Source organism: Pantoea sp. F_5, assembly GCF_008631595.1.
Lineage (GTDB): Bacteria > Pseudomonadota > Gammaproteobacteria > Enterobacterales > Enterobacteriaceae > Pantoea > Pantoea gossypiicola.
In genome coordinates, this window is the sequence record NZ_VWUO01000007.1 from 169,963 (window position 1) to 261,074 (window position 91,112).

102 protein-coding genes, 3 tRNA genes, 5 other RNA genes and 1 pseudogene (1 of these 111 running past the window's edge) are annotated in these 91,112 nt (G+C 54.4%); 66 read left to right on the forward strand and 45 right to left on the reverse strand.

All coding sequences use genetic code 11. From position 1 onward, the window contains the following. Positions 1-303, forward strand: the end of a protein-coding gene (phoH, locus tag F3I44_RS11525) for a phosphate starvation-inducible protein PhoH (RefSeq protein WP_190285949.1). Its footprint begins 486 nt before the window's first position; 303 of the gene's 789 nt are visible here — the last part of the coding sequence; its start codon lies off the left edge, out of view; the stop codon is at positions 301-303. Positions 304-619: 316 nt separating this feature from the next. On the opposite strand, the gene F3I44_RS11530 is transcribed toward phoH, so the two are convergent. From F3I44_RS11530 to eptA, 12 genes are all read right to left on the reverse strand, one after another. Then, positions 620-1,177: a serine acetyltransferase gene (locus tag F3I44_RS11530; protein ID WP_150014920.1), complete on the reverse strand. Its 558-nt coding sequence runs from the start codon at positions 1,175-1,177 to the stop codon at positions 620-622. A gap of 314 nt (positions 1,178-1,491) precedes the next feature. Continuing rightward, positions 1,492-1,619, reverse strand: a non-coding RNA gene (locus tag F3I44_RS11535) — RtT sRNA. A 45-nt stretch (positions 1,620-1,664) separates the two neighbouring features. After that, positions 1,665-1,792: non-coding RNA, RtT sRNA (locus F3I44_RS11540), on the reverse strand. A 45-nt stretch (positions 1,793-1,837) separates the two neighbouring features. Beyond that, positions 1,838-1,965: non-coding RNA, RtT sRNA (locus tag F3I44_RS11545), on the reverse strand. Between the two features lie 45 nt (positions 1,966-2,010). Further along, positions 2,011-2,138, reverse strand: a non-coding RNA gene (locus F3I44_RS11550) — RtT sRNA. Between the two features lie 273 nt (positions 2,139-2,411). Further along, a non-coding RNA gene (locus F3I44_RS11555) (RtT sRNA) lies at positions 2,412-2,540 on the reverse strand. Positions 2,541-2,584: 44 nt separating this feature from the next. After that, positions 2,585-2,672 (reverse strand) — tRNA-Ser (locus tag F3I44_RS11560). Between the two features lie 269 nt (positions 2,673-2,941). Beyond that, on the reverse strand, positions 2,942-3,475 hold the full coding sequence (gene msrA / locus F3I44_RS11565) for a peptide-methionine (S)-S-oxide reductase MsrA (RefSeq protein WP_150015276.1): 534 nt from the start codon (positions 3,473-3,475) through the stop codon (positions 2,942-2,944). Between the two features lie 59 nt (positions 3,476-3,534). Beyond that, positions 3,535-4,101, reverse strand: coding sequence for a flavin reductase family protein (locus tag F3I44_RS11570; RefSeq protein WP_190285950.1), 567 nt, complete (start codon positions 4,099-4,101; stop codon positions 3,535-3,537). Between the two features lie 311 nt (positions 4,102-4,412). Continuing rightward, positions 4,413-5,471: a two-component system sensor histidine kinase PmrB gene (pmrB, locus tag F3I44_RS11575; RefSeq protein ID WP_150015277.1), complete on the reverse strand. Its 1,059-nt coding sequence runs from the start codon at positions 5,469-5,471 to the stop codon at positions 4,413-4,415. After that, entirely contained in the window at positions 5,468-6,148 is a 681-nt protein-coding gene (pmrA, locus tag F3I44_RS11580) for a two-component system response regulator PmrA (protein ID WP_150015278.1), read from the reverse strand. The genes pmrB and pmrA overlap by 4 nt, the downstream gene beginning before the upstream one ends. Further along, positions 6,148-7,776 (reverse strand): phosphoethanolamine transferase EptA, encoded by a 1,629-nt coding sequence (gene eptA / locus F3I44_RS11585; RefSeq protein WP_150015279.1) that lies wholly within the window; start codon positions 7,774-7,776, stop codon positions 6,148-6,150. The genes pmrA and eptA overlap by 1 nt, the downstream gene beginning before the upstream one ends. A gap of 452 nt (positions 7,777-8,228) precedes the next feature. Here eptA and otsB point away from each other — a divergent pair, with 452 nt between their 5' ends. From otsB to F3I44_RS11680, 19 genes are all read left to right on the forward strand, one after another. After that, on the forward strand, positions 8,229-9,017 hold the full coding sequence (gene otsB / locus F3I44_RS11590) for a trehalose-phosphatase (protein ID WP_150015280.1): 789 nt from the start codon (positions 8,229-8,231) through the stop codon (positions 9,015-9,017). Then, a complete protein-coding gene (otsA, locus tag F3I44_RS11595; protein WP_150015281.1) occupies positions 9,014-10,450 on the forward strand; it encodes an alpha,alpha-trehalose-phosphate synthase in 1,437 nt (478 codons plus the stop codon). The genes otsB and otsA overlap by 4 nt, the downstream gene beginning before the upstream one ends. A gap of 20 nt (positions 10,451-10,470) precedes the next feature. Then, positions 10,471-10,716 (forward strand): hypothetical protein, encoded by a 246-nt coding sequence (locus F3I44_RS11600; RefSeq protein ID WP_150015282.1) that lies wholly within the window; start codon positions 10,471-10,473, stop codon positions 10,714-10,716. A 752-nt stretch (positions 10,717-11,468) separates the two neighbouring features. After that, a complete protein-coding gene (gene flhD / locus F3I44_RS11605) occupies positions 11,469-11,822 on the forward strand; it encodes a flagellar transcriptional regulator FlhD (protein ID WP_150015283.1) in 354 nt (117 codons plus the stop codon). After that, entirely contained in the window at positions 11,819-12,397 is a 579-nt protein-coding gene (flhC, locus tag F3I44_RS11610) for a flagellar transcriptional regulator FlhC (protein WP_013358233.1), read from the forward strand. Before flhD ends, flhC begins: the two co-directional genes overlap by 4 nt. A 133-nt stretch (positions 12,398-12,530) precedes the next feature. Beyond that, complete coding sequence (motA, locus tag F3I44_RS11615) at positions 12,531-13,418, forward strand: flagellar motor stator protein MotA (RefSeq protein WP_150015284.1); 888 nt, start codon at positions 12,531-12,533, stop codon at positions 13,416-13,418. After that, positions 13,415-14,359 (forward strand): flagellar motor protein MotB, encoded by a 945-nt coding sequence (motB, locus tag F3I44_RS11620; protein ID WP_150015285.1) that lies wholly within the window; start codon positions 13,415-13,417, stop codon positions 14,357-14,359. Before motA ends, motB begins: the two co-directional genes overlap by 4 nt. 11 nt (positions 14,360-14,370) lie before the next feature. Then, positions 14,371-16,353 carry a chemotaxis protein CheA gene (gene cheA / locus F3I44_RS11625; RefSeq protein WP_190285952.1) on the forward strand — a complete coding sequence of 661 codons (1,983 nt, stop codon included), beginning with the start codon at positions 14,371-14,373 and terminating at the stop codon, positions 16,351-16,353. Positions 16,354-16,376: 23 nt separating this feature from the next. Next, a complete protein-coding gene (cheW, locus tag F3I44_RS11630) occupies positions 16,377-16,874 on the forward strand; it encodes a chemotaxis protein CheW (RefSeq protein WP_150015287.1) in 498 nt (165 codons plus the stop codon). Between the two features lie 165 nt (positions 16,875-17,039). Continuing rightward, positions 17,040-18,710 carry a methyl-accepting chemotaxis protein gene (locus tag F3I44_RS11635; protein WP_150015288.1) on the forward strand — a complete coding sequence of 557 codons (1,671 nt, stop codon included), beginning with the start codon at positions 17,040-17,042 and terminating at the stop codon, positions 18,708-18,710. A 192-nt stretch (positions 18,711-18,902) separates the two neighbouring features. Then, complete coding sequence (locus F3I44_RS11640; protein WP_150015289.1) at positions 18,903-20,465, forward strand: methyl-accepting chemotaxis protein; 1,563 nt, start codon at positions 18,903-18,905, stop codon at positions 20,463-20,465. A gap of 105 nt (positions 20,466-20,570) precedes the next feature. Next, positions 20,571-22,247 (forward strand): methyl-accepting chemotaxis protein, encoded by a 1,677-nt coding sequence (locus F3I44_RS11645; RefSeq protein WP_150015290.1) that lies wholly within the window; start codon positions 20,571-20,573, stop codon positions 22,245-22,247. An 80-nt stretch (positions 22,248-22,327) separates the two neighbouring features. Continuing rightward, positions 22,328-23,200 (forward strand): protein-glutamate O-methyltransferase CheR, encoded by an 873-nt coding sequence (gene cheR / locus F3I44_RS11650; protein ID WP_150015291.1) that lies wholly within the window; start codon positions 22,328-22,330, stop codon positions 23,198-23,200. After that, positions 23,200-24,249 carry a chemotaxis response regulator protein-glutamate methylesterase gene (locus F3I44_RS11655; protein ID WP_150015331.1) on the forward strand — a complete coding sequence of 350 codons (1,050 nt, stop codon included), beginning with the start codon at positions 23,200-23,202 and terminating at the stop codon, positions 24,247-24,249. Before cheR ends, F3I44_RS11655 begins: the two co-directional genes overlap by 1 nt. A 39-nt stretch (positions 24,250-24,288) precedes the next feature. After that, positions 24,289-24,678 (forward strand): chemotaxis response regulator CheY, encoded by a 390-nt coding sequence (cheY, locus tag F3I44_RS11660; RefSeq protein ID WP_010258559.1) that lies wholly within the window; start codon positions 24,289-24,291, stop codon positions 24,676-24,678. 9 nt (positions 24,679-24,687) lie between these two features. Next, entirely contained in the window at positions 24,688-25,329 is a 642-nt protein-coding gene (gene cheZ / locus F3I44_RS11665; RefSeq protein WP_013358224.1) for a protein phosphatase CheZ, read from the forward strand. A gap of 192 nt (positions 25,330-25,521) precedes the next feature. Next, complete coding sequence (gene flhB, locus F3I44_RS11670; protein WP_150015292.1) at positions 25,522-26,673, forward strand: flagellar biosynthesis protein FlhB; 1,152 nt, start codon at positions 25,522-25,524, stop codon at positions 26,671-26,673. Then, the gene (flhA, locus tag F3I44_RS11675) at positions 26,666-28,765 is read left to right on the forward strand and encodes a flagellar biosynthesis protein FlhA (protein WP_150015293.1); all 2,100 of its coding nucleotides are present in this window, start codon (positions 26,666-26,668) and stop codon (positions 28,763-28,765) included. The genes flhB and flhA overlap by 8 nt, the downstream gene beginning before the upstream one ends. Further along, the gene (locus F3I44_RS11680) at positions 28,765-29,157 is read left to right on the forward strand and encodes a flagellar protein FlhE (RefSeq protein WP_150015294.1); all 393 of its coding nucleotides are present in this window, start codon (positions 28,765-28,767) and stop codon (positions 29,155-29,157) included. Before flhA ends, F3I44_RS11680 begins: the two co-directional genes overlap by 1 nt. 89 nt (positions 29,158-29,246) lie before the next feature. Here the strand turns inward: F3I44_RS11680 and F3I44_RS11685 are convergent, their stop codons facing one another. The 4 genes from F3I44_RS11685 to F3I44_RS24125 form a co-directional block, all read right to left on the reverse strand. Next, positions 29,247-30,245, reverse strand: a complete 999-nt coding sequence (locus F3I44_RS11685) for an aldo/keto reductase (protein ID WP_150015295.1) — start codon at positions 30,243-30,245, stop codon at positions 29,247-29,249. A 238-nt stretch (positions 30,246-30,483) separates the two neighbouring features. Next, positions 30,484-31,395 carry a LysR family transcriptional regulator gene (locus F3I44_RS11690; protein WP_150015296.1) on the reverse strand — a complete coding sequence of 304 codons (912 nt, stop codon included), beginning with the start codon at positions 31,393-31,395 and terminating at the stop codon, positions 30,484-30,486. A gap of 83 nt (positions 31,396-31,478) precedes the next feature. Next, positions 31,479-33,209 carry an arginine--tRNA ligase gene (gene argS, locus F3I44_RS11695; RefSeq protein ID WP_150015297.1) on the reverse strand — a complete coding sequence of 577 codons (1,731 nt, stop codon included), beginning with the start codon at positions 33,207-33,209 and terminating at the stop codon, positions 31,479-31,481. A gap of 210 nt (positions 33,210-33,419) precedes the next feature. After that, positions 33,420-33,542 carry a hypothetical protein gene (locus F3I44_RS24125; protein ID WP_009089698.1) on the reverse strand — a complete coding sequence of 41 codons (123 nt, stop codon included), beginning with the start codon at positions 33,540-33,542 and terminating at the stop codon, positions 33,420-33,422. Positions 33,543-33,853: 311 nt separating this feature from the next. Between F3I44_RS24125 and F3I44_RS11700 the strand changes: the two genes are divergently transcribed. Next, the gene (locus F3I44_RS11700; protein ID WP_150015298.1) at positions 33,854-34,417 is read left to right on the forward strand and encodes a VOC family protein; all 564 of its coding nucleotides are present in this window, start codon (positions 33,854-33,856) and stop codon (positions 34,415-34,417) included. Here the strand turns inward: F3I44_RS11700 and F3I44_RS11705 are convergent. Beyond that, the gene (locus F3I44_RS11705) at positions 34,414-35,559 is read right to left on the reverse strand and encodes a MalY/PatB family protein (RefSeq protein ID WP_150015299.1); all 1,146 of its coding nucleotides are present in this window, start codon (positions 35,557-35,559) and stop codon (positions 34,414-34,416) included. The two genes, F3I44_RS11700 and F3I44_RS11705, sit on opposite strands and share 4 nt — an antisense overlap. 85 nt (positions 35,560-35,644) lie before the next feature. On the opposite strand from F3I44_RS11705, the gene cutC reads away from it, so the two are divergent. Together cutC and F3I44_RS11720 are read left to right on the forward strand one after the other, a co-directional pair. Beyond that, positions 35,645-36,397 carry a copper homeostasis protein CutC gene (cutC, locus tag F3I44_RS11710; protein WP_150015300.1) on the forward strand — a complete coding sequence of 251 codons (753 nt, stop codon included), beginning with the start codon at positions 35,645-35,647 and terminating at the stop codon, positions 36,395-36,397. Positions 36,398-36,847: 450 nt separating this feature from the next. Further along, entirely contained in the window at positions 36,848-37,696 is an 849-nt protein-coding gene (locus F3I44_RS11720; RefSeq protein WP_150015302.1) for a hypothetical protein, read from the forward strand. Positions 37,697-37,726: 30 nt separating this feature from the next. Here the strand turns inward: F3I44_RS11720 and F3I44_RS11725 are convergent, their stop codons facing one another. Further along, the gene (locus tag F3I44_RS11725) at positions 37,727-38,824 is read right to left on the reverse strand and encodes a glycerol dehydrogenase (RefSeq protein ID WP_150015303.1); all 1,098 of its coding nucleotides are present in this window, start codon (positions 38,822-38,824) and stop codon (positions 37,727-37,729) included. Between the two features lie 146 nt (positions 38,825-38,970). On the opposite strand from F3I44_RS11725, the gene F3I44_RS11730 reads away from it, so the two are divergent. Further along, positions 38,971-39,594 carry a LysE family translocator gene (locus F3I44_RS11730; protein ID WP_150015304.1) on the forward strand — a complete coding sequence of 208 codons (624 nt, stop codon included), beginning with the start codon at positions 38,971-38,973 and terminating at the stop codon, positions 39,592-39,594. Positions 39,595-39,598: 4 nt separating this feature from the next. On the opposite strand, the gene cmoB is transcribed toward F3I44_RS11730, so the two are convergent. The 4 genes from cmoB to F3I44_RS11750 form a co-directional block, all read right to left on the reverse strand. After that, the gene (gene cmoB, locus F3I44_RS11735; protein ID WP_150015305.1) at positions 39,599-40,567 is read right to left on the reverse strand and encodes a tRNA 5-methoxyuridine(34)/uridine 5-oxyacetic acid(34) synthase CmoB; all 969 of its coding nucleotides are present in this window, start codon (positions 40,565-40,567) and stop codon (positions 39,599-39,601) included. After that, entirely contained in the window at positions 40,564-41,292 is a 729-nt protein-coding gene (gene cmoA, locus F3I44_RS11740; RefSeq protein ID WP_150015306.1) for a carboxy-S-adenosyl-L-methionine synthase CmoA, read from the reverse strand. Before cmoA ends, cmoB begins: the two co-directional genes overlap by 4 nt. Positions 41,293-41,373: 81 nt before the next feature. Next, positions 41,374-41,769, reverse strand: a complete 396-nt coding sequence (locus F3I44_RS11745; protein ID WP_150015307.1) for an MAPEG family protein — start codon at positions 41,767-41,769, stop codon at positions 41,374-41,376. 69 nt (positions 41,770-41,838) lie between these two features. Further along, positions 41,839-42,660, reverse strand: a complete 822-nt coding sequence (locus F3I44_RS11750) for a DUF72 domain-containing protein (protein WP_150015308.1) — start codon at positions 42,658-42,660, stop codon at positions 41,839-41,841. A gap of 211 nt (positions 42,661-42,871) precedes the next feature. Here F3I44_RS11750 and aspS point away from each other — a divergent pair, with 211 nt between their 5' ends. The 6 genes from aspS (at position 42,872) to ruvB (ending at position 48,387) form a co-directional block, all read left to right on the forward strand. Then, positions 42,872-44,650: an aspartate--tRNA ligase gene (gene aspS / locus F3I44_RS11755; RefSeq protein WP_150015309.1), complete on the forward strand. Its 1,779-nt coding sequence runs from the start codon at positions 42,872-42,874 to the stop codon at positions 44,648-44,650. Further along, a complete protein-coding gene (gene nudB, locus F3I44_RS11760) occupies positions 44,650-45,081 on the forward strand; it encodes a dihydroneopterin triphosphate diphosphatase (protein WP_150019423.1) in 432 nt (143 codons plus the stop codon). The genes aspS and nudB overlap by 1 nt, the downstream gene beginning before the upstream one ends. Before the next feature lie 275 nt (positions 45,082-45,356). Continuing rightward, positions 45,357-46,100 (forward strand): YebC/PmpR family DNA-binding transcriptional regulator, encoded by a 744-nt coding sequence (locus F3I44_RS11765; RefSeq protein ID WP_150015311.1) that lies wholly within the window; start codon positions 45,357-45,359, stop codon positions 46,098-46,100. Positions 46,101-46,137: 37 nt separating this feature from the next. Further along, the gene (ruvC, locus tag F3I44_RS11770; protein ID WP_150015312.1) at positions 46,138-46,665 is read left to right on the forward strand and encodes a crossover junction endodeoxyribonuclease RuvC; all 528 of its coding nucleotides are present in this window, start codon (positions 46,138-46,140) and stop codon (positions 46,663-46,665) included. Positions 46,666-46,759: 94 nt separating this feature from the next. Further along, a complete protein-coding gene (gene ruvA, locus F3I44_RS11775; protein ID WP_150015313.1) occupies positions 46,760-47,374 on the forward strand; it encodes a Holliday junction branch migration protein RuvA in 615 nt (204 codons plus the stop codon). Between the two features lie 8 nt (positions 47,375-47,382). Further along, positions 47,383-48,387: a Holliday junction branch migration DNA helicase RuvB gene (gene ruvB / locus F3I44_RS11780; protein ID WP_150015314.1), complete on the forward strand. Its 1,005-nt coding sequence runs from the start codon at positions 47,383-47,385 to the stop codon at positions 48,385-48,387. Here ruvB and znuB read toward each other — a convergent pair whose 3' ends face one another. Then, a complete protein-coding gene (gene znuB, locus F3I44_RS11785) occupies positions 48,388-49,173 on the reverse strand; it encodes a zinc ABC transporter permease subunit ZnuB (protein ID WP_150015315.1) in 786 nt (261 codons plus the stop codon). Continuing rightward, positions 49,170-49,925 (reverse strand): zinc ABC transporter ATP-binding protein ZnuC, encoded by a 756-nt coding sequence (znuC, locus tag F3I44_RS11790; RefSeq protein ID WP_150015316.1) that lies wholly within the window; start codon positions 49,923-49,925, stop codon positions 49,170-49,172. The genes znuB and znuC overlap by 4 nt, the downstream gene beginning before the upstream one ends. 77 nt (positions 49,926-50,002) lie before the next feature. On the opposite strand from znuC, the gene znuA reads away from it, so the two are divergent. The 3 genes from znuA to lpxM all read left to right on the forward strand — a co-directional run bounded on the left by znuA (position 50,003) and on the right by lpxM (position 53,395). Further along, the gene (znuA, locus tag F3I44_RS11795) at positions 50,003-50,950 is read left to right on the forward strand and encodes a zinc ABC transporter substrate-binding protein ZnuA (RefSeq protein WP_150015317.1); all 948 of its coding nucleotides are present in this window, start codon (positions 50,003-50,005) and stop codon (positions 50,948-50,950) included. A 13-nt stretch (positions 50,951-50,963) separates the two neighbouring features. Then, a complete protein-coding gene (gene mepM, locus F3I44_RS11800) occupies positions 50,964-52,295 on the forward strand; it encodes a murein DD-endopeptidase MepM (protein WP_150015318.1) in 1,332 nt (443 codons plus the stop codon). Positions 52,296-52,420: 125 nt separating this feature from the next. After that, entirely contained in the window at positions 52,421-53,395 is a 975-nt protein-coding gene (lpxM, locus tag F3I44_RS11805; protein WP_150015319.1) for a lauroyl-Kdo(2)-lipid IV(A) myristoyltransferase, read from the forward strand. A 352-nt stretch (positions 53,396-53,747) separates the two neighbouring features. Here lpxM and F3I44_RS11810 read toward each other — a convergent pair whose 3' ends face one another. The 3 genes from F3I44_RS11810 to F3I44_RS11820 form a co-directional block, all read right to left on the reverse strand. Continuing rightward, positions 53,748-54,980: an MFS transporter gene (locus tag F3I44_RS11810; RefSeq protein WP_150015320.1), complete on the reverse strand. Its 1,233-nt coding sequence runs from the start codon at positions 54,978-54,980 to the stop codon at positions 53,748-53,750. An 84-nt stretch (positions 54,981-55,064) separates the two neighbouring features. Further along, on the reverse strand, positions 55,065-56,507 hold the full coding sequence (gene pyk, locus F3I44_RS11815) for a pyruvate kinase (protein ID WP_013358162.1): 1,443 nt from the start codon (positions 56,505-56,507) through the stop codon (positions 55,065-55,067). A 107-nt stretch (positions 56,508-56,614) separates the two neighbouring features. Then, entirely contained in the window at positions 56,615-57,493 is an 879-nt protein-coding gene (locus F3I44_RS11820) for a MurR/RpiR family transcriptional regulator (RefSeq protein ID WP_190285951.1), read from the reverse strand. 364 nt (positions 57,494-57,857) lie between these two features. Between F3I44_RS11820 and zwf the strand changes: the two genes are divergently transcribed. Both zwf and F3I44_RS11830 read left to right on the forward strand, forming a co-directional pair. Next, positions 57,858-59,333 (forward strand): glucose-6-phosphate dehydrogenase, encoded by a 1,476-nt coding sequence (zwf, locus tag F3I44_RS11825; RefSeq protein WP_033732917.1) that lies wholly within the window; start codon positions 57,858-57,860, stop codon positions 59,331-59,333. A 214-nt stretch (positions 59,334-59,547) separates the two neighbouring features. Then, positions 59,548-60,186, forward strand: coding sequence for a bifunctional 4-hydroxy-2-oxoglutarate aldolase/2-dehydro-3-deoxy-phosphogluconate aldolase (locus F3I44_RS11830; protein WP_150015321.1), 639 nt, complete (start codon positions 59,548-59,550; stop codon positions 60,184-60,186). 41 nt (positions 60,187-60,227) lie between these two features. Here F3I44_RS11830 and purT read toward each other — a convergent pair whose 3' ends face one another. Beyond that, positions 60,228-61,406, reverse strand: a complete 1,179-nt coding sequence (gene purT / locus F3I44_RS11835) for a formate-dependent phosphoribosylglycinamide formyltransferase (RefSeq protein ID WP_150015322.1) — start codon at positions 61,404-61,406, stop codon at positions 60,228-60,230. 167 nt (positions 61,407-61,573) lie between these two features. Between purT and F3I44_RS11840 the strand changes: the two genes are divergently transcribed. Next, positions 61,574-62,230, forward strand: a complete 657-nt coding sequence (locus F3I44_RS11840) for a tellurite resistance TerB family protein (RefSeq protein ID WP_150015333.1) — start codon at positions 61,574-61,576, stop codon at positions 62,228-62,230. 126 nt (positions 62,231-62,356) lie between these two features. Next, the gene (locus F3I44_RS11845; RefSeq protein ID WP_150015323.1) at positions 62,357-64,420 is read left to right on the forward strand and encodes a prolyl oligopeptidase family serine peptidase; all 2,064 of its coding nucleotides are present in this window, start codon (positions 62,357-62,359) and stop codon (positions 64,418-64,420) included. Here the strand turns inward: F3I44_RS11845 and exoX are convergent. Both exoX and F3I44_RS11855 read right to left on the reverse strand, forming a co-directional pair. Further along, positions 64,414-65,082 carry an exodeoxyribonuclease X gene (gene exoX / locus F3I44_RS11850; protein ID WP_033783311.1) on the reverse strand — a complete coding sequence of 223 codons (669 nt, stop codon included), beginning with the start codon at positions 65,080-65,082 and terminating at the stop codon, positions 64,414-64,416. The two genes, F3I44_RS11845 and exoX, sit on opposite strands and share 7 nt — an antisense overlap. After that, entirely contained in the window at positions 65,082-65,315 is a 234-nt protein-coding gene (locus tag F3I44_RS11855) for a DNA polymerase III subunit theta (protein ID WP_033733020.1), read from the reverse strand. The genes exoX and F3I44_RS11855 overlap by 1 nt, the downstream gene beginning before the upstream one ends. Before the next feature lie 150 nt (positions 65,316-65,465). Between F3I44_RS11855 and copC the strand changes: the two genes are divergently transcribed. From copC to F3I44_RS11870, 3 genes are read left to right on the forward strand one after another with little or no spacing between them, the layout of a single operon-like run. Further along, positions 65,466-65,843, forward strand: a complete 378-nt coding sequence (gene copC, locus F3I44_RS11860) for a copper homeostasis periplasmic binding protein CopC (protein ID WP_150015324.1) — start codon at positions 65,466-65,468, stop codon at positions 65,841-65,843. 4 nt (positions 65,844-65,847) lie between these two features. Further along, complete coding sequence (copD, locus tag F3I44_RS11865; protein ID WP_150015325.1) at positions 65,848-66,723, forward strand: copper homeostasis membrane protein CopD; 876 nt, start codon at positions 65,848-65,850, stop codon at positions 66,721-66,723. Positions 66,724-66,751: 28 nt separating this feature from the next. After that, the gene (locus F3I44_RS11870; RefSeq protein WP_013358153.1) at positions 66,752-67,099 is read left to right on the forward strand and encodes a YebY family protein; all 348 of its coding nucleotides are present in this window, start codon (positions 66,752-66,754) and stop codon (positions 67,097-67,099) included. 311 nt (positions 67,100-67,410) lie between these two features. Here F3I44_RS11870 and F3I44_RS11880 read toward each other — a convergent pair whose 3' ends face one another. The 14 genes from F3I44_RS11880 to F3I44_RS11945 all read right to left on the reverse strand — a co-directional run bounded on the left by F3I44_RS11880 (position 67,411) and on the right by F3I44_RS11945 (position 77,132). Then, the gene (locus F3I44_RS11880) at positions 67,411-68,490 is read right to left on the reverse strand and encodes a tyrosine-type recombinase/integrase (RefSeq protein WP_150015327.1); all 1,080 of its coding nucleotides are present in this window, start codon (positions 68,488-68,490) and stop codon (positions 67,411-67,413) included. Next, entirely contained in the window at positions 68,462-68,737 is a 276-nt protein-coding gene (locus tag F3I44_RS11885; protein WP_223811669.1) for an excisionase, read from the reverse strand. Before F3I44_RS11885 ends, F3I44_RS11880 begins: the two co-directional genes overlap by 29 nt. A 62-nt stretch (positions 68,738-68,799) precedes the next feature. Beyond that, positions 68,800-69,309 carry a hypothetical protein gene (locus tag F3I44_RS11890; protein ID WP_150015329.1) on the reverse strand — a complete coding sequence of 170 codons (510 nt, stop codon included), beginning with the start codon at positions 69,307-69,309 and terminating at the stop codon, positions 68,800-68,802. A gap of 42 nt (positions 69,310-69,351) precedes the next feature. Beyond that, positions 69,352-70,179 (reverse strand): SPFH domain-containing protein, encoded by an 828-nt coding sequence (locus F3I44_RS11895; RefSeq protein ID WP_150019424.1) that lies wholly within the window; start codon positions 70,177-70,179, stop codon positions 69,352-69,354. Continuing rightward, complete coding sequence (locus F3I44_RS11900; RefSeq protein WP_150019425.1) at positions 70,176-70,364, reverse strand: hypothetical protein; 189 nt, start codon at positions 70,362-70,364, stop codon at positions 70,176-70,178. The genes F3I44_RS11895 and F3I44_RS11900 overlap by 4 nt, the downstream gene beginning before the upstream one ends. After that, positions 70,364-70,981 carry a hypothetical protein gene (locus F3I44_RS11905; protein ID WP_150015886.1) on the reverse strand — a complete coding sequence of 206 codons (618 nt, stop codon included), beginning with the start codon at positions 70,979-70,981 and terminating at the stop codon, positions 70,364-70,366. Before F3I44_RS11905 ends, F3I44_RS11900 begins: the two co-directional genes overlap by 1 nt. A 1-nt stretch (position 70,982) precedes the next feature. Then, positions 70,983-71,243, reverse strand: coding sequence for a hypothetical protein (locus F3I44_RS11910; protein ID WP_150015887.1), 261 nt, complete (start codon positions 71,241-71,243; stop codon positions 70,983-70,985). Positions 71,244-71,281: 38 nt separating this feature from the next. Then, complete coding sequence (locus F3I44_RS11915) at positions 71,282-72,406, reverse strand: RecT family recombinase (RefSeq protein ID WP_150015888.1); 1,125 nt, start codon at positions 72,404-72,406, stop codon at positions 71,282-71,284. A gap of 13 nt (positions 72,407-72,419) precedes the next feature. Further along, positions 72,420-75,281 carry a PD-(D/E)XK nuclease-like domain-containing protein gene (locus F3I44_RS11920; RefSeq protein ID WP_150015889.1) on the reverse strand — a complete coding sequence of 954 codons (2,862 nt, stop codon included), beginning with the start codon at positions 75,279-75,281 and terminating at the stop codon, positions 72,420-72,422. A gap of 100 nt (positions 75,282-75,381) precedes the next feature. Continuing rightward, a tRNA-Ala gene (locus F3I44_RS11925) sits at positions 75,382-75,460 on the reverse strand. 63 nt (positions 75,461-75,523) lie between these two features. After that, positions 75,524-75,817 carry a hypothetical protein gene (locus tag F3I44_RS11930; protein WP_150015890.1) on the reverse strand — a complete coding sequence of 98 codons (294 nt, stop codon included), beginning with the start codon at positions 75,815-75,817 and terminating at the stop codon, positions 75,524-75,526. A 73-nt stretch (positions 75,818-75,890) separates the two neighbouring features. Beyond that, positions 75,891-76,085 carry a cell division protein FtsZ gene (locus tag F3I44_RS11935; RefSeq protein ID WP_150015891.1) on the reverse strand — a complete coding sequence of 65 codons (195 nt, stop codon included), beginning with the start codon at positions 76,083-76,085 and terminating at the stop codon, positions 75,891-75,893. Positions 76,086-76,262: 177 nt separating this feature from the next. Then, positions 76,263-76,559 carry a hypothetical protein gene (locus F3I44_RS11940; protein WP_150015892.1) on the reverse strand — a complete coding sequence of 99 codons (297 nt, stop codon included), beginning with the start codon at positions 76,557-76,559 and terminating at the stop codon, positions 76,263-76,265. Positions 76,560-76,724: 165 nt separating this feature from the next. Continuing rightward, positions 76,725-77,132 carry a helix-turn-helix domain-containing protein gene (locus F3I44_RS11945; protein WP_150015893.1) on the reverse strand — a complete coding sequence of 136 codons (408 nt, stop codon included), beginning with the start codon at positions 77,130-77,132 and terminating at the stop codon, positions 76,725-76,727. 82 nt (positions 77,133-77,214) lie between these two features. Here F3I44_RS11945 and F3I44_RS11950 point away from each other — a divergent pair, with 82 nt between their 5' ends. The 14 genes from F3I44_RS11950 (at position 77,215) to F3I44_RS12010 (ending at position 85,439) form a co-directional block, all read left to right on the forward strand. Beyond that, complete coding sequence (locus tag F3I44_RS11950; RefSeq protein WP_150015918.1) at positions 77,215-77,457, forward strand: Cro/CI family transcriptional regulator; 243 nt, start codon at positions 77,215-77,217, stop codon at positions 77,455-77,457. Continuing rightward, positions 77,429-77,851, forward strand: coding sequence for a toxin YdaT family protein (locus F3I44_RS11955; RefSeq protein WP_150015894.1), 423 nt, complete (start codon positions 77,429-77,431; stop codon positions 77,849-77,851). Before F3I44_RS11950 ends, F3I44_RS11955 begins: the two co-directional genes overlap by 29 nt. Before the next feature lie 459 nt (positions 77,852-78,310). Then, on the forward strand, positions 78,311-78,448 hold the full coding sequence (locus tag F3I44_RS23730; RefSeq protein ID WP_156085424.1) for a hypothetical protein: 138 nt from the start codon (positions 78,311-78,313) through the stop codon (positions 78,446-78,448). Between the two features lie 9 nt (positions 78,449-78,457). Continuing rightward, positions 78,458-79,483 carry a DnaT-like ssDNA-binding domain-containing protein gene (locus F3I44_RS11960; protein WP_150015895.1) on the forward strand — a complete coding sequence of 342 codons (1,026 nt, stop codon included), beginning with the start codon at positions 78,458-78,460 and terminating at the stop codon, positions 79,481-79,483. 4 nt (positions 79,484-79,487) lie between these two features. Continuing rightward, positions 79,488-79,949, forward strand: coding sequence for a replication protein P (locus F3I44_RS11965; protein WP_223811672.1), 462 nt, complete (start codon positions 79,488-79,490; stop codon positions 79,947-79,949). 2 nt (positions 79,950-79,951) lie between these two features. After that, positions 79,952-80,323 (forward strand): hypothetical protein, encoded by a 372-nt coding sequence (locus tag F3I44_RS11970; RefSeq protein ID WP_150019426.1) that lies wholly within the window; start codon positions 79,952-79,954, stop codon positions 80,321-80,323. 17 nt (positions 80,324-80,340) lie between these two features. Beyond that, complete coding sequence (locus tag F3I44_RS11975) at positions 80,341-80,853, forward strand: hypothetical protein (RefSeq protein ID WP_150015898.1); 513 nt, start codon at positions 80,341-80,343, stop codon at positions 80,851-80,853. Between the two features lie 160 nt (positions 80,854-81,013). Further along, positions 81,014-81,163, forward strand: a complete 150-nt coding sequence (locus tag F3I44_RS11980; RefSeq protein ID WP_150015899.1) for a Hok/Gef family protein — start codon at positions 81,014-81,016, stop codon at positions 81,161-81,163. 743 nt (positions 81,164-81,906) lie between these two features. Further along, entirely contained in the window at positions 81,907-82,095 is a 189-nt protein-coding gene (locus tag F3I44_RS11985; protein WP_150015901.1) for a hypothetical protein, read from the forward strand. A 63-nt stretch (positions 82,096-82,158) separates the two neighbouring features. Continuing rightward, positions 82,159-82,752 (forward strand): DUF1367 family protein, encoded by a 594-nt coding sequence (locus F3I44_RS11990; RefSeq protein ID WP_150015902.1) that lies wholly within the window; start codon positions 82,159-82,161, stop codon positions 82,750-82,752. Continuing rightward, a complete protein-coding gene (locus tag F3I44_RS11995) occupies positions 82,749-83,042 on the forward strand; it encodes a Ref family recombination enhancement nuclease (protein WP_150015903.1) in 294 nt (97 codons plus the stop codon). Before F3I44_RS11990 ends, F3I44_RS11995 begins: the two co-directional genes overlap by 4 nt. Then, complete coding sequence (locus F3I44_RS12000; RefSeq protein ID WP_150015904.1) at positions 83,039-83,857, forward strand: antitermination protein; 819 nt, start codon at positions 83,039-83,041, stop codon at positions 83,855-83,857. Before F3I44_RS11995 ends, F3I44_RS12000 begins: the two co-directional genes overlap by 4 nt. Before the next feature lie 203 nt (positions 83,858-84,060). Then, positions 84,061-84,252, forward strand: a complete 192-nt coding sequence (locus F3I44_RS12005; protein ID WP_150015905.1) for a TrmB family transcriptional regulator — start codon at positions 84,061-84,063, stop codon at positions 84,250-84,252. 149 nt (positions 84,253-84,401) lie between these two features. Beyond that, on the forward strand, positions 84,402-85,439 hold the full coding sequence (locus tag F3I44_RS12010; RefSeq protein ID WP_150015906.1) for a site-specific DNA-methyltransferase: 1,038 nt from the start codon (positions 84,402-84,404) through the stop codon (positions 85,437-85,439). Here F3I44_RS12010 and F3I44_RS12015 read toward each other — a convergent pair. Next, a complete protein-coding gene (locus F3I44_RS12015; protein ID WP_150015907.1) occupies positions 85,433-86,395 on the reverse strand; it encodes a tyrosine-type recombinase/integrase in 963 nt (320 codons plus the stop codon). The two genes, F3I44_RS12010 and F3I44_RS12015, sit on opposite strands and share 7 nt — an antisense overlap. 185 nt (positions 86,396-86,580) lie before the next feature. On the opposite strand from F3I44_RS12015, the gene F3I44_RS12020 reads away from it, so the two are divergent. The 12 genes and pseudogenes from F3I44_RS12020 to F3I44_RS12075 all read left to right on the forward strand — a co-directional run. After that, positions 86,581-86,757, forward strand: a complete 177-nt coding sequence (locus tag F3I44_RS12020; RefSeq protein WP_052271421.1) for a type II toxin-antitoxin system HicA family toxin — start codon at positions 86,581-86,583, stop codon at positions 86,755-86,757. A gap of 48 nt (positions 86,758-86,805) precedes the next feature. After that, on the forward strand, positions 86,806-87,213 hold the full coding sequence (locus F3I44_RS12025; RefSeq protein ID WP_150015908.1) for a type II toxin-antitoxin system HicB family antitoxin: 408 nt from the start codon (positions 86,806-86,808) through the stop codon (positions 87,211-87,213). 60 nt (positions 87,214-87,273) lie between these two features. Then, positions 87,274-87,349, forward strand: a tRNA-Thr gene (locus F3I44_RS12030). Next, a complete protein-coding gene (locus tag F3I44_RS12035; protein ID WP_150015909.1) occupies positions 87,317-87,721 on the forward strand; it encodes a hypothetical protein in 405 nt (134 codons plus the stop codon). Before F3I44_RS12030 ends, F3I44_RS12035 begins: the two co-directional genes overlap by 33 nt. Positions 87,722-87,897: 176 nt before the next feature. Then, the gene (locus tag F3I44_RS12040; RefSeq protein WP_150015910.1) at positions 87,898-88,269 is read left to right on the forward strand and encodes a phage holin, lambda family; all 372 of its coding nucleotides are present in this window, start codon (positions 87,898-87,900) and stop codon (positions 88,267-88,269) included. Then, positions 88,235-88,660 carry a lysozyme gene (locus F3I44_RS12045; protein WP_150015911.1) on the forward strand — a complete coding sequence of 142 codons (426 nt, stop codon included), beginning with the start codon at positions 88,235-88,237 and terminating at the stop codon, positions 88,658-88,660. Before F3I44_RS12040 ends, F3I44_RS12045 begins: the two co-directional genes overlap by 35 nt. After that, positions 88,657-89,121: a lysis system i-spanin subunit Rz gene (locus tag F3I44_RS12050; protein WP_150015912.1), complete on the forward strand. Its 465-nt coding sequence runs from the start codon at positions 88,657-88,659 to the stop codon at positions 89,119-89,121. Before F3I44_RS12045 ends, F3I44_RS12050 begins: the two co-directional genes overlap by 4 nt. Before the next feature lie 76 nt (positions 89,122-89,197). After that, positions 89,198-89,437 carry a hypothetical protein gene (locus tag F3I44_RS12055; RefSeq protein ID WP_150015913.1) on the forward strand — a complete coding sequence of 80 codons (240 nt, stop codon included), beginning with the start codon at positions 89,198-89,200 and terminating at the stop codon, positions 89,435-89,437. Positions 89,438-89,501: 64 nt separating this feature from the next. After that, complete coding sequence (locus F3I44_RS12060) at positions 89,502-89,702, forward strand: hypothetical protein (protein ID WP_150015914.1); 201 nt, start codon at positions 89,502-89,504, stop codon at positions 89,700-89,702. 140 nt (positions 89,703-89,842) lie between these two features. Continuing rightward, a complete protein-coding gene (locus tag F3I44_RS12065; protein ID WP_150015915.1) occupies positions 89,843-90,166 on the forward strand; it encodes a hypothetical protein in 324 nt (107 codons plus the stop codon). A 4-nt stretch (positions 90,167-90,170) separates the two neighbouring features. Next, positions 90,171-90,710, forward strand: coding sequence for a hypothetical protein (locus F3I44_RS12070; protein WP_223811670.1), 540 nt, complete (start codon positions 90,171-90,173; stop codon positions 90,708-90,710). Next, positions 90,707-91,112: pseudogene (locus tag F3I44_RS12075) on the forward strand (hypothetical protein); the annotation flags it as partial. The gene F3I44_RS12070 and the pseudogene F3I44_RS12075, both read left to right, overlap by 4 nt.

Here is a 91,112-nt window from a genome sequence, read left to right on the forward strand (position 1 = left end):
GAGATTGCGCCCTTCGCCTATATGCGTGGCCGCACCTTTGAAAATGCTGTGGTAATTCTGGACGAGGCGCAGAACGTGACCGCCGCGCAGATGAAAATGTTCCTGACCCGACTGGGCGAAAACGTCACGGTCATTGTTAACGGCGATATTACCCAGTGCGACTTGCCCGCTGGGGTGCCTTCTGGTCTCGCGGACGCGCTGGTGCGTTTTGAAGAGGACGAGATGGTTGGCATTGTGCGCTTCGGCAAAGAGGATTGTGTGCGTTCAGCGCTGTGTCAGCGCACCCTGCACGCGTACAGCTAGTGTTCGATTGAGTAGAAGTGTAGCGCCCAAACCCGGCTCCGGCCGGGTTTTCTTATTGTCTGTTTAGGTTAGGGCGCTATAACGGCGTGGATGTCAGAAAAACAGGTGACGTTGTGAATAATCGCACCGCAGACTTAATATAAAAAAGCTGAGGCAAGGGGTGTTGCCTGACGGATTTAATGACAGGCTGATGCTGATAAGTCAGACATCAAGGTTTTGACCATGACTTCGGAATAATGCAGGCTGACATTCAGGGGTACGCCCTGCATAGTGTTATGCAGGAAACTTTCGTACAGTTTAACCATAACGCTGGCTGTTATTTATGGCGGATGATCAGCGTTTTTTCGGTATAAACAAGGCTATTGTCCGGGATGCTCTTATTGATAAATGACATCGCGCCGATTGTGACGTTGCTGCCTATAACCAGGGCGTCGCCAATGATGCAACTTCCGGCGCCCACTTCAACATTATCGCCAATAACGATGCGGGCGGGTGTGCTGTTATCTCTGCGGCCGGGGATGCCGATTGTTGCGTTCTGACGGATTTTGAAATTACAGCCAATAACGGTGCATTCATTTATTACCACCGATAAGAAGTGGCTGACTGTCAGTCCCGGTCCGATTTGGGTGCCGGGCTGGATTTCAGTGTTGTACTTCTGAATTAATTTACGATTAATTTTCTTCGCGAGCATCGTTGAGGTTTTACTCTCTGAATGGTACAGAAATGAGACGATCCGCCACCAGAAATTAAATCGCCTGTCCGGACACTTAATGGCTTTATGAATCGTACGCGCCCAGCTAAAAGGTTTATCACTTATCATAACTTCACGACGTAAGCATTCATGCAGGTGTTTTTTTAATTCATCTTTTTTCATCGTTCTTTATCAGCGTTTTGCAAATTTATAGCCGCGTAGAGTAACAGGCTATAGCAGGTGCTTTTTGAGGCAGGTCATTTAATGTGTCGCAGAATTAAATTTAAACTTTCCAGTTTGGGTATTACGTAAATTTAATTAATGGCCTCAAATAAGAATAATGAGCAAAGCATAGGGAAATTAAAGAAAGGGAACATCAGCGAAGAGAGGAATTCGCTCAGCATGCGATCGTTTCCACTGCGGGGGTTCTCACCCCCTCTTACTTTGCAATATGCAAAAAAAAGCCTGAACGTTTGTTCAGGCTCTTCTTCGGAATGTGGCGGTGAGAGGGGGATGGATTCGCTTCGCTCACCCTGCGGGCAGCGTCGCAGGCTCCGCTGTCCATCGGGCTGCGCCCGCTGTCGAACCCCGGCGGGGGTTCTCACCCCCTCTTACTTTGCAATATGCAAAAAAAAAGCCTGAACAAAAGTTCAGGCTCTTCTTCGGAATGTGGCGGTGAGAGGGGGATTGATTCGCTTCGCTCACCCTGCGGGCAGCGTCGCAGGCTCCGCTGTCCATCGGGCTGCGCCCGCTGTCGAACCCCGGCGGGGGTTCTCACCCCCTCTTACTTTGCAATATGCAAAAAAAAAGCCTGAACGTTTGTTCAGGCTCTTCTTCGGAATGTGGCGGTGAGAGGGGGATGGATTCGCTTCGCTCACCCTGCGGGCAGCGTCGCAGGCTCCGCTGTCCATCGGGCTGCGCCCGCTGTCGAACCCCGGCGGGGGTTCTCACCCCCTCTTACTTTGCAATATGCAAAAAAAAAGCCTGAACAAAAGTTCAGGCTCTTCTTCGGAATGTGGCGGTGAGAGGGGGATTGATTCGCTTCGCTCACCCTGCGGGCAGCGTCGCAGGCTCCGCTGTCCATCGGGCTGCGCCCGCTGTCGAACCCCGGCGGGGCTTCTCACCCCCTCTTACTTTGCAATATGCAAAAAAAAAGCCTGAACGTTTGTTCAGGCTCTTCTTCGGAATGTGGCGGTGAGAGGGGGATGGATTCGCTTCGCTCACCCTGCGGGCAGCGTCGCAGGCTCCGCTGTCCAACNGATTGATTCGCTTCGCTCACCCTGCGGGCAGCGTCGCAGGCTCCGCTGTCCATCGGGCTGCGCCCGCTGTCGAACCCCGGCGGGGCTTCTCACCCCCTCTTACTTTGCAATATGCAAAAAAAAAGCCTGAACGTTTGTTCAGGCTCTTCTTCGGAATGTGGCGGTGAGAGGGGGATGGATTCGCTTCGCTCACCCTGCGGGCAGCGTCGCAGGCTCCGCTGTCCAACATGCTGCGCATGTTGTCGAACCCCGGCGGGGGTTCTCACCCCCCTCTTACTTTGCAATATGCAAAAAAAAGCCTGAACGTTTGTTCAGGCTCTTCTTCGGAATGTGGCGGTGAGAGGGGGATTCGAACCCCCGATACGTTGCCGTATACACACTTTCCAGGCGTGCTCCTTCAGCCACTCGGACACCTCACCACATTTACTTCGCTGACCGCGCTGGGTCAACGGGGCGGTACTATAGGGAGTCGGCTGAAAAGGGTCAAGCACTATTTTTTTCTTTCGATCTATTCGCTTAAGCTCTGAACGAATCCATTTACTGCGGCTTAAAACCGGCCATTTATGCGCCATATTCCTCAGTAATAAAAGCAGACCGGTTCATGTTCAGGGCTGCATTACTACGGAAATAACCCGGTGCGGCGTCCGGGCCTGTCTCCCAGCCAGACGCCGCACCGTCAGACGCTAAATCAGCTCTTCACCCGATTAGCGAAGCTCTTGCGCAGCTTCTGCAGTTTCGGTGGGATGACTGCCATGCAGTAACCGTTGCGCTGGCCTGCACCTTCCCAGTAATCCTGATGATACGCCTCGGCGGGATACCACTCTTTTAACGGCTCAATCGTGGTGACCACGGGCACATCATGGTCGGCCTGGGCACGTTCAATGGCGGCGCGCGCTTCTGCTTCCTGCTCTGCATTCGCCGGGAAAATGGCGGAACGATACTGGGTGCCAATATCATTGCCCTGACGGTTAAGCTGGGTCGGATCATGCGTGACAAAGCTGATATCCAGCAGATCGCCGTAGGTGACCTGCTCCGGGTCAAAGCCAATGCGGATCGCTTCAGCATGACCGGTTGCACCGCTGCAGACCTGCTCATAGGTCGGATTAGGACGGACTCCGCCGGTATAGCCGCTTTCAACCGACTCTACGCCGATCACATCTTTAAATACCGCTTCGGTACACCAGAAACAGCCGCCAGCGATAACTGCGTATTCGATTGCCATAATAATTTACTCCTGTCAGGTCGAAAGAGGTGAATGGGGGCGCAGCAGAGCGCTTTCAACTAGATGAGCATCTCTGGTTTAAAATCTCCGCTCTTATCCAGCATTTTGTCGCCCATCACGCTGAAGCGGCCTTCACCGGTGTAGTGCAGGGTAGCGGGATATTCTGGCTCCCCGGCGACATGCGCTTTAACGATCTCAAAAATAAACAGGTTGTAGCGGGCGACCATGGAATCGTCATAAAGCTGACATTCAAAGCTGGCAAAGCATTCGGCAATCATCGGCGCACCCACTACCTGAGCTGGTTCCGGCGTCAGGCCAAACGCCTCAAACTTATCAATACTGTCACCGTGGCTGTTGCCGACCGCTACCACTTCATTAATCAGCGAGGCAGAAGGAATATTCAGCACGCACTGACCGCTGTTGCGGATCAGCTCGTGGCTGTGATTCATGCCGGCAATCATGCAGCCGACCAGTGACGGAGAGAATTCCAGCACCGTGTGCCAGCCGAGCGTCATGATGTCATGCTGATCCTGATACTGCGAACTGAGCAGCAATACCGGACCGGGCTCAAGATATTTACGGGCTTTGCTGACCGGAAAAGCATATTTGTGCATGCGTTGGCTCATGGCGTAGCTCCTATAACGGAAGGGTGCCATTAAGTGTAGAGCACCCTGCGGGGGCGACGGGATGGGTAGCGAGCATAAAGGGAAGGTTCACGGGGGAAACAGGAGAGAGCAGAGATATTCACCCACCGCCTCGCGAGCTTAAGGTTTCCTTAATATGCAGTCGCGATACTGCCTGCTTTAACGGAGGATAATGCTATGAAAACTGCGCCTGCTACCCTGACTGTCACTGCGACACGCCCGATGAGTGAATATGCGGCTCTGCTGATTGCCGCAGCAACCGTTGTGCTGTTCCTGTCTGCCTGGTTTACCGCTTAAAACTTAATGACGGCCCGGCAGCCGCTCCGGTCGCGACGGTTCTCTAAGAAAAACTGAAAACGGTGTAGCTGGACGATGCGGCTGACAATGCTCAGCCCGAGTCCGATACCGCCATAGCGACTGTCCATCCGGATAAACGCTTTACTCAGCTCGCCACTTTTACTCTCATCAATGCCCGGTCCCTCATCTTCCACCACCATCATAGGCTGTGGAACAGACAACAGCTGCACGCTGATAGTACTGTTATCCGGACTGTAGCGATGGGCGTTCTCCACCAGGTTACGCAGCAGCATCTTCAGCAGGGTGGCATCTCCACGCACAAACTGCTCCTGCGGCAGATCCAGCACCAGCGTCTGCTGATGCGCCTCCAGCATGATACTCAGCTCCGCTTCCATCGGCAGGATCACATCTTCGATCAGCCCGACGTTCTGATAGGTGCCTGAGGTAAATGACTGGCCAGCGCGTGCCAGATTCAGCAGCTGCGATACGCTGTGGGTCATCTGATCCAGACGCTGAACCAGCGGCTGAACTTTGACATCGCTGTTGCGTTCGATTAACTCCAGATGCAGCCGTAATCCTGCCAGCGGCGTGCGCAACTCATGCGCCACGTCGGCGGTGAACAATCGTTCGCGTTCCAGACTGCTATTGAGGCGGGCGACCAGCTGATTTATCGCCTGAGTTACCGCATCGATCTCATGAACCTGACTGTGACAGGTGACGGGATCGAGATTCTCTTCGCTGCGGCTCTCCAGTTCCCGCTGCAGCTGATACAGCGGTCGGGTGATCCATTTCACCGCCTGATAGCAAAGCAGCAGCGTCAGCGTAATCATCACCAGGCTCGGCACTGCCAGACTGGCCACTGCTTCGTGGATTTCACGCTTCACGTGGCTGTCCATGTTGCGCTTCTGTAACTGCGCTTCCACCAGAAACTGAATCTGTTCTTTACTCTCATGCCACAGCCAGACCACGCTGATTACCTGGAATACCAGCAGGATCAGACCAATAGTCAGGATCAGGCGAAAGCGCATACTGCGGTGATCGAAACGATTTATCATGTTGCCTCGCGAACGCCATCCTGCGTCACCAGCGCATAACCAAACCCACGCACGGTACGAATGGCGCTTTTACCAATTTTGTCGCGCAGGTTATGGATATGCACTTCCAGCGTATTTGTAGAAGGCTCGGTTTCCCAGTTATAGATGTCCTGGTAGAGAATTTCACGGTGAACCGGATTGCCGGCCTTCAGCATCAGTCGTGACAGAATCGCAAACTCTTTGGGCGTCAGATCGAGCAGCACATCGCTGAGGGTGATCTGACGATGGGTCATATCCAGCGCCAGCGCGCCGACTCTCACCTGGCTGTCGCCCTGATTAACGTGACGGCGAATCAGTGCGCGGATCCGCGCCAGCAGCTCATCCAGCGAAAACGGCTTGATCAGATAGTCATCAGCACCCGCGTCGAGCCCGGCAATGCGCTCGCTGATAGTGTCGCGCGCGGTCAGAATCAGCACCGGCGTCATCTTCTTCTGCCGGCGCAGGCGTATCAGGAAGTGCAATCCATCTTCATCCGGTAAGCCCAGGTCCAGCACGACCAGACTATAGAGACCGCTGGCAAAATGCGCTTCTGCATCCCGTACCCGCGTCACGCCATCGCAGACATAGCCTTCACCTTCCAGCGCCAGTATCAGGCCCTGCAGCAGCAGTGCGTCATCTTCAACAATCAGTATCTTCATTAAGGTTGGCTCCGACACGACGTCAAAATATCATCCGCAGGCACATATTCGTGGGTCGCGGTGCCGGTTAATCCCAGCATGGTTGAAAACAGATTATCCTGTGAAAAATCGTCTGTCGCCGCCAGTTTATTCAGACAGCCGCGATTGACCGCGTAACGTTTCTGATAATCATCAGAAAGCCAGATCAGCATCGGCACATGTTTCTGCGTATCCGGGGCAATAGCATAGGGCAGGCCATGCAGGTAAGCCCCATTTTCACCCAGCGATTCGCCGTGATCAGAAAGATAGACCAGGCTGGTGGTGAAGCGGTCCTGATGCGCGCGCAGGACATTTATTGCCTTATCGACAATATGATCCACATTGACCAGCGTGTTGTCATAGGTGTTGATCAGCTGTTGTTGCGAACAGTCCTGAATCTGATTGGTGTCACAGGTCGGTTCAAACTGACGGAACTGTGGTGGATAGCGATGGCTGTAGGTCGGGCCATGACTGCCAATGGTGTGCAGAACAATGACCCCGTTACCTTTCAGCTGGCTGATGTAGTCGTCCAGACCGTGGAACAGCACGTCGTCATAACATTCACCATTAATACACATGCCGGGCAGGTTCAGGCTGGTCATGTCCTGATGCGGCACACGGTCACAGGCTCCTTTGCAGCCTCCATCATTTTCATTCCATAACACGCTGATGCCGGCGCGCTGAATAATATCCAGCAGTCCCTCCTGATGAGCGGCCAGCACATCATCATAGTGCGCGCGCGGCATGTTGGAGAACATGCAGGGCACAGAAACGGCTGTCGCTGTGCCACACGAGGTGGTGTGTGGGAAGTAGATTACATCGTCTTTCGCCAGTAAAGGATTGGTCAGACGACCGTAGCCACCCAGCGAGAAGTTTTGCGCGCGCGACGTCTCTCCCAGCACCAGAATCGTCAGATTCGGCTTACCGCTGCTGCGGCTGGGCTGCAGATGGGCATCTTCACCGATGCGCACCAGCGGCACATTCTGCAGCTGCTCATGCTTATACCAGGAGAGCGTTGCCGCAATGCTGTTCGACGGGCTGAGCGCTTTAACCAGCTCGTGGTTGTTGCGGAACAGCGAAGCGTAATCTTTATAGAAGAACAGGGCGACCAGCACGATCAGCGCAGCGGAAAACAGCACGCTGAGCAGTCGCGCCAGCACGCCACGCCACTGCTGCCGTTTTATGCGCGGCCAGAACACCAGCAACGCCATCAGCACGCCTGAGGTGAGCAGGGTGAAGAGCAGCTGCGGCGTAATCAGCGCAAAGGATTCAGAAGCGGTGGTATCCATCATGTTGGTGATCATTGAGCGATCAACCACGATGTTATAAGTCTGAATAAAAAACTGTGCCGACGCAGAGAGCAGAATAAACAGGGCGGCCAGCAGCCGGTCCAGCCAGACAAATGAGGCCAGCGTAATCACGATGTTAATCACGCTAAAGGCGACTAACGGCATCGATAAAAACACCAGCGTGGTATGCAGGTTGTTCAGCGGCATGACCGCCAGCACCTGACGGTAATAAGCGATATTAAGGAAAACCGCGATATAAACCGCAGCCAGAATCAGCAAGCTTAGGCGGCTAATCAGCGGCCTCTTCAGGATAAACGCCATGTGAGCAGGAACCAGAGTAATAAAAGTGTCACGAGAGTGCGCTTTCCAGATTAGGAATACCTTAAGAAACTTAAGCTCTGAAGAATGTCATGTGTATGGAGTGCGTAACAGGTATCACTCCAGCGTGATGCGGATCGATACCGCTACGATTATTAAAAAAGAACAGGTGAGAATGGCGCTTTTCTGCTGACTTAACCGCAGCGGCTGGCATGAAAAGTGCATATTTCTGGCATAACCCCTGTTAATGACTACACTTATTGTGAAGATGTTCTCAGTTAGCCAGTATTGTCAGCAATGCGCTTGCAAGTTTGAGGAGAGTGACCTATCCAATCACCGCGTTTTACCCCTCAATCACCGCTTTATCAGAATTTCCCGCTTGCTGACCTGACTGCGTCAGGACATTCTTGTTTTAACTCAATGTTTTATTAAATTGGATTTTCAGGAGAAGTAACGTGACCCAAGCGGCAGACACCTATGCCAGGTACCCGACATTAAGCAGCGGGCAGTACGCCTTCTTTTTTGATGTCGACGGTACGCTGGCAGCGATACAGTCCCGTCCCGAAGCGGTATTTATTCCTGAGCAGGTCATCGCACAACTTCAACAACTCTCTGCGCTTTCTCAGGGCGCACTGGCGCTGGTCTCCGGCAGACCCATTGAACAACTGGATGCACTGGCTGCGCCGTGGCATGGCCCAGCGGCGGGCGTGCATGGCGCTGAGCGTCGTGATGCAGAGGGTAATGTGCAGCGCATCAGCCTGCCTGTTGAGGTTGAACAAAATCTCAGGAAGGAATTGCAGGATGCGATGGCTTGCTGGCCTGGTACTCAGCTTGAGGTGAAAGGCATGGCCTTTGCACTTCATTACCGCCAGGCGATGCAGCATGAGCAGGATGTGTTGCGACTGGCTGAACAGTCAGTGAAGCGTTTCCCGGGACTGGCGCTTCAGCCAGGGAAATGTGTCGTTGAGATTAAACCGGCAGGCATCGATAAAGGCGCGGCAATCAGCGACTTTATGCAGCAGACGCCTTTTGCCGGGCGTACGCCAGTCTTTATTGGCGACGATCTGACGGATGAGAAGGGCTTTCTGGCCGTTAATGAACGGCAGGGCGTCTCAGTTAAAGTTGGCGAAGGATCAAGCCAGGCCGATTATCGACTCAATGATGTCGATGACGTTTACGGCTGGCTGGAAAGAACATTATTACTATTAGAGCAAGACAACGTCGGTAAGGAGTTTAGGTTATGAGTCGTTTAGTGGTTGTATCTAACCGTGTCGCCATGCCAGATGGGTCTAAAACCAGCGCAGGCGGCCTGGCCGTCGGAATTCTCGATGCACTGAAAAGCACCGGTGGATTATGGTTTGGCTGGAACGGTGAAATCAGCGAGTTCACCGGCGAAGACGTTGAAGACGTTAAGGTTCAGGAGCATGAGGGTATCGAGTATGCCTCGTTCCCGCTAAGCCAGAACGATTACGATCTCTATTATTGCCAGTTCTCTAATACGGTTATCTGGCCCGCCTTCCATTACCGCCTCGACCTGGTGCAGTTCCAGCGTGAAGCGTGGGAAGGGTATTGCGACGTCAATGATTCGGTGGCGCAGCGTTTAAAACCGCTGATTAAGCCTGATGATATTGTCTGGATCCACGATTATCACTTTTTACCGTTTGCTGCTGCGCTGCGTCGGGCCGGTATTAATAACCGCATCGGTTTCTTCCTGCACATTCCGTTCCCGACGCCTGAAATTTTCAACGCACTGCCTCCGCACAAAGAGCTGCTGGAAATGCTGTGTGAATATGACCTGCTGGGCTTCCAGACTGAATCCGATCGGGTGGCGTTCCTGGACAGCGTCAGCCAGCTGACACAGTTGCAGAATAAAGGCGACAAAAAGCATCGCGCCTTTGGCAACACCTTTATGACTGAGGTTTATCCCATCGGGATTGAGCCAGACAGTATTAAAGAGATGGCCGAGGGGCCACTGCCGCCGAAAATGGCTGCTATGAAGAAAGAGCTGGGCGATGCACGCAACATTATTGCCTGTGAACGTCTCGACTATTCAAAAGGGCTGCCGGAGCGTTTTCTTGCTTATGAAGCGCTGCTGGAGAACTACCCGCAGCATCGCGGCAAAATCCGCTATTCGCAGATCGCACCAACCTCGCGTGGCGATGTGCAGGCATACCAGGATATCCGGCATCAGCTGGAGACAGAAGCAGGGCGCATCAACGGTAAGTACGGTACGCTGGGCTGGACCCCGCTCTATTATCTTAACCAGCATTTCGACCGTCGCCTGCTGATGAAGATCTTCCGCCTGACCGATGTCGGTCTGGTGACACCGCTGCGTGACGGCATGAATCTGGTGGCGAAAGAGTATGTCGCTGCGCAGGACCCGGACGATCCTGGTGTACTGGTGCTGTCACGCTTTGCCGGGGCGGCCAATGAGCTGACCTCCGCGCTGATCGTGAATCCTTATGACCGTGATGAAGTCGCCGCCGCGCTGGATAAGGCGATTACCATGCCGCGTACTGAAAGGATTTCACGCTACAACGACATGATGGCGGTATTACGCAAAAACGACATTACCGCCTGGCGTGAGAGCTTCCTGAAGGACCTGGAGCGGATTGACCCACGCAGTGTTGACCATAGCACCGTTAACAAAGTGGCGACCTTCCCAAAGCTCGCCTGACCTGAGTCTTTAGGGGAATAATGGAAGCAGCGATACCATCGGGGTATCGCTGCTTTTTTTTCGGCCCAGCTCACAGAAAACTCGCCCGCTATCTGTTAACGACCTGGTGCTGCGATTATCTGCCGATGACCTCAGTAGCGGCTAAGAGTGGCCTGTTATATGCAAAGAACCCCGAAAACCCTGTCATACTGTTGCCTGCCGCTTTCTTTAACTACTTTGCTAAAGTTTTTCTTCAGGCTGCCGATAGTCATAATGCCAACGCATAACCTGCCGTTAATTCATTCGTCTTTCTTATGTAACCCCTTGTTACATTGGGTGTCGGAGCCTGAACATCCCGCTGTCACTGTTAACACCAGGTTGCCAGAAACCCCCCTTACTGCCGTCGAAACCTTAACGATTTCATTACTCACACCCTGCAATACTCCCCTTAAGTAACTAATTTAACAGCAAATAACTCCCTGCCTTGCCAGCATAATATCCTGATAACCCTCTTTTAGATGGTTCTAAATAGGGTGTTAAAACGATTAACACTCGATAATCATTCCGGACTGCTTAAAGCGATGAATAGCGATGCTTTTACCCCCTATTAAACCTTTCTCAGGACAAATTGGACTTAAAAACACACATTTTTGTTCAAAAAGCGACCACTCAGCGAGTAATCGTAAAGGGTTGCTGAAGAAATTTGCGTTAAAAGTGTGATCTGCGTCACACTTTATCTAAAATTTCATCTGGCTGTCGTTGTATGTCGAAATCAGACGATATAGATTTGCGTTGTTTTCGGAATAGTCCTAAAAAATGTAAGAAGACGTCACGGAAGATGTCCGGAACTCGAAAATAGAATGGCATGGATTTTCGACCTTCAGTGGGTCTGAAACCCACGAAAATAGAAGGCGAAAAACAGTGACATTGAAATTATGTGAAGTTTTTTTTGCCATCTTTTGATTTAACAAACAGCAGCTCGAACCGCAGATTTTAATCTGCGATACAGTTACGTCGCATCTCTCAGGATGGAAAAATAATGGGCACCTCTGAAGTACTGAAACATATTTATGACCTTAACTTGTCTTATTTACTGCTCGCGCAGCGTTTAATTAACCAGGATAAAGCTTCTGCAATGTTTCGCCTCGGTATTGACGAAAAAATGGCGAACGCATTATCTGAATTAACATTGCCTGAGATGGTAAAAATGGCGGAAACCAATCAGCTGGTTTGCCAGTTTCGTTTTACCGATAGCAACACCATTAATCGCCTGACGCAGGAATCACGCGTGGATGATTTACAACAAATCCACACCGGCATTTTATTATCAAGCCGTTTACTGCGTAATGCGTCTAAAGATGAAGCGCCTGCTAAAAAGAGAGCAATGTCATGAGTGAGAAAAGTATTGTTCAGGAAGCCCGTGATATTCAGCTCGCCATGGAGCTCATCACTTTAGGTGCGCGCTTGCAGATGTTAGAGAGTGAAACTCAGCTGAGCCGTGGTCGTCTGATCAAGCTCTATAAAGAATTACGTGGCAGTCCGCCGCCAAAAGGCATGCTGCCGTTCTCCACGGACTGGTTTATGACGTGGGAGCAGAACATCCATGCTTCTATGTTCTGTAACGCCTGGAAATTTTTACTGAAAACCGGTTTGTGCAGCGGCGTCGATGCCGTGATCAAAGCTTACCGTTTATATCTCGAACAGTGTCCGCAATCGGACGAGGGCCCGCTGTTGGCGCTGACCCGCGCCTGGACCCTGGTCCGATTCGTTGAAAGTGGCATGCTGGAACTGGCGGATTGCAAATGCTGTAATGGCAGCTTTATTAATCATGCGCATCAGCCGGTTGGCAGCTTTACCTGCAGCCTGTGCCAGCCACCATCACGTGCCGTAAAAAGACGTAAACTTTCTGCAGAACCTGCCGATATGTTTCCACAACTGCTGGATGAACAGGTTAAACACGCCGTTTAAGTTTGTTCGCACTGTGGAATTCATCCAGCAGCGGTTAATACCGCTGCTTTTTTTTTGCTTGCGGTTCAGGAATAACGCCTGCGGCTCTCTGGCTTAACTGCCACCAACACGTTATGAACGTAAGGATTTTTTTGTGCTGATAATTATAGGTTACCTGATTGTTATAGGCTCCGTGTTGGGCGGATATGCGCTGGTCGGTGGCCATCTGGGCGCGCTTTATCAGCCAGCCGAATTATTGATGATCGGCGGTGCCGGTGCCGGTGCTTTTTTAGTCGGCAACAATGGTAAGTCGATTAAAAAAACGATGAAAGCGCTGCCACTGTTATTTCGCGGCTCCAAATACAATAAAGCGGTTTATATGGATTTGATGTCGCTGCTTTATCGCCTGATGGCGAAGTCGCGTCAGCAGGGCATGTTATCGCTGGAGCGTGATATTGAAGATCCCAGCCAGAGTGAAATTTTTGCTAATTATCCCCGCATTCTTGCCGATAAACAGTTAGTAGATTTTATTACCGATTATTTGCGCCTGATGGTCAGCGGCAACATGAACGCCTTTGAAATCGAAGCGTTGATGGATGAAGAGATCGAGACCTACGAACACGAGTGTGACGTACCAGCGCAAAGTATTGCAGCAGTGGGCGATGGTCTTCCGGCTTTTGGCATCGTGGCGGCGGTAATGGGCGTGGTTCACGCACTGGCCTCGGCCGATCGTCCGGCGGCTGAACTCGGTGCGCTGGTGGCCCATGCGATGGTGGGAACGTTCCTGGGCATTTTGCTGGCCTACGGATTTATTTCTCCACTGGCGTCAGTCCTGCGTCAGAAGTGTGCGGAAACCACCAAGATGATGCAGTGCATCAAGGTGACTTTGCTGTCGAGCCTTAATGGATACGCGCCGCAGATTGCGGTGGAGTTTGGTCGTAAAACCCTTTACTCCGCCGAGCGCCCATCGTTCAGCGAACTTGAAGAGCATGTACGTAACGCCAAGAACCCGGCTAAACAGACTTCAGACGAGGCTTCATGAAACACGGCAATCGCCCAATTGTGCTGATCAAAAAGCGCAAACATAAAGGCCATGAAGGCAGCCACGGATCGTGGAAGATTGCCTACGCCGACTTTATGACGGCGATGATGGCCTTTTTTATGGTGATGTGGCTGCTGTCGATCGCCAACCCGCAGGAACTGGTGCAGATTGCAGACTACTTCAAAACGCCGCTTAAGGTCGCGATTACCGGCGGCGCGCGCAGCAGCGACAGCGATAGCCCGATCCCTGGCGGCGGTGACGATCCGACCAAAAAGATTGGCGAAGTGAACAAAGTCGTCGATATGGACGCCCAGAAACGCAAGCTGGATGAGATTCGCCTTAACCGGCTGCGTGAAAAGCTCGACCAGATGATTGAAGCGGATCCACGTCTCAAAGCGCTGCGGCCGCATCTGATCATCAACATGGTGGAAGAGGGACTGCGTATTCAGATTATCGACAGCCAGAATCGCCCGATGTTTAAGACCGGCAGTGCCGAGGTGGAGCCGTATATGCGCGACATTTTGCGTGCGATAGCGCCGATCCTCAATGACATCCCGAACCGCATCAGCCTGGCCGGACATACCGATGATTTCCAGTATGCCAGCGGTGACAAAGGCTACAGCAACTGGGAACTCTCTACCGACCGCGCTAACGCCTCACGCCGGGAACTGGTAATGGGCGGTCTGGATAGTGGCAAAATTTTACGGGTGTTAGGTATGGCCGACACCATGCGCCTGAAAAATCGTGGCGGTAATGACGCAGTTAACCGCCGCATCAGCCTGCTGGTGTTGAACCACGACACCGAAGCGGCAATAGAAAAAGAGAACGCAGAAAGTGATGCCGTCCAGATCAGCGATCCGGCGGCCATTGAAAAAATTACCGCACCGCCAGCACCCCAGGGCAGCGCGGTGAATACAGCAGCCCCCTCACAGCCGAGGTGATTCCCGTGAGTATGGACATCAGCGATTTTTACCAGACGTTTTTTGATGAAGCCGATGAGCTGTTAGCGGATATGGAACAACACCTGTTGGGCCTGGACCCGCAGGAGCCAGATTCGGAACAGCTAAACGCCATCTTCCGTGCCGCCCACTCCATTAAGGGTGGGGCCGGAACCTTTGGTTTTACGGTATTACAGGAAACGACTCATATCCTGGAAAACATTCTGGATGGTGCTCGTCGCGGCGAGATGCAGCTCAGCACCGACATCATCAACCTGTTTTTGGAAACCAAAGATATTATGCAGGAACAGCTCGATGCTTATAAAACCGCGCAGGAGCCTAACGCGGAGAGCTTCAAATATATCTGTGAAGCGCTGCGCCAGCTGGCGCTCGAGGCGAAAGGTCTGCCGGTTGATGTGCCGGCGACGGTAACCCCTGCCAGCGCGGAACCGGCCAGCACCAGCGGTCTGCGGGTACAGCTGATCGACCTCAAAGAAAAAGAAGTCGACCTGATGCTGGAAGAGATGAGCAATCTCGGGACCCTGACCAATGTGCAGAAGGGCAGCACCACGCTGGACGTCTGCATTGATGGCGTCGGTAAAGATGACATCGTGGCGGTGCTCTGCTTCGTCATCGACGAAGCGCAGATCCGCTTCCCGGACGCTGACGAAGCGGTTGCCGCGCCGGTTGCTGCTGTTGCAGCCGCCGCACCGGTAGCAGAAGAGGTTCACACCGCCAGCGTTACCGAACTGCCCGTGGCAGCGGCGAAGCGTGAAAGTAAGCGCGTCGCGGCACCGGCGAAGTCGAGCGAATCTTCCAGCATCCGTGTTGCGGTAGAGAAGGTCGATCAGCTGATCAACCTGGTGGGTGAACTGGTGATTACCCAGTCGATGCTTGCCCAGCGTTCCGGTGAACTCGACCCGGTGGCGCACGGCGACCTGCTGAACAGCATGGGGCAGCTGGAGCGTAACGCCCGCGACCTGCAGGAATCGGTGATGTCGATTCGTATGATGCCAATGGAATATGTCTTCAGCCGCTTCCCGCGTCTGGTGCGTGACCTGGCGAGCAAACTCGGCAAAGAGGTCGAACTGACCCTGCTGGGCAGCTCAACCGAACTTGATAAGAGCCTGATCGAACGCATCATCGACCCGTTAACGCATCTGGTGCGTAACAGTCTTGACCACGGTATCGAAACGCCAGAGAAACGTCTGGTGGCCGGTAAGGTGGCCACCGGTAACCTGACGCTTTCCGCGGAACACCAGGGCGGTAACATCTGTATCGAAGTGTCAGATGATGGTGCCGGCCTGAACCGTGAACGTATTCTGGCTAAAGCCCTGTCATCGGGCCTGCCGGTTCATGAGAACATGAGCGACGAAGAGGTCGGCATGCTGATCTTCGCACCGGGCTTCTCTACGGCGGAGCAGGTGACGGATGTGTCAGGACGCGGCGTCGGAATGGACGTGGTGAAACGAAATATTCAGGAGATGGGCGGTCACGTTGAAATCGCCTCGAAGCAGGGTAAAGGCACCACTATTCGTATCCTGCTGCCGCTGACGCTGGCCATCCTTGATGGCATGTCCGTCCGCGTGGCGGATGAAGTCTTTATTTTGCCGTTGAATGCGGTGATGGAATCACTGCAACCGCGTGCCGAAGAGCTGAAACCGCTGGCCGGTGGCGAGTGCGTGCTGGAAGTGCGTGGTGAATATCTGCCACTGGTCGAGTTGTGGAACGTCTTTGATGTGCAGGGTGCCAAAACCGAGGCCACGCAGGGCATCGTGGTGATCCTGCAGAGCGCGGGCAAACGTTACGCGCTGCTGGTTGATCAGCTGATTGGTCAGCATCAGGTGGTGGTGAAGAACCTGGAAAGTAACTATCGCAAAGTGCCGGGCATCTCCGCCGCGACCATTCTTGGCGATGGTAGCGTAGCGCTGATTGTTGATGTATCAGCACTGCAGTCACTTAACCGTGAAAAACGTGTGGCCGGCGCTGCCGCCTGACAGATAACGAAAGGGTAAATAACATGAATGGAATGGCAACCGTGACAAAAATCGCTGGCGAAACTGTGGGTCAGGAGTTTCTGGTCTTCACGCTGGGCGACGAAGAGTACGGCATCGATATCCTCAAAGTTCAGGAAATTCGCGGTTACGATCAGGTAACGCGTATTGCGAATACCCCTGAATTCATCCGCGGCGTCACGAATCTGCGCGGCGTAATCGTGCCGATTATCGATCTGCGCGTAAAGTTTGCGCAGCCTGACGTTGAGTACAATGACAACACCGTGGTCATCGTACTGAATCTGGAAAATCGCGTGGTCGGTATCGTGGTCGATGGTGTTTCTGACGTGCTGTCACTGACCCAGGATCAGATCCGACCTTCACCAGAGTTCGCGGTAACTATGTCTACCGAGTACCTGACCGGTCTGGGTGCGCTGGGCGAACGCATGCTGATTCTGGTCGACATTGAGAAGCTGCTGAGCAGCGACGAGATGGCGCTGGTGGATAACCTGCGTACCGCGTAATCGCATCATCACGGGCTGGCTTAGGCTGGCCCGTAATCGTTACAGACTGTAATAGTTTCTTTTGAATTCATATCCTTAAAACCGACGTCCGCCCTAATTTCCTGCTCTCACCTGTCGATAATCTCACTGCTACTTTTAAATCACCTACATTGTTCAGGGTTACTCATGTTAACGAAAATCCGTGTGGTCACCAGCCTGTTACTGGTGTTACTGGTATTCGGGCTGTTACAGGCCTTATCCGGTTCTGTCTTTTACTCTGCATTAAGCCACGATAAACAAAGTTTCGCTGTGTCACAGCTGGCGATGCAAAACACGCAGGCGCTCAATGACGCTTATATGAGTCTCAACCAGAGCCGTGTTTTGCTGACCCGCGTTCAGCTGCGTATCGCCACCAGCAAACTGGAAGGTAAAACGGCTGATGTTGCTTCGTTGTTTGAAGAGAGTCAGCGCTTCCAGCAGGCTGCAGCGGGTTTCTACAAGACGTTCAAAGAGACGCCAGATACCCCAGGACAGGATGAGCAACTTAACAATCAGCTTGACCAGCGCTTCAATGATTATACGGGCGCGCTGAACAGCCTGCAGAGTGCGCTGCAGGTCAATGATATGGCCACAGCCGCAAAAGCTCCGGTGGCACCGAGCCAGAGTGCGTTTCTGACGCTTTACCGCGAATGGCGGGCCGATCAGAGTCGCCTGACCACGCTAGGCGTGGCCGAGAACAGTAACGCTTACAGCCGTATGATGTGGATCCTTGCCGCTATTATGAGCGTCGTGGTGGCGGTGATCGTGCTTTGCTGGTTTGGCCTGCGCAAAATCGTGATAAACCCGCTGAATGGCAGCATTAACCATATCCAGCATATCGCTCAGGGTGATTTAACCCAGCCGATCGTGGTGGAAGGACGTAACGAGATGACACAGCTCGCCGCCAGCCTGCATGACATGCAGCAGTCGCTGGTCCGCACTGTAACCCATGTCCGTGAAGGATCGGATGCGATTTTCACCGGTGCCAGTGAAATCTCTGCCGGAAACAATGACCTTTCCGCCCGCACAGAACAGCAGGCGGCATCTCTGGAGCAGACGGCGGCCAGTATGGAGCAGCTCACCGCCACCGTGAAACAGAACGCCGAAAACGCCCGCCAGGCGTCACAGCTGGCACTCAGCGCGTCCGAAACCGCAGAAAAAGGCGGCAGCGTGGTGGCGGGTGTGGTGAAAACCATGAGCGAAATTGCTGGCAGTTCAAAGAAGATTGCTGATATCACCAGTGTGATTGATGGGATCGCGTTCCAGACGAATATTCTGGCGCTCAACGCTGCCGTTGAAGCAGCGCGTGCCGGTGAACAGGGTCGCGGTTTTGCGGTAGTCGCGGGCGAGGTGCGTAGTCTGGCACAGCGCAGCGCCCAGGCCGCCAAAGAGATCAAAGGACTGATTGATGATTCAGTCAACCGCGTCAGCGTGGGTTCGCAACTGGTCGGCACCGCCGGGGAAACCATGAGCGATATCGTCAGTGCAGTCACACGCGTCACCGACATTATGGGCGAAATCGCCTCGGCGTCGGATGAGCAGAGTCGTGGTATCGATCAGGTCGGGCAGGCCGTCACCGAGATGGATCGCGTCACCCAGCAGAACGCCTCGCTGGTAGAAGAGTCCGCGGCAGCGGCCGCGTCGCTGGAAGATCAGGCCAGCCGTTTAAGCCAGTCAGTCTCTGTCTTTAAAATCGAACGTGAAACCAGGCAGACGCTGACAAAGCATCTGCCGATTGCTTCGTCAGCAACAAAGGCGCTGGCACCACGTAAAGCCCTGACGGCCCCGGTCAGTGATACAAACTGGGAAACCTTCTGATTTATGCTGCGCATCCTGCGGGTTGCGCAGCCACCCCCTTTAATCCGCTGCTTAAAGCCAAACTCAGCAGCTCCTGCTGATAAAATTAATTACAAAAGCCACTTCTCTTCTGAAAGCGCCGAAAAGCATTAATTAATCCTATAAACACGCCGATATAGCCGCTGCACCTAAATTAACCTGCAGGGGAACGAGATGTTAAAAAAAATAAAAGTGGTGACCAGTTTAATCGCAGTTCTGGTTATCTTTGGCGCGCTCCAGTTAGTCGCTGGCAGCCTTTTCTGGTCAGCACTCAATAAAGACAAAGAGTCCTTCGCACTGTCGCAGGTCTCTAATCGCAATGTCACCGAGATGACTGACGCTTATATTGCCTTAAACAACAGTCGTACCACGCTGAACCGCGGCATGCTGCGCTTACAGACCAGCATGGCATCGGAGATGAACGGCGGTCAGCTTGATGAACTGATTGTCAAAGCGAATAAACAGCTGGTTGAAGCCGAGCGCCACTTCAAAATCTATTACCACCTGCCAACCACGCCGGGTCTTGACGAGAAGCTGGGTGACAAGCTGGAAGCTGACTACGCGAATTACGAAAATGGCCTGAAAGCGATGGTAAAAAGCCTGCAGGCGCGCGATCTGGAAGGCATGTTTAAACAGAATATTGAGCAGAAGCAGGTGGCGATGCAGGGCAGCTATGACAAATGGCGTGCGCTCCAGACCGCACTTTCCGATCAGGGTATGGAAAAGAATCAGAAAGCGTTTACACAGATGATGTGGCTGCTGGCCACCATTGGTGTTGTGGTGCTGGTGGTGATTATTACCTGCTGGTTTGGCCTGCGCCAGGTGCTGATTCAGCCTCTGCAACAGTTGCTGGTGCAGATTCGCGCTATCGCCTCCGGCGATTTGACCCAGCCGATTGTGGTTGAAGGACGTAATGAGATGAGCCAGCTGGCGGCCGGCATTCATGAGATGCAGCAGTCACTGGTGATGACGGTGGGTAATGTGCGTGACGGTTCTGACGCCATATTTACCGGTGCCAGCGAAATCGCAGCCGGTAATAACGACCTGTCAGCCCGCACCGAAGAGCAGGCGGCCTCGCTGGAGCAGACTGCAGCCAGCATGGAGCAACTCACCGCCACGGTGAAACAGAATGCTGATAACGCCCGTCAGGCCTCACAGCTGGCGCTGACCGCCTCAGAAACCGCGCAGCAGGGCGGCAAAGTGGTGAATGGCGTGGTGACGACCATGAAAGAGATTGCGGGCAGCTCGAAGAAGATCGCAGACATTATCAGCGTGATCGACGGTATTGCCTTCCAGACCAACATCCTGGCGCTGAATGCCGCGGTTGAGGCGGCGCGTGCCGGTGAACAGGGTCGCGGTTTTGCGGTGGTGGCTGGTGAAGTGCGCAGTCTGGCACAGCGCAGTGCTCAGGCCGCGAAAGAGATCAAAGGGCTGATTGAGGACTCGGTGTCTCGCGTCAACAGCGGTTCACTGCAGGTTGAAAGCGCAGGCAGCACTATGAATGAGATTGTGGGTGCCGTTACCCGCGTAACCGACATCATGGGCGAGATCGCCTCTGCATCAGACGAGCAGAGCCGTGGCATTGAGCAGGTCGGTCTTGCCGTCACCGAAATGGATCGCGTGACCCAGCAGAATGCCTCGCTGGTGGAGGAGTCAGCCGCCGCCGCTGCCGCACTGGAGCAGCAGGCCAGCGTCCTCACCCAGGCCGTCTCGGTTTTCAAAATTTCCCGCGCCTGATTTTCTGCCTTTCAGCGTGGCGGCGGTTTAAAGCCGTTGCCACGCATAAAGTTCCCCCCGACGCCGCCGATAAATAAACACGAATCGCCAACCAATGAGGTCTTTATGTTTAGTCGAGTACGCGTTGTTTCCGGCCTGCTATGTGTGCTGGCGCTGTTTGCGCTGCTGCAGCTGTTTTCCGGCGGAATGTTTTTCAAAACTGTCAGTTCAGATAAAGAGAATTTTGCCTACAACCAGCGTCTGAATACGTTGCAACAGGCGATGGGCACCTCATGGGTTTCGCTGGTTCAGGCGCGTAACACCCTCAACCGCGCCGGTATTCGTTTTCTGCAGGATGCGCAGATGTCGGGATCGGGTGCCAGCGTAAAAGAGCTGGTCGCACTGGCGGGCGAGGAGCTGAAACAGGCGGAAATCAACTATCAGATCTTTAACGATAATCTGTCAGAACAGGGCAAAACGGCTGAAAACGTCCTGGCGCTACAGGCGAATTATAAGGCCTATCACGATGCGCTGGCAGAGCTGATGGTGTTTTTCACCACCGGCAACTTTAAAGGGTTTGTGGATCAGCCCACGCAGAGTTTCCAGGACAAGTTCCAGAAAGATTACAGCGCCTGGCTTGAGACCAATAAACAGATGGCACAGCAGGGGGTGGAAGCCAACCAGCAGGCCTATAGCCGCTCCATCACTATCGTCATCGCCACGCTGGCCGTGACCTTGCTGATGATTATCCTGGTGTGGAACGTGATGCGCTCCGTGCTGATCCGCCCTTTGCGTCAGAGCATTGAGCATATTCAGCACATCGCGCGCGGTGATCTGACTCAGCCGGTTGAGATTACCGTGCGCAACGAAATCGGTGAGTTACTGACGTCACTGCAGCATATGCAGCAGGAGCTGGCACGTACCGTCCGTACCGTCCGTGACGGCTCGGATGCCATCTATACCGGTGCCAGCGAAATCTCCATCGGTAATAACGATCTCTCTTCGCGTACCGAACAGCAGGCCGCCTCGCTGGAGCAGACCGCTGCCAGCATGGAGCAGCTCACCGCGACCGTGAAGCAGAATGCCGAAAACGCCCGTCAGGCGTCGAAGCTGGCGTTGACCGCCTCTGAAACCGCGCAGCAGGGCGGGAAAGTGGTGGATGGCGTGGTTACCACCATGAAAGAGATTGCGGGCAGTTCCAAAAAGATTGCCGATATCACCAGTGTGATCGACGGCATCGCCTTCCAGACCAACATCCTGGCACTGAATGCGGCGGTTGAAGCCGCACGCGCCGGTGAGCAGGGTCGCGGCTTTGCCGTCGTGGCGGGTGAAGTACGCAACCTGGCGCAGCGTAGCGCTCAGGCCGCCAAAGAGATCAAGGGTCTCATCGAAGATTCCGTTAGCCGCGTTAATACCGGATCGGTGCTGGTAGAGAGCGCCGGTGACACCATGAGCAACATCGTCAGCGCGGTCACACGCGTCACTGACATCATGGGCGAGATCGCTTCTGCGTCAGACGAACAGAGCCGTGGCATTGACCAGGTGGGCCTTGCGGTGACCGAGATGGATCGCGTCACGCAGCAGAACGCCTCACTGGTTGAAGAGTCAGCGGCAGCGGCTGCAGCGCTCGAAGATCAGGCAAGTCACTTAAAACAAGCGGTATCAGTGTTCAATATTGGTAAAGAATTTGTCGCTCAGGCCGTTAACAAGACAACGGCGACAAAAACGCTCCAGTCAGATGCACCGTTAGCCGTTGGTCGTTCGTCTGCGGTACGCAGCGACGACAACTGGGAAACCTTTTAATCGCCCGTGGCCCGGCCGCCATTGAGCCGCCGGGCATCGCAGCAGAAAAATAATATATTCAGTTCGGGCCAGGTGCAGAGATGAAAAAATCGACAATTTTAGATCAAAGTGAGACGACAACGCTGCTGTCGCAGATGGTGCAGCGTTTACCGCTCTCCGATACGCATTTTCGTCGTATCAGCCAGCTGATCTATCAGCGTGCCGGTATCGTACTGGCCGATCATAAGCGTGAGATGGTTTACAACCGTCTGGTTCGTCGCCTGCGCACGCTGAATATCGATGATTTCGGTCGTTACCTGGCGCTGCTGGAGTCCGATCCGAACAGTGCCGAATGGCAGGCGTTTATCAACGCCCTGACCACCAACCTGACCGCGTTCTTCCGCGAAGCGCATCACTTCCCGATTCTGGCGGAGCATGCACGTAAGCGACAGGGCAACTTCAGCGTCTGGAGTACCGCGGCGTCAACCGGTGAAGAGCCTTATTCCATCGCCATGACGCTGGCGGAAACGCTGGGAACCGGGCCAGGTAAGTTCCAGGTCCATGCCAGCGATATCGACACGCAGGTGCTGGAAAAAGCGGTATCGGGTGTCTATCGCCAGGAGGAGCTGCGTACGCTGTCACCGGCGCAAATGCAGCGCTTTTTCCTGCGCGGCACCGGTCCACACGCCGGAATGGTGCGAGCGCGTCCCGAGCTGACCAATATGGTCACCTATGCACAGCTTAACCTGCTGGCCAACGACTGGGCGCTGCCGGGCCAGTTCGACGCAATTTTCTGTCGCAATGTGATGATCTATTTCGATAAAGAGACGCAGGAGAAGATTCTGCGTCGGTTCGTCCCGCTGCTGAAGCCGGGCGGCATCCTGTTCGCCGGACACTCAGAAAACTTTAGTCAGATCAGTAAAGAGTTCTGGCTGCGTGGACAAACCGTCTATGGACTGACGAAGGAAAGATGATGAGCAAAATCACCGTGATGTGCGTAGATGACTCTGCGCTGATGCGGCAGTTGATGACCGAGATCATCAACAGCCATCCGGATATGGAGATGGTCGCTACGGCGCCCGATCCGCTGGTCGCCCGCGATTTGATTAAGCAGTTTAATCCGCAGGTGCTGACGCTGGATGTGGAAATGCCGCGCATGGATGGCCTCGATTTCCTGGAAAAACTGATGCGATTACGGCCAATGCCGGTGGTGATGGTTTCATCGCTGACCGGGAAAGGCTCCGAAATCACCCTGCGTGCGCTGGAACTGGGGGCGGTGGATTTCGTCACCAAACCTCAGCTCGGCATCCGCGAAGGCATGCTGGGCTACAGCCAGATGATTGGCGACAAAATCCGCGCGGCGGCCCGTGCCCGCCTGCACAACCGTGCAGCGATGCCAGTACCAGCGACGCTGAAAGCGGGGCCACTGCTGAGTAGTGAGAAGCTGATTGCGATTGGCTCCTCTACCGGCGGCACCGAGGCGATTCGTCACGTGCTGCAGCCGTTACCGGCTACCAGCCCGGCGCTGCTGATTACCCAGCATATGCCGCCAGGCTTTACCCGCTCTTTTGCCGAGCGTCTGAACAAGCTGTGTCAGATCACGGTGAAAGAGGCCGAAGACGGTGAGCGTATTCTGCCGGGGCACGCTTATATCGCACCAGGCGCGATGCACATGGAGCTGGCCCGAAGTGGTGCCAACTATGTAGTGAAACTGAATGAAGGTCCACCGGTTAACCGGCACAAACCCTCAGTGGATGTGCTGTTTAAATCGGTGGCAACGTACGCCGGACGAAATGCAGTAGGGGTCATCCTTACCGGAATGGGTAACGATGGTGCCGCCGGGATGCTGGAAATGCATCGGGCAGGTGCCTGGACTATCGCCCAGAACGAAGCCAGCTGTGTGGTATTTGGCATGCCGCGTGAGGCCATCGCCACAGGCGGCGTGAGTGAAGTCGTGGATTTAAGCAACATCAGCCAGCATATGCTGGCGAAAATTAGCGCCGGACAGGCATTGCGTATTTAACAGGCCCGTCCCGCCGGGCGAGACAACTCAGGAGTAGATATGGCTGATAAAAACATGCGCTTTTTGGTAGTAGACGACTTCAATACGATGCGTCGTATTGTGCGTAACCTGCTGAAAGAGCTGGGCTTCAATAACGTAGAAGAAGCGGAAGATGGTGTGGATGCCCTCGGCAAACTGAAAGCGGGTGGCTTCGACTTCGTGATTTCCGACTGGAACATGCCAAACATGGATGGCCTGCAGCTGCTGCAGACCATTCGTGCCGATGCGGCGATGAGTTCGCTGCCGGTGCTGATGGTGACCGCGGAAGCGAAGAAAGAGAACATTATCGCCGCCGCCCAGGCGGGAGCCAGCGGATATGTCGTGAAGCCATTCACTGCGGCAACCCTGGAAGAGAAGCTGGGCAAAATTTTCGAAAAACTGGGCATGTAAGGAGATGTGATGAGCGACTTTCCGAAACCAACTGAGGATGCCGCGGCACACGACATCATTTCACGTATTGGCTCACTGACGCGCATGCTGCGCGACAGTCTGCGCGAGCTGGGGCTGGATAAAGCCATTGCCGATGCAGCTGAAGCCATTCCTGATGCCCGCGATCGTCTTGATTATGTGGTGCAGATGACGGCGCAGGCCGCCGACCGTGCGCTGAACTGTGTTGAAGCTGCACAACCCCATCAGGATAAGATGGAAGCCGGGGCAACTCAGCTGAAAGGGCGTTGGGATGCGTGGTTTGAGAACCCGATTGAACTGGGTGATGCGCGGGAGTTGGTGACGGATACGCGCGAATTCCTCACCGCCGTGCCTGAGCACACCGCGTTTACCAACAAGCAGCTGCTTGAAATCATGATGGCGCAGGATTTCCAGGACCTGACCGGTCAGGTGATCAAGCGCATGATGGATGTGATCCAGGAAATCGAGCGCCAGCTGTTAATGGTGCTGCTGGAAAACATGCCAGAGGTCAGCGCTGAGAAGCGTCAGGAAGGCACCAGCCTGTTGAACGGACCGCAGATTCACGCTGATGCACCAGGCGTGGTGGCGAACCAGGATCAGGTTGATGACCTGCTGGACAGCTTAGGGTTTTAATCCGGTTTCGTCCGCCTGCGGGCGGGCAAAACGGCTCGCAGCGTCAAATAACTGGGTCACCTTCGGGAGGCCCCGTTCCGCATTGTCAGACCCATCCCCCAAAGAACGCCCTTTTTCCCCATCTTATCTCCGCTTTAACTTAAGCCAGATTTGGCATTCTAAGCTCAGAATTCCTGCCAACCGAGGTTTGTCGTGGCTGAAGATAGCGACGAAGACAAAACAGAATCGCCCACGGCTCACCGACTTGAGAAAGCGCGTGAAGAGGGCCAGATTCCGCGTTCGCGCGAACTGACGTCACTGCTGATGCTGCTGGCCGGCATCATGATCCTGTGGATGGGCGGCAACATGATGGCGCACCGGCTGGCAGCGATGGTCGCCACCGGGCTTCGTTTTGACCACGGCATGGTCAGAGATGACAAAATTATCGTCAGCCATATCGGCAGCCTCATTACCCAGGCACTGATGGCGCTGCTGCCGCTAATGGGGGGGCTGGTGCTGGTGGCCATCGCCGCGCCCATGCTGCTGGGCGGTATTGTTTTCAGCGGTAAATCGATTAAGTTCGACCTGAAGAAGATGAGCCCGATGGCAGGTTTCAAGCGGATGTTCGCCGCGCAGGCCTGGACCGAACTGTTTAAAGGCATCCTTAAGACGATCCTGGTCGGCGCAGTGGGCTGGTGGTACATCTGGAGCCACTGGCCGGAGATGCTGCGGCTGATCAGCGAATCGCCCGTCACTGCGCTGATTCACGGCATGCAAATGATCGCGGTCTGCTGTTCACTGGTCATGCTCGGGCTGATCCCGATGGTGGGATATGACGTCTTCTGGCAGCTCTACAGCCACGTTAAAAAGCTGAAGATGTCGATGCAGGAGATCCGTGACGAGCATAAGCAGCAGGAAGGTGACCCGCACGTTAAAGGGCGCATCCGGCAGCAGATGCGCGCCGCCGCGCGCCGCCGAATGATGGCCGATGTGCCAAAAGCCGATGTCATCGTCACTAACCCGACGCACTATTCGGTGGCACTGCAGTACAACGAGAAGAAGATGAGCGCGCCGAAGGTTGTGGCTAAGGGCGCAGGCGAAATCGCCCTGAGAATTCGTGAACTGGCTGCCGAACATCGCATCCCGGTTCTGGAAGCACCGCCGCTGGCGCGTGCGCTATACCGACATACCGAAATTGGTCAGCACATCCCCGGCGCGCTCTATGCTGCCGTGGCCGAGGTACTGGCGTGGGTCTGGCAGTCGCGCCGCTGGAAGCGCGAAGGTGGCCTGATCCCAACCAAACCAAAAAACCTGCCGGTTCCGGCAGAGATGGACTTTGCAGGAGAGAGCAAAAACGATGGCTAATAACCTGGCCGCAAAACTACGTTTACCGGGCAACTTTAAAGATATGCAGTGGCAGGTGCTGGCCGGGCCGGTGCTGATCCTGCTGATCCTGTCGATGATGGTTCTGCCATTACCGCCGTTCATCCTCGATCTGCTGTTCACCTTTAATATTGCGCTGTCGATCATGATCCTGCTGGTGTCGATGTTCACCCAGCGGACCCTGGAGTTTGCGGCGTTCCCTACCGTTCTTCTCTTCTCTACGTTGCTGCGTCTGGCACTGAACGTGGCCTCAACCCGTATCATCCTGATGGAGGGGCACACCGGTGCCGCCGCGGCAGGGCAGGTCGTTGAAGCCTTCGGTCACTTCCTGGTGGGCGGTAACTTCGCCATCGGTATCGTGGTGTTTATCATCCTGGTCATCATTAACTTCATGGTTATCACCAAGGGTGCAGGTCGTATCGCCGAAGTGGGCGCGCGCTTTGTACTGGACGGGATGCCTGGTAAGCAGATGGCGATCGATGCCGACCTCAACGCCGGTCTGATCGGTGAAGATGAAGCTAAACGCCGCCGTGCTGAAGTGACCCAGGAAGCGGACTTCTACGGTTCGATGGATGGTGCCAGTAAGTTCGTTCGTGGTGATGCTGTCGCCGGTATCATGATCATGGTGATCAACGTCATCGGCGGCCTGCTGGTGGGTGTGGTGCAGCATGGTATGGATGTCGGGCATGCCGCAGAGACCTATACGCTGCTGACCATCGGTGATGGTCTGGTTGCTCAGATCCCGGCGCTGGTTATCTCTACCGCAGCGGGTGTTATCGTGACGCGCGTCGCCACCGATCAGGATGTCGGCGAGCAGATGGTTACCCAGCTCTTCAAGGATCCCCGCGTGCTGATGCTCAGCGCCGGGGTGATTGGCCTGCTGGGTCTGGTGCCTGGTATGCCTAACTTCGTCTTCCTGCTGTTCACCGCCGCCTTGCTGGGTCTGGCCTGGTGGCTGCGCGGACGCGAAATGCAGCCGAAGAAGAAAGTGGACGTTGCTGGCAGCATCAGTAACAAAGTGGCAGCAGACACGCCCGCCGCGACCGAAGCCTCCTGGACCGATGTACAGCTGGAAGATACGCTGGGCATGGAAGTGGGCTATCGCCTGATTCCGATGGTCGATCATCAGCAAAACGGCGAGCTGCTGGGTCGTATCCGCAGTATCCGTAAGAAAGTTGCGCAGGATGTGGGTTTCCTGCCGCCAGTGGTACATATCCGTGACAACATGGAGTTGCCTCCTGCGCGCTATCGCATCCTGATGAAAGGGGTGGAGATTGGCAGTGGTGATGCCTATCCTGGCCGCTGGATGGCGATTAACCCGGGCACGGCTGCCGGCAGTCTGCCGGGAGAAGCAACGGTCGATCCGGCCTTTGGCCTGGCGGCGGTCTGGATCGACAGCGCGTTGAAAGAGCAGGCGCAGATTCAGGGCTTTACCGTAGTAGAAGCCAGTACCGTGGTGGCAACACACCTCAACCATCTGATCGGCCAGTTCGCCAGCGAGCTGTTTGGCCGTCAGGAAGCGCAGCAGCTGCTGGATCGCGTGACGCAGGAGATGCCAAAGCTGACCGAAGATCTGGTACCGGGGGTGATCTCACTGACCACGCTGCATAAGGTACTGCAGAACCTGCTGGTGGAGCGGGTCTCGATTCGCGATATGCGCACCATTATCGAAACGCTGGCGGAACATGCGCCGGTACAGAGCGATCCACAGGAGCTGACCAGCGTGGTACGTGTGGCGCTGGGTCGCGCGATTACGCAGCAGTGGTTCCCGGGCAATGATGAAGTGCAGGTTATCGGGCTGGATTCCACGCTTGAGCGCCTGCTGTTACAGGCGTTGCAGGGCGGTGGCGGCCTGGAGCCGGGGCTGGCCGATCGGCTGTTAAGCCAGGCACAGGCGGCATTGCAGCGTCAGGAGATGCTGGGTGCGCCACCGGTGCTGCTGGTCAATCATCCGCTGCGAGCGCTGCTGGCGCGGTTCCTGCGCCGTAATCTGCCGCAGCTGGTCGTACTCTCGAATCTGGAGCTGAGCGACAACCGCCAGATCCGTATGACTGCTACCATCGGAGGCAAATAATGCGCGGGCTGCTGTTGGTGCTCTTCATGCTGCCGATGGTGGCTCAGGCGGCCGGTGGTGCCTGGAGCGCCACGGCCAACGGACCGCTGCTGGCGAATCGTGGCAGCTGGCAACGGGCGCAGCCGCTGACGCCACCCGCCGATGTCGGCGGGGAGGTCAGCATCATTAACTGGCGTTATGAGCTGAGCAGACCTGCGCCGTCGGGCCTGGAAGTGCGGCTGTGCGGCGAACAGCGCTGCACCACGCTGGAGGGTGCCAGCGGCACCACACGCGGGCTGGCACATCTCAACGCCGGTGAAACCCTGCATATGGTCTTTGGTTTTGCCGGCAGCGGAGCGTTGCCACCGGGATTACGGGTGGTAAGCAGCGAAGTGATGGTCAATTACCAGTAAGCGTCTTGCTGCTGAATTGAGTGAAGGGGAGCCAGAATTCTGTTTCTGGCTCCTTTCCGCAGCACGGTGCGCAAGTGCGCAATATGTCTTCAGGCGTTAACTCCCTTCATTCCCTCCTCAGAATAGCGGCCGCCTTTGACCTCAATCTGCTGATGAATCGTATTCAGTAACCCTACGTCGTCCTCTTCCAGCCTGATATCTGCGGCGTGCGCATTCTCAGTGAGATAAGCGATCTGTCTGGTGCCCGGAATCGGGACAATTTTGTCATACTGTGCCAGCAACCATGCCAGCGCAATCTGCCCGGTAGTGGCGTTATATTTCTCAGCCAGCGGCGCGATCGCGTTAAGAAGGTTGAGATTGTGGTCGAGATTTTGTTGCTGGAAGCGGTCATTCTTTTTGCGAAAGTCGCCTTCAGTAAAATCGCTGTTGTTACGGTATTTACCGGTGAGAAAACCTCTGCCCAGCGGCGAGTAGGGCACCAGTCCGATGCCGAGCTGTTTCACCATCGGCAGGATCGCCGCCTCAATGTCCCGCGTCCAGAGTGAATATTCCGTCTGTAATGCCGCCAGGGGATGCACGGCATGCGCCCGCTTCAGCGTGGCGGCAGAGGCTTCGCACAATCCGATCCGTGCAATCTTGCCCTGTTGCACCAGACTGCTGAGGCACGCCATGCTCTCCTCAATCGGTGTCGCCGGACTGATACGATGCAGATAGAACAGGTCGATGCGCTCAACGCCCAGCCGTTTCAGCGACGCGTGGCAGCTGCGGATAATGTAGTCCGGCTCATTATTAATGGTGCGGGCATAGGCCTCATCGGCTGGCCGGGCGATGCCACATTTGGTGGCGATGGTAAATGTCTGCCGGTCGGCCTGGCTTAGCCCGGCGAGAAACTGACCGATCAACTGCTCGTTGTGGCCACGGCCATAAAGATCGGCGGTATCGATAAAGTTGATGCCGGTTTCGCGTAACTGGTTAAGCAGCTGCAGGGAGTGGCGGTCGTCGGTCTGACCATAAAATTCGCTCAGCCCCATTGCGCCATAACCGATTGCGCTGACGTCCAGCCCCTGAGATAACGTGCGTGTTTTCATTGTCTCTCCTCGTGAATGAGTCGCTATTGTTTCACTCATACCGACAGCCATGAATTGCTATTCCGGCAATGCCAGAAAGGTATCAGGCAGGTGAATAAATAACCGGAGAAGCGGCGACGGAGGCGATTAATTGCACAACGGAAAAGCGCGGGAATGGGAAATTAACGCTTCGTTTTGAGGGGGCGTAAATATAGCTTCGCCGATGAAGTGCGGCTTTTTGTACCGGAATGCCTTACTTTTAAGGGGATAATTTTTCCAGCGCCGCGAGTATCGCCTCGTTTTTTTCATCGGCACGGATAGCCGCATACACATCAATGGCTAAGTGCCGGGCCGCTCGTTCGCTCAGCGGCCGGTAGCAGAGTCCGGCCTGGTTGAAGGTACATTTTGACCGGGGCATCAGGGCGAAACCCTTGCCTCTGGCGATATGCGACAGCATCAGCAGTGAATCTTCCGGCTCCCGCTGCCGTTTCAGCGTCACGCAGAGCGTAGCGAAGTAGCGCTCACATTTGTCGTAGAACAGCGGATTGGCACTGCGCGCGAACCAGAACATGGGCAGGTCAGCAACGGCCTCAGGCGAAACCTGTTCCGCCCGTGCGGCAGGATGAGATGCGGGCAGGACGACCAGCAGCGGCTCGCGGTAAACCCAGGTGTAGTGGACGGCCTCATCAGCCTCCGCGCCTTTTTCTCCGGTGAGGATTAAATCGAGCGTGTTACGGGCCAGGTTCTGCAGCAGCTGCGCGGAGGTCAGGCTGGGCATCTCCATCTCTTCATTGGCACGAAGTGCAACGAGCTGCTGGTTAAGCGGCGTGATAGCTTCAAAGTTCAGCGTTCGGGTTACGCCGATACGCAGGCGCGAGACAACAGGGTCCGCACGCTGGGTTAAGGCTTCGAGGGCGATGAGGATCGCTTCCGCTTTAGCAACCAGAGCCTGCCCGGATTCGGTGAGCGTTACCTCGTGGGGCGTCCGGCTGAAGAGGGGCTGCCCCAGCAGATCTTCCAGATTCTGAATCTGGCGGGTCAGGGGAGGCTGCGTCATTCTGAGCCGTTCGGCCGCCCGGCGAAAGTTAAGCTCATGCGCGACAGCCAGAAAGCATTGCAACTGCCTGACCGCAGGAAGGTGATTGCTGATGAGATGCGCTGCTACAGACATGAGGTCGTTCTGCCACTCAGAGAAGGGGGAATAAGGCAGGAGCAGCTAGCGACGGAGAGGGAAGACCCTCTCCGTCCCGGCGATTACATGCGCTCCACGGTGTCAATACCGAGCGTATCCAGACCCAGCTTCAGCGTCTTCGCGGTCAGCGCCGCCAGCTGCAGTCGGCTCAGACGCGTCGCTTCTGATTCTGCGCTGAGAATCGGACAGTGCTCGTAGAATCCGGAGAACAGACCGGCCAGATCATAGAGATAAGCACACATCACGTGTGGTGTGCCATCGCGAGCCACCTGCATGATAACCTCTTCGAACTGCAGCAGGCGGGTTGCCAGCTGTGCTTCGCGCTCTTCGCTGATGACAATCTCTGCATCCAGCGAATCGGCATCAATGCCCGCCTTGCGGAATACCGAGAGTACGCGGGTGTAGGCGTACTGCATGTAAGGTGCCGTGTTACCTTCGAAGGCCAGCATATTGTCCCAGTCGAAGATGTAGTCGGTTGTGCGGCTTTTTGACAGGTCAGCGTATTTCACCGCGCTGATGCCCATCACTTCCGCCAGCGCTTTGACTTCCGCTTCGCTCATCTCCGGATTCTTCTCACGCACCAGCGTGTAGGCACGCTGCCAGGCTTCATCCAGCAGATCGGAGAGCTTGATAGTGCCGCCGCTGCGGGTTTTAAACGGACGGCCATCTTTGCCCAGCATCATGCCAAACGCATGGTGCTCCAGCGGCACAGATTCCGGCACATAACCCGCTTTACGCACGATGGTCCAGGCCTGAACAAGATGCTGATGCTGACGGGAGTCGATGTAGTAGAGCACACGATCGGCTTTCAGCGTTTCGTAACGGTATTTCGCACAGGCGATATCAGTCGTGGTGTAGAGGTAGCCGCCATCCTTTTTCTGGATGATGACGCCCATCGGCTCACCTTCTTTGTTCTGGAATTCATCCAGGAACACCACGGTCGCGCCTTCGCTTTCCACAGCCAGACCTTTCTGTTTCAGGTCGGCAACAATGCCAGGCAGCATATCGTTATAGAGGCTTTCACCCATTACGTCGTTGCGCGTCAGCGTCACCTTCATGCGGTCGTAGATTTTCTGGTTCTGACTCATGGTGATGTCGACCAGCTTCTTCCACATCTGGCGGCAGTATGCATCGCCACCCTGTAATTTCACTACGTAACCGCGCGCACGCTCGGCAAACACAGGATCTTCATCATAGGTGCGCTTGGCTTCACGGTAGAAGCCTTCGAGATCGGCCAGCGCCATCTCAGCGTGGTTTTCATTCTGCTGTTTTTCCAGGAACGCAATCAGCATGCCGAACTGCGTACCCCAGTCGCCAACGTGGTTCGCACGGATCACCTTGTGTCCGAGAAACTCCAGCGTACGCACCGCCGCGTCACCAATGATGGTGGAGCGGATGTGACCCACGTGCATCTCTTTCGCAACGTTGGGCGCAGAGTAGTCGACCACAATGGTCTGGGGTTCGGCCAGCTGCACACCAAGACGCGGCAGACTCAGTGCTTCGCGGGCATGCTTTGCCAGCCAGTTGTGGTCAAGGAAAATATTGATGAAGCCCGGTCCGGCAATTTCAACTTTGCTGGCGATGCCGGTCAGGTCGAGGTGCTGAATAACCGCTTCCGCTAATTGTCGCGGTGCCTGCCCCAGCTTTTTTGCCACAGCCATAATGCCGTTGGCCTGATAGTCTCCAAACTGAACCCGGGCAGACTGACGAACCTGCGGTTCGCAATCGGCGGGTGCGCCGGCTAAAACCATTGCCTGACTGACTTTTGCGGAAAGAAGTGCCTGAATATTCACCGAGTTACCTTCATGTGCTGAACAACGCCCGGAACAAAAAGCCGGGCTGTCATCATCTTGCCTGAGCGCATCGCGTAACGAATAGGCAGAAACGGATGGGGCAGACAAAACGGAAAAAAATGAGGGGAAAAGTATACGTGAAATGTGGATGGGCGTCAGTAGTTGGATGAAGCGGGGAAACAGAGCTGAAGAAGATGTTTCCCGTAGGCGTTAACGACGTCGCAGATGACGGCGTGGGTTCTTTACGCTTTTATCTTCACGCACCTTCCAATGGCGGGAGATTGCAAACCCCATCAGTGCGATCAGGACAGCGACAACGATGAGCATAGACATAGAGCCATTCCTTTTGGTTGTGTTAGGTCAAATTTATAGGAAGGTGGGGGAGGCTGCAATTGTTTGTCGTTCAAATGAGAGTTATCTTATTGTATTAAAGAAGGTGTTTTAAATCAATTAATTAAGCTACTTTCATCAAGGAACTCATGGTCCTAAACAGGAGATAAATCTGAAATGAAAGATGTTATTATACGGTTTTGCGTTAAATTCCGGTCCAAATAAGATGAATCTTACCATTTTGTGACGCGGGACACGCGGCGCACAATAAACCAGACTAATTATAAATGCTTAACAAATAGAGAGGAATCCCGGTGACTGAGCGATCTTTTCCGCCAGAATTGGATGATTTAAAGACAGATTTGGGACGCTTTGAAGAATCGTTGCAAAGTTTTGCGCAGAGACTGGGTTTGCGTCTTAACGATCTGGAAGTTGACCATATTTCGCTGCGTTGTCATCAGGACACGACGGCGATGCGCTGGCAGCAAGGCCTGCGGCAGATTGGGACTGAATTTTCAGCAGCGATGATTAACGGACGGCAGATTTGCCTGTTTAAACTAGATGATCCGCTGTTCGTGGCGGGCAGGCAGATTGATGTGGTTGAGCTGCCGTGGCCGGGTGAAAAGCGCTATCGTCATGAAGGCTGGGAGCATATTGAGGTGGTATTGCGCGGCGATCATCAGACGCTGGGCATGCGCGCGATGGCATTGCTTTCCGATGACGCGCTGACGCAGCCGGGTATTTCATTTAAAACCAGCTCACCGCAGGGCGAGAATGAGCGTCTGCCCAATCCGACCCTGGCGGTAACGGATGGGCAGACGACAATCAAGTTTCACCCATGGCGACTGGAAGAGATTGTCGCCAGCGAGCAGAACTAGATACGGGCGGCTACTGCGCGCTTCAGGCGCGCAACGGCCTCATCCAGCAGTGCACGGGTGCAGCCGAAATTGAGCCGGACAAACTGGTCATTACCAAACTCACGTCCGGCCGATAAACCCAGTCCGTGCTTCTCAAAATAGAGAGCAGGGCTGGCCACACCCAGCGCACTGGCGTCGATCCAGGCCAGATAGGTCGCCTCCGGCGTGGCGACGGACAAGCCGCTCATTTTATTGACCTGTGATACCAGCCAGTCACGATTACTGCGCAGGTAGATATTCTGCGCCTGCAGCCAGGGTTCACCTTCGCGCCATGCTGCTGCAGCAGCGATCAGCGCAAGAATATCCACATCCGGCACAATCCCGCGTCGCATCCGGTTAAAGCGCGCGCGCAGTTCGGCATTGGGGATAATGGCGATGGACGCACCCAGGCCGGCAATGTTAAAGCTCTTGGAGGGTGACATCAGTGTCACACTGCGCTGCGCGGCATCTTCACTCAGCGACGCAAACGGAATGTGTTCAGCGCCCGGTTCCAGCAGCAGATCGCTGTGGATCTCGTCGGAACAGACGATCAGATTGTGCTTCTGCGCAAATTCCAGCTGTGCCTGCAGTTCGTCGCGGCGATAAACGGTACCGCCCGGGTTCTGCGGATTACACAGCATTAACAGCCGCTCTTTGCCGGTGAGCTGATCTTCAGCCGCATCCATATCCACTACCCAGCGCCCCTGTTGCAGCGTCAGCGGCAAACTGAGCTGACCCCGTTCTGCCAGTTTTGCCGAACCGCGAAACGGCGGATAGATGGGCGTGGGGGCAATCGTCAGCTCGTCCGGTGCGGTAAACGCACGCACGGCGAGATTCAGTCCACAGACCACGCCAGGCAAAACTACAATCCACTCCGGATTAACGTGCCACTGATAGCGTGAGGCGAGCCACGCTATCGCACTGTCGATAAATTCAACCGGCGTATCGCCATAACCAAAAATCCCATGCGCGGCGCGGGTCTTAATTGCGTCGATGACACAGTCAGGCGATCGGAAATCCGTATCTGCCACCCACAACGGCAGAATGTCCTGGTCCGCATATTTGTTCCATTTAAGGCTATCGCTGTGACGACGGTCTATCCGTTGGTCGAAATTGAATGTCATAGTTAACTTTCCCGGTAAACTCATTCCAGCAGCCAGACTAACTGATGAATCTGCCTTGAACCAGAGTCATGTAAAGGAGAAGAGAATGACCACACTGGAAATTTGCTGCTATGGCGTGGATTGCGCCGTGACCGCACAACAGGCGGGCGCTGATCGGGTTGAACTTTGTGCTGCACCGCGTGAAGGCGGCCTGACGCCGTCGGCGGGGATGCTGAACGCCGCCCGGCGCGAGGTTTCGATTCCGGTTCATCCTATTGTCCGGCCACGGGGTGGCGATTTTTGTTATACCGCACGTGAATTTGAGGCGATGAAATCGGATGTGGCGTTAATCCGTGAACTTGGATTTCCCGGTCTGGTGATTGGGATGCTGGATGAGGACGCCCATATTCATGAGGGGCAGATGCGACAGATTATGGCGCTGTGTGACGGTCTGGCGGTGACCTTCCATCGCGCCTTCGATCTCTGTCACAGCCCTAAGCGCGCACTGGAAGCGTTAACGGATTTGGGGGTGGCGCGCATTCTGACATCCGGTCAGCAGCAGAGCGCTGAAAATGGAATTGCATTACTTCGGGAACTAAATGAGACCAGTACCGGTCCTATCATTATGGCGGGTGCGGGCGTGCGTCTCAGCAACCTGCAAAAGTTTCTCGACATGGGGATTGATGAAGTCCACAGCTCGGCCAGCCGCCTGATGGCGTCACCGATGCGTTACCGCAAAGCGGGCGTCTCCATGTGTTCTGAAGCCGAAACCGACGAGTTCAGCCGCTATTGTGTCGACGGCGACGTGGTTGAGGCGATGAAAAGCGTGATGCAGATGAGCACCGTTCGGGTTGCCTGAACCACAACAGATTTTGCCGCGCAGCACGCCGATCATTGACGTGGTGTTTGCAAGTACCAAACCCCAGTATGCTTGCTGGGGTTCTTTTTGTGTAAAACCTGCTGCTCGCACCGGTTCTCTGCCGCATTTAGTGCCAGGTTGCTCATCATCTCACCTTCGCTTACCTCGCTTGAACAGACGATCATATCGGACTTCAGTTTATCCCCCGCAGCCGGTCAGCCTGGTAAACCGGCATGACAGGCATGAGCAGCCGTCGTTCAACTGAATTTTTCACTGCCATCCAGGACTTTTACTGCTGAGACCCACGCAAACCGCCGGGCTATCCGTTACGCTTACATCACCGCACCGCTTCAGGCATAACCCCGGGCGGCAGCTTCAATTCATCACCGATTGCCGCTGTTTTTCACGGCAGGGTTTACACTTACAGCAACGTTGCCCGGAACTGACCCTATGAATCGCAATCAGAGTGCCGCTCTCATCCTTTTGCTGTCCGTGCTGTGCAGCAGCTACGCTGCGGCCAGCGCATGCCGCGCTGACAACGACGCCGTGGCCAACAGCAACAACCTGATTTTGCTGGGCGGCAATGCGAAAGGCGCAGTGAAGCAAGTGATTGCAGGTGAATTTGGCAAAGATGTGAATTCGCAAAAGCGGGTGCTGGGTCAGTTTGACGCCTGTGGCGATCTCACGGTAGCTGACGTCAGCTACGACAAAAGTGAACGCAACGTGATCCTCAGCATGGAGCAACACATTGCCAGGGTACAGGGCGGCTGGGTGGCGGAATATGCGTATCTGGTCAAAGTGCTGAAAGAGGGCAAAGAAGTCGTTGTTGATAACCGGCAGGGAACGATTAACTGGCAGAAAGGCCAGCATGGCAATATTACCAGCGCCTCCGACAGATTTACCAGCATGGGTAAAACCGGCTTTACCGACACCACCTATCGCTACGATCGCCAGCTACGACTGGAGAAGAGTGTGGCACGTGGCAGCGATCCGCTGACTAACGGCGAGTTCCACTACCACTGGAATCCAAAGGGCCTGGTGACGCGCACCACCTCCGCCCGGAGAACTGACGAATACACCTACGACCCCCAGTGGCGTGAAGTGCGGCTTAACGGCACGGCGACCACACCGCTGAGCACCATCCGGTCGGTCGATGAGTGTCAGTCCTGGGATGAGGTCGGCAACTGTACCCTGAGCTATCTGCATGAAACCGAAATCTTCACGCGTGGCACCATCGAGCGCCATCTCAGTTCCGCCTACAAATATGAGTACTGGGATCAGCCTGCGGCAGAAGAGTAACAGGCGATCGAATGATCGCCTGTTGGCGGTTTATTTCACCGTCTGACTAAAAGCATCCAGCGCCAGCAGGGCGTTGGCGATATCTTCCGGTGACAAATGAGGGTTAAGGTTTTTCAGCGTATCACCCTCACTGTTCGCCAGTGCCCCCACTTTCACCAGATTCTCCCAGCTTTCATTTTCCAGATGCATTTCACGCAGCGTGGTCGGCATGTTGATAGAGCGATAGAAACGGATATAGCGCGCAATTTCCTCGTCCGGACGCTGCTCAAGCACCATCTGCGTCAGTGTGCCATAGGCGACTTTCTCGCCGTGGGTCAGATGATGGATATCGCCATCAATGGCGGTAAAACCATTATGAATAGCGTGGGCGGCTGCCAGCCCGCCGTTTTCAAAGCCCAACCCCGAGAGCAGCGTGTTCGCCTCAACCACGGCTTCCACTGCGGGGGTGACCCGTTTTTCGGTAACGGCGATATAGGCGCTGTATCCCCACTTAAGCAGTGTTTCTTCGCAGGCGCGGGCAATCGCCAGACCGGCAAGGGTCGGATCGCCGCTGACCATGGATTTAGCATGGGACCGCGCCACTGCCTGCGCTTCAACCCAGGTGGCCAGGCCATCAGCAATGCCGGAGGCAAAGAGCCGTGCAGGCGCACTGGCGCAGACTGCGGTATCCACCAGCACCAGGTCGGGATTTTTGCTGTAGAAGCGATAGCTCTCAAATACGCCGTTGTCAGAGTAGATCACTGACAGCGCGCTACAGGGGGCATCGGTGGAGGCAATGGTCGGCACAATCGCCACCGGCTGTTTAAGTTCGTCCGCCACCGCCTTAACCGTATCCAGCGTTTTGCCGCCGCCCAGCCCGACAACCACGTTACAGCCCTGGCTCTTCGCCAGCGCACTGAGACGGGTGATCTCATTACTGGAGGCCTCGCCGTTAAACTGCTGCCAGCTGAATTTCACCCCGGCGGATTGCAATGTCTGTTGTGTGCGTTCGCCAATCAGCTTCCAGACAACGTCATCCGCCACCAGAAAAGCCTGATCGCCCAGTTCAGTCAGGTAGGTTCCCAGCTCATCCAGCACACCTGCACCCTGCACATATTTACGGGGTGATGAAAAAATAAATTTACTCATAACCACATCTCCTTAATATGAATGGTTCGACCCGATCCAGCCTGGCACAATCCGCTCAGCGTGGCAGGTGATCCCGCACATGACTGCGCCATGGGCTGTTAAGCTGCCTGAACGCCCCTGGCCGGGAGAGATAACGGAGAATCATCATGAGCGCCACGCTCTTTTCATTTCTGTTTGCGATAACCATTCTGACACTCACACCTGGATTTGATACCGCGCTCGTGCTGCGTACCGCCATTGCGCAGGGCTGGCAGCGTGCCTGGGCGACAGCCCTTGGCGTGACGCTGGGTTGTCTGCTCTGGGGCATCGCAGTTGGGCTGGGGTTGGGCGCGCTACTGATGGCCTCTGAGATCGCCTATAACCTGCTGAAGTGGATCGGTGCCGGCTGGCTGCTCTATCTGGGCATAAAGCTGCTGCTTAAGCCGCGTCAGCAATCCGTGGAGACAGCCGAACAGCCTGCACAACCGCAGGGCTATCTGGCTTGCTTCAGTCGGGGATTAATGGGAAATCTGCTGAATCCGAAAATTGGCGTGTTTTACGTCACTTTTCTGCCGCAGTTTATCCCGGCGGGCGCGTCGGTTGCGCTCTGGTGCACGCTGATGGCACTGACACACATGCTGCTGGGGCTGATCTGGAATGCGGTACTGATTGGCGGCAGCCACTATTTCGCCGGATATTTGCGAAAACCGACGGTGCTGAAGGGGATGGATCGCCTGACCGGTTGCGTATTTATTGGATTTGCGGCGAAACTGGCGTTGTCTCGCCGCTAAGGCATTAAGGTTTGGTTGCGACCAGTACGGCGCGCAGGGGAGTCGGATAGCCTTCAACTGTTTTGCTGGGGTCCTCGGGGTCGAGGAATTCCGCCAGCGACTCGCTGGTCATCCAATCGGTGCGGCGCTGCTCTTCGGTGGTGGTCAGAGCAAAATCGACAATCCGCACATCGACAAACCCGCTTTTTTCCAGCCAGCTTTTCAGCGCTTCCGCTGACGGGATAAAGAAGACATTGCGCATCTGGGCGTAGCGTTCACCGGGCACCAGCACCTGATTGACATCGCCGTCAATCACCAGCGTTTCCAGCACCAGCTCGCCTCCGCTCACCAGCTGATTTTTCAGCTGTAGCAGGTGATCCAGCGGGGAACGACGGTGATAGAGCACACCCATCGAAAATACGGTATCAAACGCCTGTAACGCCGGTAGTTGCTCAATACCCAGCGGCAGCATATGTGCCCGGCGATCGTCATTCAGCAGCTTACGCACTGCTTCGAACTGCACCAGGAACAGCTGCATTGGATCGATGCCGACCACCAAGTGTGCGCCCGCGCCAATCATCCGCCACATGTGGTAACCGCTGCCACAGCCCACATCCAGCACCGTCCGGCCCGCCAGCGGGGAGATGTGCGGCAGCACCCGTTCCCATTTCCAGTCAGATCGCCATTCAGTATTGATGTGGGTGCCGTAGAGGAAATAAGGCCCTTTGCGCCACGGCATCAGGTTACGCAGTAATTTCTCAATCCCCTGACGATGACGGTCGCTGATATCATCGCGGTCGGCGGTGACGCTGTGCAGCAGGTCCAGCTTTTGCGGTTCCAGCAGCGGCAGATACTCCAGCGACTTGTACCAGTCACGAAAGTGCCCGTGCAGGTTTTCACGTTGCCACTCACTGATTTGCGCCGGTAATACTTCCAGCCACTTCGCCAGTGGTCCCACTGCAATTTGCTGATAAAAACGGCCAAAGTCGATCATTTCAACGCCACCAGAGATCCAAAATTAAAGCACTGGAACCAGAGTTCGGCGTGCGAGAACCCGGCCTGTTTCAGGCGGGCTTTGTGCGCTTCAACGCTGTCTGTCAGCATCACGTTTTCCAGCATGCTGCGTTTCTGGCTGATTTCCAGCTCGCTGTAGCCATTGGCGCGTTTGAAGTCGTGATGCATGTTGAATAACAGCTCACCGACCTCGGCATCTTCAAAGCTGAACTTCTCCGACAGCACCAGCGCGCCGCCCGGTTTGAGTCCCTGCCAGATCTTTTCCAGCAGCGCCAGGCGTGCAGGCGGCTCCAGAAACTGCAGCGTGAAGTTGAGCACCACCAGCGAGGCGTCTTCAATCTCAATGTCGCAGATATCCGCTTCCAGCACCGTGACTGGCGTGTCAGCGCGAAACGCATCAAGATGTCGGCGGCAGCGCTCCACCATCGCAGGGGAGTTATCCACCGCGATGATCTGGCAACCTGGCACATGAATATTGCGGCGCACCGAAAGCGTGGCCGCGCCCAGCGAGCAGCCCAGGTCATAGACCCTGCTGTCCGGAGTCACAAAACGTTCTGCCAGCATGCCAATCATCGAAATGATGTTGGAGTAGCCCGGCACCGAGCGCTGAATCATGTCTGGAAAGACTTCAGCTACACGCTCGTCAAAAGTCCAGTCGCCCAGTTTTGCAATGGGCGCTGAGAAGAGTTGATCGCGGTCAGACATATCGAAAATCCGAAGAGACGACGGAAAGGGCGTTATTCTCGCAGAAAGTGGGGCGGGCTGCACCCCTTAACCCAGGCTGGTTTAATGGAGTGTCAGCACCAGCTCCCATGGCATATAGATCAGGTTGAAAATCACCATGCCGCACAGGGAAAACAGTGTCAGCAGCATGCCATATTTGCGGCCTGCCATGGCGCTGCTGCGCAATCCCCAGGCGTGCAGCAGGCGGCTGATAAAGAACAGCAGGCCGGTGAGATGCACCATCCAGATATCGGCACCGTTCATCTCCATCATCACCAGCAGAAACAGCGCCAGCGGAATGGTTTCGATGGCATTGCCATGAATGCGGATTGCCATTTTCAGGTCGTGATAGCCGCCATCGCCATATGCCACCCGGTAGAACCGGCGGTAACGCACCACGTCCAGCGTGAATTTCATTATCAGTAATGCACCTATCACCACATATAACGCGCTAACCATAGCCACTCCCGCGACTGTCCATAATGGTTCTATTCTAACGGGCGTGCAGCCCGCTGTCCTGTAACGCAATCAAAACAGTGACGTCTGTTGCGGCCAGTCGGGTCCGTTACCGATAGCCGGATCGATCTCCTGCAACTGCGGCCAGAGTGCCTGCACCAGCGGAAAAACCTGGCCCATATCGGGGGTGTGCAGAAACAGCATGGCGTCGCCCTGTTGCTGCCACTCAGCCAGCTTGGGACGCCAGATCTGAAACAGCGGCACGCTCTCGTCCACGCTGTCGCTGCCGATAAAGCGCACCATCGGCTGCGAGCCGGTTCGCAGAGCATGAGGCGGTACTTTCGGCTTCTGAGAACGCGCCACCAGCGCCGCCGGGCTTTGTGAGGTGGAGGCATGAACCGGACGGCTGTCGAGCATCACACGATTGATGCCACGCGCCAGCAGGCCCCGATTCAGTGACCGTTCCGCCTCGCCCTTGGTGAAGAAAGCCGGATGACGCACTTCAACGCCGTAGTGAAAACGGCGCGGTAGACTATCCAGAAAACGCCACAGGTCGTCGATCTGCGCCGGGGAGAAGCTGGCGGGCAACTGCAGCCAGTACTGACCGATGCGGTCGGCCAGCGGCTCCATCAGGCGCAGAAAATCGGTCAGCAGGTCGTCGCTATGCTGTAGCGCCGCCTGATGGCTGATGGTGTTGGGAAATTTGAAGCAGAAGCGAAATGCATCGTGCGTCATATCGCGCCAGCGCATCACCGTTTCCGCAGTTGGCAGCGCATAAAGCGTGGTATTTCCCTCTACACAGTGGAAGTAGCGGGCATAGTCCGCCAGGCTCTCAATACCCCAGCGTTTCCAGTGTGAATGCTGCCACTGGGGCAGGCCAATACGAAGTGTCACGCGCGCTCCTGGCTGCAGGTTAAGTGATCCCATTATCGACCAGGGTCAGGCTGAGGGGCAAATGCACACAGGAAATCGGCGCTTTGGCGCTGATCTGCTTATCCTGTCTGGCTTTTTCCATTATAATGGCCGCCATTTTTGCGACAGCATCGCATCAGGTAACGCGGCCGGATGCTGTCAGCTGCAGCGGCGAAGTTAAAAGGATAGTGTTATGCGTACAGAATATTGCGGACAGCTCAATCTGTCTCATGTGGGTCAGCAAGTCACGCTTTGCGGCTGGGTAAACCGCCGTCGCGATCTGGGCAGTTTGATTTTTATCGACATGCGCGACCGTGAAGGCATCGTGCAGGTGTTTTTTGATCCCGATCGTCAGGACGCATTTAAGCTGGCTTCTGAACTGCGTAACGAATTCTGCATCCAGATCACCGGTACCGTGCGCGCACGCGATGAGAAGAACAAGAACAGCGACATGGCAACCGGTGAAGTCGAAGTGTTTGCCCAGGCACTGACCATCATTAATCGCTCTGAGCCCCTGCCGCTGGACTCGAATCAGACCAACAGCGAAGAAGCGCGCCTGAAATACCGCTATCTGGATCTGCGTCGCCCTGAGATGGTAACGCGTCTGAAAACCCGCGCAAAAATCACCAGCTTTGTCCGTCGCTTTATGGATGACGAAGGGTTCCTGGATATCGAAACCCCTATGCTGACCAAGGCGACGCCAGAAGGCGCGCGCGACTATCTGGTGCCAAGCCGGGTTCACAAAGGCAAATTCTATGCGCTGCCGCAGTCACCACAGCTGTTCAAACAGCTGCTGATGATGTCCGGCTTTGACCGCTACTATCAGATCGTAAAATGCTTCCGCGATGAAGATTTACGAGCCGATCGCCAGCCAGAGTTTACCCAGATCGACGTAGAAACCTCCTTTATGACCGCGCCACAGGTGCGTGAAATCATGGAGCGTTTAATCCGCAATCTGTGGCAGGACGTGCAGGGCGTGGATCTCGGTGAGTTCCCGCAGATGACCTTTGCGGAAGCGATGCATCGCTACGGTTCCGATAAGCCGGATCTGCGTAACCCGATGGAGCTGGTGGACGTTGGCGACCTGCTGAAAAATGTGGAGTTCCAGGTCTTCTCTGGCCCGGCTAACGACGAAAAGGGCCGTGTTGCCGCGCTGCGCGTACCGACCGGTGCGCAGCTAAGCCGTAAGCAGATTGATGAATATGGCAAATTCGTGGAGATTTACGGCGCGAAAGGGCTGGCGTGGATGAAGGTTAACGTCCGTGCCGATGGTCTGGAAGGCGTGCAGAGCCCGGTTGCCAAATTCCTGAATGCAGAGATCGTTGAAGGCATTCTGAGCCGCACCGGCGCGCAGGATGGCGACATCATCTTCTTTGGTGCTGATCGCGCCAAAGTGGTTGCTGACGCCCTGGGTGCGCTGCGCCTGAAAGTGGGCCGCGAGCTGAACATCACCGATGAGAAAGCCTGGGCACCGCTGTGGGTGATTGACTTCCCGATGTTCGAAGAGGACGAGGAAGGCGGTCTGGCTGCCATGCACCATCCGTTCACTGCGCCAAAAGAGATGAGCGCAGAAGAGCTGGCAGCCGATCCGACCCGTGCCGTGGCGAATGCCTATGACATGGTGATCAACGGTTATGAAGTGGGCGGTGGTTCAGTGCGTATCCACAACGGTAAAATGCAGCAGACGGTGTTCAGCATTCTGGGTATTGAAGAGCAAGAGCAGCGCGAGAAGTTTGGCTTCCTGCTGGATGCGCTGAAGTTCGGTACACCACCGCATGCGGGCCTGGCTTTTGGTCTGGATCGCCTGACCATGCTGCTGACCGGGACAGACAACATTCGTGACGTTATCGCGTTCCCGAAAACCACGGCGGCAGCCTGCATGATGACCGAAGCGCCAAGCGAAGCGAACCCGGCTTCTCTGCTGGAGCTTGGCATCCAGGTGGTTAAAAAAGAAAAGCCTGAGAATAAATAATGGGCTATAAACACCCGGTTTCAGTGCTGGTCGTCATTTCGGCGCGCGATACTGGCCGGGTGCTGATGCTGCAGCGGCGTGACGATCCCACGTTCTGGCAGTCGGTGACCGGCAGCCTGGAAGCGGGTGAGTCACCGCTGGCAACCGCGTGTCGTGAGGTGGAGGAAGAGGTCGGCATTAACGTGCTGGCTGAGCGGCTGGAAATAGAAGATTGTCAGCGTCAGATCGACTTTGAAATCTTCCCCCATTTCCGCCATCGCTATGCTCCGGATGTCACCCATAATCACGAGCACTGGTTTCGCCTGCAACTGCCGGAAGAGCGGGAAATTACGCTGACCGAGCATCTGGCGTTTCGCTGGCTGGCACCCGCTGACGCTGCAGCATTAACCCGATCATGGAGTAACCGCCAGGCAATTGAAGAATTTATCTGAATGCTCGCCATCGCCCGGTATTCCGGCGGCGGATAGATTAAATTTTATGAATCTGGTGAGTTTTAACAGGACTACACCAACCTATTGAACAGTCAGGCGTCATCCTCGCCACGAAATTGTTCACCGTCAGCGCGACATCCCCTGCGTACACCGCTACGTGAGGATGATGCACTAAGCTCGCCCATTGAGGGCAGACGGTTTTTTAAAAAACCGACGGTAGATAAGCTCGCAGCCAGGAGAGTCTGCACCCTGTAAAAGATCGGAGAAAAGTTAACATGGCAGGACACAGTAAGTGGGCAAACACCAAACATCGTAAGGCAGCGCAGGATGCCAAGCGCGGCAAAATTTTCACCAAAATCATTCGTGAACTGGTGACGGCGGCCAAGCTGGGCGGTGGCGATCCGGGTTCCAACCCGCGTCTGCGTGCAGCGATGGATAAAGCGCTGGCCAACAACATGACCCGTGACACCATGGATCGCGCCATCGCGCGCGGTGTGGGTGGCGAAGACAACGCCAACATGGAAACCATCATTTATGAGGGTTACGGTCCTGGCGGCTCAGCCATCATGATTGAATGCCTGAGTGATAACCGTAACCGTACCGTAGGCGAAGTGCGTCACGCCTTCACCAAAACCGGCGGCAACCTGGGCACCGACGGCTCCGTGGCTTACCTGTTCAACAAGAAAGGCGTCATCTCCTTCGCGCCAGGTCAGGATGAAGACGCGGTGATGGAAGCCGCACTGGAAGCGGGCGGCGAAGACATCGTCACCTATGATGACGGTGCGATTGATGTCTTTACCGCCTGGGAAGAGATGGGCACCGTGCGTGATGCACTGGAAGCCGCTGGCCTGAAAGCGGATACCGCAGAAGTGGCAATGATCCCGACCACCAAAGCGGAAATGGATGCGGAAACCGCACCGAAACTGCTGCGTCTGATCGACATGCTGGAAGATTGCGATGATGTGCAGGAGGTTTATCACAACGGTGAGATCTCCGATGAGGTGGCGGAAACGCTGTAATGGCGTTTATCGTCACAGCGTTAACCGGAGAGGCGTAATGTCGATTATTCTGGGTATTGATCCCGGTTCACGCATCACCGGTTATGGTGTTATTCGTCAGACTGGCCGCCAGCTCACCTACCTGGGCAGCGGCTGTATCCGCACTAATACCACCGAATTGCCCGCCCGCCTGAAGCTGATTTATGCGGGCGTGTGCGAAATCATCACGCAGTTTTCTCCCGATTTCTTCGCTATTGAACAGGTGTTTATGGCGAAGAACGCAGACTCAGCGCTAAAGCTCGGCCAGGCACGCGGTGTCGCGATTGTTGCTGCGGTAAACCACGATCTGCCCGTGTTTGAGTATGCCGCCCGTCAGGTAAAACAGACGGTGGTGGGCATCGGTAGCGCCGAGAAAAGTCAGGTGCAGCACATGGTGAGAACTCTGCTGAAGCTGCCAGCAAACCCGCAGGCGGATGCCGCCGATGCGCTGGCTATAGCCATTACTCACTGTCACGTAGCGCAGAACGCCGCGCGCATGAGTGACAGTAAGCTGGTGTTGACGCGCGGACGGTTGCGCTCAGGTTAGGACACCGCACAGAACACACGCTCAGGCTGGATATTCATCCAGCCTTTTTTATGTTATAAAATCCGCCACATTCGTTAGTTAAGGAAGCATTCAGGTGATAGGTCGTTTACGGGGCAACATTCTGGAAAAGCAGCCGCCACTGGTGCTGCTTGAGGCACACGGCGTAGGCTATGAAATTCACATGCCCATGACCTGTTTTTATGAACTGCCTGAACTTCAGCACGAAGCGGTGATTTTTACCCACTTTGTCGTGCGTGAAGATGCCCAGTTACTGTTTGGTTTTAACAGCAAGCAGGAGCGTGCACTGTTTCGCGAACTGATTAAAGTGAATGGCGTCGGACCCAAGCTGGCACTGGCGATCCTCTCCGGCATGTCGGCGCAGCAGTTTGTTACTGCGGTAGAAAAAGAAGAGATCGCGTCACTGGTGAAACTGCCAGGCGTAGGCAAGAAGACCGCTGAGCGTCTGGTCGTCGAGATGAAGGACCGCTTCAAAGGGATGCACGGCGACCTGTTTGGCGGCGATTCGGCCTTTACGCTCACCACGCCGAGCGCCGAGCCGGAAACCAACGATGCGGAATCCGAAGCGGTTGCAGCGCTGGTATCGCTGGGGTATAAACCGCAGGAAGCGAGCCGTATGATCAGTAAAGTCGGTCGACCGGATGCGGATTGTGAAACCCTGATCCGCGAAGCGCTCCGCGCCGCCATTTGAGGTAAGTCATGATAGAAGCCGACCGCCTGGTCTCTGCTGCCAGCATTAACGAAGAAGAGATAATCGATCGTGCCATTCGCCCGAAGATGCTTACCGAGTATGTCGGTCAGCCGCAGGTGCGTGAGCAGATGGAGATATTCATCAAGGCCGCACAGCTGCGTGGCGATGCGCTGGATCATCTGCTGATCTTCGGTCCGCCAGGCCTGGGGAAAACCACGCTGGCGAACATCGTGGCCAACGAGATGGGCGTTAACCTGCGTACCACCTCGGGTCCGGTGCTGGAGAAGGCAGGCGATCTGGCGGCGATGCTGACCAACCTTGAACCCCATGACGTGCTGTTTATCGATGAGATCCATCGCCTGTCACCGGTGGTGGAAGAGGTGCTCTATCCGGCAATGGAAGACTATCAGCTGGATATCATGATCGGTGAAGGCCCGGCGGCACGTTCGATTAAGCTCGATCTGCCGCCGTTTACCCTGATTGGTGCCACCACTCGTGCAGGCTCGCTGACCTCGCCGCTGCGCGATCGCTTTGGCATTGTGCAGCGTCTGGAGTTCTATCAGGTTAAAGATCTGCAGCACATCGTAGGACGCAGTGCCGCCTGTCTGGGCCTGGCGCTGAGTGATGAAGGGGCGTTAGAGATCGCCCGTCGTGCGCGCGGCACACCGCGTATCGCCAACCGCCTGCTGCGCCGGGTACGTGACTTCGCTGAAGTACGGGCTAATGGTGATATGAGCGGTGAGGTCTCCTGCAGCGCACTGGATATGCTTAACGTCGACAGCGAAGGGTTCGATTATATGGACCGTAAACTGCTGCTGGCGATTATCGACAAGTTTATGGGTGGGCCGGTAGGGCTGGATAACCTGGCTGCCGCGATTGGTGAAGAGCGTGAGACCATCGAAGATGTGATTGAACCCTTCCTGATTCAGCAAGGCTTCATTCAGCGCACGCCGCGTGGCCGTCTGGCCACGCAGCATGCTTATCGCCACTTCGGCATTGCGCGCGAAGAGTAATTACATAGCCGGTCTGCGCACCATGCTGAAGATAAACAGGATGGCGGCGCAGAGCACCACGGACGGCCCGGCAGGTGTGTCGTAAAACGCAGAGAAGGTGAGACCGCCGGTGACGGCGATCACCCCGATGACCACGGCGACGGCCGCCATGCCCTCCGGCGAGCGCACAAAACGACGTGCGGTGGCAGCCGGAATGATCAGCAGTGAGGTGATGATCAGCGCACCCACAAACTTCATCGCCACCCCAATCGTCAGCGCCGTGACCAGCATCAGAATCAGCCGGGTTCGCTGGATATTTACGCCATCCACCTGCGCCAGTTCCGGGCTGATGGTCATCGACAGCAGCGAGCGCCACTGCCACGCCATCACCAGCAGCACAATCACCACGCCGGCACCCATCACCCAGAGGTCATCTGGCGTGACCGCCAGCAGGTCGCCAAACAGATACGCCATAAGATCGACGCGCACGTTCTTCATCAGGCTGACGACGACCAGGCCCAGCGACAGCGCGCTGTGCGCCATGATGCCCAGCAGGGTATCGATAGCCAGATGCGGACGACGCTCCAGCCAGACCAGTCCCAGTGCCAGGCAGACCGTGACCAGAATCACTGCGTAGTAGGGGTTCACGTTCAGCAGCAGGCCAAAGGCTACGCCGAGCAGAGACGCGTGCGCCAGGGTATCGCCAAAGTAGGACATCTTACGCCAGACCACAAACGAACCCAGCGGTCCGGCAGCCAGCGCTAACATCACACCACCTATCCAGCCCGGTAATAACAACTCAATCATGATGAACTCTGTCCTTTGCGTAAAACGATGCGTCCCTGAAGGTCGTGACGATGATTATGATGATGACGGTAAATAGCCAGCTCCTGCGCGCCACGCGGGCCAAACATCGCGATGAATTCGGGATGCTGGGAGACCGCTTCCGGCGTGCCCGAACAGCAGATGTGATGATTGAGACACAACACTTCATCCGTTTTCGCCATCACCAGATGGAGATCGTGGGAAACCATCAGCACGCCGCAGTTCAATTCCACGCGTAACTGATTGATCAGGTCATACAGGGCAACCTGACCGTTCACATCTACTCCCTGCGTCGGTTCATCCAGCACCAGCAACTGAGGCTGATTAAGCAGGGCGCGCGCCAGCAGCACACGCTGAGTTTCACCGCCGGAGAGCTTCTGCAACGGGGAGTTGAGCAGATGGCCTGCCTGCACGCGTTTCAGGGCCGGCATAATCTCCGCGTGTTTGCTGCCACGGGTCAGACGCATAAAGCGTTCAACTGTCACCGGCAGGGTGGGATCGATGTGCAGCTTCTGTGGCACGTAGCCGATACGCAGAGCAGGATCACGCTGAACGGAACCGCTCGCAGGGGCGAGCAGGCCGAGCACCACACGCACCAGAGTAGATTTTCCGGCACCGTTGGGACCCAGCAGGGTGAGAATGCGGCCAGGCTGCAACGCCAGGCTGACGCCTGATAACACATTGCGCTGGTTAAACTTTATCGAAACGTTATCGAGTGTGACAAGTGAGGTCATAGTATTTACAGGTTGCACAGAATTTCGAATGTTATAATATCACATTCCACCTCATGGTCACGATGGAATGACGCAATATGTTACATAATAAAAAGGGCACAATTTTCGCCCTGACGGCTTTATCTGTTTCAGCTTTATTAACCCTTCCTGCTCAGGCAAATGTCGTGGCTTCACTCAAACCGGTAGGTTTTATCGCCGCGGCCATTGCTGATGGCGTTACACCGGTTGAGGTGCTGCTGCCGGACGGCGCGTCCGAACACGATTACGCCCTGCGACCATCTGATGCAAAACGCTTAAAAAACGCGGACTTAGTTGTCTGGGTCGGGCCAGAAATGGAAGCCTTTATGGCGAAGTCTGCGGCTGAACTTCCGGCTCAAAAAAACCTCGCGATGGTGAACATCGACGGGGTGAAACCGTTATTGATTAGCGGTGGTGAAGATGAAGATGAACACGCAGCGGAAAAATCCGAAGATCAGGATGCTGAAGCTCATCATCACCATCACGGCGAGTTTAATATGCACCTGTGGTTGTCGCCAGAGATTGCGCACAAAACCGCGGTTGCAATCCATAGAAAATTATTGGAACTTATGCCGCAAGATAAAGCCAAACTTGACGCCAACCTCCAGCAGTTTGAGGTAGCTTTGGCAGACACGGACAAACGCGTCAGCGCACAACTTGCTCCGGTCAGAAATAAAGGATATTTCGTTTTTCACGACGCTTACACGTACTTTGAAAAACACTACGGTCTTTCGCCCACCGGGCACTTTACCGTCAATCCTGAAATTCAACCGGGCGCTCAGCGTTTACACCAGATACGAACACAGTTGGTTGAGCAAAAGGCGGTCTGCGTCTTTGCTGAGCCACAATTCAGACCAGCAGTCATCGATGCTGTCTCCCGCGGAACACAGGTGCGTAAAGGCACACTCGATCCCCTGGGCACAGACATCAGCTTAGCCAAAGACAGCTATGTGAAATTCCTCTCACAACTGTCGAGCCAGTATGAAAGTTGCCTGAATGGAGCATGAGGAATAGGTAAAAGTGCAGCAGATAGCCCGCTCTGTCGCCCTCGCATTTAATAATTTGCCGCGCCCCCACCGCGTAATGCTGGGTTCTTTAACTGTAGTGACTCTGGCCGTCGCAGTCTGGCGGCCCTACGTTTATCATCCCACCGATGATGTCACGCCCATCGTTAAGAACATTGAACTGGATAAGAACACGCTTCGCACGCTGTTGCCGGAAGCCAGTGAGCCGATCGATCAGAGCACACCGGAACCGGACGAAGAGCTGCCTGCGGATGATGTCGATACCGACGTGCCGGATACGGCAGGGGTGCACGACTACACCGTTTCATCCGGCGATACCCTGAGCAGTGCCCTGAATCAGTATGGCATCGACATCGGTGACATCAATGCGCTGGTGATGAGCGACCGCGATCTGCGTAATCTGCAGGTTGGTCAGCAGCTGAGCTGGACGCTGGATGATGATGGCGGCCTGAAAACCCTGAGCTGGGAAATTTCCCGCCGTGAAACCCGCACCTATGAGCGCACCCCAGCGGGTGGTTTTAAGATGGATGCGGAGATGCAGAAGGGCGAATGGCGCAACAGCGTGATGCAGGGTGAAGTGCGCGGCAGTTTTGCCGCCAGCGCCACGCGTGCAGGGCTGAGCAGTACCGAAGCCCGCGCGGTGATCAAAGCAATGCAGTGGCAGATGGACTTCCGTAAGCTGCGTGCCGGTGACCAGTTCAGCGTTCTGATGTCCCGCGAAATGCTGGATGGTAAGAGTGCGCAGAGTCAGTTACTGGGTGTGCGCCTGCGCAGCGGTGGCAAAGACTATTACGCTTTCCGCGCCGAAGATGGCAAGTTCTACGATCGCAGTGGCTCTGGTCTGGCTCGTGGCTTTATGCGCTTCCCGACGGTTAAGCAGTATCGTGTCTCCTCCAACTTTAATCCGCGTCGTCTTAACCCGGTAACCGGCCGCATTGCGCCGCACAAAGGCGTCGACTTTGCGCTGCCAGTCGGAACGCCAGTGCTGGCGGTAGGTGATGGTGAGATTGTCGTGGCGAAGAACGGCGGAGCCGCGGGTAACTATGTTGCTATCCGCCATGGCCGTCAGTATATGACGCGCTATATGCACATGAAAAAAGTGCTGGTGAAACCAGGTCAGAAAGTGAAACGTGGCGACCGTATTGGACTGTCCGGCAACACCGGGCGCTCTACCGGGCCGCATCTGCATTTCGAAATCTGGATCAATAACCAGGCGGTTAACCCATTAACGGCGAAGCTGCCGCGCATGGAAGGTCTGACCGGCAAAGATCGCAGCGATTATATGGCACAGGTGAAATCCTGGCTGCCTCAGCTGGGTCTGAAGTAAGCGAATTTCGTCAAATCGCGCAAAAACCGACGGCTTCTCCGTCGGTTTTTTGCTATCTGGCGCAGGATGATTGCAAATTTTCAGGTCGTCACTATCATAAGCCGGTCATTGCTTGAGGCGAGTGCATGGAAACCCGTAAAAAAAATAACACTGAATTTATTCCCGTTTTTGAACGTTCTTTTCTCAAACCTAAGTACTGGGGCAGCTGGCTGGCAATCGGTGCGCTGGCGGGTCTGGCTTATTTACCGCCAAAATTACGCGATCCGCTGCTGGGCCGGTTAGGTCGGTTTGCCGGTAAGCTGGCAAAGGGCGCACGCCGCCGCGCGCTGATTAATCTCTATTATTGCCTGCCGGAACTCAGCGAAGAGCAGCGCGCCACGCTGGTCGATGAGATGTTTGCGACAGCGCCGCAGGCGATGACAATGATGACCGAGCTGGTATTACGCGATCCTGCACGCATCCGACAGCGCGTTGAGTGGCATGGTCGTGAAATCATCGATCAGATGAAAGCTGAGCAGCAGAATGTGATTTTCCTGGTGCCACACGGCTGGGCGGTAGATATTCCTGCCATGCTGCTGGCGTCAGAAGGCCAGAAGATGGCGGCCATGTTCCACAATCAGAGCGACCCGCTGCTGGACTATGCCTGGAACACTGCCCGTCGCCGCTATGGTGGCCGGATGCATGCCCGCAACGACGGCATTAAGCCGTTTATCAGTTCAGTACGTCAGGGCTACTGGGGCTACTATCTGCCCGATCAGGATCACGGTGCCGAGCACAGCGAATTTGTCGATTTCTTCGCGACCTACAAGGCGACATTGCCAGCGGTAGGCCGGCTGATGAAGGTGTGTCGTGCCCGCGTGGTGCCGCTGTTTCCGGTTTATAACAGCGTAACGCATAAGCTTGAGATTTATGTGCGTCCGCCGATGGACGATTTGCGTGAGGCCGACGATCACCAGCTGGCTCGCCGGATGAATGAAGAGGTGGAAGTGTTCGTTCGCCCGCATCCCGAGCAGTACACGTGGATTCTTAAGCTGCTTAAGACCCGCAAAGAGGGTGACATCGAACCCTATTCGCGCAAAGAGCTTTATCCACGCAAATAGCAGAAAGGCCGCGAAAGCGGCCTTTTTATTATCACTTAATCGCTGGATCTGGGTGAATCTGAAAGCGGCGAATAAACTTAAAGCGCAGGGAACACGGGCAGAGGAGGAAAGCGTCCCGCGCCCCGGATGGCGCGGGACGAGCGGCCAGGGATGGCTTAAGCGCCTTTCCGATCTGACCGTGTTCCCTAAGCATTTTCGAACATACCGCTAACCAAACCCGACGTACCAAAAAGGCCGCTTTCGCAGCCTTTTATGATGCGAATAAAAGAGCTGGCTCAGGAAGCATATCCCCTGCGCAAAGACGCAAACCGCCATCCGTGGCATGCTCAGCGCAGACGATTACGCAGCTTTGTTATAACGCCTCCAGCCTGCTGCGACGTTTGCGCTCACGCATAAACAGGGTCACGAGACCAAACCACAGCACGCCGCTGATAAAGTTAATCAGACAGAACCACAACGTGCCGCCGCTGAAGTAGCCACTTTTCGCCAGTTCAATTCCCACCGCCAGCGTCAGAATACTGATCATCCCCAGCATTGCCGCCACGCTGCCTTTGCCTTCGTCGCTGGCGTAAAGCGTCAGGCGATAGAGTCCGGCATTCACCATCCCCGCGCCAAAGGCGTAAAGGCTCAGGCCAGCCGTGATGAGCAGATAACCGTGGCTGTTGAGCAGGCTTGCCAGCAGCGCCAGGCTCAGGCCAATCAGAATCGGCCAGGCGGCGAACTTCACCGGCTGTTCAATCGGCACCCGTCCGGCCAGCTTACTCAGCGTCAGGTTACCGGCAATCATCGCCAGAAACACCGGCAACTGCAGCAGGGCATACTGCATGCGAGACAGACCTTCGTCATGCATCAGGATCACCGGTGACAGAGCGACCCAGGTGAGGATGGGGATAAACACCAGCCCGATAGCAAATGATCCGAACATCACCAGCCGGTCTTTCATCAGTCGGCCATAGTTACGCGCCAGATTCGGCAGGGCAATGGAGTGACTGCGATCGCCTGCAGTTTCGGGCATTACACGCCACAGCACCACCAAAGCCACCAGGCTGCAGGCGGCAAACAGCCAGAACATACTGCGCCAGCTGGCCACGGTGAGCCAGGCGGCACCGGCCAGTGGGCCTGCCAGCGGAGCCAGCAGCGCTACGTTGGCCATCAGCGCCATCATGCGCACCGCCAGCGCCTCATCAAAGGCTTCCTGAATCGCGGCATAGCCGACCGCGCCAATAAAGCAGAGACTGATGCCCTGAATAAAGCGCAGGCTGACAAATTCTTCAATCGAACTGACCCAGTGGGTCAGTATGCAGGCGACGGCAAAAAACAGGATGCCGGAAAGCATCACGGGTCGCCGGCCAAACTTATCGGAGAGTGGACCCAGCAGCCATTGCAGCACCACGCCACCAATCAGGTAAGCGGTCAGTGACGTAGATACCCATTCCGGGCCAACAGAGAACTCGCTGGTGACGATCAGCATGCCGGGCTGAATCATGTCGTGAGCGATATAGGTCGCAAACTCGAACAGCACTAACGCCAGAGGAAAAAGTAAAATTCGGCCGGTAAGCTGGCTGATGGGCTGGAAACGGGGCATCTTGCCTCCTTGTCAGAAAAGAAAACGCGACTGGCAGGCAGTCGCGTTGTTAATTCTACACCGACAATGTAGACGGGGGCGCAATTAATCCACGCGCAACACTCGAGTCGTGTTGGTGGTGCCGGTGGCACCCATCACATCACCCTGCGTCACGATGACCAGGTCGCCAGATACCAGGAAACCTTTATCACGCAGCAGGTTAACCGCGTCGTGTGCGGCCGCGACACCGTCATTGTTACTGTCGAAGAACACCGGCGTCACACCGCGATAGAGCGCGGTAAGATTGAGCGTGCGTTCATGGCGAGACATCGCAAAGATCGGCAGGCCCGACGTGATACGTGAGGTCATCAGCGGAGTACGGCCCGACTCAGTCATGGTGATGATCGCAGTAACGCCCTGCAGATGGTTTGCAGCGTACATGGAAGACATGGCGATCGCTTCTTCAACATTGTCGAACTGCACATCCAGACGGTGCTTGGAGACGTTGACGCTTGGGATTTTCTCTGCGCCCAGGCAGACCTTCGCCATCGCCGAAACGGTTTCTGCCGGATACTGACCCGCTGCGGTTTCCGCAGAGAGCATCACGGCATCGGTACCATCCAGCACGGCGTTCGCCACGTCCATGACTTCTGCGCGGGTTGGCATCGGGTTCGTGATCATCGACTCCATCATCTGCGTCGCCGTAATGATGGTGCGGTTAAGCTGACGTGCACGACGAATTAATGCTTTCTGAATGCCGACCAGTTCCGGATCGCCAATCTCTACGCCCAGGTCGCCACGCGCAACCATCACCACGTCTGATGCCAGAATGATGTCATCCATCGCTTCCTGGCTGGCAACCGCTTCGGCACGTTCCACTTTAGCGACCAGCTTAGCGTCACAACCCGCTTCACGCGCCAGACGACGCGCCAGATTCATATCTTCGCCACAGCGTGGGAAGGAGACGGCCAGATAATCGACGCGGATCTTAGCGGCCGTGATGATGTCTGCCTTGTCTTTTTCGGTCAGCGCTTCAGCTGACAGGCCGCCGCCCAGCTTGTTGATGCCTTTGTTGTTCGACAGCGGGCCGCCCACGGTGACCTCGGTGAAGACTTTCGTATCCTGAACTTCCAGCACCTTCAGCTGTACGCGGCCATCATCCAGCAGCAGGATATCGCCCGGCACCACATCTTCAGGCAGACCTTTGTAGTCGATACCGACGCGCTCTTTATCGCCTTCGCCTTTGCCCAGGCTGGCATCCAGCAGAAAACGGTCGCCGATATTCAGGAAAACTTTGCCTTCTTTAAATGTCGAAACACGAATTTTTGGACCCTGAAGGTCACCGAGGATAGCCACGTGGCGGCCCAGTTTTGCGGCAATCTCACGCACTTTATCGGCACGTAGCTGATGGTCTTCTGGCGTGCCGTGAGAGAAGTTGAGTCGTACAACGTTCGCACCGGCAGCGATGATTTTTTCGAGGTTATTATCACGATCGGTGGCCGGGCCGAGGGTTGTTACGATTTTGGTTCTTCTGAGACGTCTTGACATCGAGGACTCCGTAAACATTTAAGCGTGTCCGGGTCTGTGGACACAGCATGGTTATCTATTCTATACGATCGACGGGTTGTGATACGACTCACATTGTAAATGTGATGTTAATTTTTTTGCTGATCACTCTCTTCCCGAATGGTGTTCTTTTCGTAACGCGACGCTTTCAACGCCTCTTTCACGCGTTTCAGGTTTTCCCGGAAGGGGGCACCCCGTTCCAGGGTAAAACCGGTCGCCAGCACATCGATCACGGTTAACTGCGCCAGGCGCGACACCATCGGCAAATAGACATCCGTATCTTCCGGTACATCAAGCACTAAAGCTATCGCTGCTTCATGGGCAAGGGGTGAATCGGGAGAGGTGATGGCAATAACGGTGGAACCGTTTACACGGGCCAGGCGAGCCAGTTCTACCATATTTTTTGTGCGTCCAGTATGCGAAATGAGAACAAAAACGTCACCGGCTCGACTATTTATGCAACTCATGCGCTGGATCACAATATCGTCCGACCAGATAACCGGCAGGTTAAAGCGCAGGAATTTGGTAAAGGCGTCATGCGCCACGACCGCGGATGCCCCCAGCCCGAAAAAGGCGAGTTTGTCGGCCTGCGCAAGCAGGGTGACGGCCTGTTGCAACTGCGTGCTGTTTAGCTGATCGCGCACCCGCTGCAGTCCAGCCAACGCCGAGTCGAAGATCTTGTGGCTGTAGTCCTCCACACTGTCGTCATCCTCCACACCCCGGCTGACCCAGCTGCTGCTTTTCACCAGGCTCTGCGCCAGCTGCAGTTTAAAGTCAGGAAAGCCGCGGGTACCCAGGCGATGGCAGAAGCGGTTTACGGTGGGTTCACTTACGCCGGCAACACCTGCCAGCGTCGCAATACTGGAGTGCATCGCCGTCTGGGGGGCAGCCAGAATCTGCCGGGCGACTTTCTGTTCCGCTTTGCTCAGCGCAGCGAACTGCGCCTCAATTTTTTCCAGCATATTCATAAGCCGATGACCATTATCGCTTTTATCAATTTCAATTATCACTGTCGCAGGAGCCGATTAACAGCGACTATATCGCGTCAGCACCCGGCAAGCGCAACGGCTGGCAAGTCTGACACCCCTTTTTTCGGGATACTTTGACCGGTGCCAGATTTTTCTGACACCCGCAGACACAGAAAAAACCGGCAATCCGCACGTGTCATCACACGCGTTTAGCGCATCCGGTACAGAGTTAATGCGGTAGACCCGGCGAGTCGGTTTACCTGGCGCGGGGAAAAAAGTACATTGTGCTGAAAGAAAATAATAACCTGGACCCGGTGGCAGAGGATGCATCACCACCGGACTATCCTGCAACGAGGAGAGGAAAATGGCGGTAACACAAACAGCCCAGGCATGCGATCTGGTGATTTTCGGTGCCAAAGGCGATCTTGCACGCCGTAAACTGTTGCCTTCACTGTATCAGTTAGAGAAAGCGGGTCAGATCCACGAGGAAACCCGCATTATTGGTGTCGGCCGTGCCGAGTGGGATAAAGCGGAATACACCAAAGTGGTACGTGAAGCGCTGGAAACCTTCATGAAGGAGAAGATTGACGAAGCGCTGTGGGACAAACTCAGCAATCGTCTCGACTTCTGCAACCTCGATGTTAATGACACCACGCATTTCCCGAAACTGGGCAAGATGCTGGATCAGAAAAACCGCACCACCATTAACTACTTTGCGATGCCGCCGAGCACCTTTGGCGCGATCTGTCAGGGACTGGGCACCGCGAAGCTGAATGCGAAACCGGCGCGCGTCGTGATGGAGAAGCCGCTGGGTACCTCACTGGAAACCTCTCAGGAGATCAACGATAGCGTTGGCGAATATTTTGATGAGAGCCAGGTATTCCGTATCGACCACTATCTCGGCAAAGAGACCGTGCTTAACCTGCTGGCGCTGCGCTTTGCAAACTCTATCTTCGTAAATAACTGGGATAACCGCACCATCGACCACGTACAGATTACTGTGGCCGAAGAAGTGGGAATCGAGGGCCGCTGGGGTTACTTCGATAAAGCGGGTCAGATGCGTGACATGATTCAGAACCACCTGTTGCAGATTCTGACCATGATCGCCATGTCACCGCCGTCCGATCTCAGCGCCGACAGCATCCGTGACGAAAAAGTTAAAGTGTTGCGCTCGCTGCGCCGCATCGACCAGACCAACGTGCGTGAGAAAACCGTACGCGGTCAGTACACTGCGGGCTTTGTTCAGGGTAAAAAAGTGCCGGGCTACCTGGAAGAAGAGGGAGCCAATAAAACGAGCGCTACGGAGACTTTCGTCGCGATTCGTGTTGATATCGACAACTGGCGCTGGGCAGGCGTGCCGTTCTACCTGCGTACCGGTAAGCGTTTACCGACCAAGTGTTCTGAAGTGGTGGTCTACTTTAAAAACCCTGAGATGAACCTGTTCAAAGATTCTTACTCAGAGCTGCCGCAGAATAAGCTGACCATTCGTCTGCAGCCGGACGAGGGCGTGGATATCGAGATCCTCAACAAAGTGCCAGGCCTCGATCACAAGCACAAGCTGCAGACTACCAAGCTGGATCTGAGTTACTCCGAGACGTTCAACCAGTCGCACCTTGCCGATGCTTACGAGCGTCTGCTGCTGGAGAGCATGCGCGGTATTCAGGCGCTATTTGTGCGTCGCGATGAAGTTGAAGCCGCATGGACCTATGTCGATTCCATTATCGAAGCCTGGGCAGCGGATGGCGACTCTTCCAAGCCGTATCAGGCTGGCACCTGGGGCCCGGTGGCCTCGGTAGCGATGATCACCCGCGATGGCCGCTCGTGGAACGAGTTTGAATAATAGCAGTGATGATGAAGCCCGCAACGCGGGCTTTTTTTTTGCCTTTGCACCGGGCCAGCGGATACGAATAAAACTGAACTGCTGTTTCAAAATCGGCGCAGGAGGATAGACGCTCAGGAAGCGGATCATGTATGGTAGTGACGCAAATTACAGGGCAGGAGCCGATGCTCCATGACCGGGCCACAATCCCGGTGTTATCAAGCAAGGGGAACTGATGAAAAACTGGAAAACGAGTGCTGAACAGATTCTGACCACCGGACCTGTCGTGCCGGTCATCGTGGTGAATAAACTGGAACACGCTGTGCCGATGGCGAAAGCGCTGGTGGCAGGCGGTGTCAGAGTGCTGGAAGTGACGCTGCGCACGCCCGTCGCGATGGATGCATTACGTGCGATGATCAAAGAAGTGCCGGATGCGATAGTCGGGGCAGGAACGGTGATTAACCCACAGCAGTTGCAGGAAGTGACCGATGCCGGTGCGCAGTTTGTTATCAGCCCTGGCGTCACAGAATCGCTGCTGAAAGCGGCGGTTGAAGGGCCGGTTCCGTTGATTCCGGGCATCAGCACCGTTTCAGAGTTAATGACCGGTATGGACTATGGTCTGCGCGAGTTTAAGTTTTTCCCGGCAGAAGCGAATGGCGGCGTGAAAGCGCTTCAGGCGATTGGCGGACCTTTCCCGCAGGTGCGTTTCTGTCCGACTGGCGGCATTTCTCCCGCCAACTACCGCGATTATCTGGCGCTGAAAAGCGTTCTCTGCATCGGCGGTTCCTGGCTGGTGCCCAACGACGCGCTGGAAGCGGGCGACTGGGATCGCATCACCCGTCTGGCTCGTGAAGCTATCGAAGGCGCGAAGTAAGTCATGGCGGTGAGCGTCTGCTCACCGCACACCGCATACCTTTATCCCTGAACCGCAACCGCCGCTGCGCTTGCTACTGCACGCGCAATCGCCTGCGTGGTGCTGTCACCGCTGGCCAGCGCCACGCCCAGGCGACGCTGTCCGCTGATCTCCGGCTTCCCGAACAGCCGAAGTTGCAGACCGGCCCCCAGTGCTGCTTCGACATTCACAAACTGCACATTCTGGCTGGTCAGTTGCGGCAGGATAACGGCAGATGCCGATGGACCATACTGACGAATCCCGCCAATCGGCAGACCCAGGAATGCCCGCACGTGCAGCGCAAACTCTGATAAATCCTGTGAAATCAGCGTCACCATGCCGGTGTCGTGAGGACGGGGTGATACTTCACTAAACACCACCTCATCACCGCAGACAAACAGCTCAACGCCAAACAGGCCATAGCCGCCCAGCGCCTTCACCACCTGCGCGGCAACATCCTGCGCCCGCTGCAGCGCCAGGTCACTCATCTGCTGTGGCTGCCAGGATTCACGGTAATCGCCATCCTCCTGACGGTGACCAATCGGCGCACAGAAGTGAATGCCATCAACGGCGCTGATGGTCAGCAGGGTAATCTCAAAATCGAAGTTAACAACGCCTTCGACGATGACGCGACCGGCACCGGCACGGCCACCCTGTTGAGCATAATCCCAGGCTTTCTCCAGCTGGCTGGCGTCGCGGATAAAGCTCTGACCTTTGCCGGATGAACTCATCACCGGCTTTACAATGCACGGGAAGCCGATCTCTGCGGCGGCTTCATCGAAGCGCGCCTTGCTGTCAGCAAAGCGATAGCCAGAGGTCGGCAACGACAGCTCTTCAGCCGCCAGGCGACGAATGCCTTCACGATTCATGGTCAGCTTTGCGGCGCGGGCGGTCGGAACCACGCGCTGGCCCTGCTGCTCCAGCTCAACCAGCGTATCTGTGGCGATGGCTTCAATTTCCGGCACCACAAAGTCTGGCTTCTCTTCGGCAATCAGCGCAGCCAGCGCTGCGCCATCCAGCATATTAATCACATGACTGCGATGGGCGACATGCATCGCCGGGGCATCGGCGTAACGATCAACTGCGATGACTTCCACACCCAGACGCTGACACTCCAGCGCCACCTCTTTACCCAGTTCACCTGAACCTAATAACATTACACGCGTCGCCGCCGGACGCAGCGCTGTTCCGAGAGTCGTCATACATTCCCCTAAGCAGTCAAAATTCGCGCGCCAGTATAAACGAAAACGTTTGCGTTCTCATCTTTCGTCCATCTGACACTGCTTTTTGCCGTACTTTTCCCGCTCTGACGTTTCCTGACATCCTTTTGGTCAGGATATCGGGCTGACATCTCAAAAAGGAGTGGATGATGAACAACTGGTTGCAACAGATTCAGTCGGTGCTGACAAAGAAGGGCGGTGAAGGCAAATCGGGCGGCGGCTTAAGTGACATGCTGGCACCGGGTGCGTTGGGCGGTCTGGCCGCCATGCTGGTCTCCAGTAAGTCTTCACGCAAACTGCTGACAAAATATGGCGGTAAGGCGCTGATTATTGGTGGTGGTGCGGCCGCAGGTGCGGTGCTGTGGAACAAATACAAGCAGCGGATCAGCGAAGCGCACCAGAATGAACCTGACTTTGGCGTGGCCCGGACGCCAGTCGATCAGCGCGCTGAACGTCTGGTTACGGCGCTGGTGTTTGCCGCCAAAAGCGACGGACACATCGACGATCAGGAACGTGCCGCTATTGAGCAGAATATTCATCAGTCCGGTTATGGCCAGGATGCAGAACAGCTGATTCAGAAAGCGATGAACCGCCCGCTGGATCCGCAGTGGCTGGCCGCCGATGTAAAAAATGAGGAAGAGGCGCTGGAGCTTTATTTCCTGAGCTGTGCCGCTATCGACGTCGATCACTTTATGGAACGCAGCTATCTCTCCGCGCTGGGTGACGCGCTGAAAATTCCGCAGGACGTCCGCGACGGCATCCAGCAGGATCTTGAGGCTGAAAAAGCCCGTCTGACGGCCGGTTAATCCTTTCTAAAGTCCGCTGACAGATCACAGGACGTGACTCGTCAGCGGCAGCTTCTCTCGTCATACCTGGCTTCCGGCTGCTGAAGTGTTACGCTTACAGATCATTACGTTCACGGAGACGGATGGATGAAAGCACCCATCGCAAAAAAAATTCCCCATGAGATGACGCTGCATGGTGAGACGCGCGTTGACGACTACTACTGGCTGCGCGACGACAAACGTGAAAACAGCGAGGTTCTTGATTACCTGCGTGCCGAAAACAATTACGGCAAAAAAATCATGTCATCGCAGCAGCCGCTGCAGGACCGGGTTTTAAAAGAGATTATCGATCGACTGCCTCCGGAAGATCACTCAGTGCCCTATGTGAAAAACGGTTACCGCTATCAGAGCCGCTATCAAAGCGGTAATGAGTATCCGGCTTATTACCGCCAGCCTGCGTCGAGTGAGGAGTCTGGCGAGTGGATCCTGCTGCTGGATGCCAACCAGCGCGCCTCGCACAGCGATTTTTACACGATGGGCGCGCTGCACATCAGTCCCGATAATCGGGTGATGGCGCTGGCTGAAGATTTCCTGTCGCGACGCCAGTACGGCATCCGGTTCCGCAACCTGGAGAGTGGCAGCTGGTATCCTGAAGTGCTGAGTAACGTCTCATCGAGCTTCGCCTGGGGCAACGACTCCCGCACCCTCTACTATGTGCGGAAACATCCGCAGACGCTGCTCTCTTATCAGGTGTGGCGACATGAACTGGGTATGCCGCAGTCGGAGGACAAGCTCGTCTACGAAGAGCAGGATGACACCTATCATCTCAGCGTGCACAAGAGCACCTCCAAGCAGTTCATCATGATTGCGCTTTACAGCACCAACACCAGCGAAATTCAGCTGATCGATGCGAACTTCCCCGATGCGCAGCCACATGTCTTTCTGCCGCGCCGTCGCGATCATGAATACAGCATCGACCATTACGAACATCAGTTCTTCATTCGTTCCAACCGCGAAGGCAAAAACTTCGGTCTCTACCGCAGTCGCTATCTGGATGAGTCACGCTGGGAAACGCTTATCCCGGCACGGGAACAGGTGGTGATGGAAGATTTCCAGCTGTTCCGTGACTGGCTGGTAGTCGAAGAGCGGCAGCGCGGCTTAACCAGCCTGCGTCAGATTAACTGGGCCAGTGGCGAGACCAGCGGCATTGCCTTTGACGATCCGACCTATGTAACCTGGCTGGCCTACAATCCGACGCCGCGCACCAGCAAACTGCGCTACGGCTATTCGTCGATGACCACGCCGACCACGCTGTTTGAACTGGATATGGATACCGGCGAACGCCGTATCCTGAAGCAGAGCCAGGTTAAAGGTTTTAACGCGGAAGATTACAAAAGCGAGCACCACTGGATCAAAGTCAGCGATGGCACTGAAGTGCCGGTGTCGCTGGTCTATCACCGTAAACATTATCAGCCCGGTCAGAACCCGATGCTGGTCTATGGCTACGGCGCTTATGGTAGCAGCATGGATGCTGATTTCAGCGTCAGCCGTCTGAGTTTACTTGATCGCGGCTTTGTCTATGCGCTGATACAGGTGCGCGGCGGCGGTGAGCTGGGGCAGCAATGGTATGACGGCGGTCGCCTGCTGAACAAAATGAACAGCTTTACCGACTTTATTGAAGTCACGGATGCGCTGGTGACTCGCGGCATCGGCCACCCGGAACGGCTCTATGCGATGGGGGGCAGTGCAGGCGGTCTGCTCATGGGCGGAGTGATTAATCTGGCCCCTCAACGGTTCCACGGCGTCGTGGCGCAGGTGCCGTTTGTGGATGTGGTCACCACCATGCTGGATGAGTCGATTCCGCTGACGACCGGTGAGTATGACGAGTGGGGCAACCCCAACGATCCTGAGTACTACCACTACATCCGCCAGTACAGCCCCTATGACAACATTGAGGCGAAAGCTTATCCCCACCTGCTGGTCACCACCGGCCTGCACGACTCACAGGTGCAGTACTGGGAACCGGCCAAGTGGGTGGCGAAGCTGAGATCGATGAAAACGGATAACAACCTGCTGCTGCTTTGTACCGATATGGATTCCGGTCATGGCGGCAAGTCGGGACGTTACAAAGCCTACGAGGGCATCGCGATGGAGTATACTTTCCTGCTCGGACTGGCGCAGGGCACCCTGCCGCCCGCTCAGGACTACTGAGACTCCGACAGGTATTTATTCAGCGCCTGCCGCAATGGCGGGCGCAGATCGCTGACATTATTCAGTACCCACTTCAGGTAGCCCGGATCCTTTCTCGCAATCACCGCAATCGCCTGGCCGCGGTATTTGCCGAACGGCAGAATGTCGTCGCGCTGGGCCGCCGGTTGTGAACGCACAATCATCTCAGAAGCACCCCAGCCAGAGACCTCCATAATGCGAATCAGGAGCGCCGCTGTGACATAGCAATCATAGAGCGCCCGGTGGGCATGCAGGTCAGCGGGCGGCGTGACATCCAGCTTCAGCGAATGACGGAGTGCCTGGTTGCCATATTTAATGCCTGGCCAGAGCTGGCGCGCCAGCTGCATGGTGCAGATCCATTCACCGTACATTTCCGGCAGCATCCGGCGATCAAAGCTGGCGTTATGGGCCACGTAGAAAGCACTGCCGTAATAGCGCGGGATCGCCTCTTCAATGGTTGGTTTACCGGCGACCATCGCTTCGGTGATGCGATGCACCGCCATCGCCTGACGGCTGATAGGGCGGTCGGGCAGGGTGAGATCGCTCATTGGATTCACAATCTGACCGTTGACCACATCGACGGACGCGACTTCCACCACGCCGCCCTGCAGACCGCAGGTTTCGGTATCGATAACGCGGAACATCATTGCTTCATCTTCGGTTCATAAGGAAGGCGCGACAGGCTGAGTGACGCCTGGCGGTATTGCATCAGACGCTGGCGAAACCAGTCACGCAGCGCTTCGGGTTGCTCCTGCGCCACCATTTCGGCGACGACCGGCATGTTATAGCGCTCTTTGAACGCCACGCCCGCTGCCGCTAAATCGACATTGATCTTGTCTTTCTCTTCCTGGGACAGCACGGCAAGGTTATGGCTCATAATATTCTCCTGACGATAGCCGGCAAAAGTAATGTTTTCGACGGTATGAATCAAGGATAAGGATCGCATCGCTGGCCTCGACAGTGCCAATACAGCAGCGTATCCTTTTGCCACGTTTATCGCCCTGGCGGCGGTTAAAAGGATGATATTATGAAGAAAAAACCCATTTCCCGCAGGGTTATTGCGCTGGCGGCAACCGGACTGATGGCATTCAGCTCGCTGGCGGCAGCGCATGCTCATCTCCAGTCTTCCGCACCCGCAGCTAAAGCGCAGGTGACGACATCTCCCGATGCGCTGACGCTGAACTTCAGTGAAGATATTGAAGCGGCCTTCAGCGGCGTTACGCTGCTGGATAGTGCACAGAAGCCTGTTGCGACCGCCAAAGCCCGCGTTGAAGCTGACCAGAAAAATCGCCTGATTGTCGGCCTGTCTCACCCGCTGAAAGCGGGCAGTTATCAGGTCAACTGGCACGTGTTGTCGGTGGATGGACATAAAACCGCAGGAAGCTATCGCTTTAGCGTGAAGTAAGTCTGTGGCCACCCTCTGGATCCTGCTGCGCGGACTGCATTTCGCCGCCGTGATGCTGCTGACAGGCAGCGCCTGTTACAGCGCACTACTGGCACCCAAACGTTATCGACCCCTGCTGGCGCGACGATTAAATCCGCTGGTGAAGGGGAGCGCCTGGCTGTCGCTGCTGAGTGCGCTATTGATGCTGGCCTGCCAGAATGTGCTGATGAGCGGTGACAGTACTAATCTTGCCGATTTAGACATCTGGCTGGCGGTGCTCGACACACATTTTGGTGCGGTGTGGCAGTGGGAAATACTCTTTAGTGTTGTGGCTCTTGTCGCATTATTACTGACCGGAAAGCTGCGTCAGCAGGTGTTACTGCTGGCAGGCGTGTTGCAACTGGCCTGCATGGCCCTGATTGGTCATGCCGCGATGCGCGATGGAGTGCCCGGTCTGCTTCAGCAGATCAACCAGGGGATGCATCTGATTGCAGCGGCGTTCTGGGTGGGTGGATTACTGCCGCTGCTGCTGTTGATGCGCGAGGCGCGCCAGATTGATCGCCGTACTGACGCGATTCGTACCATGATGCGTTTTTCGCGCTATGGTCACCTGGCGGTAGCGTTAACGCTACTGAGCGGTGTGATAAATAGCGTGATGATCGCAGGCTGGCCACTGATGTGGCACGATTCACGCTACATTGTATTGTTACTGTGCAAAGTACTGCTGGTGGCCCTGATGGTGCTTGTGGCGCTGATCAATCGATACTGGCTGGTGCCGCGCTTCCGCCTGGCGGGTAGCGGGACGCAGCAAAAATTTATCCGCATGACGCAGCTTGAACTGCTGCTGGCGTGTGGCGTGGTTGGGCTGGTGAGCGTATTTGCCACGCTGTCGCCAGCCTGAATGTAGTTTAAGAGAGAAAAGGGTAGTTATGTTGCTGAAGAAAGTGATCCCCGCAATCCTGTTGTTATCCGTATGCGGCCAGGCGCTGGCGGCACAAATCATTACCGTCAGCCGCTTTGAGATCGGTAAAGAGAAGTGGCCGTTTAACCGTGAAGAAGTGATGCTGACCTGCGAGAAAGACGGTGCGATGTTCGCCATCAACCCGAGCACACTGATGCAATATCCGCTGAACGACATCGCCGACCAGCTGTTCAAAAACAAGCAGGTGAAAGCGCAGCCGATCAGTGTGATTCAGGCCGAAGACAAAGCGCATCCGGGCCAGATGATGAGTCTGCAGCCGATTGTTGAGCGCACTCAGGCGCTGTGCGGTAAATAAACCTCCCGGGTGCAGCCTCGCGCTGCGCCCAATCCACGATTTTTTGCCGTTGCGATCACAAACTGATCCGGTTTATGGCCCTGATCCCTGCGTTTGCTGGCATTTCCACCGCGCTGTTCTAACCTTAAATTGCAAGGCGACACTGCCTTGATAAATGCCAACTTTTAGCGCACGGCTCCCTGAGAGCCATTTCCCTGGACCGAATATAGGAATCGTATTCGGTCTTTTTTTATTTCCATTATTTATCAATAAGTTAAAATCCATTTCACGAAATTACACGAAAAATCCACGAAATTCCGTATCCGGTCTTTTTAAATCAACGTATATTTCCTCTCTCGCGTATCTAAATATTTTTCCGTCATCCGCTCTGATTTATGCCCCAACAGTTTCTGTGCAAACTGTTTGCCATACTCAGTTTCAAATAAACGGCCAGACAGACTCCGGATCTCATGAAATGTCGGTGGATTGTCTCTGAGTTCAATATCAGCGTTATTGCGTGCTGTGACAAAACCCTTTGTCAGGCTATCGGGGTGAACAGAGCCATCAGGACTATTCTTACGAATACCTGCACTGATCATATAATCACATCGACTCACCAAGCGGCAGCGGTCAATGACTGCATTCAGTTTTAGGCCAGCGCTCTGGAGTGACAGTGATAACGGAATAGCGAGCATCGCGCCGGTTTTAATCTGAACGATATGCAACCGGTCATCGGTAATGTCGCTGAATTTCATACTTGCGATATCCTCCCGACGCTGCCCGGTGATTAAAGCCAGGTCAATCGCCAATGAGAACCATGCTGGCTGAGATTCAGCAGAGCGACGAATGGCCTGATATTGCTCGAACGTCAGTCGCTGGCGCGAGACCTCAATTCGTGGTGCTCTGGTAGGCTCGACAGGATTGGCGGTAATGCGCCCATCCACTATAGCCTCCCTGAAAACATCTGACAGTACCGAACGTAGTGCCCCTGTCATAGTATTCTTGCCCTCCAAAATCCAGGGCTCAAGAAATTCCGCTATATGGCGTGTTGTAATGCTGGACAGCACCATATCTCCCATTTTCTCGCTGATAGTCTTTATCTGTCCGGCTCTGACCTTGTAGGTATTTGCAGCCAACCCCCGCCTTTGAAGGATCCCCTCATAACATTCAAGCCATTCTGCCAGCGTAAATTCATGCTCGCCCGTTAGCTTTTCAAGCAGTGCAACCGGTGAGTATCTTTGTTCTATAAAATTATTAGCTTCAATGGCCTGAGCTACCGCATCACGCCGGGATATCTGACCGAGCGTGATTTCTTTTTTTGTTAAAGGATTCCGCCAGTAATACGTTTTATACTTTTCCCGGTATGTAAGATTTCGCGGCAGATTAGCGTTGTAATTTTTTCTCTGATTCATTAATCAACTTCTCTAATAGCGGGCTTCTTCTTCCAGTGCGGCCGTTCGGATGATGCTGTACCAGCTTCATCCCACATTTATTAGGCTTGATATAAAAAGCGTCTGGGGAAACCCTGTATTCACGACCATGGATTTCTGGTGGCGGAAAAATGTTACCGTTACGCGCCCAGCGGCGCAGAGTTCCGGGGGTTGGTGGATCATCATAATATTCATCAGCCCAGGTAGTCAGTGAAATGTATTTCGACATTACAGCCTCACGACCGGCCAGCATTATTTCAGACTGGCCGGATAAATATTGAATCTTGAAAATCAGTTTGCAGAGCCATTGGCCAGCTCAACGTTGTGCAGGATGGCAGCGCGGCAGGCGTTAAAACCGTTGGCAAATCCCACATCGAAAACATCCTCATTGCCGCGAGTCACTTCACCCGGCACCAGCTCCGCCAGGTTGATAGCGGGCGCGGGGCGGGTGAATAGCGGTATCCATTGCGGGTCCGATTTATAGGAATCGTGCGGGGTGAACATGTCCGCATACGTCCCCTGTTCCATTACTTTCAACTCTTCTGCATCCGTGTAAGCAACAGGCTCCTGCTTCTCCAGCTCTGCCAGCTTCGCCTCTGCTACTGCCAGCTTATGAGAGAGCATCATCATGCCGTTGTGGTGCGGTTGCGCGGTCAGGGTAGCTAGCGTTGCATGCATAGCCTGCAGCAGCAGTGCATCGTCCGCATCAAGCCCGAAAGGTATTTCATCGCATGCTGTTTCCAGCCTATGAATCTGCAGCGTTAGCCACTCAATCATCGCCTGCTTCTGTTCTGCGTTCATGATGTCCCCTTGAATGGCCCGGCATTTCACCGGGCTGCTGGATTATTTAACCTGGATAAATGGTGTGCTGGTGCCGCTGGTCATGTACTGGGGCAGGGTGCCGTTCCATTTGTTGATGGCTTCCAGCTGCATAACCTCCGGGTTCTGGCGCAGGGCATCGCCACGGATTTTGATAGACTCAGCTTCTGCTTTGGCCAGCTTCATTTTTGCGTCTGCCTGACCGTCGGCTTCCGCCCGGAGCATGTTGGCCTCAGCCTCGCGCTGCTTTACTTCCTGCTCGCGCTGCAGCGTTTTCTGGTTGGCCGTCACTTTGGCATTGATGCTGGCGATCACCGTTGGCGGATATTCTGGTTTACCGACCCAGGACAGGCTGATTACCTGGATACCGATCGGACCCATCTCCTGCTGAATCTCAGACAGCGCGGCGGTGAGCAAATCGGCTTTGCCGCCATCAATGAACTTATCCGTGCTCATCCGGCTGGCCAGACGGTTCAGGCTGTCGGCAATTTTCTGGCGCAGGTCAGTGTCGGTGATGTCATCGACGCCTTTGCGGTAGGTCTGGAACACCGTGGTAACCTTGATGGGATCCACACGGTAGGCCACGCCGATGTGGTAGCCGATGGTGGTGCCGTCGCTCATCTGGAAGTTGAACGCATCTTCGTAGGTCTTCATCTGCTTAAAGGTCGGAAAGATGTAGATCTCGGTGTTCCAGCCAGTCCAGTAACGGCCAACGCCGACCACCTCACCTACGCCTTTATCATCGCCCAGCTTGTTGACCTTGATGCCCACATTGCCAGGCTCTACGCGATCGCAGCCCGTTACGCACAGCGCGGCGACGGCCATCAGTGCAGCGAAAATTACCTTCTTCATTTTTTATCCTTAGTGACTTTCAGACCCTTCAGAATGATGCAGAGGCATGGCGGGGTCAGGATCGCCAGTGCCAGTCCGGACAGAACGGTTAATGTCTCTTTCGCCGATACAAGGAACGGCACGATCAGGCCGTACACGCCCGCAGCAATAACCAGCGCAACGACGATTTGTAGGTAGGTTTTCATCACACACCCTTCTTACCGGCGCGGCGTTGGGCGGCCACTGTCAGTGCATGGGTGGCTATATTTCGGCGATCAATAGCGCGATCCTGATAACCTGCTGCTTCTTTGTTTGCCGAGAGGTGCAACATTCCAGCAAACTTCTCGAGCTCATCAGCTCGCACAGAGTCAAGGAACGCATCAGTCAGTGGGCATGGGTTCCCCCCATTGACGTCACGCCCCACAAAGTCATTGATTGCTGAAACGTATTCCAGTGGGATAATTGCGTGAATCTGGTCGTCGTGGGAGCATTCTTCGTGATAGCGACAGATATCATTAAGCAGGCCCGCCATCATTCCGTTCTCATGGCCCATCGCAACCAGCTTTTGCTTTGTGTCCAGATTTTGTCGGCCCCGCAATTCAGCTAGGTGTTCAGCCGCCTGCAATTGATCGCTCAGCTCACTAATCAACCGCGCAGCGTCGGCGGCAAGCTCGGTAATGTCGATGTATGCGCAGGTCTCGCGGCCAGCCTCATCCTCTCCATAGATTTCAAACTCGCCTGAGTCGATATCACTCATTTCAACAGCGGCAATGTCGTTCAAAAACCATTCAACGTTTGCGCCGTAGCGTAATTCCCGTTTCATCTCAGATCTCTCCATCTTCGGTGGATTTAAGGGCGCGGCGGAGCACGTCCTGGTACTTAGGAACGCCGCGCTTATAACGCCATGCGCCCTCATCGGCGCAAATCAACATCCAGAGGTCTGGCGCGATGGCAAACTCTATGGCCTCACGCATCCGGGCGTTCTGCTGGAGAACGTCGTCATAGTCCGACGCGAGAACATATTTACCCTGGGCTGCTGGCAACATCGCTGCAGCGGCAAGTGCGTTAAATCTTTGTACGGTCATAATGATTACCTGTGGGCGGCCAGGTAGGCCGCCGTTAATCAGCCTTGATATTCCGGTCGCAGATCGTTAAGAGTGATCGTGAATCGTTCATGCAGTTCTTCGCCAAGATGGCGACGTGCGGCATTAAGCTTTCTCTCTGCGGCTTCAAATGCCACTGCAGCCTCAGGACTGCCACCTGCTGGTAATGCGTTGATAGCTTCGTGCAGGCTTGTGACAGCATTTAACTGATGATGCCGGGCAACTGTTTTGTTCTTAAGCTCGGTGTAATCCGTACCGAGAGCACTTTTGTGCTCCTCAAGGTCAGCCCTGATTGCAGTGGTTTCTTCGATAGTTCCCGCATCCAGGATGCGCTGGCGGAATTCGTCAGGCAGCGACTTGACGGCCGCAGATTCGATCACGTTTTCACCGATGGTGCCAGCCCTCTTGCTGGTGTTGACGGATTCAGGCAGGTCGCTAAGGCTGATATGTCGAGCTGGCACCGGATTGATGACTTTTTCTTTTCGGGCGTCAAGATCATCTCTATCCTGGAATCCCAACACAGCAGCCGGGCAATAAATGCGCGACCAGTATTTAGTGGCTAAATACGCGATCTGCTGTTTTGGGTTTGTTGACCATAGCGGGGAATTACGGGTCACTACGCCGGAAAGATAGACAGGTTCGCCCCAGGTTATTTCTGACTCGCCCCGGAGAACTGCACCACACCGGACACACAATCCATTTTCATCCTGATCGCTCCATGCCCGAACGCGTTCGGTGACGTTATATTTCCCATTTTTGCCGGTTTTTTCTTTAGTGACCTCCTGGCTGCGCGTGCAGCGCGACCAGTCGCCGTCATATTCATAATGAAATCGGCCTGTGATGGCTCCAGTGCTGCTAAGAATGGCGCTCAATAGTTGTGCTTCATAGCCGATTTTTCCGCCCACAAAAAATGTTTTCTGAGCGACACCATAAGGATTCATGCCCCACTGCATGGACTGCATAACGATGGCCATACAGTCAGCGGGCTTACCTGACAGATGATCCGGAATAGCAATTGAGGCATCAGCCATAAGGTTTGCAAAGGCTGTAAGTTGACTCAGCGCCTGCACGTTGAAAATTGAACTGCTGGCCGAGATGGTGTTAGGTGCCTGATCTTCGGCAGTGATGATATTTTTGTTTTCCATAATTTCTCCTTACCTAGGCTGGGCGCAACATTTCAAGGCGGCGCAGATCAAAGTCGTTAAGTTCGTCGGCGTAATCTTCTGTCAGCGGGGCTGGCCAGATGCCCGTTTCTGAAGCGACCAGAATATTTCTCAGCGTCCGGTGATATTCGAGCGAGCCAAGTTCCAGCAGGTCAGGCGAAGCCTCAATAACGGCCACCCAGTGATAGCCGGGGTCTTTGTTGACGAAAATCCAGAAGAACTGGTCAAATTCAGCCACTTCCGAATACATTGCGGCGCTAAGGTGGTAGTCGCGTTCGGTGATTTCCCGGTGCAGCCGGGCGCGCAGATAATCCTGTTTGATCCGTCCCATACTGGTTGTTTTCAGATCAGCGGCTATGCGAATGCCATCTATTTCCAGTTCAATATCCGGGCGCACGCGAACTTCAAGACCGGTATCCTCATCCATCGCGAAATAGCTGGTTTCGGTCACGCGTGAAGGGTGCGCAAGCAATCGGCAGGCCGAAGGGTGAGCGAGTAGCGCCTCACGGATTGCCACAGCCGTATCGTGCTGGTGCTGGTCAATGAGGGTTTTCCCTTCATTATCTTTTTCCCACTGTGCGCGCAGCTCGTCGGCAAACACACTCTCCGGAGCAATTTCACGGACGATTGCTGACAACTCTTCTTTGCTGCCGCTGGTGTTAAATGGCTGAGGTTTTTCACGTTCTGCAGTAGCAACGTCCGGGGCAATCTTTTCCAGTTCCGCCAGTAACGCGTCGCGGCTTCCGCTGGTTTTAAGGGGAGCGGGCAGCGTAGCGTTGTACTCTTTGATGCAGGCGCGCATGGCTGTCGCAGTAGGTTTCTGGCCATCGGCGATGCGCTGAAATTCCTCCGGGAGGCTGTTATAGAGAAAGCCGGCCTCCTCGATGCTGCTGCCCATGGTGAACGGTTTAGGCAATGTGACGTTATGCTCCTCGAGCAATGCCTTAATCTCATCGCTGCCCATCATCGGCGGCAGTGAAGCGTTATATTTTTCGATGATGGCTTTCATCTCCGCCGTGGTGCTGACAGCGTCTTCTGGCAGCGCAAACGGGCGGGCGAACTCTTCTGACAGTTTTTCAGGTTCGAGCGCCATCGTGTGGACAAGGGTGCCGAATGTTAGCGCATCGCTGGTTTCGCGCCCGATTTGCTTGGTGACGTGGCGACCGTAGTAATACATCAGCGAAATCCGGGCATCTTTCACCATACTGCTACTGATACCGTTGGCGGCGTGGTAAACCTCGTTCGGAACGCCTTCAAACCGACCAAAGTCGAACACTGCAGGAAAGACTGCCGCCGGCGTGCTGGTTTCCGCTGGCTCCGGTAATACCGCTTCCGCTTTTTCCCCCTCAGATGAGGCGTCTGGCGTCAGAAAGGCTTCGAGGCCGAATTTACCGGGCGCAGCTTCGACGATCTGCACATTGTTAATGTTGGCCGCCAGCGCCTCTTCATGCGCAGTGCTGGTTGACGAATCTGCATTTTCCCGAAGAGATTCGGTTGACGATTCCGGGTTCTCCCGAAAAGCCGGGTCGGCTGCAGGCGGGTTTTTCAGATTCTGGTATTCATCTTTCGTTATTTCGGCATAGCCCTGGCTCAGCAAATCCTTAAGGCCTTTTTCCTTATTTGCGCGCTTAACATCGCCAGCCTCATTGCGGGCATAAAACGGGCCTGTGCGCTCGGTTACAGATGGTTGTTCCGCCACGCCCGGCGCTGCGCCATCCTGCTGTCCTGAATCCGTCTCCACTGATTCAACTGGTTGCGCTGCATCAGCCAGTACGTGTTCTTTGCCAGTCTGATCCTGTTGGGTTTCATCATTATTATCTTCTCCTTTATCAGCCGACAGACGGCCGCACGCGATGGCCACAATTTCCGGATCAGGATTGGCGTGGTCGGTTTCAGTCAGGGTTTTGTTGATGTAGGACTGCAGGGCACCAGGTGTAATGTGGATATCATCCGGTGCGGTTTTGACGATGTAGATAATCATGGCGCGTGAATAATCCAGAATGCCGGGCGTTGCGCACATTGCTGCGCTCCAGGCGGGAAAGGGCTTCTCTTTTAGTTTGATAATTTCACGCGCCCGATTAGTCTGCGCAGTGCGCAGATCGTAGATGTTGAAATCAGCAGCGCGGGCATGCAATCCCAGTGCAATTTCGAGTCTCAGGCTGTCGAAATCATGCTGATGGCCTGTGCCCCGATCGGTAAGATTACCGCCGCCTGCTTTTACACCTGATGCCGTACGCAGGGTGGTAATGTCTTTACTGCTTTCTTTGCGTGCTGCCTGGCGGTCTTTGAGCCATTTTTCGTTGAATTCCTTCATCTGCGGCCAGTTGTCAGCCCCGTCAAAGTGATTACCCAGCTCATTGATCAGCTCGAGCACTGCTTCCGGGTACATGGCGGCAACACCTTTCGTCCGGAGAAGCGATTCAACGATGTGGCCTTCAGGCGAATTGCGCTCTTCGTTGAGCAGCCGCAAAGCATCCCTGAACTGGTCACTATCAATGTCGGTGGCACCATGGCGCACCAGCACCGCCATTTTCTGATCGGCAGAGAGGGCGTCGAAATTCACCGGCTTACTGTCTGCATGTGGACGCTCAGCGAAAACCTGATTTTCTTCGTCCCAGGCATAATCTTTCAGAAAGTCGGTGCTGAGCACATTTATTGCCGGGCGGGGCAGGCCGGGGCGATCTTCACACACCAGCGGCTCTGCATATTGATGAGCAGTGTCTGGCGTAAGCTCATCAAGCATGGTCATAGCCTGGGACTTAGCGAGCCATGCCGCGCGCGCTTCCAGGCTGGTAGCGTATTCGGGAAGCCCGGACGCCGGATCCTCCGGTCGTAAATAGATAGAAAATGTCTGCATAACGTCTCCTTATTAAACTTTGTAAAAGGCACCCGCGGTACACTTTAAAAAGCCCCGCTATACCGGCGGGGAAGGACTACACACAGCTAAATGGATGATGTCGTGATGACCGGATTCGAACCGGCGACCTCCCGTACCCTGTGCCAAAGCCGGGGCTGCTTCCGCTGAGCTACACCACAACCGCCTGAACACTGAATAATGCGCACGCGGTTGCAGTGCCCCGCGAACGGGGCAGCTGTGAATCAGTGTCTGACGTTAGGAAGTTCAATTCCGATGATGGTGACTGAAGATGTACGCCGGGCTTTGCGGCATTCACCAGACCTGCATTCTGAATAATGAATCTCTTCGCAGAGATCATGTATTGCGTCAGTCGCCGCAAACTGATTTTTATAAACGCCCAGAATATATGCGTTATTTAAAAGAACGGTGGTGGCACCGCTTCTTTCGTCAACATGGCAGAGGCCTGTAATACCATTGCCGGTTTCAAAATGCGCGAATTGATTACCGATGTATTTAACGCGAATAGAATTAATCATGGAGATTTCCTTTATTAAGATTGAGTGTGGTCCTGCCGGATTAGCGGCATAGTTTTCCCTAGTGTGGCTTAAATTAAATTATGTCTGGCAATCCACGGCGGCTTAAAGCGACTTCCACCCTGCAATTATTTATTCTGATTGCTTCTGACAGGCTGCGAAGATAAAGCCACTTTTCATTATTGGCTGAAGCACGCCAGTATTTTTCATTGTGTTTAATCAGCATTCCGGGCACGACAGCAGTGCGCGGAAGAATCGCGGTACCGTACATCGTAATCTCCTTATTGATAATGCCCGGATTCAGATCAAATCTCCGCTCCGGGCGGCGGGATATCCTTACGGGGAGTTCAAACCTTGTAAGGAAATAAAATGATTTATAATACCTGTCCTGTTTGTTCAAGCGAGGCTGAGTTTCATATCCTCAGTAAGGGCACAAACACGGTGGCATTTATATACAGCTGCAATACTCACGGTTTATTTGGCGTGTCGGAAAATTTTGACGCCCAACTTCGATATTTGAATAGCTCGCAAAATTCGAACGATAATTTTCTACTTGATCAGTTTGGGGAGAAACTGATGCAGCGAGTGCATTCCAGGGAGATGGCTGAAATTCCCATGTTTGAACGCCTCCCGGCCTGAGATGGCTTTCAATTTCGAGCGCAAGGATGCGCTTGTCAAATGTGCCAACCCTATAAAGAGCACGACCATCAGGCATTCTCGCAATAATTCTCGGCTCTTCCATCATTCTCTCCTCATCATGCCCTCACGCCGGGCCAGCGGAACGTTTTTGAGTAATCACTGTGTGGTTGATGAAGATGATATTAGCTATGGCTAACATAATAGGCAAGCTAAATTTGGTAGCCAAGGCTAACAAATTTGCTTTTTTGGGATATGTAATTGTTTTGGCGAGTTATTTTTTTGACGTGCGCTGACGGGCCTTCAATAGTTCCTCGAAGAGTTTGTTGAAGTTCTGTACGCGAGCACGCATTTCGGATAACTGAGCATCCTGTTCGGATTCGGGTAAAGCATCGAAAAGCTCCAGTAATTCTTTCTGCCGCTCGTCGAGTACTTGTTCTGTTTCGCGCGGTTCATCGGGCTGCTGGCTATCGTCTCCAAAGAGTATCCAGGTAGGCGAACACTGCAAAACTTTTGCTAAGGCGAAGAGATTCTTCCCGGTGGGATCGCTATCGTCGCGCTCCCATTGAGATACTGATACATGCGATATTTTCAGGGCTTTGGCGAGCGAGCGCTGGGTAAAATCCAGCTCTTTTCTTCTTGCCCTTATTCTTTCGCCAATTGTTAGTTTTTTCATGTCCATAGTTAGCTAATGCTAAATCCAATTGACTCTGCTATTGTTAACATATAGGTTGTTAGCCATGGCTAACCTTATCGAGGGTTTTATGTACACAAAGGATGCCCTGAATTATTTCGGGGGAAGTAAAAGTCGTCTGGCAGCAGCAGCCGGAGTCAAAACTCCATCGGTCTATAAGTGGGGGACATTAGTTCCTGAAGGTCGCGCCGCCAGGCTTCAGTCTGCGTCGAATGGCGTCCTGATCTATGACACCAGCATTTATGACGCTCATAGTAAGTTCAAACGGAACGGAGATCCGATTTATGAAAATCAGACACGAGCACATCCGTGATGCGCTGTTTGCCTGGGCGCGTGCAGCTGACGGGCGCAAGGTTCCGGCGAACGCCATAGCGGATGCGTATTTTGCGCTGGGGATGTCGGGCTTGCTCTACAGCAGCGATCACCCTAATGCGCAGGGCAACAACGTTCAGAAAATTTTTCGCTGGGCTGAAAGTGACTCACTGGCCAGCCAGCAAAAGATCCAGGCACTGCTGCCCGCAATCGAAAAGGCTATGCCGGTTTTCCTGCTGGCCAGAATGCGCAGCCACTCATCTGAGACCTGCAGGGATCTGGTCATTCGCAAAGAGCGTATTGACCGTGAAATGGAGGCCATGATCGGTGCCATTATCGCCCTGTCAGATCGCGTGGACGGCAGCGGGCCTGCCGGTAATGCATTAATTCATTAGTGGGAATTTTTATCGTGAAGTATTCACCAGAAGTCAAAGCCTATAACGATGCGCTTATCAGGAAGGAACGGACAATACGCAGGCGCATTGCCCGTAATGTTGCCTTTTATTTACTTAAGTGGCTCATGCCAGAACTTTTTGCACCCCCTGGAGTTGTGTCATTAGTTCAGATAATGAATCTCGATCGATCAGAAACTCGACGTCTGCAAGAGCAGCACTTCCAGGCTTACCTTGAAGGCCATTATCGAGATGTGTGCCTGTTAGACGAAGGGCAAATCTACCGCTTTTAATATCAGATCTGACTGAAGTTACAGACCCCCAGTAAGTTATGGGGCGTGTCATGTCGAACCTCCTTTGGTTCTTGGGTGTGGGAGCCATAAGAATATCCGGAGGAAGGTTCGGCACCATTCAGGATGCTGTATTGATTGACGTAAATCAAAAAGGGAAGGAAAGGGCAGAGTGAGCGATATAGCTGGCCTTCTGGTCACAATGTTTTTAATGGTGCTGGGCGTTGCGTTTATTGGCGGTTGCCTGTTTGTTCTGCTCGACGTGGTACTTCAGTCAACAGACCGTGACGATTCAGAGCGCCGGTTTTAAGAGGTTTTTATGAGTCTCGACGCAATGCGGTGGGCAAAAAAAGTGAAAACTGGCAGATCGTCTGCTAAGGCCGTTCTCACCTGGCTGGCGGACATGTGCGGTTCAGATCTGACCACATACCCCTCAATCACCGCACTGGCAGAAGCGACAGAACTGGATAAAAAAACGGTTCAGTCATGCCTTCAATATCTCATTGCGCAGGGCTTTATCGAAGATACCGGTGAGCGTCGGGGGCGAACAAAGCAGATCCCCGTCTATCGACTTTTGGGTGTGGAAGAAAGTATTGCTGACGCTGAACATACCCAAAAACGGGATAGTTTAAACGCACCCAAAAACGGGAAGGTTAAACCAAACGCCCCCAAAACCGGGTGTGTTAAAAATAACCAAACGATCCCGTTTTTTCCGTTAAACGATCCCAAAAACGGGATCCGGAATCCCCCAGAGGAACCTAAAGATCTAAACCCCATACATAGCGAGGGCAAAATTTCGCCAGTCGAAATCGCACCTGCCAGAGAACTACCTGACTACCCTGGCCAGCCCGGTGTTTTATTTTCCGCTTCGCCGCCGACCGGTAAATTTTCGATGCATCCGGGCTGGGAACTTTCGCCCGACTTCGAACGGTATGCCGCGCTCTGGGGCAGAGCTGTGCCTGATGGCATGAACCGCCAGAACTGGCAGCCGGTCCTGAACAACTTCATCGCCTACTGGCAGGCCGAGGGTAAATTTTTTCATCAGGTCCAGTGGGAACAGAAATTCGCAACACAGCTGCAGCGTGCGGCTGCAGAAAATCTCAAAACACGAGGTAACAGGCATGCAGAACCAGATTCAACATCAACCGCAAACGTCGCCGTTCAGCAGATCCGCGCAGCCCGTCAGCAGCAGCAGCGAACTCGAGGACAGGGCATGGACATTCTGGGAAACCATGGGGGAGATTTACTCCAGCCGGTGGACAATCAAAAACGGCTCGGCACCTTCAGATCTCTGGATTGCTCAGGTCGGGAATTTATCCAGCGCCCAGATGACGGGGATCTGTAACGTGATGGTTGCACGTTGCGCGACGGGTAACTCCTGGCCCCCAGATCTTGCCGAATTTGTGGCGCTCGTGGCTGAAAATAGCCAGACGGCGCTGGGGCTGAAAACCAGCGACGTAATGAGCGAGTACTGGCGGTGGCGCAATGAAACTTACCGCTACGGCTCGGCAGAACACTTCCCCTGGCGGCACGATGTTTTATATCAGATTTGCACAGAGATGCGCCGCACGGGAACGGAGCGCCAGATGACCGAACGCGAACTCGAAGGACTTGCAGGCAGGCTTTTGGCGAAGTGGGAAAAGCACGTCAATAGCGGTTTTTCGATCCCGCCAGTACGCAGGCAGCTTGAGAGACCCCGGCACCCGGCTGGTCCAACACCGGCACAGCTTCTTCTCGAGCAATACAGGCGACAAAAAGCCGCCACTGAAAATGCCGGCGGCGCAGGCAACTCAAAATCAGGGAGGCACTGAACGTGAAATCCTCACACAAAATCACCGGCGCAGAGCTGGCAAAACTTATCCTCGGCAAAACGCTGACGGTGCCGGATATGCACGTGCTGCTGCGCAAAGCCCGTCCTGGCTACGATCCGGAAAGTCTCTGGGTGGCGCTCAAAGTGCTTAAAGGGTCACCCAATTGCCGTATGGAAACATCACTCCGTGGCCGGCACCGTGCTTACTGTCTGCACAGTATCAGCGATCGTTTTTATGAGCGATCTGTAGCGGTGAACAGGCGCACGGTGTCCGGAAAATCACGGATGCCGATCCGCTTCAGCGAAGCCGAACTGGCATACATCACGCAGTATAACGAATTCGACTGGCTGCTGCGTGCAGCGCGGGCACACTGATCTGAGGGAAAATACACATGGAAAAACTGACTGATATTTTGGGAAGAACCGGCAAAGCCAGCACGCGCGAGCTGGCCGCTATCCTGAAAATTGATACCACCGACGCCCTGAAGATGCTGCGGGAACTGCAGGATGAGGGCGCTGTTTGCCGGGACGGGTCGCACTGGTGCTTACCAGTGGAGCAGGGATCCTTACCATCCGAACCGGAATCTTTACCAGTACAGCCGGAAAAGTTACCAGTTGAGCCAGAAAATTTACCAGTTAAGCAGGAAATCTTACCAGGTGCAGCCGTGGCCGATGAAGTGGCATCAGCACCGCTTAAGGTAATCTGGTCTGCTCCGGAAGATTTTCAGCCATTCCCGACCCCGGCATGGGTATGTCAGCAGCGCAGGGCATTACAGCAGGAAGAGCGGGAGTTTAATCGCATTATGAAAAATAAAAAACGCACGTTGGCGCAGATTGAAAATCTGGTGCGCCGTGTTGCGCGGATGCAAGGTGGTGTGGCGCAGTTATCTTCAGCAATAAAGTGAGGTATAATCGCTGCGGGTGCTTGAGGCTTTCTGCCTTAAGCATTAGCCGACGGCAGAAAGAGAAAAGCCCCAAGTGACTTTAAATCAACTTGAGGCCCCTCTTATGTCTCGACAACATAAAGGTAGCCTCTTACGCGCCGAAAGGCAAGGAGAAGCAACCATGAAGCAGCAAACGGCGATCCTGATCGCCACCATCGTTATAGGAGCGGCGCTGGCCGCGATACTGGTGATGAGAAAAGACCTCTGTGAGGTCCGAATCCGAACCGGCCACACGGAGGTTGCTGTATTCATGGATTACGAACCTAAGTAAGAGCAACCGGCGGGGAGCAATCCCCGCCACCTCTTTAAGTTGTAGTGGCTGGTCTCATGCACCCAATCCTTTCACTGGTCCGATATGGGAATTCTCATATCGCTTAGTCGCATTATTTACTTTATCAGAGAGAGCTTCAGGGTCCTGCAGAACTCAGTCAGTAACTTTCGCATCCCTTCAGGCATCCAGCTCAGATCCAGATAGTCATTACTTTCCGCCAGGTCACCCCGCCGGATAACAATATTAACTGGCGATACGCCAATTGCTGAGCAGATCAGATCCCGCTCCTCGAGCGATACCGGAGTTCGGCCAGTCAGCATGTTACGTAACCTGTTGAGAGGAATCCCTGATTTATCTGCGATTTTTCCGTATGGCATCTGGATGCGATGAATTTCGTCTTTAATAATTGCGATGGCTGGGTGCATGGTGAGTCTCCGGTGTTATAACTTATCTGGTCTGACCAGATTTTATGCTTGTAATGGGTTACACACGTTTAACCCTTGTTTAGCAAAAGTACTGCGATTTTTACAACGGTTATCGTTACTTGATGCAGGTCAATTTACAAATTCAGAGAAAGCGCTTAAAAAATGACCCTACCTCTATTGGGGTAGGTGTGATTTCGCGGGATTTTCATTTTTGCAGGGATGCTGGTCTGAGGAAGTCAGGACGATTATCCTCAGAGCGTAACTCTGAGGTAATAATGAATTTTGCATCGGCTGTTAAAATATCTGGCGAGGTGAGCTGTGTTTATTCCTGATCACCTGATCCCTGAAATCAACGAAAGTACCCGGCCAGTTATCATTTATCGAAATGACGATGGTAGCTTTGCCTGGGGATTCGTACTGAGAAATGATGAGTTCGTTGCCAGCATGAAAATGATCAAGGAGACATCAGAAAGAGCTGGTATTCAGGTCCTGGACGCAGGCGAATAGCCCCTTTATAATATTCATCGGGTCTGAACAGCCCGAGTAACCACTGTGCCACCGGAGAGATTGATGGCACAGTTACACCTTGTAAAATCCGCACCACAAACACTGACTCCGGCCACGCCCGAAGCCAGCGAATTTGTGCGTCGCCTCAAACCCGGCGTTCTGCTTAACTGCGACGTCCGCCAGGCGCGCAATTACCGCTTCCACAAACTCTTCTTCTCCCTGCTCAATCTGGGCTTTCAGTACTGGACGCCGATCGCGGGTGCTGTCAGTGAGTCAGAGAAACTGCTCCTGCGTGGCTACGTTGATTTTCTGATATCGATGACCGGCCAACAGAATATTCTCGATGAAACGCTGGATGTCTGGCTTACGCGCACAGGACACCAGCGCGCTGAAGGGGTGGTGCTGGTTAAATCGTTTGAGGCGTATCGTAAATGGGCGGTCATGACCGCGGGCTTTTATGATGAATTTATTCTGCCGGACGGCACCGTTCGCCGTGAGGCTCGCTCAATTTCATTCGCCAGCATGAGTGAAGACGAATTCCGCCAGGTTTATAAAGCCGTTCTTAATGTGCTCTGGCTGCACATCCTCAATCGTCCGTTCAGTACGCCTCAGGAGGCAGAAAACGCTGCGGCTCAGCTATGTGAGTATGCGGCATGAAGAAAGCCGAACGTAATCACCTGCAGCGCGTGGCTGACCTTGGCTGCATTGTTTGTCAGCAGCATTTTGGCGTGTTCAGTCCGGCAGAGGTGCATCATCTTCGTGCAGGCTGCGGAGCAGGGCAGCGCGCCAGCCACTACAGAACAATTCCTCTATGTCCTCCCCATCACCGGACCGGCGGTTATGGCGTGGCCATTCATGCCGGGCAGAAGATTTGGGAAGAAATTTACGGTACTGAAGAAAGCCTGCTGGTGCAGGTAAATGATTTATTGGATGGGAACGACAAATGAACCTTGAAAGTGCAGTTAAATTTTTTGCGCCTAAAACACCCGCACTCAGCGATGCGCCTGGAGCAACCGGCGAACGGCTGGCCATATCAGATGTGATGGCGTCGTTCGGGCTGACTGAGGCACAGGCGCGATTTGGGTTTGAGCTGTTCCTCTCCAAACATGGGATCACCACCAGCGACCGTGCTGTTTCCATGCTCACTGATTACGGGATGGGGCAGGCGGCACGTTACCGGGCGATTGCCTCACTGAGCGAGCCTGTGAGGAGCAGTCTGATTCAACTCCTGGCGACGTTCGCCTATCAGGATTACACACGTAGCGCAGCCAGTACCCGGCCATGCAGCTGCTGCAGCGGTACCGGATTTATCGAGGCGGAGGTGTTCAGTACTAAGGCGCACACCCCTCCCGCAGCGCAGGAGATCTTGAGAACTTCACTTAAATGGGGAGTGAAGATTATTCCGTCTGAATATGAGGTAAAGCGGGAGGTCAGAGAGATTCAGCGTGTCCTCTGCAAATCATGCGGGGGCAAAGGGGTAATCAGCAATGCGTGCCGCTGTCACGGTAAAGGGGTTGTTCTGGACGAGGAACAAAGCAAACTGCAGGGCGTGCCGGTAACTAAAACCTGTCCGAAATGCTCCGGGCGTGGCTATGCTCGCCTGCCTGGTGAGGCGGTTCGCCGGGCTATATGTCTGACAGTTATGCGCCTAAGCGAGCCAGGGTGGAGGCGTCATTTTAAACCACTCTATGAAGCATTAATCATGCAGTGCCATAAAGAGGAAGCTTTAGCCGACTCTATGCTCAGGAAGGTGACACGTTGACATTTTGACGAAAAAGGCCCATCATTCTCGCAATGATGGGGAGGCTTTGCGATTTTCATTACCAAATCACAAAACCCCAGTTCTATAAAAACCTCGCTTCGGCGGGTTTTTTGCGTTTTATGGCCCGCAACACCGATCCATAGCTTGCTGTCACTTTTAACCAGAGTTATCTGTATGTCACGTCGATAATGCAGGGGGGTAAAATGAAAAAACAGCCATATATGACGGAAGAGGCAAGGGCAATTTTTAACGATCTGAATGCAACTCCAGCTACTGCCAGTCAAATTGCCGAACATACTCATATTAGTACGGCACGCTGTCAGTTCATACTCACACAATTAGTAATGGCCGGGCTTGCTATTTATCAGTTCGGTTATTATAAGCACTGCCAGTGATGGCAGTTTTTTTCTGTGAAATGGGCGACTGGGGGGTGTAGGAGCACCCGCCCAGCCACTTGCCCGTTGTCATACTCACGGGCAAACCAAGGCCCACCGCTTTAGTGCACAAAGCGTTATAAGCCTGACAAATTTAGGCACACAAAACAATGCGCAAAAACAAAGCGCAGCTGGTTAATGACGACGCGCTGCACTTTTTGAAAACACTTCCTGACGACTCTGTCGATTTGATTGTTACTGATCCTCCCTATTTCAAAGTTAAGCCCAATGGCTGGGATAACCAGTGGAATGGGGATGCGGATTATTTACAGTGGCTGGACAACTGTCTTGCTGAGTTCTGGCGAGTACTAAAGCCCAATGGCAGCATTTATCTTTTCTCTGGCCATCGATTGGCATCGGATATTGAGATAATGATGCGTAACAGATTTAAAATTCTTAACCACATCATCTGGGCTAAGCCTAGCGGTCGCTGGAACGGGTGTAACAAAGAAAGCCTTAGGGCTTATTTTCCTGCCACCGAGCGCATACTCTTTGCCGAACATTACCAAGGGCCATACAAGCCGGACCTCTTTACTGTAAATAGCACTGAACTTAAACGGCATGTGCTGGCTCCGCTGATTGATTATTTTCGTGATGCCCGCTCAGAACTGGGCGTGACAGCTGCTCAAATAGCTGAAGCGACCGGTAAGAAAAGCATGGTGTCGCACTGGTTCGGCGGCAGTCAGTGGCAGCTACCCAGCGAGGCTGATTACCTCAAGCTTCAGGCACTGTTCTCTGAGATAGCCATCGCACGGTATCAATCAGGTGCTTTAGCCACACCTCACCACCAGCTGGTGGACACGTATCACTCACTGAACCGTAAATATCTGGAGCTGCAGGATGAGTACAAATCCCTGCGCAGATATTTCGGCGTCACGGCAGCGGTCCCTTATACAGACGTATGGACACATAAGCCGGTTCAGTTTTACCCCGGCAAACATCCCTGTGAAAAACCTGCCGACATGCTGGAGCAGATCATCAATGCCAGCAGCAGGCCGGGTGATTTAGTGGCTGACTTTTTCATGGGGTCAGGGTCAACGATAAAAGCGGCCCTGAAATTGGGCCGCTTTGCGATTGGTGTAGAGCTGGAGGGGGATAGGTTCAATCAGACAGCGGGTGAGGTTCAGCGCATAATCGATAATCAATAGGGACGCACATATATCCATTCCCGACCATGATTATCGTGGTAATGGTCAGTCATCCGCTGGGATTTATGGCCCAGTAACGTCCTGGTATCAATACCCTGTGAGTAATAGAGGCGTTCTGCCAGTGAGCGTTGCTCATGAAACGTTGGCGGAGTGCCATCCCACGCGTTATCAGGAAACGCGATGCGCCTGGCCCTCAAAAATCCGTACGACAGGGATGAGGGTGTTACAGCGGAGCCATTCTCAAATCTGAGTAGTGGACCACGTGATGGTAGTCGCCTGATAACGTCCCCTAACGTTAAACCGATAGCATCCAGCCTCAGTGAGAGTGGTATTGCTAAACGGGCATTACTTTTCTGTTGCGTCACATATAGATATTCGTTCCTGACATTCTCGGCTGTCAGCGCGGCTATATCACCTCTGCGCTGGCCGGTAATGAGTGCCAGCAGCATGGACTGATGCGTAAATTTTCTGTCATGACAATGGGCGGCATTAAATATGCTGCGCCACTCATTGATAATCAGCCGGGAACGAGTAGGAGATGAGCGGGGTGCGAGTAACGGTGCTGCAGGGTTGGCTTTAATTATCCCGAACGAATATGCTTCGCTAAACAAATCACGAATGACTGAGTGTGCAGTTTTGGCTGCTGCACTGTAACCGCGCAGTGTTACTACTCGGATGGTCCGGTGCAGGTCGGCGGTTTCAATCTCATGCAAACGCAGCCGCCCGAATCTATCATTCAGTCTGTCTAGCCAGACCTGCTTATTTTGAATTGTTTTAAGCGAGAGACCTCTCTCAGCAAGAAGCATCTGATATTCAGATATCCATTCTGATAAGAACATTTTTACCCTTAGATCCAGAAGATAGTGTAAAGGGTGAGGATTGTAATTTTTTAAAATCAGTTTTTTAAGGATCGCCTCTGCGGTCCTTTTCCGTTTCTGCGCCACAGAAAAGCGCATTCCCTATTGCTACCTGAAAGGCTGACCAATATCGCTCAGGCGTGCGGGATGGTATGACTTGGTGCCTCATGCCGGAGATCAGCAGCGGCCATCACACATATTCAACTCTCCTCAGTAAACATTAATGTTGACTTGGTAAGCATAAATGATTACTATAGTTCCATGTTCAACAGACAGGGGGAGTAGTGAAGCAGAGCGAGTTCAGGCGGTGGCTTGAATCTCAGGGAGTCGAAGTTTCAAACGGTACTAACCATCTGAAGCTGAGATACAACGGGAAGCGAAGTGTAATGCCGAGGCATCCCGGCGCTGAGTTAAAAGAACCACTGCGAAAGGCCATAATGAAGCAGCTAGGCCTGAAATAATCAACCAGCCCTCCGGGGCTGGTTCTCGCGAAGTTTCACTAAGACGATATGCGATACCCGATTAATCTTGAGCCGTGCGACGGCGGATATGTGGTTTCGTTCCCGGATATACCGGAGGCGCTTACTCAGGGCGATACGCGTGAGGAAGCGCTGGTGATGGGGCTGGATGCGCTGGTTGCTTCATTTGATTTCTATTTTGAAGATAACCAGCCAGTCCCGGCACCAGGTCCGATTACCGGCGATTTTGTAGAGGTTCCGGCGAGTGTGTCGGCAAAGGTGCTATTGCTGAATGCTTTCCTTGCTTCCGGCTTAACTCAGGTTGAGCTGGCTTCACGCATGGGAGTTAAAAAGCAGGAGATAACGCGCATCTTCGATCTGCATCACTCGACCAAAATAGATACTGTTCAGAAGGCGCTCTCTGCGCTGGGCAAGCGGCTTGAATTAGTCGCCGCATGACATCTTTAAGCATCCAATTTAAAGGCTCACTTCGGTGAGCTTTTTTTTGTGTCTGAATTCGCCGGTTTAGCTCAGATGGAAGAGCGCCTGACCTGTAATCAGGATGTCGTGGGTTCGAAGCCTGCAACCGGCACCATATAACACGCTAACGCAGCGGGGTAGCGCCCGCACCCATATTCACAGCCCTGCAGGTTTCTGGCAGGGCTTTTTATTACTGGGGTTCAGAATGGAAATCAAAAAAGAAGTAGTAACATCTGTTTCAGCGGATTTCCGCCTTATTGAAGAAAAGATAAATCACTTACTTGAAGTGTTTCCCGAACATTTCTCTGACGAGTTTTTCAGCGTGATCTCGGGCTTGCTTAACAATGTCATCTTTGTGAATCACTCGCTTACAGTTTGTGCAGGTGGTTCCTTCGATGTCGTCTGTATTTTTGATTTCGACACTACTGCTTACGACGAGGTCATGGCTGCAGCCAGGGCACTTAAAGTTAACCTTACTCATAAATAATTCCCTCAGTTATCATGTGGTTTTAGGTGAGCACACGATAGCAGATTAAGGAATGCGCAGCCAGACGCTATCTGGCCCCATAACCAAAGCCACGACCAGCATCTTATCGCGCACCCTGCGCACGGCTGGCGCGTGGCTTTTTTCTTTTCATCTGCCGCCATGCGGGCGGAGGCAATATGAATGACAACCACCTGCCCGATATAGCGAATCAGACCTTGAAATGGATTGCGACCTATCTGCCTTCGGTTTATGCGGCTGGCGCTGCACTGACTATATCGGCCCTCAACGACATCCGCGCGGGTAAGCCGCGTCTTTACACCATTACGGGCGCGCTGATTTGCGGTCTCTTCGCGCTGTCACTTTCCGCCATGCTGGAATATTTCGGCTTACCACCCAATGCGGGTGCGTTTGTCGGCGGCTTGGTTGGATTCGTGGGTGCTGATCGCCTTCGCGACATTGCCCTGGCGCTGGTTTACCGACGCACAGGCATGGATGAGCAAAAGGAAAAAGAAGATGAAGACAAGTCAAACTGGCCTCGACCTGATTAAGCAGTTCGAAACGCTGAAAACCAACGCTTACCTCTGTCCAGCAGGCATTCCGACCATTGGCTACGGCCATACGCACGGTGTCAGCATGGGCGACAAATGCACCACGCAGCAGGCTGACGCATGGCTGCAGGAGGATTGCCTGGTTGCTGAACTGACCATCGGTGCGAACGTTAAAGTGCCACTCAGTCAGAGTCAGTTCGATGCGCTGGTATCGTTCATTTTCAATCTGGGTTCAGGAAACTTCGCAGGCTCAACGCTACTGAAGAAGCTGAATGTGGGCGATTATGCCGGTGCGGCTGAAGAGTTCGGCAAGTGGGTTAATGCTGGTGGCCGTAAGCTGGGCGGGCTGGTGAAGCGGCGAGCAGCAGAGAAAGCGCTGTTTCTGTCATGAGAAAATTTCTCATCGCCGCACTGGTGGTCATTGTTCTGTCGCTCGGGTGGGCTGCTGATCACTATCACGATAAAGCCATAGCCTGGCGCACCACCGCACAGCAGTCTCAGCGGGTAGCCAGACAGCAGGCTGCCACCATCACCGATATCAATCAGCGCCAGCAGCAGCTGGCCGCGCTCGACAAAACCCACACGGAGGCGCTCAGTGCTGCCGAATCTGAAAACGATGCTCTTCGCCGCCAGCTTGCCGCTGGTGCTCGCCGCATGTACGTCCACGCAAAATGTCCCGTGTCCGGTACCGGCACAGCGACAGGCACCGGCGGCCTGGGCGATGGAGCCGCCGTCGAACTCGCTGCAGATTCTCGACGAAACGTTCTCGACATCCGCGCCGGCATCATCCGCGACCGGGAAAAGCTGAAGTATCTGCAGGAATATGTGGTTACACAGTGTCTCAGGTACTAGCTGTTATGACGCTGAGCAAAACTGGAAATAGCATAATCTGATAAACCTCATTTTCCCGAATAATGAGGTAATGAACATGTCTGAGCATTCAGTTTTAATCGAAACCCACGCCTTCTCTTTGGAATCAAAAATCCGGGTTGAATACCAGGTTTTTGATACGCAGACCTGTAAGGTTTATGCAAAGGTGACGGTCTTTAATCCAGAGCCTGATTTCAATATTGAGTCACGCGAAATTGTACAGCTCTACACCGGTTCTTTTGACAGCAAGCTGACGCTTGAGAGGATCAATCAGGATTTGTCACGAAGGAATTTATAACTTTAGTCAAAAGAAGTTCGCTATCTAAAACCTCGCAACTGCGGGGTTTTTTATTGGAGAAAATATGGAATTTGAACACTGGGTGGCGGCCTGTTTCGCTGCAGTGATTTTGGGGCTGTTTGGAATGATTGCCTATATGAACCACGATGATAACGCAACTATGGCACGGATGGTGGCCAATGGGGCAAACCCGATTACGGCGCAGTGCGCTGTGAAAGCCATCAGGACAGAAAACCGCGAAGTGTGCGAAGCCGCACTGCATTGAAAGTTCTATATCAGGCAGCAATGCCTTAACTGAATCTGGAATAAATCATGAATAAGAAGGTTAAATACTGGCGGATAAGTTTATTCAGCGCCGAAAGCACAACGCCATTCAATTGCTCCGGGGTATCTGGCCTAATCTACATGCCAGACTCACGCCCATTTTTCACGGGCTACTCCACTTCCAAACCCGTACTGACTGGCTCCCATGAGTTTCTGGAGCTGCGCACATCTGAGACCGGTAGCGAAACGCGACATATTCGCATGGATCAGATTGTGTCTGTTGATTGCACCCCGGTTTATGCCACCGAAGAAAAAATGGAGAGCTTCGCAGCCGCTGCAGCACCGCTGGCTAAGTGGTTGCGTGAAAATGGCAATCCCCATTCAACTGCCATGGTGACGCAGGTCCGGGCAGATTTGATGTCTGACGAGATTGGCGTGCCGCTGGTGGATGAAAAAAAGCAGTAAGCCGGTGGATAGCACATTTATATGTATCGCCAGCGGCCCGTCGCTGACCGCCAGTGACTGCCGCCTGGCGACAGCATCCGGACATCCTGTCATTGCCGTTAACTCCAGCATCGGACTGATCCCTGAATGTCAGTATCTTTTTGCCGCCGACTGCAGCTGGTGGGATAAATATCACAGCACGCTGAAGACCCGGGCTCAGTGCTGGACGGTCAGCGGCAGGGCGCACCTGCGCTACGGCGTGAACCTGTTCCGGCCGCCCGATAACGACTCCTTCAACTCTGGCCAGCGTGCCATACAGCTGGCGGCACATCTCGGTGCTGAGCGGATCATTCTGCTGGGCTACGACTGCTCGCTGGCAAACGGCACCCACTGGCACGGTGAACACCCGGACGGTCTGAAGAATCCAGACGGCGAAAGCATCCGGCGCTGGCAAAGTGAATTTCAGCGTCTGGCCGACAGTCTGCCATCTTTCAGCATCATCAACTGTTCGCGCCACACGTCGCTGACCTGCTTCCCTCGCGCGGCACCCGAAGAGGTTTTATGACGCAGTATTATTTTCAGGGAATGTATGGGCTGGGCGATTCCATCTACCAGCGCCCGTTTTTGCGACATTTTCCCGGCGCTTACGTCCGCACCTGCTGGCCGGAGCTGTATCGGGGCCTCGATATAAAGTGCGTGCGCAGCGGCACACACCTCCGCACACAGGCAAAAAACGAGCTCCGCACCCGGTACGCATATCACCCGGCCCCACGCGGCGGCGTAATAAAGCGCATCGGCTACGGTCCGGACGACCTTGCCAGTGGTGGCATAATCCCGGCGTTCCGGCGTCAGTTTGGCGTCAGCGGCCCGCTGCTGTTCGACCTGCCGCAGTTTAATGACCTGCATCCGCGCGTACCGGTTGATAAACCCGTCGCCATTATCCGGCCGGCCACCCTGCGCACGGAGT

What these genes read in the sequence shown, in the direction of transcription:
- F3I44_RS11945 (WP_150015893.1), bottom strand. Translation starts at nt 77,132, where the DNA reads ATGGACATGAAAAAACTAACAATTGGCGAAAGAATAAGGGCAAGAAGA.
- msrA (WP_150015276.1), bottom strand. Translation starts at nt 3,475, where the DNA reads ATGGCAATCGAATACGCAGTTATCGCTGGCGGCTGTTTCTGGTGTACC.
- F3I44_RS12000 (WP_150015904.1), top strand. Translation starts at nt 83,039, where the DNA reads ATGAACCTTGAAAGTGCAGTTAAATTTTTTGCGCCTAAAACACCCGCA.
- F3I44_RS11930 (WP_150015890.1), bottom strand. Translation starts at nt 75,817, where the DNA reads ATGATTAATTCTATTCGCGTTAAATACATCGGTAATCAATTCGCGCAT.
- purT (WP_150015322.1), bottom strand. Translation starts at nt 61,406, where the DNA reads ATGACGACTCTCGGAACAGCGCTGCGTCCGGCGGCGACGCGTGTAATG.
- F3I44_RS11940 (WP_150015892.1), bottom strand. Translation starts at nt 76,559, where the DNA reads ATGATGGAAGAGCCGAGAATTATTGCGAGAATGCCTGATGGTCGTGCT.
- cmoB (WP_150015305.1), bottom strand. Translation starts at nt 40,567, where the DNA reads ATGATCGACTTTGGCCGTTTTTATCAGCAAATTGCAGTGGGACCACTG.
- F3I44_RS11995 (WP_150015903.1), top strand. Translation starts at nt 82,749, where the DNA reads ATGAAGAAAGCCGAACGTAATCACCTGCAGCGCGTGGCTGACCTTGGC.
- cheW (WP_150015287.1), top strand. Translation starts at nt 16,377, where the DNA reads ATGAATGGAATGGCAACCGTGACAAAAATCGCTGGCGAAACTGTGGGT.
- cutC (WP_150015300.1), top strand. Translation starts at nt 35,645, where the DNA reads ATGACCACACTGGAAATTTGCTGCTATGGCGTGGATTGCGCCGTGACC.
- F3I44_RS12060 (WP_150015914.1), top strand. Translation starts at nt 89,502, where the DNA reads ATGGAATTTGAACACTGGGTGGCGGCCTGTTTCGCTGCAGTGATTTTG.
- F3I44_RS11600 (WP_150015282.1), top strand. Translation starts at nt 10,471, where the DNA reads ATGGAAGCAGCGATACCATCGGGGTATCGCTGCTTTTTTTTCGGCCCA.
- pyk (WP_013358162.1), bottom strand. Translation starts at nt 56,507, where the DNA reads ATGTCAAGACGTCTCAGAAGAACCAAAATCGTAACAACCCTCGGCCCG.
- F3I44_RS11955 (WP_150015894.1), top strand. Translation starts at nt 77,429, where the DNA reads ATGAAAATCAGACACGAGCACATCCGTGATGCGCTGTTTGCCTGGGCG.
- cmoA (WP_150015306.1), bottom strand. Translation starts at nt 41,292, where the DNA reads ATGTCTGACCGCGATCAACTCTTCTCAGCGCCCATTGCAAAACTGGGC.
- flhD (WP_150015283.1), top strand. Translation starts at nt 11,469, where the DNA reads ATGGGCACCTCTGAAGTACTGAAACATATTTATGACCTTAACTTGTCT.
- F3I44_RS11910 (WP_150015887.1), bottom strand. Translation starts at nt 71,243, where the DNA reads ATGACCGTACAAAGATTTAACGCACTTGCCGCTGCAGCGATGTTGCCA.
- F3I44_RS11855 (WP_033733020.1), bottom strand. Translation starts at nt 65,315, where the DNA reads ATGAGCCATAACCTTGCCGTGCTGTCCCAGGAAGAGAAAGACAAGATC.
- aspS (WP_150015309.1), top strand. Translation starts at nt 42,872, where the DNA reads ATGCGTACAGAATATTGCGGACAGCTCAATCTGTCTCATGTGGGTCAG.
- ruvB (WP_150015314.1), top strand. Translation starts at nt 47,383, where the DNA reads ATGATAGAAGCCGACCGCCTGGTCTCTGCTGCCAGCATTAACGAAGAA.
- F3I44_RS12040 (WP_150015910.1), top strand. Translation starts at nt 87,898, where the DNA reads ATGAATGACAACCACCTGCCCGATATAGCGAATCAGACCTTGAAATGG.
- F3I44_RS11830 (WP_150015321.1), top strand. Translation starts at nt 59,548, where the DNA reads ATGAAAAACTGGAAAACGAGTGCTGAACAGATTCTGACCACCGGACCT.
- F3I44_RS11640 (WP_150015289.1), top strand. Translation starts at nt 18,903, where the DNA reads ATGTTAAAAAAAATAAAAGTGGTGACCAGTTTAATCGCAGTTCTGGTT.
- F3I44_RS12025 (WP_150015908.1), top strand. Translation starts at nt 86,806, where the DNA reads ATGCGATACCCGATTAATCTTGAGCCGTGCGACGGCGGATATGTGGTT.
- cheY (WP_010258559.1), top strand. Translation starts at nt 24,289, where the DNA reads ATGGCTGATAAAAACATGCGCTTTTTGGTAGTAGACGACTTCAATACG.
- F3I44_RS11890 (WP_150015329.1), bottom strand. Translation starts at nt 69,309, where the DNA reads ATGAACGCAGAACAGAAGCAGGCGATGATTGAGTGGCTAACGCTGCAG.
- F3I44_RS12035 (WP_150015909.1), top strand. Translation starts at nt 87,317, where the DNA reads ATGTCGTGGGTTCGAAGCCTGCAACCGGCACCATATAACACGCTAACG.
- F3I44_RS11810 (WP_150015320.1), bottom strand. Translation starts at nt 54,980, where the DNA reads ATGCCCCGTTTCCAGCCCATCAGCCAGCTTACCGGCCGAATTTTACTT.
- ruvC (WP_150015312.1), top strand. Translation starts at nt 46,138, where the DNA reads ATGTCGATTATTCTGGGTATTGATCCCGGTTCACGCATCACCGGTTAT.
- F3I44_RS11655 (WP_150015331.1), top strand. Translation starts at nt 23,200, where the DNA reads ATGAGCAAAATCACCGTGATGTGCGTAGATGACTCTGCGCTGATGCGG.
- F3I44_RS12065 (WP_150015915.1), top strand. Translation starts at nt 89,843, where the DNA reads ATGCCAGACTCACGCCCATTTTTCACGGGCTACTCCACTTCCAAACCC.
- F3I44_RS11895 (WP_150019424.1), bottom strand. Translation starts at nt 70,179, where the DNA reads ATGAAGAAGGTAATTTTCGCTGCACTGATGGCCGTCGCCGCGCTGTGC.
- F3I44_RS11915 (WP_150015888.1), bottom strand. Translation starts at nt 72,406, where the DNA reads ATGGAAAACAAAAATATCATCACTGCCGAAGATCAGGCACCTAACACC.
- F3I44_RS12045 (WP_150015911.1), top strand. Translation starts at nt 88,235, where the DNA reads ATGAAGACAAGTCAAACTGGCCTCGACCTGATTAAGCAGTTCGAAACG.
- otsA (WP_150015281.1), top strand. Translation starts at nt 9,014, where the DNA reads ATGAGTCGTTTAGTGGTTGTATCTAACCGTGTCGCCATGCCAGATGGG.
- F3I44_RS11880 (WP_150015327.1), bottom strand. Translation starts at nt 68,490, where the DNA reads ATGAATCAGAGAAAAAATTACAACGCTAATCTGCCGCGAAATCTTACA.
- flhA (WP_150015293.1), top strand. Translation starts at nt 26,666, where the DNA reads ATGGCTAATAACCTGGCCGCAAAACTACGTTTACCGGGCAACTTTAAA.
- F3I44_RS11885 (WP_223811669.1), bottom strand. Translation starts at nt 68,737, where the DNA reads ATGTCGAAATACATTTCACTGACTACCTGGGCTGATGAATATTATGAT.
- F3I44_RS11685 (WP_150015295.1), bottom strand. Translation starts at nt 30,245, where the DNA reads ATGAAAACACGCACGTTATCTCAGGGGCTGGACGTCAGCGCAATCGGT.
- znuB (WP_150015315.1), bottom strand. Translation starts at nt 49,173, where the DNA reads ATGATTGAGTTGTTATTACCGGGCTGGATAGGTGGTGTGATGTTAGCG.
- F3I44_RS11845 (WP_150015323.1), top strand. Translation starts at nt 62,357, where the DNA reads ATGAAAGCACCCATCGCAAAAAAAATTCCCCATGAGATGACGCTGCAT.
- cheA (WP_190285952.1), top strand. Translation starts at nt 14,371, where the DNA reads ATGGACATCAGCGATTTTTACCAGACGTTTTTTGATGAAGCCGATGAG.
- F3I44_RS11635 (WP_150015288.1), top strand. Translation starts at nt 17,040, where the DNA reads ATGTTAACGAAAATCCGTGTGGTCACCAGCCTGTTACTGGTGTTACTG.
- flhC (WP_013358233.1), top strand. Translation starts at nt 11,819, where the DNA reads ATGAGTGAGAAAAGTATTGTTCAGGAAGCCCGTGATATTCAGCTCGCC.
- F3I44_RS12005 (WP_150015905.1), top strand. Translation starts at nt 84,061, where the DNA reads ATGAAAAAACAGCCATATATGACGGAAGAGGCAAGGGCAATTTTTAAC.
- F3I44_RS11680 (WP_150015294.1), top strand. Translation starts at nt 28,765, where the DNA reads ATGCGCGGGCTGCTGTTGGTGCTCTTCATGCTGCCGATGGTGGCTCAG.
- F3I44_RS12055 (WP_150015913.1), top strand. Translation starts at nt 89,198, where the DNA reads ATGTCTGAGCATTCAGTTTTAATCGAAACCCACGCCTTCTCTTTGGAA.
- znuA (WP_150015317.1), top strand. Translation starts at nt 50,003, where the DNA reads ATGTTACATAATAAAAAGGGCACAATTTTCGCCCTGACGGCTTTATCT.
- F3I44_RS12015 (WP_150015907.1), bottom strand. Translation starts at nt 86,395, where the DNA reads ATGCGCTTTTCTGTGGCGCAGAAACGGAAAAGGACCGCAGAGGCGATC.
- nudB (WP_150019423.1), top strand. Translation starts at nt 44,650, where the DNA reads ATGGGCTATAAACACCCGGTTTCAGTGCTGGTCGTCATTTCGGCGCGC.
- zwf (WP_033732917.1), top strand. Translation starts at nt 57,858, where the DNA reads ATGGCGGTAACACAAACAGCCCAGGCATGCGATCTGGTGATTTTCGGT.
- cheR (WP_150015291.1), top strand. Translation starts at nt 22,328, where the DNA reads ATGAAAAAATCGACAATTTTAGATCAAAGTGAGACGACAACGCTGCTG.
- F3I44_RS11730 (WP_150015304.1), top strand. Translation starts at nt 38,971, where the DNA reads ATGAGCGCCACGCTCTTTTCATTTCTGTTTGCGATAACCATTCTGACA.
- F3I44_RS11990 (WP_150015902.1), top strand. Translation starts at nt 82,159, where the DNA reads ATGGCACAGTTACACCTTGTAAAATCCGCACCACAAACACTGACTCCG.
- F3I44_RS11705 (WP_150015299.1), bottom strand. Translation starts at nt 35,559, where the DNA reads ATGACATTCAATTTCGACCAACGGATAGACCGTCGTCACAGCGATAGC.
- F3I44_RS11960 (WP_150015895.1), top strand. Translation starts at nt 78,458, where the DNA reads ATGAGTCTCGACGCAATGCGGTGGGCAAAAAAAGTGAAAACTGGCAGA.
- F3I44_RS11725 (WP_150015303.1), bottom strand. Translation starts at nt 38,824, where the DNA reads ATGAGTAAATTTATTTTTTCATCACCCCGTAAATATGTGCAGGGTGCA.
- F3I44_RS11965 (WP_223811672.1), top strand. Translation starts at nt 79,488, where the DNA reads ATGGTTGCACGTTGCGCGACGGGTAACTCCTGGCCCCCAGATCTTGCC.
- pmrB (WP_150015277.1), bottom strand. Translation starts at nt 5,471, where the DNA reads ATGATAAATCGTTTCGATCACCGCAGTATGCGCTTTCGCCTGATCCTG.
- F3I44_RS11530 (WP_150014920.1), bottom strand. Translation starts at nt 1,177, where the DNA reads ATGAAAAAAGATGAATTAAAAAAACACCTGCATGAATGCTTACGTCGT.
- F3I44_RS11570 (WP_190285950.1), bottom strand. Translation starts at nt 4,101, where the DNA reads ATGAGCCAACGCATGCACAAATATGCTTTTCCGGTCAGCAAAGCCCGT.
- F3I44_RS11840 (WP_150015333.1), top strand. Translation starts at nt 61,574, where the DNA reads ATGAACAACTGGTTGCAACAGATTCAGTCGGTGCTGACAAAGAAGGGC.
- F3I44_RS11820 (WP_190285951.1), bottom strand. Translation starts at nt 57,493, where the DNA reads ATGAATATGCTGGAAAAAATTGAGGCGCAGTTCGCTGCGCTGAGCAAA.
- F3I44_RS11900 (WP_150019425.1), bottom strand. Translation starts at nt 70,364, where the DNA reads ATGAAAACCTACCTACAAATCGTCGTTGCGCTGGTTATTGCTGCGGGC.
- motB (WP_150015285.1), top strand. Translation starts at nt 13,415, where the DNA reads ATGAAACACGGCAATCGCCCAATTGTGCTGATCAAAAAGCGCAAACAT.
- F3I44_RS11765 (WP_150015311.1), top strand. Translation starts at nt 45,357, where the DNA reads ATGGCAGGACACAGTAAGTGGGCAAACACCAAACATCGTAAGGCAGCG.
- F3I44_RS11645 (WP_150015290.1), top strand. Translation starts at nt 20,571, where the DNA reads ATGTTTAGTCGAGTACGCGTTGTTTCCGGCCTGCTATGTGTGCTGGCG.
- lpxM (WP_150015319.1), top strand. Translation starts at nt 52,421, where the DNA reads ATGGAAACCCGTAAAAAAAATAACACTGAATTTATTCCCGTTTTTGAA.
- F3I44_RS11690 (WP_150015296.1), bottom strand. Translation starts at nt 31,395, where the DNA reads ATGTCTGTAGCAGCGCATCTCATCAGCAATCACCTTCCTGCGGTCAGG.
- znuC (WP_150015316.1), bottom strand. Translation starts at nt 49,925, where the DNA reads ATGACCTCACTTGTCACACTCGATAACGTTTCGATAAAGTTTAACCAG.
- F3I44_RS11870 (WP_013358153.1), top strand. Translation starts at nt 66,752, where the DNA reads ATGTTGCTGAAGAAAGTGATCCCCGCAATCCTGTTGTTATCCGTATGC.
- F3I44_RS11975 (WP_150015898.1), top strand. Translation starts at nt 80,341, where the DNA reads ATGGAAAAACTGACTGATATTTTGGGAAGAACCGGCAAAGCCAGCACG.
- F3I44_RS11720 (WP_150015302.1), top strand. Translation starts at nt 36,848, where the DNA reads ATGAATCGCAATCAGAGTGCCGCTCTCATCCTTTTGCTGTCCGTGCTG.
- F3I44_RS11950 (WP_150015918.1), top strand. Translation starts at nt 77,215, where the DNA reads ATGTACACAAAGGATGCCCTGAATTATTTCGGGGGAAGTAAAAGTCGT.
- F3I44_RS12010 (WP_150015906.1), top strand. Translation starts at nt 84,402, where the DNA reads ATGCGCAAAAACAAAGCGCAGCTGGTTAATGACGACGCGCTGCACTTT.
- F3I44_RS11905 (WP_150015886.1), bottom strand. Translation starts at nt 70,981, where the DNA reads ATGAAACGGGAATTACGCTACGGCGCAAACGTTGAATGGTTTTTGAAC.
- F3I44_RS12050 (WP_150015912.1), top strand. Translation starts at nt 88,657, where the DNA reads ATGAGAAAATTTCTCATCGCCGCACTGGTGGTCATTGTTCTGTCGCTC.
- copC (WP_150015324.1), top strand. Translation starts at nt 65,466, where the DNA reads ATGAAGAAAAAACCCATTTCCCGCAGGGTTATTGCGCTGGCGGCAACC.
- F3I44_RS11745 (WP_150015307.1), bottom strand. Translation starts at nt 41,769, where the DNA reads ATGGTTAGCGCGTTATATGTGGTGATAGGTGCATTACTGATAATGAAA.
- F3I44_RS24125 (WP_009089698.1), bottom strand. Translation starts at nt 33,542, where the DNA reads ATGTCTATGCTCATCGTTGTCGCTGTCCTGATCGCACTGATGGGGTTT.
- F3I44_RS11980 (WP_150015899.1), top strand. Translation starts at nt 81,014, where the DNA reads ATGAAGCAGCAAACGGCGATCCTGATCGCCACCATCGTTATAGGAGCG.
- exoX (WP_033783311.1), bottom strand. Translation starts at nt 65,082, where the DNA reads ATGTTCCGCGTTATCGATACCGAAACCTGCGGTCTGCAGGGCGGCGTG.
- cheZ (WP_013358224.1), top strand. Translation starts at nt 24,688, where the DNA reads ATGAGCGACTTTCCGAAACCAACTGAGGATGCCGCGGCACACGACATC.
- pmrA (WP_150015278.1), bottom strand. Translation starts at nt 6,148, where the DNA reads ATGAAGATACTGATTGTTGAAGATGACGCACTGCTGCTGCAGGGCCTG.
- eptA (WP_150015279.1), bottom strand. Translation starts at nt 7,776, where the DNA reads ATGGCGTTTATCCTGAAGAGGCCGCTGATTAGCCGCCTAAGCTTGCTG.
- F3I44_RS11935 (WP_150015891.1), bottom strand. Translation starts at nt 76,085, where the DNA reads ATGTACGGTACCGCGATTCTTCCGCGCACTGCTGTCGTGCCCGGAATG.
- F3I44_RS11920 (WP_150015889.1), bottom strand. Translation starts at nt 75,281, where the DNA reads ATGCAGACATTTTCTATCTATTTACGACCGGAGGATCCGGCGTCCGGG.